We start from the raw sequence: 115,343 nt of genomic DNA on the forward strand, positions 1-115,343 counted from the left end.
TTACGGTAACGATGGTAACGGCGGCAATAGCGGCAACGGAAATGGACAGAGCGACGGCAATGGTAGCAACGGCTACGGTGATGGTGGCGGCCTGTTCGACCCGTTCGGTCTGTGGTAAAGCACGACGGACCGCCGCGGTTGGCCGTGGATGGCTGCGGTCGGCTGCGGCGGGCTGCAATAAGGGTGATGACTACCCGATAGGCTGACGGCGAAGACGCGACTGGAGTTGCTTAATCGCAAGAACGTCTTGTGAACGTCATCGCGAGAACGTTAAAACCGCGGAAAACCAATAAAAGTTAAAAGCAGAAGCAGGACTGTGCGAACAATCGTACAGTCCTGCTTTTCTATTTTTGGCAATTGCGACACGAAAATCGCAAATGTTTGCTACGCTGGAAATATCTTTTTACGCCGTGTATCGATGGCTCGCGCGGGCGAGGCGCCGATGGGTTAACAAGGCGTCCGATACGAGCGTAAGGAGATTCTCATGCGTAGAATCATCGATATTTGCTGGCGACTGTGCAAGCAGGTTCCGTTATTGCCGATCACCATTCTGGCCGCGATTCCGTTGGCATTGCTGGGGGAGTGGAGGCCGTGGGGCGAGGCTGCGTGGGTTTCTCACGATTTGCATGCTGGCTTTGGTTGGCTGAGCGCGTTTAATCCGGGTGCTGGACAGTGGATAGTGATCGCGCTGGTCGCATACACGATTGTGGTGACGGTGCGTGGCATGATCGACGATCTGCGGCACGGCCATGTTGGCGTTGATCTGCTGGCGGTCGTTGCGATTGCGTCGACGGTTGCAGTGCAGGAGTATTGGGCCGCTTGGGCCGTGGTGCTGATGATCTCATCCGGCGAGGCGATCGAGGAATTCGCACAGTCGAAGGCCGAAAGCAACCTGACTGCGCTGATTGACGCGGCGCCCCGAACCGCGCACGTGGTTGCGCTGCCGGGAGTGCGCGGGCATGTGCATGCGACAGGCAGCGAGCATACGGCCGACGTGACAGCCGACGGATTCCGTGCCGTCAGAATGTCCGATTCTGCAGAAACGGACAACCAAGACGGTGGGAAGCATGATTATGTGTCCGAATCTCCAGAATCGGACACAAAAGATGCTTCGCAAACGTATGATGCGGCTGGAGAGCGCTTCGAAACGGTCCCCGTCGATCAAGTGCGGCTCGGCGACGTGATTCTGGTTCTGCCTGGCGAAACAGTGCCTGTCGACGGCGAGTTGCTGTCGGGTGTGGCCACGCTGGACCTGAGCAACATCAACGGCGAGCCTGTGCCGCGTGAAGTGTATGCGGGCGCTCGCGTGATGTCTGGCGCAGTCAATGGCTCGACCACGTTGACCATGCGTGCCACGCAACTTGCGCAGGATTCGCAGTATCAGAAGATTCTCGAGCTGGTTTCGTCGGCGCAAGAGTCGCGCCCCGCTGTCGTGAAGACCGCGGATATGCTTGCAGTGCCGTTTACCGTGCTTTCGCTTGCGATTGCTGGGATTGCATGGGCGGTTTCCGGATTGCCGCTGCGATTTGCGCAGGTGCTGGTTCTCGCCACGCCTTGCCCGCTTCTGATTGCCGCACCGGTTGCGTATGTGGCTGGAACAGGGCGTCTTGCCAAAGCGGGAATCCTGATTAAAGCACAGGACGTGTTGGAAAATCTAGGTCGCGTATCGCATATTTTCTTCGATAAAACCGGCACGCTTACCGTCAAGCAACCGCAGGTCGTGCGCGTGGAGAAGCCGTTCGAAACGAGTTCGCCGTTCAACGAAGACCATATTCTCATGATGGCCGGTGTGGTGGAAAGTTACTCGGTGCACATTCTGTCGAAAGGCATTGCGGCGGCCGGGCGCAAGGCCATGAACGACTTGTACGCGCGGTATACGTCGGGGCAGCGGTTGTGCGCTGAGCGTGATCTGTCTGGGCATGGGCGCGACTATCCGGTGGTGAAGAACATTGTGGAGGATTCAGGCAAAGGTGTTTCCGGCGAAGTGAATGGGCATCGGGTGCGTGTGGGGCGTTTTGCGTATGTGACGGCTGACGGATCCGGATTCATGCCGGTCCTGCATGCGTCGGGTGAACGCTACGTGTCCGATTCTGCCGAATCGGACACTCTAGGAGTGCGAGACGGAATGTCTGACGATGCGCAGCCTACAGTTGTAACCCCCTTCATCACCCCTTCCGCTGAGGCGTCGCAGACGACGCCCGTCCGCAAGTCCGAAACCGCAAACTCGCTGTTCGCTCCGCTTGCGCCGGACGAGATGGCCGCATACGTGGCGATTGACGGCAAACTGGCCGCCCGCATCGTGCTTCGCGACGTGCCCCGTGCGAATGCGAAACGTTCCTTGGCCCGTCTGCATGAGCTTGGTATCAAGGAGCTGTCCATGCTTACCGGCGACAAGGCCGCGTCCGCTCGCATCATCGCAAATGAGGTCGGTATCGATGACGTGCAATCTGAGCTGTTCCCTGAAGATAAGGTTGCCGCTGTTAAGAACGCCACCGAGTCCACGCATCAAAACCAGTCCATGCCCGCCCGCATCATGCGGCGTATAACTGGCGAATCCAGGAATCGCCAAGTCACCATGATGGTCGGCGACGGCGTCAACGATGCTCCTGTACTTGCAGTCGCCGACATCGGCATGGCCATGACCGACGGCACGTCCACCGCAGCTTCCGAATCCGCGCAAGTGGTCATCATGAATGATGATATCGCCTCTGTGCCGCGTGCCATCGCCATCGCACGCCGTACGAAAAACGTGATGCTTCAGGCGGTGTTGATCGGTCTCAGCCTCGCCATCATCGGCATGGTCGCAGCCGCATTCAACCTGATTCCCGTGGTCGTTGGCGCATTCATGCAGGAGGTTATCGACGTGGTCAGCATTCTGTGGGCGCTCACTGTGCTTTTCGACCGCGGCGAATCCGCGTGATTGCGGGGAGTGGTGTCATGCGCGGCGTTTTGGGGAAGCGTTTACAACGAGCTTGGCGAGATTTCTCCAGCGATCGACACGCGCATCCACTTGCCAAAGTCGGCTCCGGTCACGCCTTGCGACAGCAGGAACATGATTTTCGCATACGCGGCTTCCAGCGTCATATCACCGGATCCGATCGCGCCGGCACGAGCGATCGCATCTCCCGTCTCGTAATGGCCGAGCAGCACTTCCGCCTGCTGACATTGCGACGCGATCACAACGGGAACATCGTCATGCAGCACGTCGGCAATCACGTCGGTCAATCCCGGTTCGTTGCTCGGCACATTGCCGACGCCGTACGCGCGCAGCAATACCGCTTCCGGATGCGGCGTAAGCATCGCTTCCAATCGCGCCGCGGAAATGCCGGGCGCCATATCAATCACAGCAACATCGTGACGGGAGTAAGGCTGAGGTGACGTCCAGCCGCAACCGACTGAAGCAACATCGTCTGCATACCAGTGCCATGGCATGCCCGTACGAGCCAGCGGTCCGACGGAAGGCGCCGAAAATCCTTCAAACGCCCAACTCGACGACTTGCTCACGCGATTTCCGGCAAACAGGTGATGTCCAAAAAACAGTCCCACACCGTGGAATCGTCCGCTCATCGCGGCGTTCAGCGCGCCCGTGACATTCGCAATGGCATCCGATTCGATTTTACCGAGCGGATGCTGCGAGCCCGTGAAAATCACCGGCTTGCCGAAATCGGCCAGTGCATACGAAATCGCGGCGCTCGAATAGCTCATCGTGTCGGTGCCATGCAGCACCACGAACGCGTCGGCATCATCGTGATGCGCACGCAAGTCATCAACCATCGTCTGCCAATTGTCAGGCGTCGCGTTCGACGAGTCGATAAGCGGATTAAGTTCGGTGAACGTGAACAGGCTTGCGTCCATGTGCGCGTCCTCCAGCAGGCGGAACAGCCATCCGCGAGTGTCGGCTCCCGGAATTAGGCCGTTCGGAGAGTCAATCATGCCGATGGTGCCGCCGGTATATGTGATGTGAATGCGCATTGCCACCTTCTTACGATTGCTTGGTACTTGATAAGTACTTGCTTGCGATTGCGGGATGGACGAATTCCGATATTTCGGATTCCTACATCCCGCGATTCTGCGACTACTTGTGATTGTACGTGCATCTGCCGCGCTCATCGCGTACGATTAATGCGGCCACACGTTGGATTCATCTGGATTCAGTGCAAACACCAACGCCAGTGCGCACAAGGCGAAGAAGTCGTAAGAAAGTGCATAAGCACCCCTGTCGCAAATGCAGGGAATGCATTAGGCTAGAGCGCGTGACTGAAACTAATGAACTTCGTATTGCTGTAATCGGTGCCGGCCCTGCAGGCGTCTACTCCTCTGACATTTTCCTGCGCCAGTTGAAGAAGCTCGGCGAGGGGCTTGGCCTCGGCACTGCCGCGCGCATCGACCTGTTCGAAAAGCTGCCTGTGCCGTTCGGCCTGGTGCGCTACGGAGTGGCCCCCGACCACCCGTCCATCAAATTCATCGCGTCAGCGCTCGAAAAGACGCTCGACAACCCCGACATCCACCTATATTGCGACGTGGAATTCGGCAAGGATGTGACCCTCGACGAGCTGCTTGAGCGTTACGATGCCGTGCTGTTCGCCACCGGTGCCGTTGAAGACAAGCCGCTTGGACTGCCGGGCGCCGACCTGGATGGCGTGTATGGCGCAGCCAAGTTTGTGGAATGGTACGACGGTTATCCGACCGGCGCTCGCGAGTGGCCGCTCGACGCTGAGGAAGTCGCCGTGATCGGCGGTGGCAACGTGGCCATGGATGTGGCGCGCGAACTCATGCGCAATGCCGACGATCTGAAGGAACGCACTGACATTCCAGACAATGTGTACGAGGGTGTCAAGGCGAACAAGGCTCGCGTGCTGCACCTGTTCATCCGCCGCGGTGTGGCGCAAGCCAAGTTCTCCGTACAGGAATTGCGTGAGATGGAGAAGCTGCCGGGAGTGCAGCTGATCATTAACGAAGACGATTTCGATTTGGATGAAGACACGATTGAAGAGGCCGGCAAAGACAAGCTGACCCGTCAGATGGTCGAAGAGCTGTTCACGATTCGTGAGATGGCGGAAGACATGGAAGATGACGGTGACGTGGATTACGAGGGTAATACGGCTGATCGCAAGTATTATGTGCACTTCAATTCCGCGCCGGTCGAAGTGCTGGGCGAGGACGGCAAGGTCGTTGGCATTCGCGTGGAGAAGACCGAAACGTCGGCTGACGGCAAGATGAGCCGCACCGGCGAATTCGAGGAGTATCCGGTGCAGGCCGTGTACCATGCGATCGGCTACAAGCCGGCCACCGCGCCGGGCATCGCGTACGACGATCGTCACGCGCATCTGGCGAACGCGAACGGTGACGGACGCATCACCACGACCGCTTCGGCCGAGGACGGCGCGCAGGTGCGTGAACGTCTGTATGCCACCGGTTGGGCTAAGCGCGGCCCGGTCGGACTGATCGGCTCCACCAAGTCCGACGCGCTGCTCATCGTCACCAACATGCTGGAGGATCTGTCCAAGGCAGCCGAAGGTGGTCGTGTGGCGGCGGACCGAGATCCGGAATCCATCGACCGTTTGCTGGCCTCCCGTGGAGTCAAGCCGATTGACTTCGCCGGTTGGAAGAAGGTCGACACGTTCGAACGTGCCGAAGGTGCGAAGGAAGGTCGCGAGCATAAGAAGGTCATCGACCCGGAGCAGATGCGCGCTCTGGCCCATGCGTGAGACGGTCCGAATCTGACGGGTTGATTGCTTGATGCCATTCTTGGCGTGACGCCTTGCGTGTCCGATTCTGCAGAAACGGACACGCAAGGCGTTTTTTATCCTGTACTTGTCCGCTTCTGGTGAATCGGACATGTAATGTGCGCGAAGGACCTGCTGCTTGTCCGTTTCGCCAGAATCGGACATCCGGGAGAAGCTGAGCGTGCGAACTTCCGCAACTGCCCCTAGTCCTTCCCACGGCCCAGTCTCCAGCGCATATCCAGCAAAAACTCAGACTCCGTTTCTACGCTGGTGCCCATGAACGGCAAATTGCAGGTGCATGGCCATTGCAATGGCTTGAAGACAACGCTGTTATTCGCGTTGATGTGGGGCGTCATCATGCTCATTTGGTGGGCGACCGGTGGCAGCCAGAGTACGCTCGGATTCTACATTCTCATCGGTCTGGGATCGACGTTTGCCTCCTACTGGTTTTCCGACAGGCTGGCGATCGCCAGCATGCACGCGCAGGAAGTCAGCGAGCAGGAAGCGCCGGTACTGTACAAAATCGTGCGCGAACTGTCGGCGAAGGCGGGCAAACCTATGCCACGTATTTATATCGCCCCAACCATGAGTCCCAATGCGTTCGCAACGGGACGCAATGAACGTCATGCGGCGGTCTGCTGCACACAGGGCATTCTGCAGATGCTCAACGAACGCGAAATCCGCGGCGTTCTCGGTCATGAGCTTATGCACGTGTACAATCACGACATCCTGACATCCGCGATTGCGTCCGCCATGGCCACCGTCATCTCGTATCTCGGATATTCGCTCATGTATTTCGGCGGCGGCCGTTCCCGTGACGACCGCGAAGGTTCCGATTCCGGTGGCTTGGGATTGCTGGGTGTGCTGTTGAGTACGATTCTTGCGCCAATTGCCGCTTCGCTTATTCAGATGGCGATTTCGCGTACGCGAGAATATGATGCTGACGAAGATGGTTCCATGCTTACGGAGGATCCGGAGGCGCTCGCTTCCGCGTTGAACAAGATTTCCGGCGGTGCGGCCGCGATGCCGATGAAGAAGACCGCGGGAACGCAGTCGGTGGCTGCGATGATGATCGCCAATCCGTTTTCGGCGGAAGGTTTCTCCAAGCTGTTTTCTACGCACCCGCCGACCTCGGATCGCATTGCGCGGCTGATGCAGATGGGGCAGGAGATGCGTCAGCAGGGCGTGCAGTCCGGATATTTGGCCGGTGGCTATGCCACGAGCGGCGTTGCGGCGGCGGATATTCGGCAAGGCGGACGTTCTGCGATGGCTGGTGCCGGTGGGCCGCAATTTGGAACGCAGTATGGATCCGCGCATGATTCGGGCGGCTCGGCTGGCAGATATTCTCGCGACTATTCGCAGCGGCCGCGTGGTTGAGTCTCCGTGATATTGCGGAAAATTGGTATCGCATGTCGGTCTGTGTCCGCATACGCATCCGTTGCGTGCTAAACTGAAGTTTCGTGCCCAAAAGGCACAACCTTGCGGATGTAGTTCATCGGTAGAACGAAAGCTTCCCAAGCTTTAAAGGCGGGTTCGACTCCCGTCATCCGCTCCATTCGAAACCCTTGGAATCGTTGGAATTCCAAGGGTTTTTCTATTGCCGTAAAAGACCCGTGAAATCAACTTCGCGCCGCGCAACTGTCGGTTGCGTCGCAAAATTCGGTTGCGAATCGCAATGCAGCCGAAAGATGGTGGCGTGGAATGCGACGTTTATGACAAGCTGCTGATGCTTTGCGGCATCGCAGGTTGCAGGAGTGTCCGATTCTGCAGAATCGGACACTCGTGGAGGGCGATGGGTAGGCTGGAGCCCGTGAACACGAACCAGAAGTCCCCCTCCGATTCCGGCGCAAACCACCCCACCGGCAACTCCTGCAATCCGCTACTCGGCCATGCCACATCACACGCGGCGACACTTATCGGCCTGTTCGCAATCGTCCTGTGGGGCTTCATGGCCGGCCTCGTGCGACTCGTTTCCGAATCGTTCGGAGCCACGCTCGGTTCGGCGCTCGTCTACACCGTCGGTGGTGTCATGCTGTTCATTGTGCGCCGTCCGAAACCAATCCGCGAAGCGCCACGCAAGTACCTCATCGCAGGCGGACTCATGTTCATCGCATACGAGGCGTCAATCTCGCTGTCGATCGGTCTGGCCACAACGAACGCGCAATCCGTGGAAGTCAGCCTTGTCAACTACTTGTGGCCAACGCTGCTGGTGCTGATGACCGCAGCGGTATCGCACAAACGTGGTGCGGTCGCCAAAGCGATTCCTGGCGCGGTGATCGCAACCATCGGTGTGGCGATGGCGGTTGGCGGAGAAAGCCTTGATATGCAGGAAGCGGTCCACAATATCGCCAGTAACCCCCTACCGTATGTGCTCGCGTTTGTTGGCGCCTTTATTTGGGCGATTTATGCGACTTTTACGCCGTCGTTGTCCGGCGGTTACGACGGCACGACGATTTTCTTCTGTTGTGTGGCCGTTGTACTGTGGACCATCCATTTCGTTTCGGGAGACGGTTTGCCGGACACGGCGCCCGGCATCGGTGGATATGCTGCGCTGATTGCGTGCGCCGCTTCGATTTCGGGCGGCTACGCGTGCTGGGGATACGGCATGTTGCACGGCAGTATGGAAACGCTTGCGATTGGTTCGTACGCGACTCCGCTGTTTTCCACGGCTTCTAGCACGCTTCTGTTGGGCGTGGCGCTGGGCATGCCGTTCTGGATCGGTGTTGTGCTGGTGGTTGCCGGTTCTCTGATCAACGTGTGGTTTGCACGGTGCCGCTGATTGTCCGATTCTGCAGAATCGGACGTCTGAAGTGTAATGCGCCCATCTTGGTTGTCCGTTTCTCCCGAATCGGACTTCCAGACCGTGTACCAGCCGAAACCGATCTAAACCGGCTCAAACCAGCCCGTTCAAATCCGCCTCGTCACATCACCTTGGTGGACTCCAGATTGCGGCTCACCCAGTTGTTCAACCGGATCACCGGCTTGCGCAACACCAATCCCAGCAGCAGCGAAGGAATCAGGAACAAGGCGAGATACACCATATCAAGCAGGTACTCATTGCCGTACGATCCGGCCATCGCGGCGTGCATGGCATCGATGGCGTGCGGGAATGGTAGGAACGGGTAGAGCATTTGGAAGAACTTCGGCAGCGTCTCGATAGGGAACGTACCGCCCGAGCCGGCGACCTGCATCACCAGCAGCACCACAGCCACGGCCTTGCCGATATCGCCGAACGACACGGTCAGCGTATACACGATATTCGAGAACACGAGCGCGGCAAGCCACCCCACGGCAAGGAACTGCAGCGCATGATTCGCCTGTACGCCAAGGAAATACGTGTCACCCAGACAAACCAGTGTGCCCTGCAGCAACGCGAGCAGTGCGAAGATCGCGTACCGTCCGAAATACTCGTGGTCGAGGCGCAGTCCCCAACGTGAGGCGTTCCCCGGGCCGGACGGGCCGGCGATGCGCGGCAACGTGTCGCCCAAGCCCAGCACATGCGCCTTCTCGCGGTCCGAAATCGTCACTTTCAGCATGGCGCACAGGATGATCGCACCCACCCAGATTGACAGGATCGTATAGAACGGCGCCATGGCCGAACCGTAGTTCGCGATCGGGTACACCGAGACGCGATGCAGTGCGACGGGCGCGGAAATCAGCGTGGACAGTGTGGACGCGTTGGCGGTGGCCAGTGCACGTAGTTCGTCCGATTCACCCGAATCGGACGAACTGGCGTCGTTGTCACCGTCGCCACCATCGCTGTTGCCGTCACCGGCGTTCCCGCCCGTCTCCAGCTTCGTGATCAGCTCCTTCACCGTCGCTGCCGACGAGTCGAGTTTCTTCGCGATCGCGCCGAGCGTGGAACGGATGGACGTCACATTCGTCCCCACATCGCCCGTCACATCGTCCAGATCGTCGGCGGTGCCGCTCAGCTGGGTGATTATGCTGTCGGTTTGGGAGATCAGCGTGCTGACTGTGGAGGCGAGCGCGTCGATTTTCGGCTTGACGTTCGTGGCGTAATCGTCGCGCACATTGCTGATCGACTGCTTCGCGGAGGTGATGCGGTTCAGGATCTCCTTGCGGGAGCTTTCCGCGGCTGCGGTATCCTGCGTGACCTGCGTGGAAGCGTCTTTCAGCTGCTGCGCGAGCTTCTGCGAATCGCCTTTGGCGGCTTCCAGCAGAGTGATCTCCCGGTCGATGGCTTCCAGCAGCGCCTGTTTCGCGGAATCACTGTCCGGTAGTTGTTCCACCGATTCGCGCATGTGGTTGAGGCTTGTGATGTACGTGTCGTACAGCGATTCGCCGCTGGAGACTTGTTCGCTCAACGTTGTCAACTGGCTGGCTGCGGTGTCTGAGCCCTTGCCGATCGCGTCGAACGCCTTGTTCACCTTGGCAGCTACTTGGTCGAACGCGCCTGACACCTGGTCGAGCGCGGTGTTCACCGAGGAGGTGACGTTCGCACCTGCCGAAGTGAGCGACGTGGCACCTGATTTGCCTTGCTTCAACGCGTTCTGGGCCTGTTTGCCCGCCTTGGTCGCCGAGGCGAGCAGTTTGCCCGTGGAATCCACGATGTCGTTCGCCGAGCCGAGCAGCTGCGAATACGACGTCACCTGCTGCGATGCGCCGCTCAGCGTATCCGCCGTGGTGGTGAGATTGCCGTTGAGGTTGCGCATGTATTCGGCCATTTGCGGGCTTTGCGAATAGTGTAGGATGCTTGAGGCCAGGTCGAGTCCGACTTGCGCAATCGTTTTGGCGAAGGTTTTGTCGATCGTGTTGACCACGGTTGTCGCGCCCTGATCGGTGATATGCGGGGCGATCGGGTTGATTTTCTCGTTCAGATAGTACTTGAGCTGCGCGTGTTTGATGTCGGGGGAGAACAGCGTCATCATGTCGGCGCTGAAACCTTTCGGAATTACGATTGCCGCATAGTATTCGCCGGATTTCACCCCGTCGATTGCCTTGTCGCTTTTCACGAACTGCCAGTCCAGCTGGTCGTTGGCGTGCAGTGTGCTGATGATGGTTTCGCCCACGTTGACGCGCACCGGTATGAGATCCGACTTGTAACCCTTGTCGTTATTGGCCACGGCGACCTTCAATGCCTTGGTGTTGCCGTAGGGGTCCCAGCTGGCCGCGATGTTGAACCAGGCGTACAGCGCCGGCACCACCACCAGACCCATCGAGACGATCACGGCGATCACGTTGCGGGTGGCGTGGCACATGTCCCGCTTGAAGATGCCCCAGATCATTTTCACTGTTCGTTCCCCTCCTCACGCAGACTCCTGCCAGCATTTCCGTCCGTGTTTCCAGCCGCATGTTCAGGCGCATGTCCGGCTGAACCACCATGCGCAGCCTCATACAGCCTCGTACGTACGGCATGCATCGGCTTGTAATGCATGCCCGGCCGGAACAGCAGGTTCTCGTTCAGGATCGCACTGCGGAACTCTTCCGCACTCATCGCTTCCTCGCCCAGATAATTCGCATACCGTTCGCGCAGATACTCCACCACGATGAGATACGTGTCGATGGCGATGATCGAAATGATCCAACCGAGCAGCATGGCGAGCTTCATGCGCGTGATGAATAGCAACAGCAGGAACACGAACGGCAGTACCGCCAGCGCGAGGAATCCCCAACGCACCAGGCGCGGGTACAGGCGGAAGAAATGAATCGCCCGTCTGCGGGCGAGTTCGGGGAACTCCTCGGCGATCTGCTGCGCGGTCTCGGTGAGCCGCAACGGTTCCACCGTGCCTTCGTTATGTTCGGTGATCATCAGATCAGTGTCTGCCAGACGGTTGTCGAACAGGCGGTTGAGGTTCAACGCCAGCTTGCGGACCACCAAGCCGATGAACAGCGCCACAGGCAGATACCAGAACAGCGAGAGCATGTCGATCCAATAATGGTTGGCATACATGCCGCCGATCGGCCCGCGCATCGCGTTGATGCCGTAGGTGAACGGTAGGAACGGTTTCAGACGGCGGAAGAATTCCGGCATCATCTCGATGGGGTAGAGACCTGCCGCACCCGGAATCTGGATGATCACCAGAATCACGGCGACGGCCTTGCCGATATGCCGGAACGCCACGGCGAGCGCGTAAATGATGTTCACGTAGACGAACGAGGCGAAAATGCCGGCGAGGATGAACAGGAACGGATGCTCGCATTGGATGCCCAGCGCGAGATCGCCGATCGTGGCGATGATCGCCTGCAGGAATCCGACCGTGACGAACAGCAGCCAACGGCCCATATAGCCTTGGCGTGGCGTGTACATGCGGATCTTCTCATCGCGGTCCACTTCAAGCTTGTAGATCGCGACGAGCACGAATCCGCCGACCCACAGCGCAAGATTCGTGTAGAACGGTGTGACCGCGGAACCATAGTTTTTGACCGGGTAGAGGACCTGTTCGTCCAAATGCACCGGCTCGCCCACGAACGAGCCGATCTCACTCGCGTCAAGTCCGAGCGCTTGGGAAAGCTGCTGGAACATCGCCGAACTGCTCAACGCGGCCACATCGGTGCGCGTGGTGTTGAGCTGTTTGGCGAGATTGGCGAGCTGCGTCTGCGTGCCAGCAATGGTGGTGTTCGTTTGGGTCACGGTGCGCGACAACTGGTCGAGCAGCCCGTTGCCCTGTTCCAGCGTGCTTTGCAGCGTGGTAAGCGTGCCGGACAGCGACCCATTGGCCAGGCTGAGTGTATCGAGCCCGGTGTTGAGATTCGGCATGACCGTGCCGGTGATGGTCGTGCGTGCGCTCGCCATCGACGCCGTGCCGTTCTTCGCCAGCGTGGTGACATCGTCGTTAAACCCGTTCGCGGTGTTCTTCCCCGCGTTGATCGCATCCGTGGTGTCCTGATCGAAGGCGTCGATGCGCTGCTGCTGGAACGTCAGCTGTTTGCGGGCTTCGGCGAGCTGCGCGGAAAGATCCTTATACGTTTGGCTGTTCGGATCCAGCTGGCTGGCCTGCAACGCCTTCTCCACGCCGTCGAGCACATTGCCGGTGGTGGTGTTGACGTGATGCATGGTACTGGACACTTGGTCGAGCGCGTCCTGCGTAGTGTTCAGTCCGCTGAGCACGGTGCCGGTGGCATTGCTCACGTTGACCTGCAGGCCGGACAGTTGCGTGCTGCCGTTGTCGAGCGCTCCGACCAGCGTGTTCGAGAATCGTTCGGTTTGTGTGCGCGTCTCGCTCAGCAAGTCGGACGCCTTGCCGACGGTGTCAAGCGAGTTGGTGATTTCCGAGGCGAGCGCGATGTTGGACTGTTTGGCCGAATCGATGGTGGTGAGGGCCTTGTCGAGCGTGGAACGGGTGTCGCGCAGCTGCTGTTGGACGGTTTCGAGCTGGTTGATGGTGTCGGTCAGATCGTTGACGACGTCGCTTTGCGCGTTTTTCACGCTGTCGGTGGTTTCTCCCGCTGCCTCCTTCACTTCCTTTGCCACGGCGTCGGCCACGCTGGAAACGAAAGTGGTGTTGATCTGCTCGTCGATCGTGGTCGCGCCCGTATCGGTGATTTTCGGTGCGATCGCGTTCAGCTTTTCGTTGATGTAGTACGTGATCGACGGTCGGTCGCCTTTACCGGTGACGGTGCCGATTAGTCTGGAGCTGAAGTCTTCCGGCAGTACGATCGCCGCATAGTATTTGCCGGATTCCACGCCTTCGATGGCTTGCTGCTTGGGAACGAAACGCCAGCCGAGCTGATGGTTCTTCTTAAGCTGGTTGACGGTCTGCTGGCCAGCGTCGAGATGGCCGACCAGCGTGGAGGTTGTGCCCTTGTCCTCGTTCGCCACAGCGACTTGGATGTTGCCCGTGTTCGCGTACGGGTCCCAGTTGGCGAGGATATTGCACCATGCGTACAGTGATGGGATGATGGCCACACCCAGCGTGACGACGAGCGCCACGGGGTTCTTCAGAATGCGTTTCACGTCTCGAAGGAAGATGGCGAAAACCTGGTGCATCAAGCCTCCTCGTGGGTATTGGTCGCAACATCTACGTGCGGCGGCATGCCCGTGCGGGAATACCCGGTTGGGCTCTTCGTCGCGCGATCCGGTGGATATTCTATGACTTCCGATGGAACGATCGCAATGGTTTCGCCATGTTTATTGGTCGGTCCCGCAAGTGTCGGGATATGAGACGAAAACGCTCGGCATATGGCCCTAGTGGGGCGGGTGACCTGGATATGGAGCGGACGGTCGGGAAAGCGGAAAGGAAAGATGGCGAATGTTGTCACATGACAAGTGGGATAGGGTTGGGCGATAATGGAGGCATGACTATTGCAACGCCGGAACGTTATGCGCAAATGCTGGACGCCGCACGCCGCGGCGGTTACGCCTATCCCGCGATCAATGTGACCAGCACGCAGACCTTGAACGCCGCACTTCAGGGTTTCGCCGAGGCGGAATCCGATGGCATCATCCAAGTCTCCGTAGGCGGCGCCGCCTACTTCTCCGGGCAACGCGTCAACGACCGCGTCACCGGCTCGCTTGCCTTCGCAGCCTTCGCGCACGAAGTCGCGGCGAAATACCCCAACATCACCATCGCCCTGCACACCGACCACTGCGCCAAACAGTATTTGGACGAATGGGTGCGCCCCCTGCTCGACCATGAAGTCGAACAGGTGAAGCACGGTCAGGAACCGACCTTCCAGTCACACATGTGGGACGGTTCCACAGTGCCGCTGGGCGAAAACCTCGACATCGCAGAAGAACTGCTCGACAAATCCCAAGCCGCGCACACCGTGCTGGAAATCGAAATCGGCGCGGTCGGCGGCGAAGAAGACGGGCACAGCGCCAAAATCAATGACAAACTGTATTCCACGCCCGCGCAAGGCATCGCCGTCGCGCAACGACTCGGCCTCGGCGAGCGCGGACGCTACATGGCCGCCTTCACCTTCGGCAACGTGCACGGCGCATACAAACCGGGCGTGGTGAAACTGCGCCCCGAACTGCTCGACGAAATCCAGACCACGGTCGCGCTCGCGATCAAGGCCGGCGAAATGCCCGCCCCCGCGCACTCGCTGGATGTCGCTCCCGGTAAGCCGTTCGCCCTGGTGTTCCACGGCGGTTCCGGCTCCGCGCCGGAGGAGATCGCGCAGGCCGTGAGCTACGGCGTGGTGAAGATGAACATCGACACCGATACGCAGTACGCATTCAGCCGTGCGGTGGCCGGTCACATGTTCTCCAACTATGATTCGGTGCTCAAAATCGACGGTGAGGTGGGCAACAAGAAGCTGTACGATCCGCGATCCTGGGGTCGTGAAGCTGAATCTGCGATGGCCGCGCGTGTGGTCGAAGCATGCAAGCAGCTCGGCAGTGCCGGGCGCGCGCTGAACTAGCCAACGGTCTTTCGAACTGTTTTCGGGCGTTTTCTGGTCTGTTTTTCGGACCGGTTGCAATCCGATTACGGTCGGTCCGGAGCCGTGAGCATCCCCCAGACACGGTAGAGGGTGAAGAGTAACCTTTGTAAGGCTTTAGGCGCAAGGCTTAAGGCAGAATCGCGTACGCACGGAGGTGCAACAATATGCCTGGAATTGTTTTGATCGGTGCCCAGTGGGGAGACGAGGGCAAAGGCAAGGCAACGGATCTGATCGGCACGAAGGTCGACTACGTCGCCCGCTTCAACGGCGGCAACAACGCGGGCCATACCGTGGTGGTCGGCGACGAATCGTATGCGTTGCACCTGCTGCCCTCCGGCATCATCAGCCCGAACGTGACCCCCGTGATCGGCAACGGCGTCGTCGTCGATCCCGAAGTGCTGTTCGAGGAGATCGATGGTCTTGAAAGCCGTGGCGTGGACTGCTCCCGACTGCTGGTGAGCGAAGCCGCGCACGTGATCGCGCCGTACCATCGCACGCTCGACAAGGTGACCGAACGCTTCCTTGGCAAGCATAAGATCGGCACCACCGGCCGCGGCATCGGTCCGGCCTACGCGGACAAGATCAACCGCGTCGGCATCCGCGTACACGACCTGTTCAACGCCGAACATCTGCATGACAAGGTCGAGGCGAGCCTGCATCAGAAGAATCAGATGCTCGTCAAGCTGTACAACCGTCGTCCGATCGACGTGGACGAGACTACCGACGAGCTGCTCAAGCTCGGCGAACGTCTGAAGCCGTACGTGGCCAACACCTCGCTGGTGCTCAATAAGGCACTTGACGAAGGCAAGACCGTGCTGTTCGAAGGCGGCCAGGCCACCATGCTCGACGTGGATCACGGCACGTATCCGTTCGTCACATCCTCCAACCCGACCGCCGGCGGCGCATGCACCGGTACTGGTGTCGGCCCGACCAAGATCACCCGCGTGATCGGCGTTTCCAAAGCGTACGTGACCCGCGTAGGCGAGGGTCCGTTCCCGACCGAGCTGTTCGGCGAGGAAGGCGAATGGCTGCGAGCCCAGGGCCACGAGTACGGCGTTACCACCGGCCGTCCGCGTCGTTGCGGCTGGTTCGATGCGGTCGTCAATCGTTATGCGGCTCAGGTCAACGGCCTGACCGACATCGTGCTCACCAAGCTCGACGTGCTTACCGGCCTGAAGGAAATCCCGTTGTGCGTGGCCTATGATGTCAACGGCGAACGCCGCGACGATATGCCTACCGATCAGTCCGAATTCGCGGCGGCGAAACCAATCTACGAATCCATGCCGGGTTGGGACGAGGATATTTCCCAAATCCACGACTTCAATGATCTGCCGAAGACCTGTCAGGATTACGTCAAGCGTCTTGAGGATCTGTCCGGCTGCCGTATCTCCGTGATCGGCACCGGCCCACAGCGCGACCATGTCATCCAGATCAATTCGCTGGTCGACTGACCGTCGGCAACGACCGTCGGCAACGAGTTTCCCGGCTTGACTGGTAACGACGCGGCACATGATATCCGCCGGCTGATTCCGCGATTCGACCACTTGAAGTGGAAGATGGCGGCGGCCGGCATAGTCATTGGTCTGGTTTCAGGATTGCTGGTTGTCGTATACCGTCTCGGCATCGAATACGGCACGGATGCGTCCCGTTGGATATATGCGCGGATTCGCGAGACCCCGTGGCTGATTGCGCCGTGGGCGGTTGCCGCGGTGGCGGCCGCGCTGGCGATCGCGTGGATGGTCGGCAAGGAGCCGATGGCTGGTGGCAGCGGCATCCCGCAGACCAACGGCGTGGTGATATGCGGCTTGAAGATGCGTTGGCAGACGATTCTGCCAGTCCGTTTCGTCGGCGGACTGTTGGGCGCGTTGTTTGGTCTGTCGCTCGGCCGTGAGGGGCCGTCCATTCAGATTGGTGCGTCGGGCGCGCAGTGTGTGTCCCACCGTTTGCGCGGCCGCCGCCGTGAGGACATGCAGGAGCATTATCTGGTCACCGCCGGTGCCGCGGCCGGCTTGTCCGCCGCGTTCAGCGCGCCGCTGTCCGGCATGATGTTCGCTTTGGAAGGGGTGCATCGGAGTTTTTCCCCTGCGATTCTGATGGGCGCCACCGCCGCATCGCTGACTGCTGATTTCGTCTCAAAATACTGTTTCGGTCTGCGTCCGGTTTTGGATTTCGGTGATATCGGTCAGCTGTCATTGGAAGAGTATGTGTGGCTGATTCCGTTGGGATTGGTGGCCGGTTTGGTTGGTTCGCTGATGAACCGCTCGTTGCTTGGCTTCCAGACGCTGTACGGCAAACTGCCGGCATGGAGCCGCCCGATGATTGCGATTGCGATCGCGTTGCCTGTCGGCATCTGGTTGCCTGATGTGCTCGGCGGCGGCTCGAATCTGATTGATACCGCCGAACATGCGCGCGTCGGCTTGGGAATGCTGTGTCTGCTGTTCGTGGCGAAGATGCTGTTCACATCCACGAGTTTCGGCTCAGGCGCGCCTGGCGGTATTTTCATGCCGATTCTTGCGGTCGGTTCGTTGGCTGGCGGCATCTGCGGTGAAGTGTTGCATCGATTCGGTGATCTGCCATCTGACGCAGTGGCGGTGTTCGCGGTGTGCGTGATGACGGGCACGCTCGCCGCGTCCGTGAAAACGCCGATCACGTCGATTCTGTTGGCTGTGGAGATGTCTGGAACATTGACGCACATGCTGCCGGTCGCGGCCGTCGCTTTCATCGCGCTGTTGGTGTCCGATTTGCTGCGCACCAAACCGATCTATGGGGAGTTGCTGGAGCGGTACGTGCGCGCGCAAGGCATGCAGATGGCGATCGCAAGCCATGTGGGCAGCGGCATTATGGAACTGCCATTGGAAATGGGGGCGATTGCGGACGGCAAGCGGGTGCGTGACGTGCGTTGGCCGTCTGGGTGTCTGATCATCGGCCTGCGTCGCGGCGAAAGCGAGATCGTGCCGCGCGGTGATACACGGCTGCGTGCCGGTGACTATTTGGTGGTGCTGTTCAGTGGCGAGGAGGAGCGCGAGGTGCGACCTGCGATGCGGCGGCTGTGTGATGCCCGGCTTGACTGAGCCTGGCTGAATTCGGCTGGACTCTGGATGTCCGAATCTGCGGAATCGGATATCTAGGGTGCATACGTTTGCGCTCCGTGTAAACTCATATGCGTTAGGAAGGCAGCAATCGCGGCCCAGCTCGTTGTTGCACGGCCTATGGGCGGAACAACGCTGTCCGCGGAAGGCCAGTACAGGGGGAGCGCAATGGAATCGCAAGAACAATCGCCGGGAGACGTGGTGACTGCGGGTGAGGACTCGCATCCTATCACGCAGGCAATCGACGCTGTTGAGGTGACGCATACTGGTGCAACCGCGCCCGCCGCTAACACCATGGATCCGCCTACGATTCCCCTGGCACCGATGAAACGTATGCAGGCACGGTTCAATCCGCTCGCCGACGGACTGATGTATGTTGTGGTGTTCGTCGGTGGATTTGTTGGAGTCGGCTGTCGGCATGCGTTGGATATGCTTCTGCCGTCGGTTAGCGGGACGCCGTTCGTTGTGGGCACGTTTGTGTCGAATATGGTCGCCTGCTTCCTGTTTGCGATGCTGACCGAATTCATGGCGACCGCTTCGTGGCTGCGTCGCCGGGTGCGGCAGGTTGTCAGCCGTGGCGTTGGGCTCGGCTTGCTCGGCGGGCTTTCGACTATGTCCGGCGTGATGCTGGAAACGATGGAAGGTTTGCATGAGCGGCATATCGCCAGTGCGCTTGGCTATCTTGCGGGAAATTTTGCAGGCGGTTTGCTCACTGCCGCCGCCGGCGTGGTTCTGATGCAGGCACTGCTGTCACGGAGTACTCGAAAGCGGGTTCGGGGTGCGTTTTCAGCTGTTTCCGTGTCCGATTCTGTCGAATCGGACACGCAGGGCGTACGCCATGTGAAAGTGGCCGACGTGGCGCGTTCTGCCGCGCAGGCCGCAATGGAAGCCGCGCAGGTGGCGCAGCAGGCCGCGCAGACGGCCCAGCAGATTGCACAGACGGGACAGGTTCCGCGAGTCGAAGCGCCAACCGTGCCGCCGACTGCCATCCAGCCTATGCAGACAGGCCACGTTCCGCAGATTCCGCCGCTGGTCGTTCCTCAGCTGACACAGTCATCGCAGCCGTTGTTGCGCGAGCCGGATACTCCAGACTTGGGGCAGCTGCCCGAGCCGATTCAGCAGCCGCAACCAATCCAGCAGCCCCAGCAGCAGTCGCAGCCGATCCAGCAGCCGGCCAACCTGCTTCCGCCCAGCTTCGAGCCCAAACCGATTACTGCGGAGATTTCGCTTGTCGCCGACCCGGCTACCGGGGAGGTGCGCTGATGATGTGGATGATCTGTCTGTTCGGCGGTCTGGGCGCCATGGCCCGTTACGTGCTCGACGTGTCAATTCAACGAGGCTGGAACCGCGAGAATCGGAGAACGAGCCGCAACTTCCCGCTATCCACGCTCGTCATCAACGGCGTCGCCTCGCTATGCGCAGGCATCGCCATGATGTCCTACTATTCGCAATCGGTGGATATGGACACGGTCATGATGTTCGTTGTCGGATTTCTCGGTGGTTTCTCAACATTCTCCACGGCGCTCAACGAAGTGGTTTCATTGATTCGCCAGCGTCGTTTTACGCTGGCTCTGGGCTATGGAATAGCAACCGTCGCGGTGCCTCTCATTTGCGTGGCCACCGGTTTCGGCATTGCGCTGCTCGCCAATCCGGCGTAATTTTCACGTTACGCGGACGGTCGCTGAGTAGCGTGAAAGAAATCTGAGCGCAACCGCCATCAAGGCCGCCAGTCCGGATGCAACGCTGGTGATTGCATTCGACCAGACCAAGCCGCTGCTGAAGGATGGCAAGGATATCCAGTATCAGGGCCAGACCGGTATCGGGCCGTTCAATAAGAACAATGATCCGAGTTCTGCGAATATCGGCGTCTACACCTTTGACAAAGACAACAAGCCGGTCTTTGACCACACGCAGTCTGGTGACGTTCCGACCGACTGATCGCGATGATCGCAATGTAGGCCATTATCAATACAAGAAGACGGCGCAAAGTGAGTGTGGATATCGCAAGCTTTGCGCCGTTTCTTTCGTTGTACGCAATTGTGATGTTTTGCAAGATGTTGCGCATGATATATATTCCATCGATGCGGTATCGAATGCAGTGCAAAAGTGGCCCATGAATGTGATTTCAAGAGGGCATCATGAAAATCACATGATGGAAATAAAGTTAGGGGTACCCGCGTCAAACGATATATACACCGGACTGTCGAACAGGTTCGAGAGAATGTAAATGAATGTAATATTAGCGGTAAGCACGTGAGAATACAGCGATAGAACAGTGATGACGGGGAAGGTGCGATCATGGTCGGTATGCGCGATGTGGCGAAGAAGGCCGGGGTGTCTCTGAGCACCGTCTCGCTGGTGGTGAACGGCAACGGGTACGTGTCTGATGACATGCGCGAACGTGTGCGCAAAGCCATGCAACTGCTCAATTATGTGCCGAACGAGCTTGCCCGCAATCTGTATCATGATCGTACGAATCTGGTCGGTGTCATCGTGCCCACCATCCGCCACCCGTTCTTTGCAACGTTTACCGCGCATCTGCAGCATGCGCTCGCTGCGCAAGGATTACGCACTATGCTGTGCTCTACCGCAGATGAGGCGGGCGGCGAAATCCAGTATGTCGACATGTTGCGTCGGCACATGATGGACGGCATCGTCATGTGTGCGCACACTTCGCATCCTGGCGATTATTGGACGTCGATTCATCGCCCGATCGTCGCGTTCGACCGTGTGCTTGGAGACGGTATTTCGTCGATCGGATCCGACCACGAGCAGGGTGGGCGATTGATTGCGCAGATGCTGATCCGCAATGGTGCCAAACATGTGGTGGTGATTGGCGGTCCGCGAGATCAATTCTTCGATTTGGCTGCGCGCGGAGAAGTCGAGGAAGGACCGTTCGATTTGGGAAAGACCACGTTCCCGACGGTGCGCTACTACCTCACGTTGGAACAGGAATTGACCTCCGTAGGCGTGAAATACGAGTATGTTGAAGCTGGCGAAGTGATGGATTTTGCCGGCTTTCATCGTGCGGTCAGCAATGCGCTCGACAAGGTGACGACCGACGGTGTCGATGCCGTGGTCAGTTCCGATATTGGTGCGTCGTTCTGCGTGCGCGAAGCGTTGAGCCGTGGAATTTCCATTCCTGACGAGCTGCAGATCGTTGCCTACGATGGTACGTATTTGACTGATTTGGCCGGCATGAAGCTGACCGCGGTCGCGCAGGATTTCGCGGCGATCGCACAGTCGGTGGCCGACCATATCGTGCAGGCTATTGCCAATGAGGAAGTGGCCGCGGCTAACGCTTCACGCAAGAACGTCCCCAAGCCGTTCGAGCCGAACGTGCTTATTCCCATGACGCTGGTGCCAGGCGATACCACGCGTTGATGCTGCGCGTCTTCATGCGTGTGCCCGGTGTGGATCGCATCGATTTCAGAGGCGTCCACAACCAGCGGACGCCCGTCGATAGTCGTGCTCATCATCCGACTTGTGCATATGTGTCCGATTCTGGAGAATCGGTCATGTGTGATGTGTGAGATGTTTGGATGTCCGATTCTGCAGAAACGGACACATTGGGGTCGGACAGGCTGGGTTGTGTAGAACACCGCATCAAACCGGTTCGACACGCGCATTTTGCGGTATTACTGGACATCAACGTCCCTTTCGAGGTAATATCAAACCGGTTCGATACATACAAGTATGTAAAAGCACGCATACACTGCGTACACATTGCACCTGCATCCATGAACCAAGGGAGGTCCCATGAAAAACAAAGTGCAGCTCATCGCTTACGCCGATCGTCTCGGCGATGGCACTCTTAGCTCGATGACCGACATCCTGCGCACCCGCTTCGACGGCGTGTATGACGGCGTGCATATCCTGCCGTTCTTCACTCCGTTCGATGGTGCGGATGCAGGCTTCGACCCGATCGACCACACCAAAGTCGACCCGCGTCTCGGCAGCTGGGATGACGTTGCTGAACTTTCCAAGACCCACGGCATCATGGTCGATGCCATCGTCAACCACATGAGCTGGGAATCCAAGCAGTTCCAAGACGTGCTTGAAAAAGGTGAGGAATCCGAGTATTACCCGATGTTTCTGACCATGAGCTCCGTCTTCCCGAACGGCGCCACCGAAGAGGATCTGGCCGGCATTTACCGTCCGCGCCCGGGCCTGCCGTTCACCCACTACAAGTTCGCCGGCAAGACCCGTCTGGTATGGGTCAGCTTCACCCCGCAGCAGGTGGACATCGACACCGATTCCGACAAGGGCTGGGAATACCTCATGTCCATCTTCGATCAGATGGCCGCATCCCATGTCAGTTACATTCGTCTCGACGCCGTCGGCTACGGCGCTAAGGAAGCTGGCACGAGCTGCTTCATGACTCCGAAGACGTTCAAGCTCATCTCCCGCCTGCGTGAAGAGGGTGTCAAGCGCGGTCTGGAAATCCTCATCGAAGTGCATTCCTACTACAAGAAGCAGGTTGAGATTGCATCGAAGGTCGATCGCGTCTACGATTTCGCGCTTCCGCCGCTGCTGCTGCATTCGTTGAATACCGGTCACGTTGAGCCGGTCGCGCATTGGACCGACATCCGTCCGAACAATGCCGTCACCGTACTCGATACGCATGATGGCATCGGAGTGATCGATATTGGTTCCGACCAGTTGGATCGTTCGCTCAAGGGGCTCGTGCCTGATGAGGACGTTGACAATCTCGTCAACACCATTCACGCGAACACGCACGGCGAATCGCAGGCCGCTACCGGCGCTGCCGCGTCCAATCTTGATCTGTATCAGGTCAACAGCACCTACTATTCGGCGCTGGGATGCAACGATCAGCACTATATTGCGGCTCGCGCAGTGCAGTTCTTCCTGCCAGGCGTTCCACAGGTCTACTATGTTGGCGCGCTTGCCGGCAAGAACGACATGGAGCTGCTGCGCAAGACCAACAATGGCCGCGATATCAATCGTCACTATTATTCCACTGCTGAGATTGATGAGAATCTGCAGCGTCCGGTGGTGAAGGCGTTGAATGCGCTCGCTAAGTTCCGCAATGAGCTTGACGCGTTCGACGGAGCCTTTTCGTACAGCGCCGACGGTGACACGTCCATCAGCTTCACGTGGAAGGGCGCAACTACCGAGGCTGCGCTCACGTTCGAGCCGGGTCGCGGTCTTGGTGTGGAGAACACCACGCCGGTCGCCACGCTCGCATGGCGTGATTCCGCGGGCGAACATCGTACGGACGATCTGATCACCAACCCACCGGTCGTCGCTTGATCGCGCGTGCATCCATAAATCTGTAATCGTCCTTCCTGCCACCTCTCCTTCAGGAAGGACGATTCGCATTCTGCTTCTCAAGAAATCGTTTTTCCCGAGAATCAGCTGAAATCCAAGCAAAAGCGGGTAAGGTGAGCGTACGTCAAAGATGTCAAAGCTCTTCGATTAAGACAACATATTTTTCACCATCATGGGCGTGCTGTTTGATACGCAATCTCAAGCAGTCGCTGCTGCCATGGCTTGTGTTCCTGTTGACGGCGGTTGTGCTGGTGATTGATGGGAGTCACGTTGCCGCAATACTGCTGCGCATGGATATACAACTGGATTTGCCGTCGCATGTTTCTGTTGCCTGACAGGACGTATTGATATGGTTGATTTCGCCGAAAGAATCGCTCGAATGCACTGTTGCAGTGTGTCCGGGCGATTTTCATATGTACTGAATATTCGTGTGACATTTCGAAAACGAGCAACGAAATAGAAGCAAGAACGAGAAGCGACAATATAAAACAAGAAAAACAGGAATAGAAACAAGAGATGACTGAAGACAATCAACATAATGCAGATGGGCAGCAGACTCCAATGCAGCCGCAGCCGCTGCCGGGCCAGGTATTTGTGCGCCCCGGCATCGATGACCGTCCCGATTACGAAAAAACGCTGACCGAAGAGGCCAAAGCGGCCCTGAAGCGCCTGGCCGTACAGCAGAATCCGCGCGTGCCCGAGGCCTCCAACGAGCGTCCGGAAGTGCAGCAGACCCTCATCAACACGGAAAGTGGCTCCCCGCTGACCGCGTTCGCCCATCTTGACGCCGCCGTGCCGAACCTCGAATCGTCGTTCCTTGACCTGCGTGATCCGATGACCGCGCCCGACGGCACTACGCCCACCAAGCCGCAGGTACATCGCCTCACCGCCGGCTTCGCGCTTGGTGCGCTGCTGTTCACCGCGCCGATGGCCGCGCTCAACTCCGTGCTCATTCCACAGACCATCAGCCGTCTTTCCGGCACCGACCGCGTCACCGATCTGGCGCTGCTCAGCGTCGTTGGCACGCTGCTGACGTTCCTGATGAACGCGTGGATTTCCGTCGGATCCGACCATTCGTACTGCCCGCTGGGCCGCCGCACCCCGTGGATCATCGCCGGCACGGTGCTGACTGCCACGTCGGTGGCGATTCTTTCCGCATGCGATTTCATGCCGTTGGTCATCGTGTTCTGGCTGTTCACGCTGATCGGACATGCGATGGTGTCGATGCCGCTGGCGGCCGCTTTCGGTGAGCGCGTGCCCGACAAGTTCCGTGATCGTGCGGACGCGTGGCGTGGCGTTGGACAGGCGTTCGGCCAGGTGTTGGGCATTATCGCGGCCGTTTCGCTTACGTGGGCCGCCGACGATTCCGGTTGGAATGGCACCACGCGTTTCGCCATGATGGTGTTTGCGTTGTGCCTGGTGGTGGCTGGTGTGGCTACGTTGCTGGTGTTGCCGTTTGAGGGTTCCAGCAGCTATTTGCCTCGTGAGAGTGTGAAGAAGGGCGATTATTTTTCGCAGTATCGCCCGCCGAAGGGCGCTCCGAAGTTCTTCATTGCGTTTGCCGCGCGCATGTTTGCCATCGCAGCCACTTCCGGCATTGCGATTTACCAGTGGTATCTTGCGCAGGATGGTTTGGGTGATGTTTCGCAGGTCGCCATGTTTGGTTTGTCCGGAGCGGCTGCGGTTATGTCGGTGATGGCCGTTGCCGCGTTCGTCGGCTCGCTGTTGGCTGCGCTTCTGCTTGGTCGTATCGCCCGCGCTTTCAAGGATTCCCGTATTCCCGCAATTGCCGCCTGCCTGTTGTTTGTGGTTGCTGTAGTACTTCCGTTGACACCGATCGATAGAGCGATGGCGGTCGCGTTGTATGCGCTGTTTGCAGGTTTCGCGTATGTGGTGTATGACGGCGTGAGCCAAGGGCTGAATCTTGCGACGTTACCGGATGTGCGTTCCGTTGGTCGTTCGTTGGCCGCGTTCAGTTTGGCGAATACGTTCGGTTCGTTGATTGGCGCTGTCGTTTGCGCGATTGCGATTGCGGTGACTGGCGAGTATCTGCTGATTTTCGCTGTTGCCGCCGGTTGCATGGCTATTGCGGGCGTGCTGACGTTGCTGCTGAAATGATTTTGGATGATCTGAGATAATCCGAAAAACGAATATCAAATTCAAAATTGCGCGTCCACATAGTGAACCTTTAGTAGAAAGGATATGTGGACGCGCTTATCTTTACGGCTTAGTTCGAGCGGATCGCCCGCCGAATACAAGACTTTGCGAAAGGAGGTTCGCCACGATGAACGGAATGGTTGCACGCGTACTGCTGTCCGTACGAATTATTATTCCGCTTTCGTTGGCGGACTGATTCGAGCAATGCAGCTTCAATCCCTCGCCAACGGAGGCAGGGTTTGAGGCGCGCAAAACACACACGTTGATGGCCCTGCATACTGCGGGGTCTTTTTTGTTGCCGCCCACAAGGCGTAAGGCAACGAAATGAAGACTGCAACAAGAGAATAGAAGAAAGACGTTATCGGCGCATGTTGAGAGCCGGTAGCACATGACAGACGTAACAGGAGTAATCCAATGAGTGCAGTCGAAGCAGCCGCTGGTAAAGCGCAGGCAATGGTGCGCGATTCGGTGAAAACCGTGATCGCCGCTTCCATGGTCGGCACCGCCATCGAGTTCTACGACTTCTACGCATACGGCACCGCCGCTGCGAACTATTTCCCGAAGGTGTTCTTCGGAGATACCACCAATCCGACCGTCGCGCTGCTAGCCAGCCTGCTGACCTTCGCCATCGCGTTCATTGCACGTCCGCTCGGATCCTTGGTGTTCGGCCATTTTGGCGACCGCATGGGCCGCAAGACCACACTGGTGGTTTCGCTGTTGACCATGGGTGTCGCCACGTTCCTGATCGGCTGCCTGCCGACTTATAGCCAGTGGGGCATTGTGGCTGTCGCCGCGCTGTGCCTGTGCCGTTTCGTGCAGGGCATCGGTTTGGGCGGCGAATGGTCGGGTGCCGCTTTGGTGGCCACCGAGAACGCTCCGGAAGACAAGCGTGCGCTGTATGGCTCCTTCCCGGAATTGGGTGCTCCGATCGGTTTCTTCCTGTCGAACGGCACCTACTTCCTGTTGGAAACGTTCAACGATGACGATGCGATGCTGGCATGGGGTTGGCGTGTGCCGTTCCTGCTGTCCGCAGTGCTGGTGATCGTCGGTCTTGTGGTGCGCGTGCAGATGGAGGAGACCCCGATCTTCCGCATGGCTCAGGAACAGAAGAAGGTCGTCAAGTCTCCGCTGACCGAAGTGTTCAAGAAGAGCTGGAAGGAAGTCATCCAAGCCACGTTCCTGGTGGCCGTCACCTACACGCTGTTCTACACGCTGGCAACCTGGTCCCTCGCTTGGGGCACCAAAACCGTCGAGCAGGGCGGCGGCAACCTTGGTTTCACCAATCGTGAATACCTGCTCATGCTGATGCTTGCCATCTGCGTGTTCGCCGCGTTCATCGTCATTTCCTGCGTGAACGCCGATAAATTCGGCCGCAAGCGCGTGATCGTCATCTCGTCCTGCTGCCTCGTGGCATTCGCGCTGCTCTTCCCGTTCCTGCTTGATCCGGCGGTCGTCGGCCAGCGTAACTTCGCCGCCAACCTGCTGTTCCTGTGCATCGGCTTCGCGTTGATGGGCACCGCATTCGGTCCGATCGGCGCGTTCCTGCCGGAGCTGTTCGACGCCAACGTGCGTTATTCCGGCTCCGGCATCGGCTACAACCTGGCCGCCATCGTCGGCGCGGCATTCGTGCCGACCATCGCCACTTGGCTGTCCCACCACTGGGGTGTGCACTCCGTCGGTCTGTACCTCGGCGTGATGGCCGTGTGCTGCCTTGTTGCGGTGCTGAGCTGCAAGGAGACTAAGGACGTCGATTTCACCAAGTGATGTCCGTGAGGGCTTCGGCGGTGTCCGGGTGGAATCGCCCGAAGCCCTCACAAAAAGCGTTTGACGCAAAACATAACCACTATGTGAACGTCAGCAACCAATATAAAGAAAACGGGACTAGAACAGTTCCGCAGGAGAGGCGGTGTGATTTCTCGGACACAATCCGGGGGGAGTAACATCCTAGGAATCACAAGTCGTTGCAACAACCGAACAAGTAACAGAAATCGAAAGTTTTTTCGGGAAAAGTACGATCCCGAAGCGATAAAAGAAAATAAAAGGAGCGCCAATCATGGCAGCAACTATCTGGTACGAAAAGGACGCCGATCTGTCTGTGTTTGAAGGCAAGAAGGTGGCCATCCTTGGTTACGGTTCTCAGGGTCACGCTCATGCACTGAACCTGCGCGATTCCGGTGTGGACGTCGTCGTTGGCCTGCGTCCGACCTCCAAGTCCGTGGATTACGCCAAGGAGCAGGGCCTGGAAGTCAAGCCGGTCGGCGAGGCCGTCGCCGAAGCCGACGTGGTCATGATTCTGCTGCCTGACCAGTACCAGGCTAAGGTTTACAAGGAAGAGGTTGAGCCGAACCTGAAGCCGGGCGCTGCTTTGGCTTTCGCTCACGGTTTCAACATCCACTACGGCTACATCAAGCCGTCCGAGGACCACCCGGTCTTCATGGTCGCTCCGAAGGGCCCGGGCCACATCGTGCGTCGTGAGTACGCCGCCGGCCGTGGCGTCCCGGTCGTCGTGGCTGTGGAGCAGGATCCGGATGGCAAGACCTGGCCGCTGTGCCTGGCTTACGCCAAGGCTCTGGGCGCTCTGCGTGCAGGCGCCATCAAGACCACCTTCACCGAGGAGACCGAAACCGATCTGTTCGGCGAGCAGGACGTGCTCATGGGTGGCATCAACCACCTGTGCGATCTGGGCTTCGACGTGCTGACCGAGGCTGGCTACCAGCCGGAGATCGCCTACTTCGAGGTGTTCCACGAGCTGAAGATGCTGGTGGATCTGGCCAACGAAGGCGGCCTGAACAAGGCTCGTTGGAGCTGCTCCGACACTGCTCAGTATGGCGATTACACCTCCACCGTCATCACCGAAGAGACCAAGAAGCGCATGCAGTACCAGCTCAAGCGCATTCAGGATGGCTCCTTCGCCAAGGAGTTCATGGATGATCAGGCCGCTGGCGCTCCGAAGTTCAAGCAGCTGCAGGAAGAGTACAGCCACCCGCACCTGGAGACCGTTGGCCCGAAGCTGCGCGCCATGTTCTCCTGGAACAACCAGGTGGACGCCGATGCCGATATGGCCGAGTCCTTCAACGGCAAGATTGCTCGTACCCAGGTTCAGTGAGATCGCCTGATTCCGAGCTGAGAGCCGGAATCTGAAGCATTAAGACCGTCGCCCGATTCGTTCGGACGGCGGTCTTTTGCGTTGTGTTGGCTCCTTTTGCCGCGCTGACAGGTGTTTGGTGCGATGAATCGGGTTTTTCGCGCATGGGGGTATGGTTCATGCTGTTTTTGGTGATTTGATGCCCCCGTTTCTGTATCATCTCCGGTTTTGCTTGCGATTCTCGACTTTTTCGTGTATGGGGGTATGGTCTCTTCTGGTTTCTGTCGATTCAAGGCCCCCTTGCCTGTGTTAGCCGGGGATTGGTGGCGAGGATCGCATTTTTTCGAGTACGGGGTTATTCGTTGGAACCGTGGTTCTGGAATCTCGGAACCTTGAAACCTCAAAACCGTGAAATCTTCTGAAAATAGAGGAAGACCGACACCCACAAACGGGCGACGGCCTTCCATTGGTAATTGAGGCTTGCGATCCGGTCTATCGGGACCAATTGACCGGATTCCGATGGACCGAGGCCGCTTGATCGGAATCCCGATCAAGCGAAGCCCTAAGTCACTCAGCCACGGGCGATCTTGCCGGTGAAGGTGGCCATGTCGGCGTCATCATCCTTGCCGTTGTTCCAGGAGAACATGGCGCGCAGCTTCGGGCCAACGGTCTCGATGCGCACGTTGCCGTACTCCTCCTGCAGCTGCTTGAACTTCGGAGCGCCTGCGTCCTGATCATCGATGAACTCCTTGGCGAAGGAGCCATCCTGAATGCGCTTCAGGTGGTACTGCATGCGCTCACGCACGTGCTCGTCGATGCAGGTGTTGGTATAGTCGCCGTACTGGGCGGTGTCGGAGCAGGACCAGCGGGCCTTGTTCAGGCCGCCTTCGTTCATGAGGTCGACGAGCATCTTCAACTCGTGGCAGACCTCGAAGTAGGCGATCTCCGGCTGGTAACCGGCGTCGGTGAGGACTTCAAAGCCCATTTCAACGAGCTTGTTCACGCCACCCATCAGCACATTCTGCTCGCCGAACAGATCGGTCTCGGTCTCCTCGGTGAAGGTGGTCTTGATGGCGCCTGCACGCAGAGCGCCCAGAGCCTTGGCGTAAGCCAGGGTGATGTCCCAAGCGTCGCCACGCGGATCCTGCTCCACGGCCACGACGACCGGGACGCCACGGCCGTTGGCGTACTCACGACGCACGATGTGGCCCGGGCCCTTCGGGGCGACCATGAAGACCGGGTGGTCTTCGGACGGCTTGATGTAGCCGTAGTGGATGTTGAAGCCGTGGGCGAATGCGACTGCAGCGCCCGGCTTGATGTTCGGCTCGATGTCGTTGGCCCAGATGGTGCGCTGGTACTGATCCGGAGCCAGGATCATGATGATGTCGGCCTCAGCAGCGGCTTCCGGAACGGACTTGACTTCCAGACCCTGCTCCTTGGCGTGCTCAACGGACTTGGAGGTCGGACGCAGGCCAACGACGACGTCCACACCGGAATCGCGCAGGTTCAGCGCGTGGGCGTGACCCTGGGAACCGTAACCGATGATGGCAACTTTCTTGCCTTCGAGGACCGAGAGATCGCCGTCGTTCTCATACCAGATTTGTGCAGCCATTGTACTTGGCACTCCTTTTATGTAGTGGGGTGAACGCTTGGAAAAGCGTTCGGGTTTCTACCATTCGCAGATGAAATTCGTGTTTTCATGCATGGATTTTGTCCTGCAAACTGGGGTCTATCCTACCGGAGCCTCCATCTTGTAGCGTGTCTGGTCCACAAAGTGAGCCGCGAAACCGTAAAAATCCGTCGCGGCAACGGCAAGTTTCATGTATTTTGACGGGAAGGTGACATAGGATACAACGCGTAGGGATTTTTGATTAGGAAGAGATGTCATGGTCACTGCGACTGGTCCTGCTCTTGGTTCTGAAATGACAACATCGGTTGAACCCATCGATGACCGTAGCACGGCAGGAGTTCTGCACGTTGCCGCGATTTTCGCCTCGCATATGGTGTTGCAACGTAACAAACCCATTGCCGTGTTCGGTGCGTTGAATGCCGACTGCGCCGGACTTGAGGTTTCGGCGGAAATACGCGATTTCGATGGTTCCGTGATCGTGCAGGCGCACGCGTACGCCTCCAAAGAAATCAAGAACGGCTTTTCTCCGTGGCGCGTTATGTTGCCCGCGCAACCCGAAGGCGGACCTTACACGCTGCGCGTTACCGCAGGCAACGATTTCATCGAATATTACGACGTGCTGATCGGTGAAGTGTGGCTTGCCGGCGGGCAAAGCAATATGGAACTTGAGCTGCGCAACAGTGAAAACGCCGAGGAAGCCCTCGAAAGCTGCGCTGATCCGCTCCTGCGTTTCTACAATGTGCCGAAAACCGGCGTGATTAATCGCAATGCCGAACATGCGGCAAGTTGGCAGGAATCATCGCCCGAAAACAGTGGCGTGATGAGTGCTGTAGCGTACTATTTTGCGCGAAAACTGCGTGATGAACTTGATTCCGACCTTCCAATCGGCATTATCGACTGTTATATCGGGGGTACGTCGATTAGTTGTTGGATGAGCGAGGATGCGCTGAATTCCAGCGAATCCGGGCGTGCTTATCTTGCTCGCTACGAGCAGGCGGTCGCCGGTAAAACGCAGGGACAGTTCGATTTGGAGTATAGCGAATGGCAGTCGCGTTCTGATACTTGGAATGCGTCGATTGCTGCAGCTCGTGAAGCCGATCCTGATGTGACGTGGGATACGCTCACCCAACAGTATGGCGAATGTCCGTGGCCGCCACCGATGACGCCGACTTCACAGTGGCGTCCGACTGGTCCGTTCCATGCCATGCTGGAGCGTATTGTGCCCTATTCCTTGGCTGGATTCCTGTGGTATCAGGGCGAGGAAGACGAGCCGTATTGCGATTCCTATCGTGAGCTGCTGGGCATGATGATTGGTGAATGGCGTGCGCTGTGGAGTGAAAGCCTACCGTTCCTGATTGTGCAGTTGCCGCAATGGATCGACAAGACGGTCGATGAGAGCGACGGTGATCCGATGCTGTGGCCGGTGCTGCGCGAAGCCCAGTGGGATGCCGCGCAGTCCATCGACAACGTGTTCGCCATCTGCACCATGGATTGCGGTGAATACAACAATATTCACCCGGTTGATAAGCGCACGCCCGGCGAGCGTCTAGGCAATTGTGCGCTTCGCCAAGTGTATGGTATGAGCCGTATTCCGGTGTATGGTCCGACTGTGCTGGGCTTCCGCTGCGACGAAGGCGGTCGCGTGCGTCTGTTCTTCCGGTACGCGCACGGCCTGCATTTCAGCGGTACTACGCCCGACAGTTTCGGCGATGAGCTCGCCAAGAGCCTGCCTTCGTTGGTGCGTTTGCCGGAACATTCCGGTTTCGAGCTTGCCGGTGCCGATGGCGTGTTCCATCCGGCCTACGCCGCGATTTTCGTGGATTGCGATATTGACGATCTGGTCAACGCGAAGGTCAATGTGGTCGATTACAACGCTACGGAATTCGGTATTCCGATCAACAGCCGCAGTATTGGCACGATTACGTTGGCCACGCCGAAAGTGCCGCAACCGGTTATGATGCGTTACGCATGGCGTAATTGGGGTCCGGCACCGTTGTTTAATGACAGTAATCTGCCTGCTCACCCATTCAAGCTAGACCTGACCGATCACACCGACTCTGATCACGTTGAATGATTGTCGATAGCTGACAATGAATAGCGTGCGATTGAAATCCTGCTGATCGCATGTCAGTCAAATACGAATCAAATAAAAATGCGTTATGCTGCGAGCGTATAAGCTACTGCCAGAGGTCGGGGCCGAATGAAGCCAGATATGCGGTCAGTTCGGCGGCCATTTGCTCGTCTTCCGGAATGCGCGGATGGCCATCCGTGCCGCAACCGTTGCGTGAATACAAGAAATGTTTCACGTGAAACTCGCCCTCAGCACCGCAGCCTATCCGAATCTGACAGCCATGGGCCGTGACGTGGTCGATACCGGTAAGCAGGCCGCTGAACTGCTGCTCAAGCTGATCGACGGCGAGCGTGTGGGGCATCTGATGGAAGAGTCGTACGAATTGCGTGCCCGCGCTTCGACCGGTCCTGCTCCGGCAGCGGAATGAGATGCGACGATGAGTTAAAAAATCGCGATTGCGCATTTGCTGCGGCAATCCCGCTTGCCGATGCTCGACCAACGTCGTATAGCGTCAAGCTTAAGAAAACCCTAAGCGATTAAGTTTGGCGAGTCAACTGCGATACGGAAGCGAAATTTGGAATTTGAAACGTGAAGATCACGGAATACGCAACGAAAAAGCGGGAATTACGGATTGAAAATCAGAATCTGAAATCTGAAACAAAAAGCGCCTGTGCCCCTCGCTTGAGGCACAGGCGCATTGTTGCCTTACGACTTCAGGCGCGCTTCTGTGTGATCTGATAGGCGGCGAACAGCACGACCAGCCAAATCACACCGGCGACCACGGCGATGCGATAGCTTGCGGAGAAGCACATCAGCACCACGACCAGCAGCATGAACGCGATCACCAAATACGGCGTCACCTTGGCGAACGGCAGCTTGAAAGCGAGCTTGTCAAGCGCTTCCTGGCCCTTCAATCCCTTCAGATTGTTCGGACCATCGCCGGCGGCGACAACGCGACGGAACTTAATTTCCGTAATCATAATCATGATCCAATTAATCGCAGCGGCGATCGTGGCGATCGACATCAAATAATTGAACGCGAAATCAGGCCACACGAACACCACCACCACGGCGATCGCAATAATGATGGCCGACGTGATCACGCCACCGACCGGAACGCCGCGCTTGTTCAGGCGGCCCAGATACGCGGGAGCATTGCCCTGCTTCGCCAACGAATACAACATGCGCGAGTTCGCGTACAGGCCAGAGTTGTACACGCTCATTACGGCGGTCAAGCACACGAAATTCAGAATGCCGGCGGCCGCATGCACGCCCACCGAGTCGAAAATCTGCACGAACGGGCTGGAATTGCCGTCGATCGTGCTCCACGGGACCACGGCCATGATCACACCGAGCGCGCAGATGTAGAACACGAGAATACGCCAGATAATGCCGTTCGTGGCCTTCGGAATGGTGGTGCGCGGATTTTCGGTCTCGCCCGCGGTGATGCCGATGAGTTCGGTGCCGCCGAAGCTGAACATCACCACGACCAGCGCCATCAGCAAGCCAGTCCACGTGCCGTCCGCATTGCGAGACATCAGGCCATGCGGCAGGAATCCGCCGTCAACGGTGAACCAGTTGGCGAACGACGCGCGAATGCCCGAAGCGGTCGGCACATTCGCGATGATCACATACAAACCGCCGAAAATCATGGCAAGCACGGCCACGATCTTGATGATGGCGAACCAGAATTCAAATTCGCCGAACTTGTTCACACCCATAAGATTCAGCGCCGCGATCGCCACGAGGAACACCGCCGCCGACACCCACTTCGGAATGTTCGGGAACCAGTAATTCACGAACGAGCCAACCACAGCCAACTCCACCATGGCTACGAGCACGTAGTTGAACCAGTAATTCCAGCCGGAAATAAAGCCTGCGCGCTTCGACCAGTACTGCGTGGCGTAATAGCTGAACGCGCCCGCCTTCGGATCCTCGACCGCCATTTCAGACAGTGCGCGCACGATCAGGAAAATCGCCAGACCGCCGATCAGATAGGCGAGCAGAATGGCCGGGCCTGCCAGCTGAATCGACTCGCTGGAACCATAGAACAGGCCGGTGCCGATCGCGCCGCCCAATGCGATCAATTGAATATGACGATTCTTCAAAGACTTGCGCAGCGTCGGCGGAACCGGCACATCGTCGGTTTCGCGCGGTTTCTTCGCAACGGTTGCGTCGCTCATGAATGCTTCCTCTTCTTGGGTGCCTCAGCAATATTCGGCAAATTCGGCAAATTCAGCAAATTCAGCAAAAGTTTGGCGATTTTGGCGATGTTGCGTTCGGCAGTAGTGGTAGGTGACGCGCCTGTGGTTTTTGGCATGGCGCGTCTTCCCCGATTGTAGCTGTAGCGCGTGGATTCGGTTTCATAGTGTTCAATAGTTCGATAGTCCAATAAAATGAAGGTTGTGAGAGCGATGGTTGGTGCTGCTTGAACGCTGCGGGGCTGGAGGTCGTCATGGCATTCGTCAAAGACATGGTGCGTATGTGGTTGCATGCGTGGAAGCGATTCGTCTCAATCGCCATGATTACATTGCTTGGCGTGGCTGTGCTTACCGGCATTTACGCAGGCTGCCGCGACGCGTTCCGCGGCACCGACCGCTTTTTCGACGCGCAAGGTCTGCACGACATCCAGGTGCTGTCCACCGCAGGATTGACGGATGGCGATATTGCCGCGTTACGCAAGGTGCGCGGTGTAGCGAAGGTGCAGGCGGAGCGGTCACAGGAAGTGACGTTCGATTTGGGCGGCCGCAAATCGGCGACCATGCAGGAAATCGGTGCGAACGGTATTGACTGGCCGTACGTGCAGGAAGGGCGATTGCCGAAGAAAGCCGGCGAAATCGCAGTAACCCGTAAATTTATCCGCGATTCCGGCAGAAAGATTGGCAGCCACCTCACCGTAGCCCCCGAATCCTCTTCTTCCGCTACTTCAGTGTCCGTTTCTCCCGAATCGGACACTCAGGGTGCTGAAGATAAGGCACCAAGCTTCCCGACCAAGCTCACCATCGTGGGCGTGGTGCTCGATCCGCAGAATCTAAGCAATCCGGACGGATATTCCGCCATGACCTCGTTTCGTTCCACCGCTGCCACCGACTACACGTTCTTCGCTCCGTCCGACGGCGTGACCGGCACCCTCTACACGTCCGCCACGCTGCTCGTCAAAGGTTCGGCCAACGAAAACACGTTCGACGAATCGTATGAAAACACCGTCAAACAGGTGACCGACCGCATCGACGACGCCGTGAAAACCGATCGGCAGAAGGCCCGCTGGCAGGAGCTGCTCGACGTGGGCAACAGGCAGATTGCCGCCACGCGTGCGGAAGCCGACAAGAAGTTCGCGGAAGCGCAATCGCAAATCAACGAGAATCGTCGGCAATTCGACCAGCAGGTCGACCAAATCATGAACATGCAAGCCGGTGCAACCGGCGCAATGGATCCCACCCAACTCAACGAAACCACGCGTGAAACAATGCGTGAAACCATCATCGCCGCAACCCCCGAACTTGCGCATGCCAAGCAGCGGCTCGACCAGGCGCAATCGCAATTGGACGAGCAGAAAGCGCAAACCGAACAAACGCTGAAAACCAAAGAAAACGAGCTTAAAACCAGCATTCCGCAAGTGCGCTGGTATGTGCAGGATCGGCAGTCGCTCGGTGGATTCAGCGCGCTCAAATCCGACCTTGATTCCATCCAATCGCTCGGCAACGCGTTCCCGATCGTGTTTCTGGTGGTCGCTGTGATGATGAGTCTGACTTCCATGGCGCGCATGGTCGAAGAGGACCGCTCGCTCATCGGCACCTACGTGGGGCTTGGCTATGGGCGTCTTGCGGTGGCGTCGCGCTATCTGCTGTTCGCGCTGCTGGCGTGTCTCATCGGCGGGGGGCTTGGCTTACTTGTCGGATTCCTTGGAATTCCGGCGTTCCTTCTGGTTGTTTTGGAGGGCATGTATGTGATGCCTGGCGTGCGACTGGAATACGACTGGCTGTACGGTTCGCTGGGCATCGCACTGTTCGTGGTCGGTGTGCTCGCCGCCACCATTTACGCGTGCGTGCAGGAGATGCGCATGACGCCCGCCGCGCTGATGCGGCCGAAAGCGCCGCGTGCCGGCTCACGTATTCTGCTGGAACGAATCAAGCCGGTCTGGAATCGTATGGGATTCCTCAGCAAAGTGACCGCGCGCAACATTTTCCGCTTCAAGTCGCGCCTTATCATGACGGTCGGCGGGGTGGCCGGCTGCACCGCGCTCATCGTCTGCGGCCTAGCCATCAATGACACCGTGGCCGACCTTGGTATCAAGCAATATCGTGACGTTTACCAATACGATCTTATGGTGGTTTCTGGCGATTCGGACGCGGACGAAATGCGCGCCAAAGTCGCGTCGGACGGTCGTACCACGTCCACGATGAACGTGCGTATCGAATCGGGTGATATGGCTGTTGGGAAGAGCGATTCTGGCAGCGGCGACAGCAGTGGCAGTGTCGGCAGTGAAAGTATTCAGCTGGTTGCAGTGCCGGAAAAGCGATTGTCCGACCTGGGCAAAATGGTCACGTTGCAGCCGGTGCATTCCGGAATATTGGGCACGTCCAGTATCGGCGGGAAAGGCTCGCTGAAGCTGGACGACGATGGTGTGATAGTGGCGCAGTCGGCGGCAAGCTCGCTTGGCATCGCCACCGGAAGCAAAGTGCGATTGACCAACGGCGACGGCGTGCAGGCCACTGCGAAAGTGAGCGCGGTGAATCGCAATCTTATCGGATCGGACGTGTACATCAGCGAAACCTACTATGCCAAGCTGTTCGGCAAATCCTTCGTATCCAACGTGTCCGTTTCTGCAGAATCGGACGTGCAAAGTACGAAATCGCTGACCTGGAATGCCATGTATGCCAAACTTTCCGGCTCTGACCAATCGCAAACTGACTATGCTCAATCGCTCGAAAAGGACAGCTCGGTGGTGAAAGCCGTAAGTAGCGCGCACATGGCCGACAGTTTCAAGTTCGATCTTATGGGCGCGGTCGTGGCGCTGATTGTGGCGCTCGCCGGAGGTTTGGCGCTTGTGGTGCTGTTCACTCTCGCCAATACGAATGTGTCGGAACGCGTGCGCGAGATGGCTACACTCAAGGTGCTCGGCTTTTTCGACCGTGAAGTGCACCATTATGTGAATCGCGAGATGATGATCCTCACCGTCATGGGCGTGGTGCTGGGATTGCCGCTCGGCCGGTTCGTTGGCGGGCTGCTGACCATGGCGCTCAACATGCCGTCGCTCTATTTCGAGGTGGAGGTCAAGCCGCTGAGTTACGTGATCGCAGTCGTGGCGACCATGATGTTCGCGCTGCTTGTGCAACTGTTTGTCAACCCCGTCCTCGACCGTATCGACCCCATCAGCTCGCTCAAGTCTGTGGAATGACGACTGTCCGATTCACCAGAAGCGGACAATTAGAGTATCGGAAAGGCTCGGATTCGCGTCTCAGTTCTTCGGATAACGGTAGTTGTGTGGCAGTTGCGTGGTGAGCTGCGGGTCGAGGCCGAGTTCCTTCAGCTGCCGGTCGATTTCGCGGCGCGCACGTTTTACAAGTTCGGCTCGATGCTCATCGCCGTGTCCATGCGCTTCCAGTGCGTCCAACGTTTCCGCCAAACGCTTGAGCCGGTCCTGATGGTGCAGCAGCGCACGCACCTGCGCATGCTCGCGTACGATCGTCTGCCAATCGGATGGCGTGTGCGCAATCTCCCGAACCGCGGTGACCGGATGTACGTCGGCCACCTGATATGTGATCGAGCCAAGGAGTGGCATCAGGAACACTGTAATCGCGCCGGCTGCGACCAGTGTCGACGCGGTGTCGCCTTGCATGGTGCCGACCTTCACCGCCAGCGACGTGACGGCGACGATGATCGGCAGCGCGGTCGTGCAATACAGCGCTACGGTGACGCGGTGATGCGATGACAGCGGATTCTCGCGTTTATCGAGCGATAGCGCAACATATACGGGCACCGCGCGAATCAGCATGAGCATTACGATGAACGCGACGAGCAGCGCGGGTCGGCCTGCCACGGCGCGCACGTTGATCGCGGCGCCTGACACCACGAAGAACACAGGAATAAGGAAGCCATAGCCGACGCCTTCCAGTTTCATTTCCAGCGACTTGCTGCCGTCGGGGATGATGTAGCGCAGGATGAAGCCTGCGGCGAACGCGCCGAGCACCGCGTCAAGTTCGAACAGTGCAGAAATGGTGACAAGGAAGATGAGCAGGAATGTGGTCAGTCGCATGAGCGTTTGCGATGACGTGTTCGCATTTTCCGTAAGGAAACGGTACAGGCGATGGCCGGTTTTCAGTGCTTTCGTGGGTAGCATTGCGCACAGTAGGCAGATGGCAAGGAACGCGCCGAGCACGAGCATGGTCTGCCAGCCGGTTCGGGTGGATAGCAGGATGGCCATGGCAAGGATTGGGCCAAGTTCGCCCCACGTTCCGTACGATATGATGGCGTCGCCGATGGGGGTGCCTTCGAGGTTACGTTCCTTGAGAATCGGCATGAGCGTGCCGAGAGCGGTGGTGGTAAGCGCGATTACCGTGGCGATGCCGTCGATGCCCTGCTTTGCGAAGAATGGAAGAAGGGTCACGACGAATCCGGCGAGCCCCAAGGTGATGATCCATGTGACAAGGCCGACTTTGCCTTGATGTCCGGCGAGTCGTTTCGGGTCGATTTCATAGCCGGCGAGCAGGAATAGGAACGCCATGCCGAGCTCGCTCAAGAGTTTCACGGCGTCGTTCACTTCGATTATGCCTAGTCCGTACGGGCCGAGTGCAGCTCCGGCGACGAGCAGCAGTACGGTTTGTGGAATGAATCTTCTCGGGATCAGCTGCGCCACAATCGGGCTGACGGCCGCCGCCGCCATGATGATAGTCAATGAAACGAGCTCTAGCGTCATGTTTCCAGCCTAGTGAGTCTGCATGACGGTGTTCAGAGGCGTAGCGGCCCCATGATGTGCTAAAGGGTGTGCTGGGGGTGAGGTTAAGATTGTGTAAATTTTATGGGGGGGGGGGTAATTCTGTGAGCCTTTCTATCTGCGAAAAATGGCGGAACTGTTTTGTTTGTAAGATAGGACTCCTTTTTATTGGGGGGAATGGGATTTTTTATTCGAGGGTTTTAACGAGGGGCTAATGGGGAAATCTCCGATATGATTCTGAACCAAGCTGTTCAGGCAGTAGCAGTATAAGGGGCAGAAAAAATGATTGATGGCAAATTTACCGCAAAGGAGCGTGCGTATCTGTCCAGCCTGCCGGCGGTCAAAAGTGTGAGTGCGTCGCACATCCGATATTCAGACCGTTTCCGGGTGGAAGTGATGTGCCGTTATAACGCCGGCGAATCACCGTCAGCCATTTTCCGTGAAGCGGGGCTTGATCCGAAACTGATCGGCTACAAGCGTGTGGAGCGGTGCATCGCGCGCTGGAAGCAGCAGGAACGTGATGAGCGTCGAAAGGGGAAAGGGGCTATGAATCATTATCTGCAGGATGTCGAAGACGATTTATCGATCGCCGAACTGCAAGGGGCTACGCACGAAGGGGAGACGAATGATCTAACTGAAGCTGACGAATCGCAGGATATGGCGGCAAAGCTTGCGCAGGCGCAACTGACCATCAACAAATGCGATCTGCTCATCGCCAAACAGGCGTTGCGTATCGATGAGCTGGAACGCGTGCTGCGGAAGTTCATCCAGTGACGGACATGCGGCAACAGCAGGCGGAGCGCTATCGGGAACCGTCTTTCGAAGAGGCGGTCGACATTGCCGATGAGGTGCGGCAGTGGCGCAGGGATCGCAGGAAAGTCATTGCCATGCGGGTGGTTGCGGCGCTGTTGATTATTCTTGCGATAGGTATCGGCGGGTTTCCTACATTTCTGCAGTATCAGTCGGCGCGGGAGCTACGGAATACGTCGGACCGGTCCGCGCAGGCGGTTGCCGGCTGGCCTTACCCCCAGGCTGATGAGGCATTTGCCGCGGCCAAAGCATATAACAGGCGGCTTGCGGCTTTGGGACAGCCGATTCTCGGCGAGGCCCAAGACCCGTTCTCCCAAGTGCAAGGCGGCTCGCAGTCCAGTGAATCCGGTGCCGCGGAATCAAATAGCGCCAGCGCCAAAGATAAGGAATATCAAAGTTTGCTCGATTCGGGCAGCGGCGTGATGGGCACCATCCGCATTCCGAAGATTTCCGTACGCCTGCCGATCTACCATGGCACGTCGCAGTCGGCGCTCGCATCCGGAGCCGGACATCTGTATGGCAGCAGCCTGCCGGTGGGCGGGCGGAGCACGCATGCGGTGATCACCGGCCACCGTGGGCTGGTCGAGGCGATGATGTTCACGCGCTTGGATGAGATGCGCGTCGGCGACTACTTCTACATCGAAGTGATGGGCCGTACGCTCGGCTACAAGGTGGATCGCATTTCGGTGATCGAACCGAATGACACTTCGAAGTTGAAGATTGTGCCCGGCGAGGACCGGGTGACGTTGATGACCTGCACACCGTACGGGGTGAACACCCACCGGTTGCTGGTTTCGGCGGTGCGTTCCGCGATTCCTGGAGTGGTTCCCGAGGAACGGAATGCGGCGAAGGACGCGCGATTGATTGCGATTGCGGTGTCGGCTGGCGTGCTCGTGTCGGGGATGCTGCTTGCCTGGCTGCGTAGACGGCCGTGGCATATTCGCAGACATGCGGCTTGGTGGCCGAAACGTGGCTAGCTGTTGCGTTGGCATGCTGCGGTGACATCCGTACGGTTACGGACATGTGAATAATGTTGCCCCGTCGGACGTCGGGCTTATGTGAATTTCGGGTAGCGCAGATAGCTGGAAACGTTGTTATCACTTGGTTTCGAGGCTATTTCATACCCCCGAATCTCCTGCGCTTAGGGTGTATATATCCATTCCCTTTTCCTTTTATTATTCAAAATTGGAGCGCCGGAAGTGTATCCGCGTCGGCTGGATGCGTGACTGGTGATGAAGATGTGAATCGTGCACATGCACACGGTGTGTAAGGGGAGGTAGCAGATGAGGCATACGCGAATACAACAGGCAAAGCCCGAGAGGAGCTTTGCTGAACGAATAGTCGCCGTCATCGTTGCGATCGCCATGCTCGGCGGCATGGGCTACGCCACCACTTCCGCCGCGATGGCGGCTGATGCCAAACAGACCACGGAGCAGCAGGCCGGCATCAGCCTGGGATTGTATGATTACAATCGTTATACCATCAATGATAAGCATGCGTTGAAATTCATGAACGCTGGTCCAGAAGAGTATAACAAATATGTCGGTAATGACAATGGCGCATACACCGGTATTGTGAATAAAACCCTGACAAATGGCTATCCGACCATGGCGGCTGATAAGGGATCAGAATCATTGGACTATCTCTTTGGCGGGAAGCCTGATGATAAAGCCGTCACCAAATACAAGCCGGCTGGCGGACTGCTGACATTGGACAAGGATGGGTATTACGGTTTCGACGCCGATTCCCAGTATGCTACATATGACAAGGCATTGAGAGAGTTCACGTGGAAGTACCAGAGTTGTACGGACCAGGCTAGTACTCCTTGCTTCGCTCCATTTGGAGACGATACTGATGATAATAGATATTCTTTCGGCATGAATCTTGACGCCGAGTTCTACATGCCGGAAGGCGGCAAGGTCAACAATCAGAACATGGTGTTCGACTTTACCGGCGACGATGATGTGTGGGTGTTCATCGATGATGTGCTGGTGCTTGATTTGGGTGGTATCCATCAGGCGTTGGATGGCAGCATCAATTTCGCCACCGACACCATCGACTACCACGGTAAGGAGCAGAGTTATGGAAACCCTCCTGCCACAACAATCACCCAAGCATTTACCGATGCAGGAAAGACGTGGGATTCCACGCCGTATAAGACACATCATCTGAGCTTCTTTTATCTGGAACGCGGCGACGGCGGCTCCAACTGCAAGATCAAGTTCAATCTGCCGGTGAAGCCGTCCAAGGCCATCGATATCGAGAAGGAAACCCTAGGCACCATCGACGCGAACGAAAAGTTCCAATTCCAGCTGTTCGTCGACGATTCCCCAACCCCGTACCAGGGCAAATACAGCGTGTACAATGTGTCCACCAATCAGGTCGTTTCGTCCGATGCGCAGACCGGAGACAACGATGTGATAACGCTGACCAGGGGTCAATTCGCCCGCGTGCAATCCGACAATTTCACTGATGACACCAGGTACACGGTGCGGGAGCTGAACTCTAGCGGCTACACCGTGTCCGCGAACGGTTCCCCAATGACGCAGCAAGGTGGCGGCAATGATGCATATGCCGAAACCGGCCCGTTCACCGTGGGTACGACGAGTCATGTAACCATCGTGAATTCCAATGTGAAGCCGTCGAACAACAAAAGCATCGTGAAAACCGGTGGCGGCGACGGTGATCAGTACACGCTGTATCTGACCGCATCCGGCGATAGCACCTCCTCCACGGTCACTACTACCACACCGGCCGACATTGTGCTGGTCATGGACAAGTCCGGCAGCATGAAGGGCGAACTCGACAACAATGCGAAAGAAGCTGCCAACGCGCTCGCCAAGAAATTGCTGACTGACAAGAATTCGACGTTGCCGTCTGAGCAGCAGGTCCAAATGGCGGTGGTGACATTCAGCACTAAAGCTACTATCGAGCAGAATTTCACCACAGACGTCTTGAAAATCAACAACGCCGTGGAGGGTGACCCCGATGGCGGCACCAACTGGGAGGCCGCGCTCAAGCAGGCGAATATTCTGTCAGGTCGCTCTAATGTGAAGAAGCACATCATCTTCCTCTCGGATGGCGATCCGACATTCCGTACGTCCTCGTATGGCGGCAGTTGCTATTCCCATTGGGGCCCCTATTATACCCCGCAGCCGAAATATACGACCAAAGAGGCTTGCACGGCGGCCAAATACGATTGGCTGGATGAGAACCCTGATGACAAATACGATGGCGTACCTGGCTACGATGGCGTACATGGCTCCGGAAGTAGTGATGGCTACGGTTACAATTATCAGGCGGCCTTGGCTGAGGCTAAAGGGCGTGGCGATGCCGCACTCTATGTGGTGAAGACTTCCACTGAGGCGAAGAAGATGGCTGATTTCGCCGAGCAAGCCGGTGCAGTGGACGGCAAGGAATTTGACGGCACGAATCCGGAGAATCTGACGAAAGCATTCAACCAGATTTATTCCAGCATCACCTCGTCCGCGAAGATCAGGGTCTTCTCCATCACCGACACCTTGTCCCAGTGGGTGGATCCGGTCGATTTCCCTGATGTAACCGACGGCGCCGACATCACGCAATATGTGACGGTGACGAACGGCGATATTACCGAGCCGACGAGCAGCTATAAGGCCACATACAGTATCGATGATAATTCCGGCAATCGCACCGTGACGGTGGCGTTCAACGATTCTAATGGCATCGTCGCAGAAAAGACTGATGTCATCTACGTTTCCTTCAAAGTCAAGCCAAGCGATGCCGCATATGCCGACTATGCGAAAAACAACAAATATCCGGATACGGGAGACGCGAATACGGGAGACGCATCCGCTGAGCAGCAAGGCTACCATTCCAACGTGGATGCAAAGCTGAACTATTGCGTGCTCACCGAGGTCAACAACGTGGAATCCTGTGAACGGACCGAAGCCGAATATCCGCGTCCTGTGGTGCAGGTGAAGCTTGGCAAGATCAACATCACCAAGAAATGGTCGGACAATGCCGACAAGCATACCAAAGATTCCGTGACGGTGCAATTGCAGCGCAAGGCAATCGGTGCTGCCGATAGCGTCGCGGAGAACGTTGGTGAGATCACATTGAACGCCGGCAACGAGTGGACTGCGACGGTCGGCAATCTACTGCCCGGCTACACGTATTCCGTGGCGGAGGCCCCCGACGATGACCGATATAGCGTCTCCTATGCGGGTAACGATGCCGACTTGACCAAGAAGATGGTGTGGTCTTCCGCCGATAAGGGCACGTTGAACGCGACCATCACCAACACGCCGAAGCCGGTATCACTAAGCAACGCAATCTCGGTGAAGAAGAATCTGACCGGTCGTAAGTGGAAGGCTACCGACCAGTTCAACTTCACGTTGGAGGCGAAAGGCAACGCCCCGTTGCCGGCCAGCTGCAAGGATCAGCAGCCATGCACGGTCACGGTGAAGCATGATTCGACCGACCATACCGAGTCCTTCGGTGATATCACCTACAACGCCGGTGACGTCAAATACACGTACTACGTGACGGAAAAACGCGGCTCGATTAGCGCATTGCACTATTCGCAGGCGAGATACAAAGTCGTGGTGACCGTCGCCAAGAACGATGCCGGTGCGTGGACGGCTTCCGTAACGTCCGTGACCAAGATGCTGGACGACAACGGTAAGACGGTTTCCGAAGCGCAGAGCGACAGTACGCAACCGGTCGCCTTCACCAACCACTACATCGCGGTATCGGCGCTGCCGTTGACGGGCGGGATGACAGATCGTCAGTGGCTGTTCGTCGGCGGTGTGGTCGGCGGGCTTGCGGTGCTGCTCATCGGCGCTGCCGGTGTGTGGAACGGCAAGAAGCGACTCGTCTGAATCGTTTGTGCAGGGTCGGAACGTCTGCCAACTTGAAGGCGTTCCGACCGATAATCCAAGATTTGCGGATTGCGGGAGCAAGTTGGGCTCCCGCCTCCCGCGATCGCAGAAACAAGTAATCAAACAATAAGGAAGAGAGGGTTCTCATGAAGATGAGGAAACTTTTCGCCGGCATCGCCGCCGCTGCGACGCTGCTCGGTGGCATGGCCCTGGGTGCAGTCAGCGCACAGGCCGATGGACCGCAGGCGACTACGCCGTTGCTGCAGGTCAACAACGCGCAGGAAGGCCACACGTACACGCCGTACAAGTTCGCCACGTTCGAGAACGCCGGCAACGGTACTGTTGAGGTGAACACGGTCGAGGCGTGGAAGGACGCCGTAACCAAGGCCGCCGACGCCGCCGACAATGCCACCGCGAACAGCGTTCCGGCGGAATACGCCAACAATCCGGCCGCGTACGTGGCCACCTTCAACGCGGAGCAGCTCCGCAAGTTCGCCGAAGAGCTGGCCAAGACCAACCCGCTGCCTGCCGCCGATGGCGCGGGCCTGACCGTGACCACGGACCAGGCGGGCACGACCCAGCCGGTCGCGGTGAACGGCGAGGGTTGGTATCTGGTGACCGACGCCTATGACGGCAAGACCGGCACGCCGGCTGTGGTGGCCACCACCGTCAGCGGCCTGACCGGCCTGACGATCGTGGCCGACACGAAGACCGGCCAGGGCAACATCACCACCGTGGGCGAGTTCAATGCGAAGAACGAGAACCCGCTCACCCCGCCGACCAAGACCGCCGAGGTCGGCAAAGTGGATGTGAATGGCAAGACCGTGAACGTCGGCGACACCGTGAACTTCACCGTGTCCGCAACCGTTCCTGCTTCCGCAACCAACTACGACTCCTACCCCTTCACCATCACCGATACCGCGTCCAAGGGCCTGCAGGTCGCCGATAAGACCGCTTTCAAGGTGCAGGTCGACGGCAAGGATGTGCCCACCAGCCTGTACAAGGTGACACCGTCTGGTGATGCTACTACGGAGAACGGCACCACCACGACCATCGAGTTTACCGACGCGAAGTCCCTGGCTGGCAAGACTATCGTCGTGTCGTACACCGGCGTCGTCACCAAGGATGCGCTGACCGACTTGGGCGGTAGCGTGAACAACAAGGCCACGATCACCACCAACGGCGGAACCAGCGGCGAGGGCAATACCGAATCCAAGACCTACGGCTTCCAGTTCACGAAGATCGGCGTCGACAAGGACGCCAACGCTCTGGCCGGCGCCCAGTTCGTCGTGAAGAAGGACGGCAAGTACCTCAAGCAGGCCGATAACGGCGCATGGTCGTTCGTTGAGAACCAGAACGAAGCCACGGTGTTCACTTCCGCCGACAAGACCGGCTTGGTGCAGCTCAAGGGCCTCGCCGCCGGAACCTACACGGTTGAGGAAACTGCCGCTCCGACCGGCTACGCCCAGAACTTCAAGGTCACCTTCGACGTGACCATCGCGCAGGACGGCAAGGTCACCTTCATGCAGGACGCCCTCAAGCAGGTCACTCCGTCGAGCAATGGCACGGTGAACGCCACCGCCACCGTGAAGAACGTCAAGTCCATCACCCAGCTGCCGCTCACCGGCGCAGCGGGCACGACCCTCTTCACCGTCGTGGCGCTGCTCGTGGCCGGTGCCGGTGTGACCGTTGCGGTTAAGAGCCGTCAGCGCACGCACTAAACACATAAGGCGGTAACGCCAAAAGCCATGCAGGGGCCAATCCAACCGGGTTGGCCCCTTTTGCGTGCGCCCGCGACCCGACTGTCCTATGGCCCGACCCGGCCCCGCGAGAACGTCTGTGGGGTGTCATCCACATCAGATGAGGATATTTTTCGAGGGGACAGTGCGGGTTGGTGCGACGTGTTGCAACAAGCTGAACCGTGGATGCGAGGTAGTCACAGACAATCTCCGAAGAGAGGGGAAAAACGAGGGTATCGTACAGCAAGCGGGCCATAGAATTACAAAGTATATCCACGAGAAGTGGGCAATGGAGACACAGGACGGGGGGTATTGTCGTGCGTGGCGGCGGAGTATTCAGCGACGAGGAGATTCAGTTGTTGCGAGGATTACCGGCGGTGGCGAATGTGACGCGTAATCGTATCACCTATTCCGATGCTTTCAAGCAGGTGTGCACCATCCGATATCTTGCGGGGGAATCTCCGACCAAAATCTTCCGTGAGGCGGGATTGCCACCGGATCTGGTCGGGTGCAAGCGCATTGAACGCAGCGTGGCTCGTTGGAAGGCCGCCGCCATCAAATCAGTGAGCGGCAACGATCACCTGGATAACAGCGAGATCATTGCGCAGCTCGTTGAACGGTACAAGCGTACTTTGGTGACGAGGCGGAATCTTGACAATATGGCGTCCGGCGTTCCGGATTCGAGCGTTCCCGTTATGTCCGAAGGCGCTGTCGGCGCGCATGTTTCGATCAGTGCGCTCGACGGTGATACCGCTGGCATCATCATCAAGCAGCAGGCACGCCGCATCGATGAGCTGGAACGTGCCAATGCTTCCTTGCTCGACAAGCTCAACAAGGCGATCCCGTCCCCGACTGTTGACAACTAAAACCATTCGTCTGCTTGATTGACATGTGGATTTTTCGGGCAGGCTACCCCGCGATTTGCATAAAATGCCCCCATCTGGCATGCGGCAAATATGGTTTGCGCTATATGTGGCAGAGTCTCGCGGAAAAAAAGAGGTTAGAGGGTATGATTTATCCCCTCTAACTACCTTGCATTCAAGATGGTCTGCCACATATAGTGAAAATCAGTTTTTGAAAAGATGCGAATCTGCCACATATAAGGCATATGGGTGTGTTTCGCGGTGCGAACAATGGCGGAGATTGTGCGGCTCCCGCGGTAGGGTGTGAACATTATGACTTTTGGGAATACGAAAACCGAAAAAACCGGTACAAGCACGTCCGGCGCGACGGAAACCGCGCACATCAAATCCGTCGAAAGCCTCGACCAAAGCAATGAAATGGAGCGAGGCCTGAAAAACCGCCACGTCCAGTTCATCGCCATCGGCGGCACCATCGGCACTGGCCTGTTCCTAGGCTCCGGCAAGTCGATTGCACTGACCGGTCCGAGCATCATTTTCGTGTACATCGGTGTCGGCCTGATCATGTTCCTGCTGATGCGTGCCATCGGCGAAATGATGTACAGCGACCCCAGCCAGCACACGTTCATCAATTTCATCACGCGCTATCTCGGCCGCGGGTGGGGTAAGTTCGCCGGCTGGACGTATTGGATCGTGCTCATTCTGACCGGCATGACCGAAATCACTGCCGTAAGCACGTATTTCGTAACGTTCTTCGGCACATTCGGCATAGACCTGAACTCGTGGAAGTGGCTGATCGAACTGTGCTTCCTCGTGGCGCTCACTGGCATCAATCTGATTGCGGTGAAAGTGTTCGGCGAGGCGGAATTCTGGTTCTCCATGATCAAGATCACGCTGATCGTCGGCCTGATCGTCACCGCCATCGTGATGCTAGTCATCGGCTTCAGCTACCCTGCCACGCATATCGAGGGCGTGGACGGCACAGTGTCGGGCGCCACGGTGAGCCTCACGAACATCACCGACGGCTTCCAGCTCGCGCCGAACGGCTGGATGAACTTCTTCATGAGCTTCCAAATGGTGTTTTTCGCCTACCAGCTCATCGAATTCGTGGGTGTCACGGTGTCGGAAACGCAGAATCCGCGCGAGGTGCTGCCGAAGGCCGTGAACGAGCTGATCATGCGTATTCTGATCTTCTACGTGGGTGCGCTGATCGCGATCATGGCTATTGTGCCGTGGCGTAATTTCCACGAGAATTCCGACGGCTCGTTCGGTTCGCCGTTCATCATGGTATTCAAATATGCGGGTCTTGATTGGGCTGCCGCACTGGTGTTCTTTGTGGTGATTACGGCTGCCGCGTCGGCGTTGAATTCGCTGATTTATTCGGCCGGTCGCCACTTGTATCAGCTCGCTTCGGATTCTGAGTCGCCTGCGATGGCTCGTTTGGCTGAAGTTTCCGAACACAAGGTGCCTGCGAAGGCGATTGTCGTTTCGGGTTGCATGATTCTGTTCTCCCCGATTATCAACGCGATTCCAGGCATTTCCGGCGCGTTCGTGCTGTTCGCTTCAGCCGCCAGCGCTGTGGTGATTTTTATTTACGTGCTGACGATGCTCGCCCACCACAAGTATCGTCAGAGCAGTGATTTTCTGCCAGACGGTTTCGTCATGCCCGCTTGGCAGGTGCTTGATTGGATTGCGATCGCGTTCTTTGTGCTCGTGTATGTCACGTTGTTCCTGTCGGCGGACACGCTTGGTTCTGCGATCGCCGGTCTGATTTGGCTGGTTGCGTTCGGCGGATATTGCCTGCTGCACGAACGATTCCAGAATCGCGATCTTAAGGAAGCCTTGCAGCAGTAGCGTTTGCGGGTAACGCAGGATACAAGTAAGGGGCGTCTGCCGAACGTGAGTGCATCACATACGTTCGGCAAACGCCCCTTTTCAGTATGGTCTTTGCGCGAATCCCCATTATGGGATTCAGCGCACTTTAGCCGATGTAGTCGGCCTCGTTCGTTGGGCTGGACGGCACGGCATGATCTTCCGTAACCTTGCCCAAGCCAGACAAATACGCTTCACGACCAGCTTCAATCGCCTTCTTGAACGCGCGTGCCATCAGCGGAATATTGCCGGCGGAAGCGATGGCCGTGTACGCCATCACCGCGTCCGCGCCCATTTCCATGGCTTCCGCAGCCTGGCTCGGACGGCCAATACCAGCGTCGATAATCACCGGAACATTGGAATTCTTGATAATCACTTCAATGAAATCGCGTGCACGCAGGCCCTTATTCGAGCCGATCATCGCGCCAAGCGGCATCACGCAAGCCGCACCTGCGTCTTCAAGACGCTTCGCCGCAATCGGATCGGGGAACATGTACGGCATGACCACGAAGCCTTCTTTTGCCAGCTGTTTCGTGGCTTTGATGGTTTCCTCATTGTCGGGCAGCAGATACTTCGCCTCATGCTCGATCTCCACCTTCACGAAATCCGTCTGGCATACTTCGCGCGCGAGACGGGCAATACGCACCGCTTCCTCGGCATTGCGTGCGCCGGACGTGTTCGGCAGCATGGTGATGCCCTTCGGAATGTAGTCGAGCAGATTGTTTTCGGTGGTACGGCAGCGACGCAACGCCATGGTGACGATTTGCGTACCCGCGTTCTCAATGGTCGCCTTGATGAGGTTCAGATCGTAGCGGCCGGAACCGAGAATGAAACGGCTCGTGAATTTGTGACCGCCGAGGATCAGCGGGTCAGCGTCGCCGGTGGCGATTTCGTCATACGCGTGCGCATCCGGTTCCGGCAGCAGTGCGGTGTTCGTGGTGGTGCCGACCAGCTCGTCGAGTGTGGCATTCGGTGCCGCTGCGAAATCTTTTTCCGCGGTGGTGATCGTGTTTTCGGTGCTCATGGTTAATCCTTACTATGCGATTAGTGTCGTGTCATTCGTTGCGATTTGCGATTGCAACTTGCGTTTGCGTTTGCGTTTCGCTGTCAGGCGTCTTCTTCGCCGAGAATCAAGCGAGTGATCATATTGGCTTCGTGGCAGGCGACCACACCCACGCGCGGTGCCATTAGACCAGCGCCCGGCACTGGAGCGGTTTCGCCGTCGCCGCAGAAGTAGAAATTCTTCGAAACGCGACGAGTATTCACCAAATTGGAACTGCGGAATCCCGCCATTCCAGAAGCACTCACCAGCTTCTTGTTCGGCAGATTCTCAAGTACGGCATTCACCAGCATCGTCTTGTTTTCCGGCACGTCGAACGCTTCGCAGATAATATCTTCATTGCCGAACAGCATCGGCACGTTCTCGTCGGTCACTTTCACGGTATCAATGGTGATATCGATAAAAGGATTGATCTGACGCAAGTTACTGCGCAATGCTTCCGTCTTGTACTGCCCAAGATCCTTCAAAAAATACTGCTGACGATTCAGATTCGTCATATCCACGCGATCAAAATCAATCAAATGCAGGTGACCGACGCCAATGCGGGTCAACGCCACCGCAATGGTGGATCCAAGGCCGCCGCAGCCGCAAATGGCCACGTGCGCCGCGTCGAGCTTGTCTTGCGTGGCCGCGGTGTGACGGTCGAGCAGGGCCGCGCGGATTTCTTCGCGGCTGACGAGCGTGGTCGGGTCGGGCTGGTTGTCGAAAGCGTGCTGGCGGGCGTCGATCTGCGCCTGCGATATGGATGATTCAAAAGTCATGGTTGTTCTCGTATTCTCGTTTTCCGTTCGTGTGTTGTTTTTGCCGGGTTGGTTGTGTTTTGTATGTTCTTGCGATTGTTACGCGTATATTGCGCCGGTTGTAATCGCAAGAAATTTTGAAAGTGGTTCAGCCGCCCTGCACGAACGTGACGATTTCCAACGTATCGGTGCCCTTGAGCTGCGTCTGCGCACGCTGGGTGCGAGGCACGATTTCGCCGTTGAGCTCGACAGCCACGCGGTCGGCGCGCAATCCCTTGCTTTCGATGAGTTCGGCCACGGTGATTGGCGTGGCGATGTTCTCTTCCTTACCGTTGATGATCATTGCGGTTCCCTTCTGCGTCTGTCATGACACATGCTTCCTGCGCTCCAAATGTCCGTTTCTGCAGAATCGGACACTCAGTGCTGGTACGAAAAAAGGGTCGCCGAAGGAGCCGTACCCTATGAGGTGGTGCGCCCCTCCGTGACCCTAATCACGCGATATTCGGTTATCGCGAACGGAAGATGAGATACGCCTTGCGGCGCGAACAACCCGTCTCCTTACGGCGGCATTACCCGCATCAAGTCCTCGGTCGAAGCTTTATGAGCTCCCTCTCAGCCTTTCGGCTCCCGTTCGGTTGTGCCTTTATCTTCGCGCACGCGCCCGACAAGCTTGCGCCGGTTCACGTTGGGTTAGTCTTGATGTGAACATGTGCGAATCGGCTGCGTGCTTGCAAGGAAGGGGAAGATGATGATGAACGGTGAGTTGGCAGGATTTACGATTCCTCGGCTCGGCATGGGAACGATGGCTTTGGCGATTGAGGGGCGTCCGGATCGCAATACTGCGATTCGTACGATTCACGCCGGTTTGGACGCGGGTGTTCGCTATTTGGATACGGCTTGGTCATATTATCTGCCGAGCGAGCCTGGCACTGGCACTGCGAAAGATTTGGGGTACGGCGAAAAGTTGGTGCGTGATGCGCTCGCTTCGTGGAATGGCCCCCGAGATGAAGTTCTGGTCGCCACGAAAACTGGCTATCGACGCACCATGGAGGTCCCCGCTTTTGTTGCTCCTGCGTCCGATTCTGGAGAATCGGACAAACAGGGTGCCGGATTTGGAGTACAGATGTCCGATTCACCAGAATCGGACACTCAGAGGCGGGATTCTGAGGGATGCAGCCGTCGGCCTGGCGAGGAACGCCAGCATTTGCAGGCGGCGGGCAGTCAATACGGGTGGATGGCGGATTCGCGCCCCGAAACCATGATTCGTGACGCCAAGGAATCCGCGCTGCACTTGGGCGTCGATACGCTCGACCTGTTGTATTCGCACGGCCCCGATCCCGCGGTTCCTTACGAAGACCAATGCGGCGCGTTGAAACAGCTGCTCGACGAAGGCGTGATCAAATATGCGGGCATCTCCCGTGTGAATAACGAGCAGATCGATCTTGCGCGCAGCATTATCGGCAACGGATTGATCGCCGTGCAGAACCAGTTCTCGCCATCGCACCCTGATCCTGAACGTACGATGGAGCACTGCAAGGAGTTGGGGCTTGCATTCGTTTGTTGGAGTCCGCTCGGAGGCTTTCTTGACGCGTTCGACCAGCGCGCGTACGACCCGTTCCGTGAAGTCGCAGGCAATCATGGCTGCTCCTACCAGCGCGTGGTCCTCGCTTGGGAACTGAGCCGTTACAGCCGCCTGTTCACCATTCCCAGCGCCCGCAATCCTCAGGAGATCAACGATTCCTTCGCCGCCACCGAATTGACGCTTACACCGGACGAACTGGCGATGCTGAACGCGTCAGTCGACGCCCGTCGCGGCTGAGTTTCAAGCAGCCCGTACGATTGGCCGCGCCCGATTCCGCACAATAATTGCGATTCGGCCCGCGGCCATTTTCGTCTCTTTCGTAATTTCCGCGGCTTTCGTACCATCTCGGCCTTCTGTGCACCGCAGAATCACCCGAAAATAACTTACGATATAAATTGTTTACACTGTAAGATATTATGACGGCGATTGCAACGTAAGGAGGTGCCGCGTGGGTTTTGAAGAGGAACTATTCCACGAATTAGCGACCAGCACATGGGATAAACGCTCGCGCATGCAGCAGGAGATGGCGAAAGGCGCGAAGGGTGAACCCTTTGCGGTGCAGGAACTGTATAGGAAGGGCCCGCTGACGCCATCGCAACTCGCCGCTTCGATGAAGACCACCACCGGACGCGTGTCCGCACTGTTGTCCGCACTGGAGAAAAAAGGCCAGATCACGCGTGAATCCGACCCTGACGATCGCCGTGTGGTACACGTGAACCTTACCAAAGCCGGCAGGGAGCGCGCCGAACGTCAGCGCGAAAGCATGCGAGAGGCGATCTGCTGGATCTTCTCGCAAATGGGGGAGCGACGCGCGCGCGAATTCGTTGAGCTTACCGAGGAATTCACCACGTACATGTCACTGTGCATGCCCGGCAAGCCGCGTCCGACCCCAGAAGAGGTCGCCAAGGCATTCTCAGAAAACACACAGGAAGTTGCATAATACTTCACACTGCAAGAAATTTACAGTGTAAACAATCGTGGTTCGAGAATCGCAAATCAGCTAATCGAATTAACCAAGCCAACAAAACGTAAGAGAAGGAACCAAGCATGCTTCGCATTGTGCGATACCTCTCCAAAGCGGAGATAGTCCAGATGCTCATTGCACTGGTCAGCATTGTCGGTCAGATCTGGTTCGATCTGACGCTACCGGATTACATGGCCGACATCACGCAGCTCGTGGAAACGCCAGGCAGTGAAATGAGTGATATCTGGATAGCGGGCGGCAAAATGCTGCTCGTCTCGCTCGGATCGGTGGCGTGCGCGGTCGTCACCGGCTTCATCGCCGCGCGCGTCGGCGCGTCGTTCAGCCAACGTCTGCGCTCGCTCGAATTCAAGAAGGTGGAAAACTTCGGACCGGCGGAAATGAACCGTTTCTCCACCGCATCGCTCATCACCCGCTCCACGAACGACATCACGCAGATCCAGATGTTCGTGACCATGGGTCTGATGATGCTGGTCAAAGCGCCGATCATGGCCGTGTGGGCCGTATGTAAAATCGCGAACAAAGGCCTTGAATGGACGTTCGCCACTGGCATCGCAGTAGCCGTGCTGCTGGCGGTGATCGGCGTGATCATGAGCTTCGTCATGCCGAAGTTCAAGGCCATGCAGCGCCTGACCGACAATATCAACCTCGTGGCGCGCGAGAACCTCACCGGCCTGCGCGTGGTGCGCGCATACAACGCCGAGGAGTATCAGGAAGACAAGTTCACCGAAGCCAACAAGGAACTTACCGAGACCCAGCTGTTCACCAACCGCTCCATGGCCATCATGATGCCGTTGATGAACACCGTCATGAACGGTCTGATGCTGGCCGTCTACTGGATCGGCGCCTACCTCATCGACGCCGCCGAAGCGCTCGACAAGCTCACCACCTTCTCCAACATGGTGGTGTTCTCCAGCTACTCCATCCAGGTGATCATGAGCTTCCTGCTGCTGAGCATGGTGTTCGTGCTCTGGCCACGTGCCGACGTGTCCGCGCAGCGCGTGCTCGAAGTCATCGACACCGATCCGATGGTCGCCGACGGTGTGAAGACCGCCGGCAAGCCTGGCATGGAAGGCGAAATCGAATTCCGCAACGTGAGCTTCGCCTACCCCGATTCGCGTCAAGCTATGTTGGAAGGCGTCAATTTCACAGCCAAGAAGGGCGAAACGGTCGCATTCATCGGCTCGACCGGCTCCGGAAAATCGTCTCTCATCAACCTCGTGCCGCGCTTTTATGACGCGACGCAAGGCGAGGTTCTCGTCGACGGCGTTGACGTGCGCGACTACACGCTCAAGGCGTTGCGCGACAAGATCGGCTACGTGCCGCAGCAGTCGTTCCTGTTCAAAGGCACGATTGCCAGCAATGTCGCGTACGGAGATACGGAACGCAACGACGCCGACGTGAAGACGGCATGCGATGTCGCGCAGGCCACGGAATTCATCGACAAGAAGGACAAGAAATACGATTCCGGCATTGCACAGGGTGGTTCCAACGTGTCGGGCGGGCAGAAACAGCGCCTGTCGATCGCACGCGCCGTTTACCGTCATCCGGAAATCCTGATTTTCGACGACTCCTTCTCTGCGCTTGATTTCAAGACCGATCGCGCCGTACGCGACGCGCTCGAACGGGAAGCGAAGAATTCCACGAAACTCATCGTCGCGCAGCGCATCGGCACCATTATGAACGCCGACCGCATCATCGTGCTCGACGATGGCAAAGTCGTTGGCCAAGGTACGCACCACGAACTGCTCGACAACTGCGAAGTATACCGGCAGATCGCCGAATCGCAGTTGAGCGAAGACGAGTTGAATCGCTGAAGGGGAGGACCAACATGGCAAGAGGACCAATGGGACGCTCTCGCGGACCTGTGGAAAAGCCGAAGGATTTCGGCGGTGTGATGAGCAAACTGGCGAAATTCTGCCGTCACTACATTCCTGTGATGATTTTCGCCCTGATTCTGGGTGCAGCCGGCACGATCTGCCAGATTGTCGGACCGGACAAGCTCAAAGACATGACCAACGAGATCACGAAGGGACTGCCGGCCATGGTGCATGGCAGGCCGGTCATGAACTCGATTGATATGGATGCTGTTTCACGCATCGCATGGCTGCTTGTCGCGCTGTATGTTGGGTACGCGCTGCTGAGCTACCTGCAGAGCTGGTTGATGGCCAACGTTACGCAGCGCACCGCGCAGGAGCTGCGTGAGGCGATCAGCAAGAAGATTAATCGCCTGCCGCTCAAATATTTCGACAAGATCAGCTACGGCGATGTGCTCAGCCGCATCACCAACGATGTGGACGCGATCGGCCAGACGCTCGGCCAGTCGGTCGGCTCGTTGATCACTTCAATCACGCTGTTCGTCGGCGCGCTCATCATGATGTTCTACAACAACGTGATTATGACGCTGTGCGCCATCGGTTCCGCGTTGCTTGGCCTGGTGGTCATGGGCGTGATCATGGTCGCCTCGCAGAAGTACTTCACCCGACAGCAGATCGCGTTGGGAGATGTGAACGGGCACGTTGAGGAAATGTACACCGGCCACACCGTGGTCAAGGCGTACTGCGGCGAAGAGGACTCCATCGAACAGTTCGAGAAATACAACGATGATCTGTACGTCTCCGGCTGGAAGAGCCAGTTCCTCTCCGGCCTGATGATGCCGCTCATGAACTTCATCGGCAACTTCGGTTACGTGGTCGTGTGCGTGGTCGGCGCGGTGCTGGCCATGGACGGCAAGATCGAATTCGGCGTGATCGTGGCGTTCATGATGTACATTCGCCTGTTCACGCAACCGCTTTCCCAGTTCGCGCAGGCGTTCCAGAACCTGCAGCGCTGCGCTGCCGCTTCCGAACGCGTCTTCGGTTTCCTGGAAGAGCCGGAGCTGGCCGACGAATCCGGCAAGAAAGCACTGCTGGGTGTCGGTGTGGATGGCAAGCCGCAGCCGGTGCGTGGCGATGTGGAATTCAGTCACGTCCGGTTCGGCTACGAACCGGACAAGACGATCATTCACGACTTCTCTGCGTCGGTGAAGGCCGGCCAGAAGGTGGCCATCGTCGGTCCGACCGGCGCCGGCAAGACCACGATGGTCAATCTGCTGATGCGGTTCTACGAGATTTCCGGCGGCACGATTTCGATCGACGGCGTCGATACCAAGTCGGTTCCGCGCTGGAATGTGCACGACCAGTTCTCGATGGTGTTGCAGGACACGTGGGTGTTCCATGGAACGGTGCGTGAAAACATCGCATACTCGAAGCCGGGCGTCACTGACGAGCAGATTGTAGCCGCCTGCAAAGCCGTCGGCCTGCACCGCTACATCATGTCTCTGCCGAATGGATACGACACTGTGCTCGACGACAAGGCGTCGCTTTCGCAAGGTCAGAAGCAGCTGCTGACAATCGCCCGCGCCATGGTTGAGGACGCGCCGATTCTGATTCTCGACGAGGCCACGTCCTCCGTGGATACCCGTACCGAGGAGTTGATTCAGAAGGCCATGGACGCACTGACGGTGGGACGCACGAGCTTCGTGATCGCGCACCGACTGTCCACCATCCGCGACGCCGACATGATTTTGGTGATGAACGGCGGCGACATTGTGGAACGCGGCACCCACGAGGAACTGCTCGCTAGAAACGGCTTCTACGCCGACATCTATAACAGCCAGTTCACGCTGATCGACTGAGCGGTTGAGTGGCTGGCTTAAGTGGGGTGCTTTGGTTGGCTTGCTTGAGCCGACTGATGATCAGAAGAAGCGGCCGGGAAAACTGGCGCTGATGGTGGCGTGACGGTCGGTGTCCAACGTGGCGCAATCGAAGGCAAAAGTGTTGCTCAGCTCGTTCGGATCGGCAATGAACAGCGCCGTAGCCAACCCGTCTGCCACCGCAGTCGGATAGTCGGCGACCGACGTGGATTGCACAGTAATCCATGTGGCTTCCATCTGCTGCGCGGGCAGGCCGTCGACGGCGTTGAGCAGATGATGAATAGCCAGATGTGTCCGTTCGTCAACCGCCACCTCCCAATGGCGGCGACTGGGCGCGCTCGCACAGAGCGCGCCATCGCAAATCTCTGCCACACCTACCGCACGGGACGAATCGTCCGGATCCTCAAGCGCCACACGAATCGGGCTGGACGTGTGTACTAGCAGGTCGCCTCCAGCATCAATCACAAATTCCGGGAAGGTGTTCTCTCGATTGAAATCTGTTGCCCCAGCAGTGTGCGCCGAATCCTTCCGCATGGCGTGCTGTGGGTGCGGTTCATGAGGCACACATGACGGTTCCAAACCACCCAACAAACCACCCAACAAATCAACCAGATAGCCTTTGCCGCACGCGCCGAAATCCAAATGAACCGAGCCATGCGTGACCAACGTCGTACCGTCTGAACGTACTACGTCATGTCCCCATACAGGGCGTCCGCGCAAAGCGCCCAAGCGCTCGACGGCGTCGGCTTCGACGGTGAAGCTCAGCGTGGGATCGTAACCGAGACGAATCAGATCCTCACCCACGCACGGGTCGATCGCGCCGCGTGTGACGTCGTGTAGTGCGTCGTACAAATCAAACAGTGGGCCGGCCCAATTGGGAAAATCGAAATGCCCGCCATGCTCCGCGTTTCCGATGCGCGTAACCAGCGAATCGGCGCGGAATCGCGAAAGCACATGCTCGTATCCGTCGATGAGTTGTTCCATTTTGGCACGCAGGTCCGTGGAAACCGGGCGGGCGGTCGAAACCAGCAAACCGGTGCCGAGCGCCTTGGGAAACGCGGTGGTGTAGGGCATGCGCTGCACGAGCGAAACGGAAGCATCCATAATCCTGATGCTAGCGCGTTCGTTCGTTGAGAGTGAGGCCTTATGTGCCCGTTTCGTCGATGCTGGTGCTTGGCTGCGGAACGTCCGGCGCGTCGAATTCAACAAGCATGCTGCGAGTGTGCCACTATGTGAGATGACACGCCGAAGATGGTAAAAACAGGAATGGCGGAATTCCACCGATTCTCCATACTCGATACATCAGAACAAATTAAAAATCAAGACTGTTCTTTAAAAAACTTTCGTTTTATCTTGGCTTTCGGTGCGCACATCGCACACTGAAAAGTTTTGAGAAGGAAGGTTTGGAACATGTCATCTCGCGTTGCGCAGCGCTACGCAACCGGTTCCTATGATCCGTGCGATCCACGAGTCTCGGCTTCCGGCCGTCTCGTCACGCTCGTCGCCGCGCTGATGATTGCGCTCGCCACGCTTTTCGCGACTACCGCGGTTCCGCAGTCGGCAATCGCCGCCGATGACGGTCAAACGAATTTTGATTCCTGGACTGCCGCTGCGAAGAATATCGAAGACCAGCTTGCAACCGCCGAAAAAGACTATAATGACGGCAATTACGGTCAGGCTGGCACCGATTTTCAGACCGCGCATTGGATCGGTTACGACGCATCCAACTTCTCGAAAGTCGTCAACGACACCATCAGCGCCGACAAGCAGAAGGAACTGCTACAGCAATTCACTGATCTTGAAGGGCTTGCCTATCAGCAGGACCAAGGCGACGCCATCGCAACCAAAATCGACGCGCTGACCGCCGAAATCAACGCAACCGCGCAAACGCTCGATGCGAACGCAGACCTCGCCAATCCTAAGGAATACGCGAAGCAGCGTGCCGCGCAAACCGCGGAAGAGCGCAAGAAGCTCGACGCGGCCAAGAAGAATTCGTCCAAAGGCAAAGGCGACCGTACGTGGAGTGAGGTTGCCAACGAAATGACCGTTATTCTCGACCAAGCATACGAGGCTGCCGCTGCTGGCAAGGGGGACGAAGGCGCCACGCTGGTCAACAACGCCTACTACCAGTACTACGAGAAGCTCGGCTTCGAAAAGAACGTGATGAACGCGATTTCCGGCGACCGTGTTTCGCAGGTCGAATACCAGTTCAAGATGACTCGTAAGACCATGCGCGACGGCGGTTCCGACAAGGAAATCAAGCAGCTCGTCGACGATTTGAAGAGCTGGCTCGTGAAAGACGCGGCCGTCCTCGACAGTGGTGCGTCCGGCAATGTCAACGGCTTCACCAAGCTCGTTACCAGTTCCGCCGGTCAGGCGTTCCTCATTCTGATCCGTGAAGGCCTCGAAGCGCTGCTGGTGGTGGCCGCAGTAATCGCCTACCTGGTGAAGTCCGGCAACAAGCGTTTCGCCAGGTGGATCTACCTTGGTGTGGTCGCAGGTCTGGCCGGCTCCGGTTTGGTTGCCGTGCTCTTCACGTTCCTGTTCGGCGGTTCCGGCCCGATTCAGGAGATTTCCGAAGGCGTGTGTGCGCTTATCGCCACCCTCATGCTGCTGTGGACCAGCAACTGGATGCTCAACAAGAGCTCCGTGGAAGCGTGGAACAACTACATCAGGAACAAGACCGAAGCTGTTGTTGCCGGCGCGCAAAGCAAGGTCGAATCCGGTCAGGGCCTGGGCTTGGGCATGGTCACCTCGCTTGCCATGTTGAGCTTCCTTGCCGTGTTCCGTGAGGGTGCCGAAACGGTGATCTTCTACGAGTCCATCTACTCCATGAGCCAGGATGCGCACGGCATGTGGGTTGGCGGTCTGACCGCAGCCGCGGTGCTGATTGTCATCTTCCTGATTCTGCGATTCACTTCGGTGAAGATTCCGATCGGCCCGTTCTTCCTCGTAACTTCGATTTTGATGGCTGCATTGGTTGTCATTTTCGCGGGTGGCGGCATCCATGCGCTCATCGAGGGTGATCTTATTGAAGGTACCTACTTGAGCATTGTGCCAACTAACGATTGGATCGGCTTGTATCCGTACGTCGAAACGATTGCGGCACAGGTGATTGCTGCGATCGCGGTGGTTGCGCTGTTCGTAGTCGGCTTCATCAAGAAACACAGGATGAAGTTGGCCGCACAAGCGGAACAGGCTAAGTAAGCGCCAATCAATAATCACAAGTAAATATTTAGAGATTTCCATAAGTTCCCAACGTTCCTCGAGGAACCAAAGAAAAGGAAGAGAACACAATGAAGAATAAGAAGATCGCCGCCCTGCTCGGCGTCCTGCTGGCCGGCTCCATGGCTTTCTCCCTGTCCGCATGCGGCAACTCCAACGATTCCGCATCCGACGCCAAGTCCGACACCTCCACTTCGAACGCCACCGACAGCTCCAGCGATTCCAGCGCTGACGACAGCTCCAATGCCGGCTTCGAAGAGATCCAGGTCGACGAGAAGCACTCCGATCAGGATGTTGACGCTCTGACCGTCAACGCCGTGTACTTCCAGCCGATCGATATGGAACCGTCCGGCATGGGCCTGAAGGCTGCCGACGCTTCCTTCCACTTGGAAGCCGACATTCACGCCAACGAGAAGGGCACTAAGCTCGGCTACGGCAAGGGCGACTTCGTGCCGGATCTGACCGTGAACTACGAGATCATCAACAACGCGAACAACGAGACCGTTGATTCTGGTACCTTCATGCAGATGAACGCTTCCGATGGCCCGCACTACGGCGCCAACATCAAGCTCGACGAAGCTGGCTCCTACAAGCTCGTGCTGAAGATCGAATCCCCGGAGAAGAAGGGTTGGATGCTCCACGTTGATCCGGAAACCGGCGTTGAGGGCCGCTTCTGGACCGAGCCGCTCGAGGTCACTTTCCCGGAGTGGAACTACACCCCGCAGGAGTGGTGATCTGGAACGTGAATTCCGGCACATGCCAAGCGAAACGGTTTGGATGTAAGCCTGAATTCATGTTGGGATTCAACTCGTGATCAACGCCGTTCCCGTATCGCGAAACGTATGCAAGTAGCGCGAATATGGGTACGGCGTTCGCGGTTGCTTGGATAGTCGTTCGACGTACTTAAGGCCGTCTGGCCGAGTCTACGGGCGAACAACCATCCAGGCAACCGCTCTCTTGCGTTTTAGGGGATGCGCTTTTGGGAGATAACGCGCTTTTTTGGGAATCTTGGTAAGGGGGTTCCTTTTGCGCGCTGAATTCACTAGGCTTTGACAGGGATATACGACGAAAGGTGTGAGATGCTGACGCAGTACGTCACGGTGTTGCAGGGAACGCTGGCACCGGCTTTGCTGATTATGGCGCTGAACGTGATGCTCACGGTCGGTGAGGGTCGTGACAAGCCGTTGAGCGCGTACTGGCGTCTTGCGGGCTTCATTATCGGATTCGCGGGTGCCATTGTGTTCGCCGCGTTGCGTGCGACCGCGGTGATCAATCAGCGTACGTTCGTCAATTACCCCACGTTGTGGTGTTGTGTGATTTTCGATGTCGCAGTGTTCGTTGTTGTGCTGTTCGCGCGTCGCATCACTACGAATTGGCATGATCATCGCGCGTTGCTTGATATTGCGAATGCGATTGGCGCTTTTGCGATTGCCGCCACCACCTTCCGTGCGTTGCCTGATGTAGTTTTGCGTTTGACGATTTTCGTGGAGCCGGGAGATCCGATCTTCACTTCGGATATGCTGCTTCGTGCGCTTGGTTTCGTATTGGGTGCGGTCACTGCGATTGTTGCGGCGTTGATTTTCCGTACGATGCGTTCCACTGCGATTCGTTGGTCGTTCACTACGGCCGTGCTGCTGCTGATTGCGCTGCTGTTTGTTTCGCATTTCACTGATCTTGCGCAGATTCTGCAGTCCAAGCGCATCGTTCATTTCCCTACGGAAGCGTTCCTGGCGTTGGTATGGTGCATTAATCATCAGCGTCATATGGTCATTGCCATGGTGTTGGTGTTCATTATTCCGGTGGCCGCCAGCATTGTGATGGGCTTCAAAATCAAGCCGGAAGGCGCCAATGAGGCCATTGTGCGATCGCATATCGCGTTCCGTCGTCGTGCGAAGGCGGCCGGCGCATGGAGCCTTGTTGCGATGATTGGCATCACGTTCGCGCTCACATATGGTGTGGCGCAAACGAAGAGGGTTATTACGCTGTCTCCGCCTGAGGATTATTCGCTGAGCGACGGCGTGGCCACCATCAAATTCAGCCAAATCAACGACGGTCATCTGCATCGCTTCCAATACAAGGCGAAAGACGGCACAGTGATGCGTTTCATCATCATCAAGAAGAATGGTGGAGCGTACGGTGTTGGTCTTGATGCTTGTGATAACTGCGGTGACGCGGGCTATTACGAGAAGGATGGCAAGATCATCTGCAAGAAGTGCGATGTCGCCATCAACCTCGCCACTATCGGGTTCAAGGGCGGCTGCAATCCTGTGCCGTTCGATTATCAGGTTGAATCCGGCAAAATCGTAATTCAAACTTCAACGCTCGACGCATTGTCGACGCATTTCCAGTGAGCGGAAAGAGGTAGTCATGTTCTTTCTTCGAATGATTTTCCGCTCGTTCAGCAGGCAGTTCAAACGCAGGCTGCTGATCGCGGTCACCGTATGCTTGTCGGCCACGGTCAGCGTGGCCATGTTGGGCGTGGTGTTCGACGTTGGAGACAAGCTGAACGCCGAACTGTCGACGTACGGTTCCAACATCATCGTGCAGCCCAAAGCTGATGCCGTCGTCAACGACCTGTACAACACGGGTGGTGACGCTGACAGCAGCGCTTCCGGCACTTCCGAATCCGATCCGACCACATTTTTGAAGGAATCGGATGTATCGAAGATCAAAACCATCTTCTGGGCGTTCAATATCACGAATTTTGCCCCCGAACTTAATATCCATGCTGACGTGAATTGCGCGTCCGAATCGGCGGCATCGGCGGATTCCAGCTCCTGTAAGGCTTCCGGAGTGCCGATTGTAGGCACATGGTTCGCGAAGACCCTGCACATGGATTCCGGCGAATCCACGGTGGCGGGTATGAACGGCATGCGTTCGTGGTGGAAGCTTGACGGCTCTTGGCCGAAAGATGATAGCGCGCAAGGTCTGATCGGCACCACGCTCGCATCCAAGCTCGGCGTGGCCAAGGGAGACACCGTAACCCTCTACAAAACCACCGCCGACGGCAGCCGCAACAAGCAGCAGATCACTATCACCGGCATTTACGATTCTGGCGATAGCGACAACAACGCGATGTACATTCCGTCATTCACCGCGCAGGTGCTTGCGAATCTGCCTGATTCCATTGACAAGATCGAAGTCAAAGCGCTGACCACGCCAGACAATGATTTGGCGCGAAAGGCGTCGAAGAATCCGAACGCGCTCACACAAGACGAGTGGGAAACATGGTATTGCACCGCATACCCTTCGTCCATCGCCTACCAGATCGAAGAGGTTATTCCCGGTTCCGTAGCCAAGCAGGTGCGTCAGGTGGCCGCATTGCAGGGCGATGTGCTGCAGAAAACGCAGGCGGTGATGGTGCTGATGACCGTGCTTTCGTTGGTTGCGGCCGCTATTGCAGTGGCGAATCTGATGGCCGCCTCGATTGGTGAGCGCGGTTCCGAATTGGCGTTGCTGAAGGCGATTGGTGCCACCGATGGTGCGGTTTCCCGCCTGATGCTCGCTGAGACGGCTGTGATTTCGTTGGTTGGCGCGATTGTTGGTGCGCTGTTGGGTTCTTGTGTTGCGCAGATTGTGGGACACGTGGTATTCGGTTCCGGCATTACGATGCGTCCGATGGTGTTTGTGCTGGTGTTTGTGCTGCTGACGCTTACCGTGCTGATCGCCTCGTTCTCGTCGATCCGTTCGATTCTGGGACTCAAACCCGCGGAGGTGTTGCATGGTAGGTGAGTTCAAGACAGTCCGTAAGGGGCATGAGATGACTAATCGCAAGATGTTCTTCACCATGCTGTGGGGCGCGGTGTTCCGCCGTCGTTCGCGAGCCGTTATGGCGGTGATCGCCTCCATGGTGGGCGCTGCCACGCTGTTCTGCCTTGCTGCAACGTGTATTGCCGTTCCACAGCAGATGAACGAGGAAATGCGCGCGTATGGCGCGAATCTTATCGTCACACCATCCGAATCAACCGAAAAGTCCAACGGCATCGACACCGATACCACCAAAGCGTTGAACCAGATGGTGAAAGGCTCATACAGCGCCCGTTCCGCCGCCTACCGGTATGAAAGCGTGCGCATAAACTCGGCGCCATACACGCTGGCCGGCATCACGACCAAAGATGTGAAAGCGCTCAACCATCATTGGAATGTGACTGGCGATTGGCCCAGCGAAGGCAATGTGATGCTCGGCCGTGACGTGGCCGACGCGCTCGGCGTCTCCATCGGTTCGACCGTGACCATCGGCTACCGCACATCCGACGATGCGCAGAATTCCAGCGCTCTTGGCCAAACCGAAGCGCAAGCCATGGAAAACGGCCGCGTTTCGTCCGACATTATGGAGAACACCGGCACCGAATTCCGTGTCGGAGGCATCGTCGATACGGGCGGCAGCGAAGACGAAATCGTCTACGCAGTCAATGCTGACGTGGCCAAACTGGCCGGTTCCAAACGCGGTGCGGACGTGATCGAATATTCCGTCAATGCGGTAGGTAGCGAACTCAACGACGTCGTCAAATCAATCAATGCGAATCCGTCAACCAGCGTGAAAGCGCAGACCGTCACCAAAATCACCTCATCCGACACCCGCATCATCGCCATGCTGCAAACCCTGTTCTGGATCGTGTCGCTGATCGTGCTCGTGCTGACGCTGGTCGGCGTGGGCACCACCATCAGTTCCATCGTGTCTCAGCGACGCAACGAAATCGGCTTGCGCAAAGCGTTGGGCGCATCGTCGCAGGCCATCGGCATCGAATTCTATGTGGAATCCGCCATCTACGGACTGATTGGCGGCCTGATCGGCACTATCATCGGCTACCTGCTGGCCCGCGTGCTGTGCGTGTCCGTATTCGAGCGTGCCATTGGCTTCAACTGGCTGTTGGGCGTCGCTTCGCTGCTGTTGAGCGTGCTCATCGCCGTCATCGCATCCATTCCGCCGGTTCGCCGCGCAACCCGTATCGACCCCGCCATCGTTTTGAGGGAGGAATAATCATGAGTTCCGAGAATACGTTGAATACGTTGCTTGAATTGGATCATATTTCCAAGATTTACGGCGATTTGCGTGCCGTCGACGATTTGACTTTGACCGTTCCGCAAGGTGAATGGCTTGCGATTGTCGGTTCGTCGGGTTCCGGTAAAACCACGCTGATGAACATGATTGGCTGCATGGACACGCCTTCAAAGGGTTCCGTCATGCTGGAAGGCCGCAAGTTGGAGGATTTGAACGCCAAGCAGCTTGCCGACGTGCGTAAGAACATGATCGGATTGGTGTTCCAGAAGTTCTATCTGGTACCGCATCTGACGGCTGTGGAAAACGTGATGGTGGCACAGTACTACCATTCCGTAGTCAACGAGCAGCAGGCGTTGGAAGCGTTGGAACGCGTCGGTTTGAAGGAGCGTGCCCACCATCTGCCCGGCCAGCTTTCCGGTGGCGAACAGCAGCGCGTGTGCATCGCACGTGCGCTCATCAACTGCCCGAAATTGATTCTTGCGGACGAACCGACCGGCAATTTGGATGAGAAGAACGAGAAAATCGTGCTTGACCTGTTCCGTCAGCTGCACGAGCAGGGCACTACCATCATCGTCGTGACCCATGATGCGCTCGTCGCATCTTGTGCCCAGCGCGAGATTATGCTCAACCATGGCGTGCTCGTCGGCGAGAAGTGGAATGATGAGGCCGCACGGAAGGCCTACGAGCAGGCGGGTGGCAAGCCGGCATACACCGGTTCCACTACGGAAGGCGCACAGAATGGCGAGACGGCCATCAGCTTCGCCGATCCGACCAAAGCCGCGAAAACCGGTGGCGAAGAATAAGCTGAAATCAGCCGAATAATCCAAGCCATAGCACTGACGAATCGTACGGAGCGAACATGAGCAACGAATCATCGAATGCGATCAAAGTAATCGCACTGTCTGCGGCAAGCCTTGCATTGCTGTCGGCATGCGGCGAACCCACGGCGACGCCAATGGACGATGAATATGCCGGAAATTCCGGCGAAAGCGTGCAATCGCAGGAAGAAAATTCAAAGAACAGCGGTAGTGCCACCGACTCCGACGATTCTGCGGATACGGACGTCAAAAACCATGCCGACGATCCGAACAGCACTACATCCGATAAGCAAGACACCGGCAACTACGCCGACGGCACCTACTCGATCAACGGCCAGTACGGGCCGGTGAGCGAAGACACTATCGACGTGCATGTGACGGTCAAAGATCAGACCGTCACCAATGTGGAGGTTATCGGGCATCCGTTCACGTCCATCTCCAAAAAGCACCAGAATGCGTTCGCCGAAGCCATCAACGGCGTGGTGGACGGTGAGCCGCTCAAAGACCTCAAGGTAGACAAGGTGGCCGGTGCCAGCTGGACGTCGGAAGCGTTCAACAAGGCGTTGGATGTGGCCCGTCAGGAAGCGTCAATCCAGTAGGGCCAGTAGCGGCGAAAAGCCCCGCAAACGTACAATGAGCGCCTCGGCTACAGCCTCACCCAAAGAGTGATCAAAGGCCGTAGCGGGGGCGCTCACTAAGTTTCAGATTACTATGGCAGCTCTGCTCTGTGATGCCTTTCAGACGGCCATAACGGGCCACAGAACGGCCGCCATGTTCTCAGGCCAAGGAATGCTCGCATCGCCATGCAACGCCTTACAGGCGAGCATAGAGCCGAGTATTGTGCTGAACAGGAATTGCGGATCCAATCCATTACGGAACACTCCGGCCTTCACGCCGCGTTCAACAAACTCAGAAAAACGCTTTTCCGCAGGAACAAGCACTTGATTGGCAATCGCATTCAACGAAGTGTTATCAGACGAAAGCACCACACCAACGGCCTTCAAACCAAAATCGCTGTCGAAAAAACAACCTTGAATGCGTTGCAACATCGTCAGCAAACCGTTTTTCGACAACTCGACATCGCTGAAATCCGGTAATCCCGCAACTTCCAGCTGCACACGGCGCAACAGATCATCAGCATTCTTATAGCGGCGATAAATCGTGGTTTTCGCAACGCCAGAACGACGAGCGACCTCTTCGATGGTTACCGCGCCGACGCCATCGGAAATCACAATCGCAAGCGTGGCCTTCATAATCTTATGATCGGTCTGCTCACGAAGCTGCTCGCGGCGGCTCTGCGCCTTGCGAACAGCCTCATGCACGTCACTGACCGCGTCGGAAACCACATCGGAAACGGCTTCGGAAACCGCCTCATGCACTCCGGTAATCATGAGATCACCTTGGTGCTTTCCACCTTCGCCACATACCACTTGTTGAACTTGACCAGAGGAATACGCAGCACCAAGCCAATCAGCAGCAGCGGAATCAGGAACAACAGCAGTGAGCCGAGCGCATGCCAGTAATCGTTGTTGTAAATACCGGCAATGGCCGCACGCAACGCCACAATCGAATGCGTGGCCGGCAGGAACGGGCTGATATCGCTGATGATCTTCGGTAGCACGGCCAGCGGATATGCGCCATTCGAGCCGGAAATCTGCGCCACTAGCACCAGCACGCCAATAGCCTTGCCTATATTGCCGAAACTCGCCACCATCGTGTACATGAAGAACGAGAACACCAAGGAGCTCGTCCAGCCAACTAGCATGAACAGCCATGGATGCACCGCCTGCACATGCAGAAACAGGAGATTGCCGCCCAGCGAGAACGTGCTCTGCAGCAGCGCGATCACACCGAACACGCCATAATGGCCGAGGAACAGCTGATGCGGCTTCGGATTGTCAAGACCCTCACGGTTCTTGCGTGAAACGCCGGGTTTCAGCGTTACGGCCATAAGCAGCGAACCTACGAATAGCGGAAGAATCGTGTAGAACGGCGCCAACTGCGAGCCGAAATTCTTAACAGGGAACACAGCTGTGCGCTTCACCTGGACGGGGGCCGCAAGAGCCGCCGCCAGTGAATCGGTGTTATTGCCGAGCACTTCCTTGACGGTGTCCATATTGCCGCTGTTCAGTGCGTCGGAAAGCGTGCCATTGAACGAAGACAGCGCGGTGCCCGCCTTGGTGAGGCTTTCGGCGGTGGAATCAAGCACCGTGCGAATATTGGTCAGCTGCTTGTCTGCCGACTTCGTGGTGCTGTTGAGATCTCCCAACGTGCCCTTCAGATCGGCGGCCGTGCTGCTCAATGCGGTGACCGTGTTGCTGATCGAATCGGAAATATCGTTGAGCTGCGGCTTGAGCTGGCTGTCGAAATCGGTTTTGATGCCGTCGATGGAGGCCTTCGCCTGCTGGGCGAGCTGGTTCACGCGCTCGCGGTCGGCTGTGGTGTCGCTCACTTTCGTGTCGATATTGTCGGCGCTGGTGTTGAGTGAGTTCGCTAGATCGTTGAGTTGCGTAATGGTCGCGCCCACGTTGGTTTTGAGATGATCGATGGCGATTTTCGCGACTTCCGGCATCAGATTGTTGTTGCTGAGCTCGTCGAGGGCGTCGTAGATGTTCTGGTAGCTTTGCGCCTGCTTGGTTACGTTTGCGGCCTGATTGCGCAGGGCAGTGGCCGTATTGCCGGCTTGGGTGCCCGCATTGTTGAATACGCTGTCAATATCGGTGGAGACCGCGCCGAAGCTGTTCGCCGAGCTGTTCAACGCGGTGCTGAGAGCGTTCGTGCTGGTTTTGACGGCTCCGGTCAGATCGTTGATGCTGTTTTTCGACTGTTTGAGCTCGTTGCCGGCGTTCTTCGCGCTGTCGCTCACGTTGGAAAGCAGGCTGTTGGAACTGTCGAGCAGGTTCTGTGCGCTCAATGTCAGTGAGCTGAACGTGGTCAACGCGGATGACGTGTCGGTGAGCGTGTTCGCGAAATTGCCCATGTTGTTGCTGAAGTTGGTGAGCGTGGCTTGCGATTCCGGTTTGTCAAGCTCGTCGGCCAGCTGCGAGGTGATGCTGAGCGCGGTGCTCGTCAACGTTTCGGAGAACATTTCGTTGATCTGCGCTGCCACGGTGTCGGCTCCTTGGCCGGTGATCTTTGGGGCGAGTGCGTTCTTCTTCTCGTTGTTGTAATAGGTGAGCGTGGCATGGTCGCCGTCTGCGGTGAAGAACGTCATCATGCGGGTGCTGAAATCCTTCGGAATCACCACTGCCGCATAGTATTTGCCGGATTTGGTGCCGTCGATGGCCTCTTTTTTGGTGGTGAAGGTCCAGTCCATCTGGTCGTTGGCGCGCAAGGTGTTGACTACTTGGTCGCCGATGCTGATCTTTACTGGAATGAGGTCGGACTTGTAGCCTTCATCGTCGTTGGCGACAGCGAATTTCAGATTGCCGGTATTGGCGAACGGATTCCAGCTTGCGCTGATGTTGAACCAAGAGAACAGACCCGGAATCACCACCAGTCCGGTAACGATGATGATGGAGACGATGTTGCTGGTCAGGCGTCGAACGTCGCCGACGAACAGTTTCCAGATGTTTTTCATGCGTTGCTCCTTTCGCTGTTACCGTTGGGATTGGCGTTGCTCGCTGTGCCGGTGTTGCCGGCCGCGTTCATGGCCTGTACCAGTGTTGCGACGCCGTCGGCGTCGGCTTGGTTGGTGCCTGCGACGTTGGCGATCGCCTGTTTGGTTTCATGTTTTCTTCGTCGTGCCTTGCGCATCAACTTGTCTCGCCTGTTTTGTTGCGCGCGCTTCTTGCGGCGCAGTCTCGCAGCTTGACGTTCCACCAGCTGTTCGCGAATCGCTTCGTCGCTGAGGCTGCCGAGTTCCACCTGGCGTTGCAGGCTGAAACGCATGTATTCGATGACCATCAGGAATCCGATGATGAGCAGCACCCAAATGATCCAGGTGGCAAGCACCACGCTCTTCTCGCCGTTGGTGAAGGAGAAGATCAGCACCAGAATCACTGGCACAATGAAACCGGCGATGAGCGCGCCACGCTTGAGCTTCGGATACAGTTCGGCGAAACGGCTTGCGCGTTCCTCGATCGCCTCACGGTAGCCGCCCTTGTCGGCAAGCACCTGAATGGCTTGGGACACGTTGTATCCGCGTTCCGGAAGCTGCACTTCCTCGCCGATGATCATGTCGCTTTCCTTGATTTGACGGGCGAACAGGCGGTTGAGATTGACCAGCAGCGGGCGAATCGCAAGTCCAATGAAGAATGCGGCCACGGCGAACAGCAGCAGCGTGCCAATCGACTTGAGCCAATGCCCATCGTAGAAGCCGGCAATCGTCTCTCGGAACGCGTCAATCGAATAACTGAATGGCACGAACGGGTAGACCATGCGGAAGAATTTCGGCATCATCTCAATCGGATACAGGCCGGAAGCGCCCGGAATCTGCACGATAACCAACGCGACACACAATCCCTTGCCGATATGCATGAACGTGGTCGATAGTGCGAATGTGATGCTCAGATATACCAGCGATGTGATGGCGCCGGTAAGTATAAACAGCGGTGCGTTCACGGTCTGCACGCCAAGCAGCAGGTCGCCGATGGTGGTGATCGTGCCTTGGGCCGCGCCCATGATGCCGAGCAGCATGTATCGGGCGAAATATTTTTCGGAAGCGGTCAGGTCGAGGCCTTCGAGGCCTTCATCGTCGACTTCCACCTTGAAGATCACCACGAAGGCGAACGCGCCCACCCACAGGGCCAGATTGGTCATGAGCGGAGCCATACCGGAACCGTAGGAGTTTATCGGGTACACGTTCTTCGTGTCGATCACGGTGGGGGACTGCATGAACGAGGCGATTTTCTCCGTGTCGAGGGAACTGCCGCCGGTCAGGTTTTTCAGCATGTCGACGCTGCCGAGTGCCTTCAGGTCGGTGCTGACGGTGATGAGCTTGTTCTCCACATGTTCAAGCTGCTTGTCGGTGTTCTGCAGGGTGGTGCGGGTGTCGTTCGTTACCTGGTCGAGCTGGTCGAGCACGGCGGAGGTTTGGGTGACGATGGTGTTTTGGCTGGTCACGGTACCAGACAGCGTGCCAGCGGTCATGGCGAGCGAGCTCAGGCCTGAGTTGAGCTGGGGGAGCGCGCCGGAATTCAACGTGTTGCGGGCATCTCCCATGCTTTTCAGTGAATTTTGCGTGCTGGTGTTGAAGTCGGTGGCGAGTTTGGACACGCTGTCGGACGTGGATTGCGTGTTCTCGCTCAACGTTTTGAGGTCGTTGAGCGTGCCAGCGGCCGTGTTGTTGGTGTCTTCAAGCTTCTTGATGATGTCTTGGTACTGCGTGTTGTCGCTGACGTTCTTGAGCTTCTCGATGAGCTGGGCGTTACGGTCGGTCACGCTTTGCATGCTGCTGACGGCCTGCTGTGCGGCTCCGCTCGCGGAAGAGACGGCTGTGGTCACCTTGTTGATGCTGGTGGTGGTGTCGCTGGTGGCCTGCGAAATCAGGCCGGAACCGTTTTCCAAAGCAGTGTTGGCGTTGGAAGTGAAGGTATTGAGACCGTTCTGTGCGGTGCCGATGGCGGTGGCGGTGTTCGCCAGGCCCTTGCCGGCGCTTGCTGCGGCCAGTTGCACGTCGTTCATTGCCTGACGTGCGGATTGCGTTTGTTGCGGCACGTTGGCGAGCTGTGCGTCAAGATCTTCGATGGTGGAGCGGATGAGGTTTACGTTCTTCTGGGTTTTGTCGAGTTCTGCTGTGGTTTCGTTGACGAAGGAGTTGGTTTTGCCGTTGATGGTGCCGTTCGCGGAGTTCACGGCTTTAGTGAGTACTTCGCTGACAGTGGAGACGAAGGTGTTGTTGACGGTACGGTCGACGGTGGTCGCGCCTTGATCGGTGATTTTCGGGGAGATTGGGCTCGATTTTTCGTTGACATAGTATTCCAGCGTCGGACGGTTCTTGCTGTCGGTCACGACGTTGGCGAGATCCTCGCTGAAACTGGAGGGGATGATGATCGCCGCATAGCAGTCGCCGGACTGTATCGCTTCCATCGCTTCGGCCTTGCCCATGAATTCCCAGCCAAGCTGGTCGTTGTCTTTCAGCGTGTCTTCGATCTGGTCGCCGAGGTTCATTTTGCCGAGCAGGGCGTTGTCGGTGCCTTTATCGACGTTGGCCACGGCAACTTTGATGCCTTGGGTGTTGCCGTACGGATTCCAGAATCCGTAGATGTTGAACCATGCGTACAGCGGCGGAATGATGATTATGCCGATCATGATGACCCAGGCGGCGGGTACGGTGACGAGTCGTTTGAGGTCACGACGCAGAATCTGCAGTACGTTGCGCATTGTCTCCCCAGTCCAATGGATGTTCGACCGTGTTCGCGCGTAGCGATACGTTATCCGTAGCGCTACGCCTCCCGTATCGTAATACCCGTTCTCGGACAAATTTGGGCACGGACGTAAATGCGCTCCGCCCATGACTGAAATAAACACGACAAACTGCGGCGGAACTGTGAATCTTGCCGTTAATGACCGCACAACTTGCATTCTGTGCATGCGCAAGTCGAGTCTGTTGTCTGCGATCTTGTGATTACGAGATGGCACGTGACTTGTGCAGACAGCAATCGCAGGTTGTGCTGGTTGCGCACAAACAATCCTCTCGTGTAGCGTACTGCGATTGGGTTTTGGTAGCGTTGTACAAGGAAGGACGAATAGTATGGGCAGAACCGAAGAAGTGAGCGCGGCCATCGCCGACGAAACCGAAATCACAGCGATCGAAGAGGCCGGAATCATTGCGCAATCAAAATCGGCGGAAGCCGACGACAATCCGGCCGACCGTAGACTGCCGCTGATTGCACGCATTTACGGCATCGTCATGCTGGTCGAAGGCGTGGTGACGTTGCCGATCATCGTGATTTCCTGCCTGTATGCAGTCCAAGCCGCGCTTTCCGGCAGGCTGGCGTTTGACGCGCTGAACCTCACCACTATTCTGTCGGTTATTCATGCTGCGGTGCTGCTGGTCTCCACCGCATGCCTTGCGGTTTTCGGCGTGCTGCTGATTCTCAACAAGCGTCGACATATCGCGCAATGGACGTATTTGATGATTCCGCTCACGCTTGCGGAAGGCCTATTGTCGTTGTCGTTGCAGGGTTTGGGTGTGAATCTAATCAGTCCGGTCGTGCAGCTGCTTGTATTGGTTGCGTTGCATATTACGGCCGATCCGTCGCTGCGCGAGGAGCGTCGTTTGCAGTTCGCGCTTCGTCGTTTGGATGCGCGCAGCGAGTATGAGACGGCTGTTTCGAAGGGCATGGCCGGCCGTGATCTGACTGGCAAAGGCTATATTTCGTTGGATTTCTTCAACTTATTCTGGCTGTTTGTGGTCGGTTGCGTGTTTGGTCTGGTGGTGGAGACGCTGTACCACTATGTGCTGTTCGGCGAATGGCAGGATCGTGCCGGATTTTTGTGGGGGCCGTTCTCGCCTATCTACGGTTTTGGCGCGGTGATTCTGACGGTGTTGCTCAATCACTTGTGGCGGTCGAATTGGATGCTGATTTTCTGCGCGAGCGCGGTGATTGGCGGCGCGTTTGAATATTTCACCAGCTGGTTCATGGAAGTTGCGTTCGGTATTCGCGCGTGGGATTACACAGGCAAATGGCTGTCGATTGATGGGCGCACATCCGGCAAATACATGTTTTTCTGGGGAATACTTGGCTTGGTGTGGGTGAAGCTGATTCTGCCGCATTTGCTTGCGATGATTCAGCGTATTCCGTGGAAGATTCGCTATACGTTGACGGCGGTGTGTTTTGCGCTGATTTTCATTGACGGCGTGATGACGTTGATGGCGCTGGATGCCTGGTATTCGCGTATGGCGGGTATTGCGCAGAATTCGCCTGTTTCGCAATTCTTCGCCACGTATTTCGACGACGACTTCATGGCCAATCGGTTCCAGACCATGACGCTCGACCCGTCTACTGCCGGTCGCATGTAGCGGGCTGGCTGGGCGGGGCTATGCGGCGAAGCTTTGTGCGAGCTGGCGGATCAGATCCGGCCTATGTCCACTCCATGAGGAGTTCGGTGAGATGACGACCGGAATCTGCTTGAAACCAGCGTTTTTGATCTGTTCGAAGGTGGACGGGTTCTTCGTCAGGTCGACGGTGTCGTAACGCACGCCCAGCTTTGCAAGCTCTTGCTCGGTGGCTTCGCATTGCGGGTTGCTCGGATTGGTGAAGACGGTCACGGTCATTCGATTTCCTCCCTATGCAAATGGCTTTCGTCGTTTGCGAAAGCCGTGTCGGCCACGTTCTTCGGTTATGCTCGCTTACGCAAGCCACTATCTAGCATACACACTACCGGTAGTGGTGTGTCGTGAGATTCCTCACTGTATATAGTGGGGAATTCCCCAGAATTCCCAAAAATACGAACGTTTGTTCGAATATGCTCCAGTGTACCTCAAACTACGGAATTCGCGTCTGCGCGCATGTCGAAACTGTCTCTAATGCTGTTTGATGGGCGCAAGATGCGTTGCGGACGGTCGTGAAATGATGCCGAGTGTGCGATGCCTATAGCAGTGAATGTACTGGGTAAATGCTGGGCTGCGGCCTTTGATCCATTAGGCTGCAGAAACAAGAATGCCTCGGAAACCGTTGAAAATATTGATTTCCGAGGCTTTTCGTATGTGCCCCCCGTGGGATTCGAACCCACAACCCACGACTTAAAAGGACGCTGCTCTAACCGTTGAGCTAGAGGGGCAACAAAGAGCTAGTATACAGCATATTTACGCAAAACGCCACACAAATCAGCTGTAAATGACAAAAAACGTTGATTATCACCAAGTCATCGCCGAATCATCATCGAATTCCCGCGAATCGCAGCATCATTTCTGCATATCTGCTCGTACAGTGGAATGCATGTCATGTACCACGATTCTTGTAGGAAAGAAAGCCAGCTACGACGGCTCCACTATCATCGCACGCGACGATGATTCCGGTTCCGGCCGTTACGATCCGAAGAAATTCATTGCGGTCGCGCCGCAAGACCAACCGCGGCATTACCGCAGTGTGCTCAGTCATGTCGAAATCGATCTTCCCGACAATCCATGCCGATACAGCATTGTGCCGAACGTGCTGCCAAATCGCGGAATTCTCGCGGAAGCGGGCGTCAACGAGCACAATGTGGCGATGAGCGCCACCGAAACCATCGCAGTCAACGAGCGCGTGCTAGCCGCTGATCCGCTCGTTGAGTTGCAACCGGCGAACAAAGCCGCTAATACCCCTGAAATTCCGGGCGGAATCGGAGAAGAAGACATCATAACCCTTGTGCTGCCTTACGTAACCACGGCACGCGAAGGCGTCGCACGTCTCGCCGAACTGCTTGAAACATACGGCACCTACGAATCGAATGGCATCATCATTTCCGACGTAAACGAAATCTGGTATGTCGAAACGATCGGCGGACATCATTGGATCGCCCGCCGCGTGCCTGACGACTGCTATGCGACCATCCCCAACCAGCTCGGCATCGACGATTTCGACTTCGACGACGCCTTCAACGCCCAACGTGAATTCATGTGCAGTGCCGATTTGCGTGAATTCATGGATGCGCACCACCTTGACCGCACTATGAGCGCGGCTGTAAGTAGCGGCTTCGGATTCCAGCCGACGAGCGCTTTCGGAAACGTCAATATGAACGGTGGCAGTAATAGCAGTAGCGGCGCGGCGCTGAGATGTAACCATTTCAATCCGCGCACAGCTTTTGGCACCGCCACCACCAAAGACCACATCTACAACACTCCGCGTGCCTGGTACATGCAGCGCTACCTCAATCCAAGCGAGGATTGGGATTCGCCGGCCGCCCGCTACACGCCCGCGTCCGACGATATTCCGTGGTGTCGCGTGCCTGAGAACGCTGTGACGCTCGAAGACGTCGATTTCCTGATGAGCGCGCACTTCGAGGGAACCCCTTACGACCCGTACGGTACTCTCGGAACGTCGGAAAGCCGCCATCGCTACCGTCCGATCGGCATCAACCGCACCGGGCATATGGTGGCCATGCAGATCCGCCCGTACGCGCCGGAAACCAGCCGCTCGATCATGTGGATTTCGTACGGTTCCGGCCCCTTCACCGCGGCCACGCCGTTCTATGCGAACGTCGACGATACGCCCGCCTACCTGCGCGACACCACGCCGGAAGTCTCGACCAACAACCTGTACTGGGCGAACCGTTTGATCGCCGCGCTCGCCGACGCGCATTTCTACGAAACCAGCAATGCGATCGAAGAATTTGCGGAATCGGCCCGCGCGTATGGCCATCGTCTGGTGGAACGTACCGATGCCGAATTGCGTGAGATGACCGCGCAATCGAGCGCGTCCGAATCACAAGAGAGTGCAGGGGCTGCGGAGATTACGGAAAACGCAAGTATTGCAATCATCGCCAGACTGCAGCAGTCCAACGAAGAAATGGCGGAATACTTGCGCACTCACGTTACGAAACTGCTTAACGACGTGCTCTACACGTCCAGCAATCTCATGCACAACAGTTTCGCCATGTCCGACCGCTGGAACTAAGCATAAAACCCTGAAATCCGGCAAAACCCGTCCCAATGAGCCAGGTTTCCGCGCTCGGGGCGGTTCCGCATGAACGTAGGCTGTTGGAAGCGTCAGTGCTGCTTCCAACAGCCTCACGACTGCATCCTCACCCCGTACGTCAGTTCTGCCATATATAAGGTAGATAGTGCCATCCAGACCGTCGATTGACCATCAAATCGTCGGAAATCGCGATCAGTTGAACCCGACGACGTGTTCCGCCACGAAATATCCCTTGCGAATCACGAAACGACCGATTGACCCGCGCAAATTCAACGCACGAGACATGGCCTTCTTGCGCACATCCTTGTAAATAGTGGGGGAGTACGCCTTAATGTCGTCCCACATATCCTTTTTCTTCTCATAATTTTCCGGATCGCGAGACAAAATCATGAACACACTTGCCACGGAACTTTCAATCGCCAGGAAGTGGATCATATAACGGTACAGGCCGTCCGGTACCGTGTCGCGTTCCGGAGTGGCGTGCACCATGCACTGGTTGACGAGACGCAGCTGGTCGACACGGCGGATCATCACATCGGTCTGCACGCTTTGCCCGTCGCGCCCGATGAAATAGTGGTAGAACGGCGTATCCAAATACTTCATGGTCTTCACCCACGGGAATGGTTGGTACGCGTAAATGAAATCCACGTAGAACGTGTGCTCCGGCAGTTGCATGCCGGACTCTCGCACCACGGCAGTACGGTACGTCAGCGCGTGCATGAGAATGTATTCAGCCAAGCCGAAATGCCCAAGATCGTTCCAAGTCAGGCGCTCGCCGGCCTTCATGGCATGGCGGAAGTTCACTACATGCTTGTTGCGTTTGCCAACCTTGTCATACACATAATTGGTGACGAGCATGTCGATCGGCTCGGTGGAATCGGCCTCTTTGCGCAGCACGGCCATGACTTGTTCGAGTGCTTCGGGACCGACCCAATCGTCGGCGTCCACGACCTTCACATACATGCCGTTTGCTGCCGCGATGCCGGTGTTGACGGCCCCTCCGTGCCCCTTGTTCTCCTGGTGGATGGCGCGCACGATGCCTGGATAGCGGGCCTCGAATTTCTGTGCCATTTCCAGCGTGCCGTCGGACGATCCGTCATCCACGATCAGCACTTCGATGTCGTCGTTGCGCTTCGCTGCGATTAACGACATGACGCATCGTTCCAAATATTCGGTCATATTGTACGCGGGCACCACGAAGGTGAGCGTCTTCTTCTCCTGCATAGTCTTCCTTGGTCGGCCGAGGTGACCTTCCGCGTGCGCGTGGTCACTGCGTAACGAAACTAACGTAGCACCTTGTTCGCTTCAGGGGAACGGTTTGTGCGCAATAGGCACCCTGAATAGTTCAATCTGCACCTGAAATTTCCCTTAAGGGTATCGTTGTTGACGATTCGTCGGTTTTCGTCGATGTTTATTGGCTGCTGTGCTGCTTACGATTTCCCTGTTGCGGGCACTGTTTAATTCCTGCGCCTGGCGTCTGTTGGCGTGGGCTGCGATGCTTGCGGTGACAGGGTGCGGCTGAGTCTTACAACTGCTGTTCGGCTTGTGTGTCTTGGCTTCCGGCTGCGCCTTGTTCGGTGTTCTGTTCAGCGTTCTGCCCGGCTGGGCTTTCCGTATTGTTTTGTGATTGTGCCTCTTTTGCGGCCTTGCGCTCACGCTTCGCGATTTCCTTGATTTCGCGCCTTTCCTGCTTTTCCGCCTCTTTTGCGGCTTTGTCGCTTTCGAAACGCAGTTCCGGCTTGGCTTCCATGCGGCTCAAGCCATGCCAGGCCAGATTCACGATGTGCGCGGCGAGCTGCTCCTTGCTGAGCTTGCGCTGGTCGGCCCAATATTGGCAGGTGTAGACGGTCATGCCGATGAGCATCTGCGCGTAGTACGGCACGCCCTTGGCGGGCAGATGCTGCCGCTTGAACGCCTCGGTGAGTATGTCTTCGACGCGGATGGAGATGTCGCCGAGCAGCGAGTTGAATGATCCCGCGGGATCGGTTTTCGGCGAATCGCGGGTGAGCACGCGGAATCCCTCGGCGTTCTCCTCGACATAGGTGAGCAGTGCGAGGGCGGTGCGTTCGACGATCTGCCGCGGATGCGCCTGCGGATCGGACAGCGCGTTGATGAGGGTGTCGGTGAGCGCGCGCATTTCGCGGTCCACCACCACGGCGTACAGGCCCTCTTTACCTCCGAAATGCTCGTACACAATGGGTTTTGACACTTTTGCGGTGGCGGCGATCTCCTCCACGCTCACTGCTTCGAAACCCTTCGACGCGAACAGCGAACGACCGATTTCGATGAGCTGCTCGCGCCGCTGATACGACGTCATTCTGGATGTGTTAGCCATGCTGTCCAGTTTTTCACGTCCCGTGGATAGCTCCTTGACTGTCCGACCCCCACGTATCGTCCGATTCTGGTGAATCGGACACGTGTGTCATATTGACAATGCTTCATTGCAGCTTTAATATATTTAATAAATAATAAATTTTATTGAAGGGGGTGATGTGGACCGTCTACCAGAATGGTTGGCCAACCTTGCGGAGGAGGATTTGGCCTTCATCAAGAACTTCGTGCTATCGTCAGGATCTCTGAAGCAAATGTCCCAGCTGTATCAAGTCTCCTACCCGACCATGAGGCTCCGGCTTGACAGGCTTATCGAAAAAATACGGTTGAACGACAACGAGACGGAGGATCCATTCATCCTCTTGGTGAAGAGTCTCGCCATCGACGATAGATACGACGTCGACACGGCTCGAATACTCATAGACGAGTACAGAAAGAGAAGGGATGAATCATGAGCTGGACATGGATCGCATTGTTGATTGAGATCCTAGGCGTAATCGCCGTATTCGTTCTGGTCTTCCTCATCGCGAGGAGCCTGATTCGCTACGCAAATTCCCTAAAGAAAGGAGGCAGTCCTTCAAAGCAGGCAGCGGAAGACAAAAAAATCACTCTTCATGATTTATAAAAACGTTACCAGATATATCACCTATACGCATAGCTACAATGAGGTAAAAATGCATAGTTATAAGTATTCACTTCTAGGTGTCGTCGCAGCAGTTGCAATGTCACTTACCGCTATAGCGCCAGCCAGTGCTGAGCCTATTGAGTCGTCAAACCCTTCTTCCAATTCCATCACTTTGTCTGCGGAAGACAAAATGGAAATTTCCGATATTTTAACAAGTTATGGAGTTGATGAAGGGAAGGCACAATATCTTGTTTCGCGTTATGAGCACGGATATGCATGGGATTCTTTTACTCCGGGGAAGCAGCCAATAGCTGCTACTCAGAGAAAGACGCTTTATTCGGTTGAAACTGTTAAAACATACGAAGATGGTTCAATTGCAGTCTCAACGGTTCCCAATTTTGAGGCTCTTGCCGATGCTCCGCAAACGCGAGGCATTACTGGATGCCAGTATCGTCAATCTGGTTCAACTCGATATTGGAAGAATTGCGATGGGACGGTTAATCTTGCGGTTATTTCCATGGGATTCAATTTCAACTATCAGAATGTTAACCACTCAAATCCGAAAATAACACATTACGGGCCATATCATCATCACATCATTGGAGGTGCGCTCAGTAATTTCCGATTCGACCGGATATCGAATTCCCAAGTTCGGCTAAGTGCGGATCTTGATGTGGCTTTTAGGGGATTTCCCGCTGGATGGACTGCTTGGATGCAGGTCAACGTAACAGGAGACAATGCCTGGACTAGCAATAACTAGTTAGGTTTCATGCTGCTGGGATGTCATTTTGATTCGAGAACCGTGTTTCCAATTGTCGCATCGAGAGATGATTGAAGACACGGTTTTACGTGAGAGGTGTGGAAAATAACATGATGATGCGTTTCTTCGAAAACGTCGAACGTTTGCGGAGTTTATTTCGAAGTCAAAAATCGCATTATCGATGTCTTGCATGGTAGAGCACCTTATTCTTCTGACGAATCGGACATTCGTGGTGCGTCCGCGGGGCGGAGCCGGTGTGTCCGTTGCGCTTTTTAGGCTGGAGTCATGGATACGAATGTGATTATTGCGATTGTCGCTGTTGTCGTTATTGCGGCAATTCTGGTGATTGGTGGTTGGTGGCTCGGTAAGACCCGCAAGAACGCCATCAACAAGTCCACTGAGGATGCGAAAGCGGCTGCTGATGCCCGTCTTGCTGCGGAAGCAAAGTCGGCTGCGGCTGATTCTTCCACGGTGAAGCCGTCCGTTGATTCCAATGTTGATGCAGCTGAAAAAGCTCTGGCTGAAAGTCAGCAGAAGTCCTCAGCTCAAGCTTCCTCTGCCGAAACGGCGGCTCCTACACCAGCCACCGAAGCCAAGCCCGAACCGGTTCATGAAACCCCCGAAGCCGCCGGCACGCGCATGCAGCGTCTTAAGGCGCGCCTGTCGAAATCCGGCAATCCGTTCGGCAAGGCCCTGTTCAACATCCTCGCCAAGGACCAGCTCTCCGAAGCTGACTGGGAAGACGTCGAAGACACCCTCCTGCTTGCCGACGTGGGCGCGGAAGCCAGCGAACAGCTCGTCGAGGAACTACGCAACGACGCCCGAATCGCAGGCCAGTCCGATCCGGCCGAAGTGCGTGCCGCGCTGAAAGACAAGCTGCTGAAGCTCGTAGGCACTGACACGGATCGCCGCCTCAATGCCGATAAGGAAGGCGCGAACAAACCGAGCGTCATCATCATGGTCGGCGTGAACGGCACGGGCAAAACCACCACTGCGGGCAAGCTTTCCCGCCTGCTTGTTTCCGAAGGCAAGCAAGTCATGCTGGGCGCTGCCGATACCTTCCGTGCGGCGGCCGCCGACCAGTTGGAAACTTGGGGCGCTAAGGTCGGCGTTCCGGTCGTGCGTTCCGACAAGGACGGCGCCGATCCGGCGTCCGTCGCATTCGAGGCCAGCGCCAAGGCCAAGGAAGAGAACGTCGACGTGCTCATCATCGACACTGCGGGCCGCTTGCAGAACAAGGCGAACCTCATGGACGAGCTCGGCAAGATCCGCCGCGTTACCGAAAAGAATCTTCCGGTCGACGAGGTGCTGCTCGTGCTCGACGCCACCACCGGCCAGAATGGCATGACGCAGGCCAAGGTGTTCGCCGAAGCCATCGGCATTACCGGTGTGGTGCTCTCCAAGCTTGACGGCTCCGCAAAGGGCGGCATCGTGATTTCCGTGCAGAAGGAGCTTGGCGTGCCCGTCAAGCTCGTCGGCCTTGGCGAAGGCCCGGACGATCTCGCCCCGTTCGATCCAGAAGGCTTCGTCGACGGCATCCTCGCCTGAGCTGATTACGCTCTCGAGAAAGCCTCCCCGCGTGGGAGGCTTTCTTTTTACCCCCGACCAGTCCTATCTCACCTATATATGGCAGATACGCTGAAAAATGGGCTGATATTGGTTTTGTCTGGGAGCGTTGCGCAATCTGAAACAAAACATGCCAGCCGCTTTATTCCGCCATTTTCGGTTGGCGTAATGGCGAGATGGCGTTACCTTGCTGTAACACGTCGTAACGTTTTCAAAACGCGGGCGGCGTTCCATACCGTTTTGTCAGCCCCATACGATGGGGCCGGAAATGTGAACTCAAAAAGAAAGAAAGAGGAGGGTGACATGGGTCAGCTTGATTCTGGAAATGCCGCGTGGATTTTGACTTCCGCGTCCCTTGTGTTCCTCATGACGCCGGGTGTGGCGTTCTTCTACGGTGGCATGGTCCGTGCAAAGGCCGTGCTGAACATGATGATCATGGAGGCGGCCGCTCTGTCCGTCACAATGGTGATCTGGGTGCTGTGGGGCTGGTCCATCGCCTACGCAGGCACTTCGGTCGGCGGTGTCTTCGGTGATCCGGCCACGGGCTTCCTGTTGAAGGATTCCATGGTTTCCGACGGTGGCGTCTTCACGTCGGCTTCGCTGAACTCCAACAATTACCCGGTCAGCGTCGATGTGGCGTTCCAGTCCGCATTCGCCATGATTACCGTCGCTCTGATTTGCGGCGCTATCGCTGAACGTGTCAAGTACTCCACTTGGATGATTTTCGTCGCGCTGTGGATTACCTTCGATTACGCTCCGCTCGCCCACATGGTGTGGAATGGCGGTCTGCTGAGCGCTGACGGCGCAATCTCCCAGGCCATCGGCGCTGCCGCCCACGATTTCGCAGGTGGTACGGTCGTGCACATCAACGCTGCAGTCGCCGCTCTGGTGATCGTGCTGATCATCGGCAAGCGCAAGGGCTTCGGCACCCAGCCGTTCCGTCCGCATAATGTTCCGTTCGTGATGCTTGGCGCTTTCCTGCTGTGGTTCGGATGGTTCGGCTTCAACGCTGGTTCCGCGTTCGCCGCCAACGGCACCGCAGGCTACGCTTGGGTTTCTACTTCCGCTGCAACCGCCGCCGCAATGCTCTCTTGGGGCTTCACTGAGAAGATCCGTACCGGCCACTACACCGCCATGGGTGCCGCTTCCGGTATCGTCGCAGGTCTGGTCGCCATCACCCCGGCCGCCGATGTGGTTTCCCCGCTGTGGGCCATCGTGCTCGGCGCCATCGCTGGCGTGCTTACCTGCCTCGCTTGCGGCCTGAAGTTCAAGCTCGGCTACGATGATTCTCTCGACGTTGTCGGCGTCCACGGCGTCGGCGGCTTCACCGGCACTGTGCTCATCGGCTTCTTCGGCGAAGGTACCGGCCTGTTCGCAGGCGGCGACTGGAAGCAGCTGGTTGTGCAGCTCCTCGTTGCCCTCGTTGCCATCATCTGGTCCGCTGTTGTCACCGGCATCATCGCCTTCGCTCTGGAGAAGACGATTGGCTGGCGTGTCACTGAAGCTCAGGAAGTCGGCGGTATTGATCTTGCCGATCAGGGTGAACGTGCTTACGATTTTGCTGGTACCGCCAGCTCTGTTCTCAAGGAGGTGAAGTGAGATGAAGCTCATTACCGCTATCATTCAGCCGCATAAGCTTGACGATGTCAAGGAAGCCCTCGCTGCCGCAGGTGTTCACGGTCTGACCGTGTCTGAGGCTAACGGTTACGGCCGCCAGCGTGGTCACACCGAGGTTTACCGTGGTGCAGAATACACCGTGGACCTCATTCCGAAGATTCGCATCGAGGTGTTGTCCGACGACGCCGATGCCGAGACTCTGGTCGGTGTGATCATCAAGTCCGCCGGCTCCGGCACCATCGGCGACGGCAAGGTCTGGGTTGCCCCGCTTGACTCGGTGACCCGCGTGCGCACCGGCGAGACCGGCTCTGCCGCTATCTGATAATTCATTCGGATAGATATTAAGGACCCCGGGCTTAGGTTCGGGTTATCAATAGACAGATCCCCGTACGTGCTTCGCGCCGTGCGGGGATTTTCATACGATTTTCGCGTCAGATTGTCTGCTTCGGATTTCCCCACTTTCGCTTTTATCTGCTCAGATTTGCTTGTTTTTGCGAAGATTCATAAGGATTTGCTATGACTTCAGCGGTTGATGGTCTTAAACAACGTTTCATGAATATAAGTCAGCCGGATGCCGACGGCGTGTACCGCAATGGTGCGGCGAAGCGCAAGGCTCGTACGGATCTGGCCATGGATTGCCTGACGAAATTGTGGCAGGAGGCCTGCCAGACGGTTTCTTTTGACGTTCCGCAAGTTGGTATTGGTCTTGGCGCGGTCGGTTCGTTGGCTCGCGGCCAAGTTGGACCGAGTTCCGATCTTGACTTGGTGGTCATTTATGAGCCTCACACGCTCACTGACCAGCAGCTCAATGAGCTTGCCAACAAATTGTGGTATCCGATTTGGGATTCTGGCCTTGATCTTGACCAGTCGGTGCGCACCCGCGCGCAGTGCGAGGCGGTCACAGACCATGATCTGCCCGCCGCGATGGGTTGGCTGGATGTGGTGCCGATTGCGGGCGACGCGCAGCTGATCGAATCCACGGCTGTCTCCATTTTAGAGCGTTGGCGTAGGGCCGCCCGTAAGCGCTTGCCTGAATTGTTGGGTTCCGCCAAGTCTCGTTTGGACGAGTTCGGCCGTATGGCGTACGGCAATCAGCCTGATATTAAGGAGTCTCGCGGCGGTTTGCGCGATTCCGTGCTGGTATCCGCGCTTGCCGCCTCTTGGCTTGCCGACCGCCCGCACGGCCAGTATGACGATGCTGTCGAACGGTTGTTGGATGTGCGTGACTGCATTCATTTGGTTGCCGCCAAAGACACGAATATGCTGCTTGCTCCCTATCAGGCGAGGGTTTCGGCGATGTTGGGTTTGGCTGATCCGACGTTGCCGAGCGGCGAGCGTGAGACGAAGTCGATTGATGATTTGCAGACGTTGCTCGCTCGTGTTGGCCGTCAAATCGCGTTTTCGCTTGATTCTACGGCTTCCCGCGCCGAGCATTCGTTGACTCATGAGAAGCCTCGTTTTGCGTTTTTCCAGGTGTTCCAGCCTCGTGGCGGTGGCAAGCGTCAGGCGCCTACGTTTGATGTGGTCGCGCCCGGTATTGCCAAGCATGAGGAGGAGATTGTGCTTGCGCCGGGTGCCGATCCGAAGTCTGATCCGTGCCTTGCATTGCGTGCGGCTGTTGCTGCGGCTGAGTTTGGTCTGCCGATTGCGCCCGGCACGTTGCAGAATCTGAAGTTATGTCCGATTGATGATCGCACTTGGAATGATGAGTCGCGCAGTCTGTTCTTGCGTTTGCTTGCGAGCGGTCCCGCGCTGTTGCAGGTATGGGAGGAGATTGATTTTGTTGATATTCCGGGTCGTTTGATTCCGGAATGGTTGGCGATTCGTAATCGTCCGAGCGCTTCAGCTGCTCATCGTTACACGATTGATCGTCATTCGGTTGAGGTGGTCACACGGCTTGGTCGTGAAACACCTCGTGGAAACCGTTATGATGATCGGCATTATCAGGCGTTGCTGTTGGCTGGTATTTTGCATGATATCGGCAAGCGTCCGTGGGTTGCCGATCATGCTGCGGAGGGTGCCCGTCATGCGTCCACGGTTTTGAAACGTATGGGTTTTGACCGTGACATTATTTGGTGGGTCACGTTGCTGGTGCGCGAGCATCTTACGTTGTCGGAATTTGCGACTGGCCAGAATCCTAATGATCCGAATGTTGGCGACGAATTGGCCTCCCGTCTTGATCATGATCCGTTGCTGCTTGACATGCTCTTTGACCTGACTCGCGCTGACGGTTCGTCATTGGGTGCCACGTCCGGCGAGACCATTTCCAAACAGTACGGCTGGAGCAAATGGCGCGAAACCCTCGTCCGAACCATGTACAACGCCACCCGCTATCACATGTGAGGCCGTGTAGGCCGTGGGCGAGTGTCCGGCAAAGCGACTGGTTGCCAATATGGCGCCCGCCGCGCTGTCGTATATGCGCTATTTAAGAAAAAGTGGGGAACATATCACCTTCAGTTCACTTAAGCAAGTCAAAACCAGGGGAATAGACACCTGTACGAAAGATGTCCCCAAGTTGTCCACTTGGTTATCCCCATTTGGTGGATAACTCGATATGTTTTCCACATAGTTATCCCCAATATGTGGATAACTTGGCTTTTTTCGACTTTCTTATCCACAGCGAACCGATTCGCGCGTGTCGTGTATCATCAACTCCAGCAATGCGGAGAATCCTCGATAATCTCAGCACAATACTGTTCGTGAAGTGGCACAGGTATTATGGTTTTTCCCGGTACACCACACATCGAAGAGCTGGAGAAGCATGGCGGAGAGCAATTCTTGGAACAACGGCCTGAATCAAGGGCAAAACCGCGGTTTTTCAGGCAATGGCAGCACTTCCGGAACATCCGGAGCAGCCATTCGCGACGCCATCTTTGACCGTGTGCCGCCACATGACGACGCCGCCGAAATGGCGGTGCTCGGCGGCATGCTCATGAGCAAAGACGCCATCGGCGAAGTCTCACAGATGATCGACATCACCGATTTCTACCAGCCGCGTAACCAAACCGTGTACGAAGCCATCATCAACCTGTTCTCCGCATCGCAACCCGTCGACGCGGTGCTGGTGGCCAATCAACTGCTCAAAGACGGCGACCTCGAAAAAGTGGGGGGATCCGACTATCTGCACAGCCTCGTCGCATCCGTGCCGACCGCAGCCAACGCAACCTTCTATGCCGACATCATCCACCAGCGCGCCATCTTGCGCAATGTGATCGCAGCCGGCACCAAAATAGCGCAGCTCGGCTACACGGCCGAAGGATCCCAAGCCGAAGACGTCGTCAACCTGGCGCAGGCCGAAGTCTACGAAATGTCGACCGGCAAAGTGAGGCAGGATTACGCGCCGATCGGCACCGTCATCACCGACACTCTTGACCAAATCGACCGACTGCAGAACGGCGAAGTCTCCAAGGGCGTGCCAACCGGATTCCGCGACATCGACGAAGTGACGCAAGGCCTGCAGCCGGGCCAGATGATCGTTGTGGCAGGACGCCCCGCCATGGGCAAGTCCACGCTCGGCGTCGATTTCGCTCGATCCGCCGCGTTGCACCACAATATGACATCCGTGATCTTCAGCTTGGAAATGAGCAAAAACGAACTTGCGCAACGAATTATCTCCGCGGAAACGAATATTCCGTTGGCAGCCATGCGCCGAGCGGAAGATATCACGCAGGAACGTTGGAATATCCTTAATAATCTGCAAGATAAACTGCAGAACGCACCATTATTCATCGACGATAGTCCGAACATGAGTTTGATGGAGATTCGTGCGAAATGCCGTCGATTGAAGCAGACGAATGATCTGAAATTGGTGGTGATCGACTACCTGCAGCTCATGACTTCCGGCAAGGCCGTGGAAAGCCGCCAGCAGGAAGTGTCTGACTTCTCGCGTGCATTGAAGCTGCTTGCCAAGGAATTGGAAGTGCCGGTGGTGGCGCTGAGCCAGCTGAACCGTGGCCCCGAAATGCGTCAGGACAAGAAGCCGCAGCTTTCCGACCTGCGTGAATCTGGTTCTATCGAACAGGACGCCGACGTGGTGTTCCTCGTGCACAGACCGGACGCCTACGACAAGGAGGACCGCCCGGGCGAGGCCGACATCATCATGGCGAAGCATCGTAATGGTCCGACCGATACCTTCAACCTCGCGTTCCTTGGCGCGTACTCCAAGTTCAAAGATATGCCGCAGGACTATCAGAGCCAGCAGGAGGTATAAGCATGGCGTGGAACTCATTCGCAACGCCGCTGATCGGCAAAGCCGTTCGAGCGGCCTCCCGCTTGGCGCATGGCGGCGGCAGCGCGTTCCCCGGCAAAATCGTGGAACAGATCGACCCGCAATTCCTCGCACGCACGCTACAGCAGCTGCCGCTCGGCGTGGTGCTCGTATCCGGCACGAACGGCAAAACCACCACCACTCGCATGGTGGCAAGTATGCTGGAATCGTTGGGATTAAAAGTGTTCACCAACCCGACCGGATCGAACTTCACCCGTGGCGTGGTTTCGTCGCTGCTGGCCGAAGTCTCGCTTGGCGGCAAACTGGACGCCGATATCGCCGTGTTGGAACTCGACGAAGCGTACGCGGTGCATTTCGTCAAACAAGTGCAACCTGACTACTGCCTGCTGCTCAACGTGATGCGTGACCAGCTCGACCGTTTCGGCGAAATCGACAATACCGCGAAACTGTTGAGCAAAGCTGTCGAAGCGACCACCGGAACCGTGGTGCTCAACCGTGAGGATCCGCGCATCGCACGGCTTGCAGACGTCACGCATACTGAAGATGGTGTGGAGGTGCGCTATTTCGGACTTGACAAGTCGCTGCGCAGCTTCTTCCCTTCCGACGATGACATGTGCACGACGGTTGATGCGGAATCGGCAGCTGATACTGAAGCGTTAGTTGGTATTGACTTGTCCGAATCTGCAGGATCGGACGAAAATATTGAGATTGGTGATGCTTCCGCAATTGCGAAAACTGGGGAACATGCAGAAAAATCGGAAAATGCAGAATCTGCGGAACAGCTACAGGCTGACGTGACCCTGCTTGCCGTAGGCGACCATCGTGCCAGCTTCGGCATCGACGGCGAAACGTACGAAACCGGCGTGAAACTGGAAGGTGTGTACAACCTGTACAACGCGGCAGCCGCGCTGGCTGCCGTGCGAGCGGTCGTGGCCGACGCGCAGGCAATGTTCCTGCCGTTCGAAGAGAACGTAACCGACGAACTGCTGCGCCAAGTGGGAATCTCACAGCGCATGATCGATTTCGCGCGCTCCACCACGCAATCCATGATCGACGCGGCAGCCGAAGTCACTCCGGCGTTCGGACGTGGCGAAGTCATCGACGTGAACGGTTCGCCGGTGGAGCTGCTGCTCGTCAAAAATCCCATGGGATTCCGTCTGTCGCTCGCATCCTTCGCCCCCGAAGGCTGCGACACCATGATCGCCATCAACGACGAATACGCCGACGGGCGTGACATGAGCTGGCTGTGGGACGTGGACTTCTCCTCGCTGCGAGGCACCGGTGTATCTATGGTTTCAGGCGTGCGCGCATGGGATATGGCGTTGCGTCTCGAATATGATCAGGTGCCGGTGAATAGCGTCAACACGGAACTTGAAGAGGCCGTCTCAACGTTCGTGAACGTGAATCCGGGTACCCCCAAGCATATCTACTGCACATACACGGCAATGCTCAAAACGCGAGCCGCGCTCGGCAGAATCGCCGAAGTCGCCGACGCTGGCGTGGGCAAGTGACGGCGCGCATCCGCACGATCCGGCAAAACGTGCGAAAAACGCATGAAAATCGGCGCAACGCATGAAAACGCATGAAGAACGTATGAAACGCATGAGGGAGACGATATGAGCCAGACAATCGACATCGTGTCGCTATATCCGAAAGACATGAACATCTACGGCGACTCCGGCAACGTACTCACCATCCAGCGCCGACTCGCGCTGTACGGCTACGAACCGCACGTGCACGCCTACAATCAGGGCGACGTGTGGCCCGAACATGTCGATATGATTCTGGGCGGCGGCGGCCAAGACACCGGCCAGAAGAAAATCATCGACGACTTCTTCAAACGCGCCGACCTGTTGCGCTCGCTGGCTGCCGACGGCACCCCCATGCTCATGATTTGCGGCCTGTACCAGCTGTTCGGCGAATATTTCGAAACGGTGGATGGTTCCCGACTCGACGGCATCGGCGTGATCGGCGCGTACACGGTTGGTCAGGAAGTGCGCATGATCGGCAATCTGACCGAGCATTCCGCCGATTTTGGCGATATCATCGGCTACGAAAACCATTCCGGTCAGACCTTCCTGCGCGAAGGCGTGCAGCCGCTCGGTACTGTCGACGCGGACGGCACCGGCAACAATGGCGAGGATCATACGGAAGGCGCGCGCGTCAACAATGTGATTGGCACATACATGCACGGTTCGCTGCTGCCGAAGAATCCTGCGCTCGCCGATTTTCTGATCCGCACCGCCGTGGAACGCCGATACGGTTCGTTCGATCCGGTTGCTGCAGGGCAAACGCAAGCGCAGCGTGCGGAACTTGACAGCATCAACACGATTGCAGTCAACGCGCGTCGCGTGGCCATGTCACGCCCGCGCTGATCGGCCGTTCATTTTTTGCGCGAGTTTCGCACGATCACGCTGTCCTGTGTTTTTGCGGCTTCGTTTTCGTTTTCCGTACGCTGTGAGCATACGGCAGCGAGCCTTCCGCAGAATTGCGACGATTGACCAGTTTCGTTGACTTTATTTGTGAAGATAATGCGATAGAGTGGGTACTACCATCACCTAAGGAGGTAATCATGGCTGATTTTGATTTTGGTGACGGCCTGCGTAAGGTCTTCCTCGCCGGCGTTGGCGCTTTGGCGACCACGGTTGAGAAAAGTCAGGAAATTGTCGACGATCTCGTCAAGAAGGGCGAGCTGACCGTCGAACAGGGCAAGGCCCTCAACGCCGAACTCAAGCACAAGGTCGCGGAGGTCAAGGAAGCCTCCGACGCCAAGGCTGCAGAGGAAGTCAAGGAAGCGAAGCCTGAAGCCAAAGCCGAGTAACGTTCAATCGTTCCCATCGCCGTCTGCGCGTCGCATCACGTTCAGACGGCGATTTGCTATGCGGAACTTGCGCGTCATGCGAAACTTGCGTGCCATGCGAAACATGCGAACAATCGCGTGCGATTCGCATGAAACGTGCGAATCGCATGAAATACGCGGGACGCAAGCCCCTATGAATCCTACTCATCGTAATCCGACCAACGTTTGCGAGCAGCGATATGTCTTTGAATTCCCCAATCGAGCCGGACGCGGCCCGCCCCGAAAGCGTGGAACCGGTCACACTCTCTGACCGAGTCAACGCGGTGATCAATCCGACGGCGGACCCCTCGCCCGACGCGGCGGCGGCAACGGCAGCCAAATCCGCGGAAAAAACGGGAATGTCGCAATCGCGCAAACGGAACAGCGCAACCTTTACGCAACCCGAAACCATCGGACTGTTCGGCTCTCGCAAAGACTCCTTCTCGCAGCGTTACCACCTAACGCGACGTGGCAAACTGAAACGACTTGCGCAAATCGCACAGATCGTCAATCAGTTCGACATCGTGCACGGACTGACGCCCATCAAAATGCGTCTCATGCTCGAAGCGCTCGGCCCGACCTTCGTGAAAGTCGGACAGATTCTATCCATGCGCTCCGAAATCCTGCCCCAATCGTTCTGCGACGAGTTGTCCAAACTACGCGCCGACGCCGATCCTATGCCGTACGGTACGGTATTGCAGGTGCTTGAGGACGAATACGGTCGTCCTGTTGACGAGATCTTCGAACATATCGACGCCACGCCGCTTGGATCGGCAAGTCTTGCGCAGGTGCATCGCGCGAAACTTTCCACCGGCGAGGACGTGGCCGTAAAAGTACAGCGGCCGGGAGTGCGCGAAACCATGGCACAGGATGTGTCCATCATGCGCACCATTGCACGAATCGCCGCCAAAACCATGCGCAGCGCGCAAGTGGTCGATCTCTCCGGCGTGGTCGAGGAATTGTGGGACACCTTCGAATCGGAAACGGACTTCCTGATCGAAGCGCGGAATCTGGCGGAATTCAAACGATTCTGCGAACGCTACAAATACATGGACTGTCCGAAGCCCTACCCGGAATTGTGCACCGAGCATGTGGTGATCATGGACTATGTGGAGGGCATCTCCGTCTCCCATCCGGACGAGTTGATCGAAGCCGGCTATGACCTGAAGGAAATCGGCACCAAACTGGTCGACAATTACGCCACGCAAGTGCTTGACGAAGGTTTCTTCCACGCGGATCCGCACCCGGGCAACATTATGGTGCGCGGCGGGCAGATCGTGCTACTCGACCTAGGCATGACGGGTCGGCTCAATGCGAAAACCCGTTCCGTGTTGAAAGACATGATTTTTGCGGTCGCCGAACAGGATTCGCCCGCGCTCGCCGACGGATTGCTGCGATTTGCCGGAGCCGAAGCCGATTTCGAAGACTACCCGGCTTTGCTGGCCGACCTGGATGTGATCGTTAAGGAATTCGGCACCGTCGACCTTGCCGAACTCGACATCGCCGCCATGCTCACCGCATTGACGCAAATGGCGCAACGCCACGGCATTGAAGTGCCGAGTACCGTCACCACGGTCGGGCGTGCGCTGGTCACTTTGGAAGGCCTGCTCGACGAGTTCATTCCCGATGTGAACATGATCCAAATCATCTCCGACCATATCGCCGCAAGCACTTCGAAAAAAGATTTCGCCAAAGGCGAGGTGAAAACGCTTGCCATCGAAGGGCATCAGGCATTGCACAGCCTGCTGTCCGCAGCCAACGAAATGAAAGTGGCATCCCGCATGCTCACGCGCGGCCAATTGCGCGTCAACATGGAAATGGTCGGCTCGCAGGAACCTATCCATCTGCTCGCTGAAATGGTGAACAGGCTTACGATGGCGCTGATTGTCGTCGGTTTGTTCATCGGCTCGTCGATCGTGTACTATGCGGGCATCAAACCGGTGATTTTCGGTATTCCGATTGTCGGTTTTCTCGGCTATGTGATTGCGTTCATTTTGTCCGTCTGGATCGTGTTCGACATTTATTTCAAGGGGCGTTCCAACAAAAAACGATGACGCTAGTCTAGGGGAAGGGTGGATTCGCGTTGGATGAGGCGGCAGGGGAGGTATTCCGTGCCGTGGTGGGGCTGGCCGTTGATGGCGTCCATCAGGTAGCGGGCGGCTTTGCGGCCGATGAGTTCCGTTTCATTGTCGATGCTGGTCAGCGGCGGGCGGGAGCTCTTGGTGAGCACGTCCCAATTATCGTGGCCGATCACCGCCACATCCTCAGGAATGCGTAGATGCTGCGACTTCAACGCGTCAATGCATCCTCGTGCCAGCTGATCGCTCTGGCATACCACGGCGTCGAACTTCACGCCTTGGTCGAGCAGCAGTCTGGTGGCGGCACGCCCCCAATCCTCGTCCCAACGGCCATAGCGAATCGGGCCAGCCGGTTCCAAGCCAACCTCGGCCAACGCTTCCAACGCGCCCTTGGTGCGGTCGGTGGAGGCCGTATACGTTTCATCGCCGCCAATAATGGCGATACGGTTGCGTCCACACGAAATCAAATGATTCACGGCCATGCGCCCAGCGTCCATATTGTCACACGTCACCGAACAATCGTTGGTATCGGTGGAAGGACCATACACATACACCAGCGGCACGCCCCAATCACGCCCCAGCGACGGGCGCGGATTCGTCTCGCGCTGCACAATCAGCAGGCCGTCCACTTTCAGCGACAGCAGTTTCTCTACATGGCTGCGTTCCAGCGCATCGTCACCGCGAGCATTGGCAAGTAGTACCGATGTCGATTGTGCGCGCAGCTCGTTTTCGGCGCCAATAAGAATAGGCGTGGAGAAACGGCCTTGCAGGTCGGAAGTGACCAAACCGATGGTTCCGCTTCTGCCGCTTGCCAACGATTGCGCCAGCTTGTTCGGGGAATAGTTGAGTTGCCGCGCTGCCTCCATCACGCGCTCGCGGGTGTCTTCACTGACGCGCGGTTTGCCATGCAGTGCCTTTGAAGCCGTTGCCAAAGACACGTTGGCCAGCGCTGCTACGTCTTCAAGCCTTGCTGTTGAGTGAGTATCTGCAGTTGCCATGATGTTTCCCTTTTTTATGGTGTGGCGAAAACGTTGGCTGCGTGTCGACGCGCTTCGCTGCCCTTGTATTACGTAATATTATACGACAAAACTGCGAAAGTTTTCGCATCGTGTCAAAAAGTGGATAAAACGGCTTCATGTAGCCGATTGCTGACATTATTACTTGCAAATTGCGAAACTTTCGCATTTGTGAAAATGAGCACATTTTTCTTTCGCATTTTCTGCATCTCATGTCATTTTTGCTGTCGTATACAATTCTTAGAACGCAAAAAATCGTTTATATATAACGGTTTTATCGACATGAATATCTTTGCATTTTGACATGCGAAAGCGATTTTGCAAAATCTGGAGAAAGCCATATACTGAGAAAAGGCTTTCGCATTACGGTTCAATCGAAGGAGAACAACCGGAAATCGTGAAGGCAGACGGCGGAAGGCCCGCCGGATGGCTCAAAGCTGAGCAATACATAGAGAAAGAAGTAGACATGGTGTCTTTCAACAAGATTACTCGCGTTATTGCCGGCATCGCGGCAACCGCGTTGCTTATTCCGATGGCTGCATGCGGCGGTGGTTCCAGCAGTGGTGGATCCGCGGCTCCGGCCGATATTCCGGCAGCTGGCACTGATGACGGCACTGAGATCACCCTGTGGACCCGTTCTCCGCTGGAGCGTCAGGCCAAGAATGCGGTGAAGGCCTACAACGCCTCCCACAAGAACCAGGTCAAGCTGGAAATCATTCCGAACGACGATATGGAGGGCAAGGTTGGTGGTGCCTCCCAGACCGATTCTCTTCCGGACATTCTCGCCGGTGACGTGGTGCGTATTCCGTACTGGGCTTCTGAAGGCATCTTCACTGACATCACTAAGCAGATCGACGGACTCGACAACAAGTCCGACCTGCAGCAGGGCCACATTGAAGCCGGTACTGTGGATGGCAAGGAATACACGCTGCCGTTCATCACCGACGTTTCCGTGATGGTATGGAACAAGAATCTGTACAAGGAAGCAGGCCTTGACCCGGAGAAGGGTCCGAGCAGCATCGACGAGTTCGTTGAGCAGGCCAAGGCGGTCGCGGCCCTCAACAAGGACGGCGTGGCAGGCTCCTACTTGGCCGGCCAGTCCGGTGGCGCTCTCGTGTTCGACCTGTTTCCGTCCGTGTGGGCTGACGGCGAATCCGTGATGAACGCAGACGGTACCGAAGCCACCCTCAACAACGATTCCATGAAGGCCGTGCTTGACGCCTACAAGGAACTCGCCAACACCACCAATGGCTTGGGCGCAGGCTCCAAGGAAGAAACCGGTGCCACCTGGACCGCTCCGTTCGCCAACGGCAACATCGGTGTGATGCCGTATCCGAACACCTCCTCCACCGCACTGTTCGAAGCTGAGAAGGACGGCGGCTTCGAAGTCGGTGTCACCCCGATCCCGGGCACCAAGGAAGGCAAGACCTCCACGTTCCTCGGCGGCGATGCCATGGGCATCTCCAAGGACTGCAAGAACGTCGCTCAGGCTTGGAACTTCCTCGCATGGCTCATGAGCGATGACGCCCAGAAGGAAGTCTTCGCAGCCAACGGCGACACCGCATCCAACATCCAGACCTTGAAGACCGCCTACGACGATGCCGATCCTCGCGTCCAGACCATCAACTCCGTAATCATCGACGGCAATGGCCAGACCCCGAAGTCCGCAGCTTTCAACGAGGCCTTCAACGCAGCCGGTTCCCCGTGGCAGCTGCTCATTCAGAACGCAGTCTGGGGCGATGGCGATCTCAAGGTCGACAACCAGGCCATCACCGACGTGCTGGGGCAGTGAGGTGAGCCACTGAAAACGAACTTCTCCTCCTTTTTCTCCTTTCCCCGATTTACATAACTTAAGAACAAGTGAATATCGAATAACTGAATATCGAAAACAAAAATCGACAGACCACAGTTGTGGTCTGCCATGAAGATCGACAATAATTCAAAAACAATGTCGGTCTTCATGGCGGATTTCAACGGCCGCACGAGACGGAATCGCATTTTCAAACGCATATCCAATCGCTTGGCCATTTATGTCGAAAACCCCGAACGATTCAAGAGAGAGTCGCCAAAAGTGTTCCAAGGAGGGAATATGACTACTGTTTCCAAGAACGCTGCGCCAGTGAAGACGCATCGTTCCAAGGCCAAGGCGGAGACAACCCGTCGTGGCCTGCTGTATGCGCTGCCTGATTGGCTGATGATCATCATGCTGTTCTTCGTGCCAATCGTGCTGCTCGTCATCATGGCCGGTTCCCGCTGGTCGTTGATGGGCGGTAACCGTGGTTGGAATTTCCCTGAGAATTTCGTCAAGGTTTTCGAAAATAAACTGCTCGGACAGTCGGTGTTGTTCACACTTGAATACACCGTGATCGTCACGATTTTCCTGCTGGTGCTTGGCCTTGGTCTGGCGCTGATCGTGCAGGAAAGCACCAAGTGGAACAATATGCTGCGCACGTGCTTCCTGCTGCCGTCCGCAACCGGTCTCGCCTCCGCTTCGCTGCTGTTCTACGCGCTGTACTCCCCGCAGGTGGGCCCCGTCACCAAGATCCTGAGCTTCTTCGGATTGATGGATGAGGGCGGCTCCGTGCTCGCCACCGGCCAGAGCGCGCTGTGGGCTACCATTATTGTGATCGTCTGGCGTTTCTCCGGCTACTACATGCTGCTCATGATGATCGGCCTGCAGGCCATTCCTGGCGACCTGTATGAGGCCGCGCGCATGGACGGTGCTGGCACGTGGCGCATTTTCCGTTCCATCACCCTGCCGCTGATGAAGCCGACCATCGTGATGTGCCTGATCTACTGCGTCACCGGTTCCATCCTCGCGTTCGACCAGTTCTTCATTCTGACCAAGGGCGGTCCGAACAATTCCACCATGACCGTAGTGCAGCTCATCTACAACTTCGCATTCGATTCCAAGAAGGATCTGGGCATGGCGGCCGCACTGTCGCTGATCGTGCTTGCGGCCCTCGTGGTAATCAATTCCATCCAGATGCGCGGTATGCGCGACAACACCAAGTGAGCAAGGGGAGGGAACTCACATGACTACTCCATTGTGGAAGCGCGTAATCGTCTATATTCTCGAAGGTCTGCTGGCCCTGGTCTTCATTTCGCCGCTGATCTGGGTGGTGGTCTGCTCGTTCAGTCCACAGCCTGGTTCCGCACAATCCAAGGGCTGGGGTGTGAACAACTATCTGACGTTGTTCGGCTACCAGGAAGGCCTGCCGAAGTACCTGTTCAACTCGGTGGTGGTGACGTTGGTCGCCGTGGTGTTCTCCGTGGTGGTGTGCACGCTCGCAGGCTATTCGTTCTCCCGTTTCGACTATCCGGGCCGCAATCTCGGATTCATGGTGACGTTGTCCATTTTGATGGTGCCGTATGCGTCTCTGCTGATTCCGCTGATGGTGTGGTACAAGGATATTGGTCTGAACGATTCCTTGCTGGGTGTCGGTTTGGTTATTACCTTGTTCCAGCTGCCGATGAGCACGTTCATCATGCGTAATGCTTTCGATGCGATTCCGAAGGATATGGAAGAGGCCGCCATGGTCGATGGCTGCAACTCCCTGCAGTCGCTGATTAAGATTCTGGTGCCGGTCGTCAAGCCGTCGATGGTCACTGTCGGTCTGCTTGCTTTCCTTGAGGCTTGGAACAATTTCATGATTCCGCTGTACCTGTCGAGTTCGTCGAACGCCACGCTGCCGCTCGCTTTGGTGAACATGCGTCAGCAGACTATGGGCGTCATTGATTACGGTGCCACCGAAGCTGGCGTCGTAATTCTGATGATCCCCGCAGCCATCCTCTTCCTAGCCCTCCAGAAGTACTACGTCAAAGGGTTTATGGCTGGAGCTGTCAAGGGCTGACATCTGGCGATGTCAGCCCTTGGGAGACAGTCCACTGGACTGTCTCCAGGCTCCAGCCTGAGCAGAACCGAAGGCGGAGTAGCCAAGAGCCGTCAAGGGCTGGCGAAGTCCTTAATCTTAAGGAAATATCATGAATGTAACTATTACTTCTCCTTTCTGGAAGCAGCGTCGCGACCAGATCGTTGAATCCGTCATTCCCTATCAGTGGGGTGTGATGAATGATGAGATTGCCACTGAAGTTCCGGATGATCCGGCCGGCAATCAGCTTGCCGATAATAAAAGTCATGCCGTGGAGAATCTGCGTATCGCAGCCGGTGATGAGGCCGGTGAATTTCATGGCATGGTCTTCCAGGATTCCGACATATATAAGTGGTTGGAGGAAGCGGCTTACGCACTGTCGTATCATCCTGATCCGCAATTGCGGGAACTGTGCGATAAAACCGTCGACCTCATCGCACGTGCGCAACAATCGGACGGATATTTGGACACTCCGTACCAAATCAAAACCGGTGAATGGGCGCATCGTGAGCGTTTCACACTGATTCAGCAAAGCCATGAAATGTATGTCATGGGCCACTATATTGAGGCTGCTGTCGCCTATCATGAGGTGACCGGTAACCAGCAGGCGCTTGACGTGGCGTGCCGTATGGCGAATTGCATCGATGCCAATTTCGGCCCGGAGGACGGCAAGATCCACGGTGCTGATGGGCATCCGGAAATCGAATTGGCGTTGGCGAAACTGTATGATGCGACCGGTGAGGAGCGCTATCTGAATCTGGCGCGGTATCTCATCGACGTGCGTGGTCAGGATCCGCAGTTCTACGCCAAGCAGATCGCCGCTGTCGACAACGACTACATTTTCCGGGATCTGGGATTCTACAAGCCCACGTACTTCCAAGCCGCGCAGCCGGTGCGCGAGCAGCAGACCGCTGACGGCCATGCTGTGCGCGTGGCCTATTTGTGCACTGGAATCGCACATGTGGCGCGTATTACCGGCGATCAGGGCTTGCTGGATGCGGCGCATCGTTTTTGGAACAACATCGTGTCGAAACGCATGTATGTGACGGGTGCGATCGGTTCCACACATGTGGGGGAGTCGTTCACGTACGATTACGATCTGCCGAACGACACCATGTATGGCGAAACGTGCGCTTCTGTGGCGATGAGCATGTTTGCCCGCCAAATGCTTCTGTTGGAACCGAATGGTGAATACGCCGACGTACTTGAGCGTGAGCTGTTCAATGGTGCCATCGCGGGCATCAGCCTTGATGGCAAGCAGTATTACTATGTGAATGCGTTGGAGACTTCGCCGGACGGTTCGGACAATCCGGATCGGCATCATGTGCTTTCGCATCGTGTCGATTGGTTTGGCTGCGCATGCTGCCCAGCTAATGTCGCGCGATTGATCGCGTCGGTGGACCGTTATGTGTATACCGAACGTGACGGCGGCCGCACGGTGCTCGCTCACCAGTTCATTGCGAATCAGGCAAGTTTTGATTCCGGGTTGCATGTGGAGCAGCGTTCCGATTTTCCGTGGAACGGTCATATTGAGTACATGGTGGAATTGCCCGCTGAGGCGGCTGATTCGGTACGTTTCGGCGTGCGTATTCCCACATGGTCGGCTGATTCCTATGCGCTGACATGCGATGGTGTTGCTGTGAAGACGGCTCCGGAAAACGGTTTCGTATATTTCGCAGTTGCTCCGGGAACTGCATTGCATGTGGTGCTGGATCTTGATATGGCAGTGCGATTGGTGCGTGCCAACTCTCATGTGCGTTGCGATGCAGGTCGTGTTGCGGTGATGCGCGGTCCGCTCGTCTATTGCGCGGAGCAAGCCGATAATGCCGGCGATCTGTGGACGTACCGTCTTGCTGATGGCGTGGATGCTGCGGATGCCACGGTTACTTTCGAGAGTGATTTGCTTGGAGGTGTTGACGCGGTGACGTTGCCTGCCGTTCGTGAGGCTGCGGATGCCGTGGACGCCCCGTTGTACATGTCCGCTCAGCGTGGCGCCTCAGATGAGCGGACGTCGCTCAAGCTGGTGCCCTACTACGCATGGGCCAACCGCGAACTCGGCCAAATGAACGTGTGGTTGCGCAGCTAAACAAAAGAAAGACTTGCTACCCGGCGCTATGAGTGCCATGGTGCCGGGAAGCGGGTGAGCGCGGCGTGATCGATTGGAGCCGAATGCGCCGCGCTGACTGGAATGAGAGACCGGCTGCCCCTTATGGGGTGGCCGGTTTTGTCATAGCCCCTAGTATAAGACGGGAAAATGCGAAAACTTTCCTTTTCGCATAAAAGCCATCGTATGGCAGTTCACTTAGAAAAGCATTGGAGAAAACTGAAAGAAAATTTGCGAAACCGTATTCGCGTCATGTATTCTTGAAATGTCGGTGGACGCTCCAATCTCATGTCCATCGCACGACTCTCATTCCTACAGAAAGAAAGTTGGATGCCAGGGAACGAGCCTTGGCAACCAAGGGCCAACGATGGTCCATGTAGGAGGAATTGATGACACCATCAACAAGGAAGAAAGGGATTGTCACGTCATTGGGCGTGCTGACGGCAGTGGCCACACTGTTGTCTGGCGGTGTGACGACCGCATACGCCAATGACGCGCTGACCAATCCGAACTCTGCCATGGGGTATCCGAGTTTCAAGGGGGCCGCCGACCCGATTGCGGGCACCGGCGTCGCTTTCGATCCCTCGACAAGCTACCTCAAGCAGGTGTTCGATGCGGATGTTGCCAACGGTGCCGGAACCGACACCGCACACGACTTCTGGATCGACAAGATGCTGACGCGCACAGGCACCGCACCAAACGGTACCGGCACCAACGATGCTGGCGACTACAACTATGCGGGCGCAGACAAGAACGAATACCTGTTCTCACGTGGCCGTGCCGCATTCATGTACACGCATACGCCAGAAGCACTTGGTTTCGTAGGAGATGTCGCATACTGGGATCAGACCGGCAACGACGGCTTTACCGTTGAGGTAAGCATTGGCGGTTCCAAGCAGACCCTGCGCGAGAACACCGACAAGCGCAAGCAGACGCCAAGCTACTTCACCACGGAATTCACCAACGGCGACAAGACCATTACCGTCACCGAAGTCAAGTACATCACCTACACCAATGTGATGGTCGCGAATTTCACCATCACCAGCACCACCGGCGGTGACGTAACGCTGACAGCAGCCTCGCCATTCGCACAAGACGGCAATGACGGCGACACTGAACTGACCGGTCGCTTCAATGTGAAGAACGATCTGACCACCATCTATCCACGGTTCTCCGGCAACGGTTTCACCGTAAAGAACGGCAAACTCGCTTCCACCCTCACCTTGGAAGCGAACGTGCCACAAACCACCAAGCTGCAGCTTGGCCTGATCGCCAACGAGTTGCCGGACTCCACCGCGGAATACGAAGCCCGATTCAACGGCGATCTCACCGATCCGGCCGCTTCCTACAAGGATTCCGTGACCACCTACAACCAGTGGTGGGTCGATAACATTCCTTACGTGGAAACCCAGGAACACAATATCGACAAAACTGTGTTCTACCGCTGGTGGCTGAGCCGTTTCAACATGTTGGACGCCAATATGCCGGGCAATACGTTCCAGTATCCGACCTCCATCGAAGGCGTGCTCGGATACAACAACCAGATCGTGCTGACATCCGGCATGTTCATCAACGACACCAAGTGGTTCCGTAACGCCGAATACTCGTACGGCACTTGGGTGTCGGCCGGGCAGACAGCTAAGAAAGGCCAGTCCGGGTATTACTACTACCACGACAATCCGGGCGATCCAGCCAATTGGAACCACAGCTACACGCAGTACATCACCAAGGCCGGTTGGGACTCCTACAAGGTGCACGGCGGCCCGTCATCATTGGCTGAAGCGTTGGGTGATTACGGTTCCGAAGATGTCAAAGGTCTGCTCAATTCGCAAAGCGAGCCAGACAGCAACGACAACCAGAATAGCAACGGCAACAATCTGATCGACTGGTCGTGGTGGTCCATGACCGGCAACGATGCCGACGCGGTGTCGTTCTCCGAACCCGGTCGTTCCGGCCAGCGTATGGACCGTGCCGACGGTTCCGCCAACATGTGGGCCAACGCCAATGCCGCCGCGCAAGCATACAAGGCTGCCGGAGACACCGAAAAAGCCGCTGAAATGCAGCAGATCGCCGACGCCATCAAGCAGGATGTGCTCGACAACCTGTGGGATTCCGACAGCAAACTGCTGCTGCACAAGTGGCTGAACGACGGTCAATTCGCGAAATACAAGGAACTCAACAACTACTATCCGTATTCCGAAGGTCTGATGCCGACCGGCAATGATGATTACGATAGTGCGTTGCGCTTGTTCGAAGATGCCGACGAATTCCCGATTTTCCCGTTCTTCACTGCAAATCAGGCAGACAAGAAGGCGCTGAATTTCCCAGGATCAAACAATTTCTCCATTATCAATGCAACTCCGCTGCTGCAAATCTATTCTGCGGGAATCCGTGATTATAATGCTGCAGACAACGGATATATCACGAACGAATCGTTCAAGAAACTGCTGTATTGGGTTGCGTTCTCGCATTATCAAGGAGGCGACAACCAGTATCCGGACCAGAACGAATTCTGGAATATGGATAATAATTCCGCAGGAAGCACGATTCCGGAGAAGAACGCCGACGCCAGCAAGAACGGTGGAAAAATCACCTACCGTTCCTGGATTCACCACACCCAGCTTGGCACCACCAACTGGACGATTGTGGAAGACGTGGCAGGTATGGTTCCGCGTGAAGACAACAAGATCGAACTCAATCCGATCGAGATTCCCGGTTGGAACCACTTCACCGTCAACAACCTGAGCTACCACGGGCAGGATCTGTCGATCGTATGGAACAACGACGGCACCTACAACGCTCCGAAGGGATACACCCTGTATGTGGACGGCAACGCCGTGTTCACCTCCGATAAGCTCGCCCACCTCATCTACGATCCGGCCAGTGGAACCGTTGAGGTTGCCGATGATTCCGGAGCGGTGATCACCGGCGCGACCACCGCCACAATGCCGAACGCCAACGAAGTGACCTATGCATCGAACAGCAGGGTTACGCAGATCTTCGCGCAGTCCGGACAGAACGTGGACGAAGCATCCAAGAGCCAGACCAACGTGGCCAAGGGCGCCGATGTGGAAGCCACTTACGAAACCAAGGGATACCCGGCAACCAATGCAGTGGACGGCAAGAACGTGATGGAATCCTTCTGGGGCACCAAGGGATCCAAGAACGCCAAGGATTCGCTGACCGTAACGTTCAAGAATGGCGTGCAGAACATCGACGACGTGCGTTTGTACTTCTACCAGACCTCGTCCAGCCAGACGATTTCCGGCTACAGTGAGCCGTCGGTGTACACGCTTGAATATCAGGATGAGGCCGGCGCATGGCATGTCCTGCCGAACCAGGTGCGTACGCCTACTTACGCGGGAGCCAACTACAACCGCGTGCAGTTCTCCAAGGTCGTGGCCAAAGCCATTCGTGCCACCTTCACTCCGCAAGCAGGTCAGGCCATTGGCTTGAAGGAGATTCAGGCCTACGAAACCGACATTGTGCCGGAAGACGAAACTACGAACCAGGCGCCAAGCGTTGACGCCTACATTGCCAGCAGCACCTCGTCCGGTGCGCAGCTGGTGGGCACGGTGAAGGACGACGGCCTGCCGTCTGACACGCTCACCACCACATGGGAGCAGGTGTCTGGCCCTGAAAACGGCGAAGCGAAGTTCGTCGACGCAACCGCTGCCAACACTACGGTCACGTTCAACCGTGAGGGTGACTATGTGCTCAAACTCACCGCATTCGACGGTGAGAAGACCGGTTTCAAGGAAGTCACCGTTCACGGCATTCCTTCCGACGGCACGGTGAATGTGGCTTCACAGTCCACTGCGAGCGCCAGCTTCACCAATCCATATCAGGCGAAGGACAATGCCAAGAAGGTTATCGACGGTCAGGTGTTGTATACCAATACTCCGAATGAGACTTGGAATAATTGGGGTGACAATACCGGTACCGAGCCGTGGCTGCAGCTTGCCTGGGATGGCACTGTTCCGTTGAAGAAGGCGAAGCTGTTCTTCTGGACTGACGGTGGCGGTGTGCCGATGGTCAAGTTGTGGAAGTTGCAGTATGCGGATGAGAATGGCGATTGGCAGGATGTGAAGCTTGCCGCCGGCCAGTCTTATACCACGATGCAGGGTGAAGGCAATGAGGTTCGTTTTGCCGAAACGGTGGAGACGAACAAGTTGCGTGTGCTGTTCCCGAAGGGCTCCATTGTTGGTGCTACCGAATTTGAGGCGTATGCGCTTGATCCGGTGAGCGTGGATGGCGTGAATCGTATGGTGCAGACTGGCAGCAAGGCTGCCGATGTGAATCTGCCGAAGACGGTGAGTGCCAGCTATACGGACGGTTCCCGTCGTGACTTGAGTGTTGCGTGGGATGCCATCACTGACGATCAGCTTGCTTCCGATAGCGAGTTTGCGGTTTCCGGAACGGTTATTGGCGCGCTCGCTGGAACCAAGGCCACTATTGGCGTGCGTTCCGACGCGCAGTCTCAGACTGCTGGTGCGGCTCAACCGATCGAACAGACGGTGTACCAGAATTCCAAGTCGGTGGCTTTGCCGTCTGTGGTTCCGGTGCGATTCCCCAACGGCATGCTTGACGATCGCACGGTTATGTGGGATGAGGCAAGTGTTGCCGGTGTCAAGTTGGACACCATCGGCGATTATGAGGTGTCCGGCACGGCTGAGGGTTCAAGCTCGCAGGCCAAGATTACAGTGCATGTGGTCGCCGATCCGAATGGTGGTGCCGATCCTGATCCTGAGCCGACGCCGGATCCCAAGCCGGAGCCCGATACTCCGTTGACTGGTTGGATTGAAGGCAGGGCCATTGACACCACGGTGAGTGCCGAGGCGAGCTGGTCTCCGGCTTCCGGCAAGCTCAACGATGGTGTGCTGGTTGACGATACGTGGCCGTCTGATGATGACGCCGATGTGAATGGCCGCGTGTGGGGCAGCTGGGGTCAAGCTTCCGCTGGCATGTATGCGCAGTACACCTGGAGCAAGGAAGCCACCGTCGATTCCAGCCGTGTGCAGTTCTGGGCCAACTTCGCGGAGCGTAATGATGCCAAGGGTGGTTTGGATGTTCCGGACAGCTGGAAGATTCAGTACTTGGCTTCTGATGGTATATGGAAGGATGTGGAGAATGCGCAATACTCCACCGTGCGTAATTCCCCGGCCTCACGTGCCTCTGACGATGCTCAAGGCTGGAGCGTGGCCACGTTCACTCCGGTGAAGACAACGTCGTTGCGCTTGGTGCTTGATCCGCCGACCGCCGAGGGCGTCACCTTCGGTCTGGCGGTTGCCGAGTGGGGCGTGCATGCTGCGGAAAGCACTCCTGATCCAGAACCGACTCCTGACCCGGCTCCAACCCCTGATCCGGAACCAAGCGTGGACAAGAGCAGGCTCGAATCCACCATCAACGCAGCCGGTTCCGTGCAACAAGCTAATTTCACGCCGAACAGCTGGAAGGCATTCTCCGAAGCCATGGGTAACGCTCAAAAGGTGTATGCGGACGAGAGCGCCACCCAGGATCAGGTGGATGCGGCCATCAAGCAGCTTGAAGAAGCCCAGCAGACACTGGTGAAGAAAGCCGATACCACTGAGTTGAAGACGGTTCTTGACCAGGCACAGGGCGTCAGCGGTGACCTCTACACCGAAGCCAGCGCCAAGAAGTTGGCTGAAGCAGTGGATGCCGCCTCCAAGGTGCTGAACGATGAGAACGCCACCCAAGCTGATGCGGATGCCGCAGTCAAGCAGCTGACCGAGGCCATCGCCGGACTTGAACTCAAGCCAGCACCGAAGCCGGATGACGACAAGACCGACCCCAAGCCGAATGCCAAGCCTGGAAACAAGCCGGTTTCCAAGTCTGAAGTCAGTGCCGCAATCAGCAGCACCGGCAGCAATGTCATCGGCATCGCCGTCGTAGGAATGATCGTCCTGCTGACGGGAGCCGCCATCATGCTGACGCGCCGCAACCGCGACTAGCGCTAGCAATTGCTCAAGTCCTCTTACGGATCGCACGAGGAATACCAACGTAACCTAAGCAATCCGTAAGAGGACTTTTCAATATCCAATCGTGAAAACAGGAATATTCATGAGCTTTTCGCACATCTCACATGCGTCGATGAAGACGCTGGTGGCAGGCATCGCAGCCGCAGCCACCTTATGCACGGGAGCAATCGCAACCATGCAGACAGCCAACGCGGCCGACGCAAGTACCGCGCCCAGCGTCGCCGGACACGCCTACAACGATCTGCCGGTCGGCAATCCCGACGTCACCGTCACACAAATCGACAACAGTGCGTTGCCGGCAACCCCTCCAAGTGTGAATGAAGCCTTATATCCTTGATATTTTGTATGGATATGAGGTGGATTGTGGCCGCCTACATTCATTGTGATGATGCCGAAAACATACTGATTACTGGCAACGTGCTACCTCGCTTCCCTGTTGTTGCTCTTTACGTGCAAATTTTGCTTGGGTCACTACTGGTCGGTTTGTTACCGATTTGTCACAGACGGGAGGAAGTCGTTCTTTGAATCTTCCTTAGCTGATACTTTCATGCTAATTTTGCCTTTCGTATTAACACGAAAGTACCAAATGGGTTTGTACGTTATCGGAGATGACGGACGCTCAACAAACAGGCGATCGCGTATTGCGTAGATGACGGCTTTTTTGTGATTTATGGGCTAATCTCAGAAGAGACAGATTCGATGGCCGTGAACGGTGCGAACCAACGCGAGAGAATGCGCGAACGGCCATGTAAGGGAGGAAAGCCCATGTCCAAATCATTCGTCAACAAAGTGCTAGTGGGCGGTGCACTCGCTGCGGGCGCCGCAGTATGGGCAATCGCCCCGCGTACTTTCTCCGACAAGCGTCGCAACTATGTGCCAGCCGTGCCCGACGTGTGGTATGCGCATCGCGGCCTACATGACGCAGGTTCCGGCCTCACCGCGCAGTACGCCAGCGAAAGCGGCGAATATGTGGCGCTGGCACGTCGCATGGCCATGAAGGCCGGCTATGGCAGCCCTAGCGTAGCCGGGGCGATCGCTCCGGAGAACTCGCTTGCGGCATTCGCGGCGGCCTGTGAGGCGGGTTACGGCATCGAACTTGACCTGCAGATGACCGCCGACGGCGAAATCGTAGTGGTGCATGACGGCGATCTGATGCGCGTCGCCGGAGATCCACGCCGCGTGGCCGATCTTACCTACGATGAGCTGACTCGCATCCCGCTGTTCCCAACCGATGCCCCGGGTGCCGCTGTGGCAGCGCCGTTGTCGGGCTCGCTGGAGAAGCCGCCGCTGGTCACTACCCCCGACAGTGCTCCGGACGGATACTTCCAGCATGTGCCACTGTTCGCCGACGTGCTCAAGGTAGTGGCCGGTCGTGTGCCGCTGATCGTTGAATACAAGTTCGACGACAATTCCAAGTGGGGTCCGCGCGATGTCGAGCTTATGGAAAAGGGCGACGCGCTGCTGCAAGCCTATTCCGGTGCGTATGTGATCGAATCGTTCAATCCGGCCGCCGTCAACTGGTATAAGGAGAACCGTCCGGAAGTGTGCCGTGGCCAGCTTTCCTGGTGGCCGCAGGGGGAGGGGAAGCCGTCTGATCCGGGTGCGCTCGCCAAGGAATATGCGGCCGGTGCGTTGATTTTCGACTGGATTTCCCGCCCTGATTTCGTCGCCTACGACTGGCATGGCGGCAACAGTCCGCAGGTGCGGTTGGCTCGTTTCATGGGTGCCGTTCCCGTGTCGTGGACGGTGCGTAGCCGCGATGAGCTCGCCCAGTGCGATGACTGGTTCGACCATCATATTTTCGAGGCGTTCGTGCCCGATGAGCGGTAGAGGTTTTTACATATGATTTCGGCCTGCCGCCGCATGATTTGCGTTGTGGCAGGCCGTTTTTTTTTTATTCGATTTACTCGATTGACTGATTGGACCGATTCGGTTGAGCTCTGCTTCGGTCAGTCGATCACGCCATACAGACGGTCGCCGGCATCGCCCAAGCCTGGCACGATGTAGCACTTGTCGTTGAGCTTCTCGTCGACGGCGCACAGCACCAGCTTGAACTTGATGGACGGGTCGAGGTTCTCCTCAACGAACTTCAGACCTTCCGGAGCGCCCAGAATGCACACGGCGGTAACATCCTTCGCGCCACGCTCGGCCAGGTAATGCGTTGCTGCGACCAGCGTGCCGCCGGTGGCGAGCATCGGGTCGATCAGGAAGCACTGACGGCCGCTCAAATCGTCGGGCAGACGGTTCGCGTACGTGATCTGCTGGGTCGGGTTCTCCTCGTCGCGCTTCATGCCAAGGAAGCCGACTTCGGCGGACGGAATCATCTTGGTCATGCCGTCAAGCATGCCCAGACCCGCGCGCAGCACAGGCACAATGATCGGTGCCGGGGCAGCGATGTGCTTGCCTACCATTGGAGCGACCGGGGTTTCGATCGGCTTGTCCACGACTGCGATGTCGCGGGTGGCTTCGTAAGCCTCAAGCATCACGAGTTCGGAAACGAGCTCGCGGAACGTGGAGGACGGGGTGTTCTTGTCGCGAAGAACGGTGAGCTTATGGTCCACCAGCGGGTGGTTCAAAACATGAATATCCATGTTTTCTAAGCGTAGTCCATAATTGCGAGGAAAAGCGCGGGAGCCGGGAAAGGAGTCAAGAAAGACGCTGAAAATCGTATGAAAAAGCAACGAAATTTAAGAAGAGGGAAAGCGCCGAACCACGAAAGCGCCTGTCGGCGCAAAGGCCGCTCGCAGCGGCAAAAAATGGAGCCCGGGGCTATGCATGGCCCGGCGCGAATTCCTATTCTACAGATGCTGCAGACCGCACGGTACGCCGTGTCGCAAATTGATATTGCGATTGCTGTGCGGCACTTTTATTAGGGGGTAAGAGGTGGATTGCGCTACTCCAGATCGCGCTACTCCAGTTTTCCTCGCCTCCACAGATTCGCCCCATGGCGAAAATCCTTGGCGGTGACAAACAGATTGCCGGCCGTGTGCATCAAGCGGGCCGCTTTCGTGCGTGCTTGCTTTTTCGCGGCGTCCGAGCTTTCCGCTTGTACTGCCTCTGAATTCCTCGCCTCCAAGCGTGAGGTCATATTTCGTGCCTCAATGCGCAATCCCAACGCAACCACGTCGGTGAACGCCGCCGCACGTTCCAACGCAATCGCGAAATCGCCGGTGAATGCGCCCGCCAGAATCGAATCGGCGGTGTGTGCAATGTCATCTTCCGTGGGTGCCTGATCGACTCCGGCAATTGCCGAAGCGGTAGTTGCGACCGGTTCTCCGACGCGCCACAATCGTGCGATCGACTCACGATTCTTCCGCATCCACGTGCGCAGCACATACAGTCGCCATAGAATGCCCGGCAGCGAATCCGGCTCGGATCTGCTCCATAATTCGGCGATCACGTCAACGCCTTCGCGGTCCACCAGCGTGAGCACGCGTTCCACGAGTTCGGCGTCCTGCGTGTGATGCACGCGGTCCAGCAACGCGGCCGCCGAGGCGTGGCTCATCTCGTTGATTTGTGCCGGATCGGCACCTCCCGCAATATTGTCGGCCATCATCTGGTCGAGCTGCCCCGGGCGGGCCGGGCGCGGCGATCCAGTGTTGGTGAAACCGGCGGAACGGCTTGGAATAACCGAGCCGGAACCGTAATGCATGTTAGTAGACAATGGGTGAAACCTTTTGAATATCGATAATGCTGGGACCTTGCGGCGTATCGATTATAAACAGCGCTACGGCGGTGCCGGTAGGCATGAACGGCGTTTTGGCGATGAGCTGCTTGGAGAGCGCTTTGCGAGCGCACAGTCCGCGCAGATGGTCAAACATACCCCCGATTACCGGTCGGTGCATGCAGATCGCCGTGGTTTCGCGGGTTTCGAGCGTGAGCTGGATCTGCTTGAGGAACGCCAGCCATGCGATGGTCGGGTGTTCGGCGAAGGCGTCTTCCGTGAGCGCGTCGATGTGTTCCATCGAGCGTTCGGTCTGCCAGCTAAGCACCTGCAATGTTTCTTGACAGCGTAGCCATGGTGAGGTTGCGAGTCGGGTTGGGTTGTAGCAGGCAAGTTCGCGGTTGAGTGCGAATGCCGCGGCCGCGCCTTTCGGAGTGATCGGCCGGTTCGCGTCGGTGCCTTTCCACGATTTGCGCGATTCAGCCTTGGCGTGGCGCACGATCAGCAGATTCTGCGCGGTTGCGGCACCCTCTTGTACGCGGTCCACGAAGATGGCGAGGGTGTCTTTATCGGTGGAATGTGTGAGGATTTTACGTGCTTCACGTACGGAAACCCACACGATATCGTTGATTTCGCCTACATCCGCGCGATGCACGGGACCGAATGCGTCAAGCAGATGTTCCGCATCATCTCCGGAAATTGGCTGCGCCATCCAATACAAAGTGTGCTTGGTGTCGACGGCGCGATCGCGCGAATGCCGGGTTTTCTTGCCTTCTTCGGACAGCGGATATTCGACTTCGCACAGATACGGGCCGAGGGCGATGGAAACGCCTGTCTCCTCGCCGATTTCTCGCACTGCGGCATGACGATGTGATTCGCCCTGCTCGAGTTTGCCTTTCGGCCAGCTCCAGTCATCGTACTTTGGTCGATGCACGATGCACACTTCAATGCTGTTGAGTTGTTCTTTTGGAGATTTCTGTGCTGCAATTGCTGGATTTTCAGCGATTTCGCTACCGGCTTTCCACCGCCATACAATACCCCCGGCGGCTTCTACGACACGTCTCATGTTCTCGCTCATATCTTTCATTGTAAGTGGTAGGCGTGGTTATTGGTCATGATTGCGCAACGAAAATGGCCGATCCCGCAATTGCAGAATCGGCCATTTTCGCGAAACTTAGTGCCTTGCCGGTCGGCGCGTATGCTTCTTGATGAGATATTCCTGGGAATCGACCAGCGGGCGACCATCCTCATCCTTCGCATGGCGCACGTAGGTGCCGTCGGCTGCCATATGCCACGAGGTGGTGGAATCAGCCATCTGCAGATCCACGTACTTGATCAGTTCGTCGATCTGCTCTGGAGCGGTGATGCGCACCAGCGCTTCGACTCGACGGTCGAGATTGCGGTGCATCAGATCGGCGGAACCGATCCACACTTCCGGACCTGCGGCCGGGCCTTCACCGATTTGCGGGCCATCGGAGTTCGCGAATGCGTAGATACGGCTGTGCTCGAGGAAACGACCCAGAATGGAACGCACACGAATGTTCTCGGAAAGTCCCGGGACACCCGGCTTGAGCGCGCAGATGCCGCGTTCCACGATGTCGATTTTCACGCCGGCCTGACTTGCACGGTACAGCGCGTCAATGGTCTTTTCGTCAACGATGGAGTTGACCTTGATCTTGATCCATGCTTCCTTGCCTGCGCGTGCGGCATCCTCTTCGCGGCGGATGCGCTGAATCAAGCCGGAACGCACGGTACGCGGCGCCACCAGCAGGCGGTGGAAGCTCGACTTCGGAGCATAACCGGACAGCTGGTTGAACAGGCGGGTCATATCCTGGCCGACCACCGGATCGCAGGTCAGCAAGCCGAGATCGGTGTAGATACGGGCGGTCTTCGGGTTGTAGTTACCGGTGCCCACATGGCAGTAGCGGCGCAGGCCGTCGGCTTCCTGACGTACCACAAGGCTCAGCTTGCAGTGGGTCTTCAGGCCCACGATGCCGTACACCACGTGCACGCCGGCGCGTTCCAGCTTGCGTGCCCATGCGATGTTGGCGTCTTCGTCAAAGCGTGCCTTGATTTCGACCAGTGCCAGCACCTGCTTGCCCGCATGCGCCGCGTCGATGAGCGCGTCGATGATCGGGGAGTTGCTGGACGTGCGGTACAACGTCTGCTTGATGGCGAGCACCTTCGGATCCGCCGCAGCCTGCGCTAGGAACGCCTGAACGGAGGTAGAGAACGAATCGTACGGGTGATGCAGGAGGATATCGCGTTCGCGAATCGCTGCAAAAATGTCTTGCGCGCGGGACGACTCCACCTCGGCAATCTGACGATTGGTGGTCGGTACGAACGAACGGTACTTCAAGTCCGGACGGTCGATGCCGCCAAGTTCGAAGAGCACGGTCGCATCGAGCGGTGCCGGCAGGCGGTACACCTCATCGACGCTGACGCGCAGCTGGTCGGCGAGCAGCTGGGAAAGGAACGGGCTGGTCTCGTCGGAAATCTCAAGACGGATCGGCGGTCCGAAACGACGGCGCAGCAGCTCTTTCTCCATGGCGTTGAGCAGGTTCTCTGCATCATCCTCTTCCACGTCGATATCCTCGTTACGGGTGACGCGGAAGGAACGTGCTTCCTTGATGATCATGCCTGGGAACAGGGATTCCAGATGCGCGATGATCAGGTTCTCCATGGTGATGAAGCCGTAGCGCACGTTGGTGGCATCGTCGTCGGTCATGTCGTCGACGGGCACGAGACGGTTCAGGTTTCCAGGAATCTTCACGCGAGCGAAGTGGGATTTGCCGGAAGCCGGATTCTCCACAAGCACGGCGAGGTTGATGGAACCGCCGGAAATGTACGGGAACGGATGGGCCGGGTCCACGGCGAGCGGTGTCAGAACAGGGAATACCTGCTGACGGTAGTAGCGAGACAGGCGCTCCTGCTCGGCTGCGGTGAGCTTGTCCCAGCTCAGAAGCACGATCTGTTCCTTCGCCAGGTCGGGAAGAATGTGATCGATCATGTAGTGCGCGTGCTCGTCCTGTAGGCGGTGTGCTTGCTCGCTGATGGCGCGCAGCTGCTGCCTTGGGCTCAATCCGGAGGCTGCCGTCACGGCGATGCCGGTGTCGATGCGGCGCTTCAGGCCTGCGACGCGAACCATGAAGAACTCGTCGAGGTTGTTCGCGAAGATCGCGGCGAAGCTTGCGCGTTCGATGATCGGCAGGTCCTCGTCCTGAGCGAGTTCGAGGACGCGCTTGTTGAACTTCAGCCAGCTCAACTCGCGGTCGAAGAAGCGGTCGTTCGGCAACGGCTCTTCGCCGGCCTGAAGCTCACGCTTGTCGTTTTTATCGGTCTCGGCGATATGCTCAGCTATCTGGCTGCGCAAGATCGCCTTCGAGGGTGCGTCAAAAATCTGTGCCATACCTTCCTACTTTATCCTTAAGTAGCTGGAAATGCCGCCAAAAGTGTCAAAATTTAACAGGAGTTAACATTCGTTCGTTCATTATGCAAAATAAAGCGTCGACACGCCGCATTTTTGCTGCAAACGCACGCAATCAAACAAACACACCGCGCGTTTCGCACATGATGAATCATTTTCGTGATTCTTGCGATCGCAAAGCAACAGTTGCGATAAATAGGGAACATCAGCCGGTTTCGGTTTGCGATTGCCGGATTGCTGAGCATAATTACAAAGTACAAGAACAACTTAAGAGCAGAGCCCACAAATAGTGTATGGCCAAGATAGGTCGTTACGTTGGACGGGCATTGGATAGACTTACCGTTACGACGATGTTGTTGTGCAGAGATTCTGCTCTCAAGGTTCTTGCAAGGAAGGCCCGCTTCGGCGGGTCTTCCTTTTTTGTTTTGAGGCGTGCTGGCATGCGTCCGTCCCGTTTTCCGGTGACAGACGTGGATATTTGATGCCCTGTGGATAGCTGTGGATGACACGCCGTGGTTGTGGATAACTAGCGTCCTCCGACCACAGGGTCGGTTCGGTTTGCGATGGTATGCATCGAGACTTTTCAATCGACGGTATGAGTAGTGCAACGTCTTTTCCTAATATGCCTCCGGTGCCGCTGCCGTCGGGCGGACTGATGCCGGTCGCGAGCTCGGCCACATCGAGAACGGCGCCTCCGGAGCAGCGCAGAACCGTCTCTCCGCAACGGTTCTATACGCCGCCTGGATTACTCCAGGGAGCGACACCGGTCGGTGCGGTGCCTGGAACGTACGCCATGGTTGCCGAGCGTGGGCATGCGGTGCGAGAACTGAGCAATGTGGTAATCGTTGACTCCGTGGTGGCGGGAGTGGGGGTGAGCACCCTGGCGGCCATCTTGGCTCGTGAGCTGAACGAGCGTGGGCTCAAATGCGTGCTTGTCGATGCCGATCTGCAAGGCGGAGGTCTTGATGTGCTTCTCGGCGTGGAGAACGAAGACGGCTCGCGACTTGGGGAAATCAGCGCGCCGCTTGGCACCATCGACGGCAAGGCGTTGCTGCGGGAGTTGCCAGTCTGGGATGGCGTGCCACTGCTGTCCTGCGATCCTTGGAAAACCGAAAATCCGCAATCCTGGGAAGTACAGGCGTGCATTCGCGCGCTATCGCAGGTACGAAGCGCAGTCATCGTAGACGTGGGGCAAGGGAACGGACTGCAAGATCTGACGGAACTACGACAGGCCATCCGCATCAACGTGGTCGAAATGACGGTACTTGGCCTTGCCCGTGCCAAAGCGAACATGCAATCGCAACGCAATCCAAGCGATTCAATCGGGGAACACGATGTCGCAACGCAGGAACGGGAGTTTTTTGTAGGCATGCAACCGCGCGGAACCATACGCGACCATGGTGTGACGGCGACCGAGGAAGCGGCGGAATATCTCGACTGCGATATCGCCGCGGTCATCACAGCGGACGCCAAACTCTGTAGCGAACTGTTGGAAGGGCTCGGACTGCGCAAACCCAATCGTGCGAATGCAAAAGCCATCGCAACGCTGGCTGATCTCATTCAGGAGGCATTGGAAGAAAAGAGCGTCAACCATGGAACTCGGCCCGCTTAGCGACATCGCATCCGAACCGGGCGTCACCGACATTGCGGTGACCTGCGACGGCACCGTGTGGGTGGATCGCGGCCAAGGAATGCGGCCGTACGCAATGCGTGCGCCATTCGCCAACCCGCAAGCCATACGCGATTTTGCCGTACGACTGTGCTCGCAGCTCGGCAGAAGACTCGACGACGCATGTCCGATAGCCGACGCCTCCACCGTGGAAGGCGTGCGCGTGCACGCGGTTATCGCACCGCTCGTTCCACAAGGCGCGGCCATCAGCATACGATTGCCGGACGCGGTTGCGCCCAGTCTGGAATCCTTGGCGAAAAATGGCATGTTTCCAAGCAAATGGATGCCTTTGCTGGAAGGATTTGTGGAACGCAAGGCCAGTGTGCTTGTGACCGGTGGCACCGGAGCTGGCAAAACCACGCTGCTTAAGGCAATGCTTATGCGATGTGCGCCGGGGGAGCGCATCATCAC

At 56.9% G+C, this 115,343-nt stretch carries 80 protein-coding genes, 2 tRNA genes and 1 pseudogene (2 of these 83 cut by a window edge); 60 read left to right on the forward strand and 23 right to left on the reverse strand.

Translation table 11 applies throughout. From position 1 onward, the window contains the following. Both BBCT_RS00225 and BBCT_RS00230 read left to right on the forward strand, forming a co-directional pair. On the forward strand, positions 1-118 hold the final stretch of the coding sequence (locus BBCT_RS00225; RefSeq protein ID WP_003833636.1) for a S1C family serine protease. It extends 1,886 nt beyond the left edge of the window; 118 of the gene's 2,004 nt are visible here — the last part of the coding sequence; the start codon falls outside the window, past its left edge; the stop codon is at positions 116-118. Between the two features lie 366 nt (positions 119-484). Beyond that, entirely contained in the window at positions 485-2,920 is a 2,436-nt protein-coding gene (locus BBCT_RS00230) for an HAD-IC family P-type ATPase (RefSeq protein ID WP_003833639.1), read from the forward strand. A 41-nt stretch (positions 2,921-2,961) separates the two neighbouring features. Here the strand turns inward: BBCT_RS00230 and BBCT_RS00235 are convergent, their stop codons facing one another. Next, complete coding sequence (locus BBCT_RS00235; protein WP_003833641.1) at positions 2,962-3,972, reverse strand: asparaginase; 1,011 nt, start codon at positions 3,970-3,972, stop codon at positions 2,962-2,964. A gap of 281 nt (positions 3,973-4,253) precedes the next feature. On the opposite strand from BBCT_RS00235, the gene BBCT_RS00240 reads away from it, so the two are divergent. The 4 genes from BBCT_RS00240 (at position 4,254) to yddG (ending at position 8,505) form a co-directional block, all read left to right on the forward strand. Beyond that, positions 4,254-5,708 carry an FAD-dependent oxidoreductase gene (locus tag BBCT_RS00240; protein ID WP_003833642.1) on the forward strand — a complete coding sequence of 485 codons (1,455 nt, stop codon included), beginning with the start codon at positions 4,254-4,256 and terminating at the stop codon, positions 5,706-5,708. Positions 5,709-6,002: 294 nt separating this feature from the next. Continuing rightward, on the forward strand, positions 6,003-7,103 hold the full coding sequence (gene htpX / locus BBCT_RS00245; RefSeq protein ID WP_003833645.1) for a zinc metalloprotease HtpX: 1,101 nt from the start codon (positions 6,003-6,005) through the stop codon (positions 7,101-7,103). Between the two features lie 104 nt (positions 7,104-7,207). Continuing rightward, positions 7,208-7,281, forward strand: a tRNA-Gly gene (locus BBCT_RS00250). 255 nt (positions 7,282-7,536) lie between these two features. Beyond that, on the forward strand, positions 7,537-8,505 hold the full coding sequence (gene yddG, locus BBCT_RS00255) for an aromatic amino acid DMT transporter YddG (RefSeq protein ID WP_231858064.1): 969 nt from the start codon (positions 7,537-7,539) through the stop codon (positions 8,503-8,505). Positions 8,506-8,647: 142 nt separating this feature from the next. Here yddG and BBCT_RS00260 read toward each other — a convergent pair whose 3' ends face one another. After that, positions 8,648-10,972 carry a YhgE/Pip domain-containing protein gene (locus BBCT_RS00260; protein WP_003833650.1) on the reverse strand — a complete coding sequence of 775 codons (2,325 nt, stop codon included), beginning with the start codon at positions 10,970-10,972 and terminating at the stop codon, positions 8,648-8,650. Between the two features lie 2 nt (positions 10,973-10,974). Next, positions 10,975-13,674 (reverse strand): YhgE/Pip domain-containing protein, encoded by a 2,700-nt coding sequence (locus BBCT_RS00265; protein WP_003833652.1) that lies wholly within the window; start codon positions 13,672-13,674, stop codon positions 10,975-10,977. A gap of 308 nt (positions 13,675-13,982) precedes the next feature. On the opposite strand from BBCT_RS00265, the gene fbaA reads away from it, so the two are divergent. The 11 genes from fbaA (at position 13,983) to ilvC (BBCT_RS00320) (ending at position 28,715) form a co-directional block, all read left to right on the forward strand. After that, a complete protein-coding gene (gene fbaA, locus BBCT_RS00270) occupies positions 13,983-15,050 on the forward strand; it encodes a class II fructose-bisphosphate aldolase (protein WP_033512850.1) in 1,068 nt (355 codons plus the stop codon). A gap of 185 nt (positions 15,051-15,235) precedes the next feature. Continuing rightward, a complete protein-coding gene (locus tag BBCT_RS00275; protein ID WP_003833657.1) occupies positions 15,236-16,522 on the forward strand; it encodes an adenylosuccinate synthase in 1,287 nt (428 codons plus the stop codon). Between the two features lie 36 nt (positions 16,523-16,558). Continuing rightward, positions 16,559-18,142 carry a ClC family H(+)/Cl(-) exchange transporter gene (locus BBCT_RS00280; RefSeq protein WP_003833659.1) on the forward strand — a complete coding sequence of 528 codons (1,584 nt, stop codon included), beginning with the start codon at positions 16,559-16,561 and terminating at the stop codon, positions 18,140-18,142. Between the two features lie 186 nt (positions 18,143-18,328). Next, a complete protein-coding gene (locus BBCT_RS00285; RefSeq protein ID WP_033512852.1) occupies positions 18,329-19,423 on the forward strand; it encodes a fluoride efflux transporter FluC in 1,095 nt (364 codons plus the stop codon). Beyond that, complete coding sequence (locus BBCT_RS00290) at positions 19,423-19,818, forward strand: fluoride efflux transporter FluC (protein WP_003833663.1); 396 nt, start codon at positions 19,423-19,425, stop codon at positions 19,816-19,818. Before BBCT_RS00285 ends, BBCT_RS00290 begins: the two co-directional genes overlap by 1 nt. An 88-nt stretch (positions 19,819-19,906) precedes the next feature. After that, complete coding sequence (locus BBCT_RS00295) at positions 19,907-20,098, forward strand: hypothetical protein (RefSeq protein WP_003833664.1); 192 nt, start codon at positions 19,907-19,909, stop codon at positions 20,096-20,098. 360 nt (positions 20,099-20,458) lie between these two features. Next, positions 20,459-21,544 carry a LacI family DNA-binding transcriptional regulator gene (locus BBCT_RS00300; protein WP_003833666.1) on the forward strand — a complete coding sequence of 362 codons (1,086 nt, stop codon included), beginning with the start codon at positions 20,459-20,461 and terminating at the stop codon, positions 21,542-21,544. 375 nt (positions 21,545-21,919) lie between these two features. Further along, positions 21,920-23,434 carry a sucrose phosphorylase gene (gene gtfA, locus BBCT_RS00305; protein ID WP_003833668.1) on the forward strand — a complete coding sequence of 505 codons (1,515 nt, stop codon included), beginning with the start codon at positions 21,920-21,922 and terminating at the stop codon, positions 23,432-23,434. Between the two features lie 534 nt (positions 23,435-23,968). Next, positions 23,969-25,570, forward strand: coding sequence for an MFS transporter (locus BBCT_RS00310; RefSeq protein WP_003833670.1), 1,602 nt, complete (start codon positions 23,969-23,971; stop codon positions 25,568-25,570). 453 nt (positions 25,571-26,023) lie between these two features. Further along, entirely contained in the window at positions 26,024-27,373 is a 1,350-nt protein-coding gene (locus BBCT_RS00315; RefSeq protein WP_003833672.1) for an MFS transporter, read from the forward strand. Positions 27,374-27,662: 289 nt separating this feature from the next. Further along, positions 27,663-28,715 carry a ketol-acid reductoisomerase gene (ilvC, locus tag BBCT_RS00320; RefSeq protein ID WP_003833674.1) on the forward strand — a complete coding sequence of 351 codons (1,053 nt, stop codon included), beginning with the start codon at positions 27,663-27,665 and terminating at the stop codon, positions 28,713-28,715. 550 nt (positions 28,716-29,265) lie between these two features. Here the strand turns inward: ilvC (BBCT_RS00320) and ilvC (BBCT_RS00325) are convergent. Then, on the reverse strand, positions 29,266-30,306 hold the full coding sequence (ilvC, locus tag BBCT_RS00325) for a ketol-acid reductoisomerase (RefSeq protein WP_003833676.1): 1,041 nt from the start codon (positions 30,304-30,306) through the stop codon (positions 29,266-29,268). Between the two features lie 274 nt (positions 30,307-30,580). On the opposite strand from ilvC (BBCT_RS00325), the gene BBCT_RS00330 reads away from it, so the two are divergent. Then, positions 30,581-32,398: a sialate O-acetylesterase gene (locus BBCT_RS00330; protein WP_003833677.1), complete on the forward strand. Its 1,818-nt coding sequence runs from the start codon at positions 30,581-30,583 to the stop codon at positions 32,396-32,398. A 103-nt stretch (positions 32,399-32,501) separates the two neighbouring features. Here the strand turns inward: BBCT_RS00330 and BBCT_RS09585 are convergent, their stop codons facing one another. After that, positions 32,502-32,630, reverse strand: coding sequence for a hypothetical protein (locus tag BBCT_RS09585; protein WP_269447011.1), 129 nt, complete (start codon positions 32,628-32,630; stop codon positions 32,502-32,504). Between BBCT_RS09585 and BBCT_RS00335 the strand changes: the two genes are divergently transcribed. Continuing rightward, entirely contained in the window at positions 32,631-32,822 is a 192-nt protein-coding gene (locus BBCT_RS00335; RefSeq protein ID WP_033512748.1) for a LacI family transcriptional regulator, read from the forward strand. Between the two features lie 286 nt (positions 32,823-33,108). On the opposite strand, the gene BBCT_RS00340 is transcribed toward BBCT_RS00335, so the two are convergent. Next, positions 33,109-34,578, reverse strand: coding sequence for an amino acid permease (locus BBCT_RS00340; RefSeq protein ID WP_003833681.1), 1,470 nt, complete (start codon positions 34,576-34,578; stop codon positions 33,109-33,111). Positions 34,579-34,850: 272 nt separating this feature from the next. Here BBCT_RS00340 and BBCT_RS00345 point away from each other — a divergent pair, with 272 nt between their 5' ends. Continuing rightward, positions 34,851-37,793: an FtsX-like permease family protein gene (locus BBCT_RS00345; RefSeq protein ID WP_033512750.1), complete on the forward strand. Its 2,943-nt coding sequence runs from the start codon at positions 34,851-34,853 to the stop codon at positions 37,791-37,793. A gap of 60 nt (positions 37,794-37,853) precedes the next feature. On the opposite strand, the gene BBCT_RS00350 is transcribed toward BBCT_RS00345, so the two are convergent. Continuing rightward, on the reverse strand, positions 37,854-39,311 hold the full coding sequence (locus tag BBCT_RS00350) for a cation:proton antiporter (protein ID WP_003833685.1): 1,458 nt from the start codon (positions 39,309-39,311) through the stop codon (positions 37,854-37,856). Between the two features lie 300 nt (positions 39,312-39,611). On the opposite strand from BBCT_RS00350, the gene BBCT_RS00355 reads away from it, so the two are divergent. The 6 genes from BBCT_RS00355 to BBCT_RS00380 all read left to right on the forward strand — a co-directional run bounded on the left by BBCT_RS00355 (position 39,612) and on the right by BBCT_RS00380 (position 49,454). Then, positions 39,612-40,103: an HTH domain-containing protein gene (locus BBCT_RS00355; protein ID WP_003833687.1), complete on the forward strand. Its 492-nt coding sequence runs from the start codon at positions 39,612-39,614 to the stop codon at positions 40,101-40,103. Between the two features lie 5 nt (positions 40,104-40,108). Next, the gene (locus BBCT_RS00360; RefSeq protein WP_231858065.1) at positions 40,109-41,116 is read left to right on the forward strand and encodes a class C sortase; all 1,008 of its coding nucleotides are present in this window, start codon (positions 40,109-40,111) and stop codon (positions 41,114-41,116) included. A gap of 306 nt (positions 41,117-41,422) precedes the next feature. Beyond that, positions 41,423-45,001, forward strand: coding sequence for a DUF7604 domain-containing protein (locus BBCT_RS00365; protein WP_003833691.1), 3,579 nt, complete (start codon positions 41,423-41,425; stop codon positions 44,999-45,001). Positions 45,002-45,147: 146 nt separating this feature from the next. Further along, on the forward strand, positions 45,148-46,722 hold the full coding sequence (locus tag BBCT_RS00370; RefSeq protein ID WP_003833692.1) for an isopeptide-forming domain-containing fimbrial protein: 1,575 nt from the start codon (positions 45,148-45,150) through the stop codon (positions 46,720-46,722). A gap of 335 nt (positions 46,723-47,057) precedes the next feature. Beyond that, the gene (locus BBCT_RS00375) at positions 47,058-47,606 is read left to right on the forward strand and encodes a hypothetical protein (protein WP_003833693.1); all 549 of its coding nucleotides are present in this window, start codon (positions 47,058-47,060) and stop codon (positions 47,604-47,606) included. A gap of 309 nt (positions 47,607-47,915) precedes the next feature. Continuing rightward, on the forward strand, positions 47,916-49,454 hold the full coding sequence (locus BBCT_RS00380) for an amino acid permease (RefSeq protein WP_003833694.1): 1,539 nt from the start codon (positions 47,916-47,918) through the stop codon (positions 49,452-49,454). Positions 49,455-49,581: 127 nt separating this feature from the next. Here BBCT_RS00380 and BBCT_RS00385 read toward each other — a convergent pair whose 3' ends face one another. The 3 genes from BBCT_RS00385 to thiS form a co-directional block, all read right to left on the reverse strand. After that, complete coding sequence (locus tag BBCT_RS00385; RefSeq protein WP_003833695.1) at positions 49,582-50,496, reverse strand: thiazole synthase; 915 nt, start codon at positions 50,494-50,496, stop codon at positions 49,582-49,584. Between the two features lie 83 nt (positions 50,497-50,579). Next, on the reverse strand, positions 50,580-51,293 hold the full coding sequence (thiF, locus tag BBCT_RS00390; RefSeq protein WP_003833698.1) for a sulfur carrier protein ThiS adenylyltransferase ThiF: 714 nt from the start codon (positions 51,291-51,293) through the stop codon (positions 50,580-50,582). A 127-nt stretch (positions 51,294-51,420) separates the two neighbouring features. Beyond that, entirely contained in the window at positions 51,421-51,615 is a 195-nt protein-coding gene (thiS, locus tag BBCT_RS00395; protein ID WP_003833700.1) for a sulfur carrier protein ThiS, read from the reverse strand. 402 nt (positions 51,616-52,017) lie between these two features. Here thiS and BBCT_RS00400 point away from each other — a divergent pair, with 402 nt between their 5' ends. From BBCT_RS00400 to BBCT_RS00415, 4 genes are all read left to right on the forward strand, one after another. Continuing rightward, on the forward strand, positions 52,018-53,091 hold the full coding sequence (locus tag BBCT_RS00400) for an aldo/keto reductase (protein ID WP_172620091.1): 1,074 nt from the start codon (positions 52,018-52,020) through the stop codon (positions 53,089-53,091). Positions 53,092-53,302: 211 nt separating this feature from the next. Further along, positions 53,303-53,794: a MarR family winged helix-turn-helix transcriptional regulator gene (locus BBCT_RS00405; protein ID WP_033512754.1), complete on the forward strand. Its 492-nt coding sequence runs from the start codon at positions 53,303-53,305 to the stop codon at positions 53,792-53,794. Between the two features lie 107 nt (positions 53,795-53,901). Further along, positions 53,902-55,653 carry an ABC transporter ATP-binding protein gene (locus tag BBCT_RS00410; RefSeq protein WP_003833708.1) on the forward strand — a complete coding sequence of 584 codons (1,752 nt, stop codon included), beginning with the start codon at positions 53,902-53,904 and terminating at the stop codon, positions 55,651-55,653. A 14-nt stretch (positions 55,654-55,667) separates the two neighbouring features. Continuing rightward, on the forward strand, positions 55,668-57,512 hold the full coding sequence (locus BBCT_RS00415; RefSeq protein WP_033512756.1) for an ABC transporter ATP-binding protein: 1,845 nt from the start codon (positions 55,668-55,670) through the stop codon (positions 57,510-57,512). A 60-nt stretch (positions 57,513-57,572) separates the two neighbouring features. Here the strand turns inward: BBCT_RS00415 and BBCT_RS00420 are convergent, their stop codons facing one another. Further along, on the reverse strand, positions 57,573-58,634 hold the full coding sequence (locus BBCT_RS00420; RefSeq protein WP_003833711.1) for an FAD:protein FMN transferase: 1,062 nt from the start codon (positions 58,632-58,634) through the stop codon (positions 57,573-57,575). A 408-nt stretch (positions 58,635-59,042) separates the two neighbouring features. On the opposite strand from BBCT_RS00420, the gene BBCT_RS00425 reads away from it, so the two are divergent. The 7 genes from BBCT_RS00425 to BBCT_RS00455 all read left to right on the forward strand — a co-directional run bounded on the left by BBCT_RS00425 (position 59,043) and on the right by BBCT_RS00455 (position 67,174). After that, positions 59,043-60,737, forward strand: a complete 1,695-nt coding sequence (locus BBCT_RS00425; RefSeq protein WP_003833712.1) for an FTR1 family iron permease — start codon at positions 59,043-59,045, stop codon at positions 60,735-60,737. Between the two features lie 89 nt (positions 60,738-60,826). Continuing rightward, a complete protein-coding gene (locus BBCT_RS00430; RefSeq protein ID WP_003833714.1) occupies positions 60,827-61,489 on the forward strand; it encodes an iron transporter in 663 nt (220 codons plus the stop codon). A gap of 345 nt (positions 61,490-61,834) precedes the next feature. Beyond that, entirely contained in the window at positions 61,835-63,106 is a 1,272-nt protein-coding gene (locus tag BBCT_RS00435; protein WP_003833716.1) for a DUF2318 domain-containing protein, read from the forward strand. Positions 63,107-63,122: 16 nt separating this feature from the next. Then, positions 63,123-64,487, forward strand: coding sequence for an ABC transporter permease (locus BBCT_RS00440; RefSeq protein ID WP_003833717.1), 1,365 nt, complete (start codon positions 63,123-63,125; stop codon positions 64,485-64,487). A 28-nt stretch (positions 64,488-64,515) separates the two neighbouring features. Then, positions 64,516-65,736, forward strand: a complete 1,221-nt coding sequence (locus BBCT_RS00445; protein ID WP_003833718.1) for an ABC transporter permease — start codon at positions 64,516-64,518, stop codon at positions 65,734-65,736. Positions 65,737-65,738: 2 nt separating this feature from the next. Beyond that, entirely contained in the window at positions 65,739-66,560 is an 822-nt protein-coding gene (locus BBCT_RS00450; RefSeq protein ID WP_003833719.1) for an ABC transporter ATP-binding protein, read from the forward strand. Positions 66,561-66,616: 56 nt separating this feature from the next. Continuing rightward, complete coding sequence (locus BBCT_RS00455; RefSeq protein WP_003833720.1) at positions 66,617-67,174, forward strand: FMN-binding protein; 558 nt, start codon at positions 66,617-66,619, stop codon at positions 67,172-67,174. Between the two features lie 138 nt (positions 67,175-67,312). On the opposite strand, the gene BBCT_RS00460 is transcribed toward BBCT_RS00455, so the two are convergent. Genes BBCT_RS00460 through BBCT_RS00470 form a run of 3 tightly spaced genes read right to left on the reverse strand, consistent with a single transcriptional unit; the run spans position 67,313 to position 72,899 of the window. Continuing rightward, positions 67,313-67,966, reverse strand: a complete 654-nt coding sequence (locus BBCT_RS00460) for a TetR/AcrR family transcriptional regulator (protein ID WP_003833723.1) — start codon at positions 67,964-67,966, stop codon at positions 67,313-67,315. Next, on the reverse strand, positions 67,963-70,155 hold the full coding sequence (locus BBCT_RS00465) for a YhgE/Pip domain-containing protein (RefSeq protein WP_003833725.1): 2,193 nt from the start codon (positions 70,153-70,155) through the stop codon (positions 67,963-67,965). Before BBCT_RS00465 ends, BBCT_RS00460 begins: the two co-directional genes overlap by 4 nt. Continuing rightward, a complete protein-coding gene (locus BBCT_RS00470) occupies positions 70,152-72,899 on the reverse strand; it encodes a YhgE/Pip domain-containing protein (RefSeq protein ID WP_003833727.1) in 2,748 nt (915 codons plus the stop codon). Before BBCT_RS00470 ends, BBCT_RS00465 begins: the two co-directional genes overlap by 4 nt. Before the next feature lie 370 nt (positions 72,900-73,269). On the opposite strand from BBCT_RS00470, the gene BBCT_RS00475 reads away from it, so the two are divergent. Continuing rightward, positions 73,270-74,541 carry a putative ABC transporter permease gene (locus BBCT_RS00475; RefSeq protein ID WP_003833730.1) on the forward strand — a complete coding sequence of 424 codons (1,272 nt, stop codon included), beginning with the start codon at positions 73,270-73,272 and terminating at the stop codon, positions 74,539-74,541. 18 nt (positions 74,542-74,559) lie between these two features. Here the strand turns inward: BBCT_RS00475 and BBCT_RS00480 are convergent, their stop codons facing one another. Both BBCT_RS00480 and BBCT_RS00485 read right to left on the reverse strand, forming a co-directional pair. Further along, positions 74,560-74,796: a glutaredoxin family protein gene (locus tag BBCT_RS00480; RefSeq protein ID WP_003833732.1), complete on the reverse strand. Its 237-nt coding sequence runs from the start codon at positions 74,794-74,796 to the stop codon at positions 74,560-74,562. 433 nt (positions 74,797-75,229) lie between these two features. Next, positions 75,230-75,302, reverse strand: a tRNA-Lys gene (locus BBCT_RS00485). A gap of 158 nt (positions 75,303-75,460) precedes the next feature. Here BBCT_RS00485 and BBCT_RS00490 point away from each other — a divergent pair. Continuing rightward, positions 75,461-77,116, forward strand: a complete 1,656-nt coding sequence (locus BBCT_RS00490; protein WP_003833733.1) for a C69 family dipeptidase — start codon at positions 75,461-75,463, stop codon at positions 77,114-77,116. A gap of 213 nt (positions 77,117-77,329) precedes the next feature. Here the strand turns inward: BBCT_RS00490 and BBCT_RS00495 are convergent, their stop codons facing one another. Together BBCT_RS00495 and BBCT_RS00500 are read right to left on the reverse strand one after the other, a co-directional pair. Beyond that, positions 77,330-78,361, reverse strand: a complete 1,032-nt coding sequence (locus BBCT_RS00495) for a glycosyltransferase family 2 protein (RefSeq protein WP_003833738.1) — start codon at positions 78,359-78,361, stop codon at positions 77,330-77,332. Between the two features lie 301 nt (positions 78,362-78,662). Beyond that, positions 78,663-79,472, reverse strand: a complete 810-nt coding sequence (locus tag BBCT_RS00500; protein ID WP_231858066.1) for a TetR/AcrR family transcriptional regulator — start codon at positions 79,470-79,472, stop codon at positions 78,663-78,665. A gap of 157 nt (positions 79,473-79,629) precedes the next feature. Here BBCT_RS00500 and BBCT_RS00505 point away from each other — a divergent pair, with 157 nt between their 5' ends. The 12 genes and pseudogenes from BBCT_RS00505 to BBCT_RS00550 all read left to right on the forward strand — a co-directional run bounded on the left by BBCT_RS00505 (position 79,630) and on the right by BBCT_RS00550 (position 93,157). Continuing rightward, the gene (locus BBCT_RS00505; protein ID WP_003833742.1) at positions 79,630-79,923 is read left to right on the forward strand and encodes a DUF2089 family protein; all 294 of its coding nucleotides are present in this window, start codon (positions 79,630-79,632) and stop codon (positions 79,921-79,923) included. A gap of 159 nt (positions 79,924-80,082) precedes the next feature. Continuing rightward, positions 80,083-80,853, forward strand: coding sequence for a hypothetical protein (locus tag BBCT_RS08725; RefSeq protein ID WP_229773790.1), 771 nt, complete (start codon positions 80,083-80,085; stop codon positions 80,851-80,853). Between the two features lie 285 nt (positions 80,854-81,138). Further along, entirely contained in the window at positions 81,139-82,401 is a 1,263-nt protein-coding gene (ftsY, locus tag BBCT_RS00510; protein WP_003833747.1) for a signal recognition particle-docking protein FtsY, read from the forward strand. Positions 82,402-82,722: 321 nt separating this feature from the next. Next, the gene (locus tag BBCT_RS00515; RefSeq protein WP_033500658.1) at positions 82,723-84,018 is read left to right on the forward strand and encodes an ammonium transporter; all 1,296 of its coding nucleotides are present in this window, start codon (positions 82,723-82,725) and stop codon (positions 84,016-84,018) included. A gap of 1 nt (position 84,019) precedes the next feature. After that, positions 84,020-84,358: a P-II family nitrogen regulator gene (locus tag BBCT_RS00520; protein ID WP_003833750.1), complete on the forward strand. Its 339-nt coding sequence runs from the start codon at positions 84,020-84,022 to the stop codon at positions 84,356-84,358. Positions 84,359-84,552: 194 nt separating this feature from the next. Continuing rightward, positions 84,553-86,379, forward strand: a complete 1,827-nt coding sequence (locus BBCT_RS00525; protein ID WP_003833755.1) for a nucleotidyltransferase domain-containing protein — start codon at positions 84,553-84,555, stop codon at positions 86,377-86,379. A gap of 418 nt (positions 86,380-86,797) precedes the next feature. After that, positions 86,798-88,246 (forward strand): replicative DNA helicase, encoded by a 1,449-nt coding sequence (gene dnaB, locus BBCT_RS00530; RefSeq protein ID WP_003833756.1) that lies wholly within the window; start codon positions 86,798-86,800, stop codon positions 88,244-88,246. Positions 88,247-88,248: 2 nt separating this feature from the next. Beyond that, a pseudogene (locus tag BBCT_RS09715) lies at positions 88,249-89,202 on the forward strand (Mur ligase family protein); the annotation flags it as partial. 207 nt (positions 89,203-89,409) lie between these two features. Further along, positions 89,410-89,775, forward strand: coding sequence for a DUF1727 domain-containing protein (locus BBCT_RS09720; protein WP_407921705.1), 366 nt, complete (start codon positions 89,410-89,412; stop codon positions 89,773-89,775). A gap of 105 nt (positions 89,776-89,880) precedes the next feature. Continuing rightward, positions 89,881-90,639 (forward strand): type 1 glutamine amidotransferase, encoded by a 759-nt coding sequence (locus BBCT_RS00540; RefSeq protein WP_003833761.1) that lies wholly within the window; start codon positions 89,881-89,883, stop codon positions 90,637-90,639. 197 nt (positions 90,640-90,836) lie between these two features. After that, positions 90,837-91,085, forward strand: a complete 249-nt coding sequence (locus BBCT_RS00545) for a phasin family protein (protein WP_033512759.1) — start codon at positions 90,837-90,839, stop codon at positions 91,083-91,085. 218 nt (positions 91,086-91,303) lie between these two features. Next, the gene (locus tag BBCT_RS00550) at positions 91,304-93,157 is read left to right on the forward strand and encodes an ABC1 kinase family protein (protein ID WP_033512761.1); all 1,854 of its coding nucleotides are present in this window, start codon (positions 91,304-91,306) and stop codon (positions 93,155-93,157) included. A gap of 2 nt (positions 93,158-93,159) precedes the next feature. Here the strand turns inward: BBCT_RS00550 and BBCT_RS00555 are convergent, their stop codons facing one another. Beyond that, positions 93,160-94,179: a LacI family DNA-binding transcriptional regulator gene (locus tag BBCT_RS00555; protein ID WP_003836785.1), complete on the reverse strand. Its 1,020-nt coding sequence runs from the start codon at positions 94,177-94,179 to the stop codon at positions 93,160-93,162. A 484-nt stretch (positions 94,180-94,663) separates the two neighbouring features. Here BBCT_RS00555 and BBCT_RS00560 point away from each other — a divergent pair, with 484 nt between their 5' ends. From BBCT_RS00560 to BBCT_RS00590, 7 genes are all read left to right on the forward strand, one after another. Further along, positions 94,664-95,989 carry an ABC transporter substrate-binding protein gene (locus tag BBCT_RS00560; RefSeq protein ID WP_033512765.1) on the forward strand — a complete coding sequence of 442 codons (1,326 nt, stop codon included), beginning with the start codon at positions 94,664-94,666 and terminating at the stop codon, positions 95,987-95,989. Between the two features lie 297 nt (positions 95,990-96,286). After that, complete coding sequence (locus BBCT_RS00565; RefSeq protein WP_033512767.1) at positions 96,287-97,213, forward strand: carbohydrate ABC transporter permease; 927 nt, start codon at positions 96,287-96,289, stop codon at positions 97,211-97,213. A 19-nt stretch (positions 97,214-97,232) separates the two neighbouring features. Then, positions 97,233-98,051: a carbohydrate ABC transporter permease gene (locus tag BBCT_RS00570; RefSeq protein WP_003836777.1), complete on the forward strand. Its 819-nt coding sequence runs from the start codon at positions 97,233-97,235 to the stop codon at positions 98,049-98,051. Between the two features lie 130 nt (positions 98,052-98,181). Beyond that, positions 98,182-100,155: a glycoside hydrolase family 127 protein gene (locus BBCT_RS00575; protein WP_003836775.1), complete on the forward strand. Its 1,974-nt coding sequence runs from the start codon at positions 98,182-98,184 to the stop codon at positions 100,153-100,155. A 407-nt stretch (positions 100,156-100,562) separates the two neighbouring features. Then, on the forward strand, positions 100,563-106,145 hold the full coding sequence (hypBA2, locus tag BBCT_RS00580; RefSeq protein ID WP_003836773.1) for a beta-L-arabinobiosidase HypBA2: 5,583 nt from the start codon (positions 100,563-100,565) through the stop codon (positions 106,143-106,145). Between the two features lie 109 nt (positions 106,146-106,254). Next, positions 106,255-106,509: a hypothetical protein gene (locus BBCT_RS09390; RefSeq protein ID WP_033512769.1), complete on the forward strand. Its 255-nt coding sequence runs from the start codon at positions 106,255-106,257 to the stop codon at positions 106,507-106,509. 428 nt (positions 106,510-106,937) lie between these two features. Then, the gene (locus tag BBCT_RS00590; protein WP_033512771.1) at positions 106,938-108,002 is read left to right on the forward strand and encodes a glycerophosphodiester phosphodiesterase family protein; all 1,065 of its coding nucleotides are present in this window, start codon (positions 106,938-106,940) and stop codon (positions 108,000-108,002) included. Between the two features lie 119 nt (positions 108,003-108,121). On the opposite strand, the gene upp is transcribed toward BBCT_RS00590, so the two are convergent. From upp to BBCT_RS00615, 4 genes are all read right to left on the reverse strand, one after another. Further along, positions 108,122-108,763: a uracil phosphoribosyltransferase gene (upp, locus tag BBCT_RS00595; RefSeq protein ID WP_003836765.1), complete on the reverse strand. Its 642-nt coding sequence runs from the start codon at positions 108,761-108,763 to the stop codon at positions 108,122-108,124. 317 nt (positions 108,764-109,080) lie between these two features. Beyond that, a complete protein-coding gene (locus BBCT_RS00605) occupies positions 109,081-109,824 on the reverse strand; it encodes a hypothetical protein (RefSeq protein WP_033512773.1) in 744 nt (247 codons plus the stop codon). A 1-nt stretch (position 109,825) separates the two neighbouring features. Beyond that, the gene (locus BBCT_RS00610; protein WP_003836760.1) at positions 109,826-110,923 is read right to left on the reverse strand and encodes an NUDIX hydrolase; all 1,098 of its coding nucleotides are present in this window, start codon (positions 110,921-110,923) and stop codon (positions 109,826-109,828) included. Between the two features lie 87 nt (positions 110,924-111,010). Then, positions 111,011-113,245, reverse strand: a complete 2,235-nt coding sequence (locus tag BBCT_RS00615) for an RNA degradosome polyphosphate kinase (RefSeq protein ID WP_003836759.1) — start codon at positions 113,243-113,245, stop codon at positions 111,011-111,013. Between the two features lie 811 nt (positions 113,246-114,056). Between BBCT_RS00615 and BBCT_RS00620 the strand changes: the two genes are divergently transcribed. Further along, entirely contained in the window at positions 114,057-114,875 is an 819-nt protein-coding gene (locus tag BBCT_RS00620; RefSeq protein WP_003836753.1) for a P-loop NTPase, read from the forward strand. Beyond that, positions 114,856-115,343, forward strand: the beginning of a protein-coding gene (locus BBCT_RS00625; protein ID WP_003836750.1) for a CpaF family protein. The gene runs 502 nt beyond the window's last position; only the first 488 of its 990 coding nucleotides appear in the window; the start codon lies at positions 114,856-114,858; the stop codon falls past the right edge of the window. Before BBCT_RS00620 ends, BBCT_RS00625 begins: the two co-directional genes overlap by 20 nt.

The sequence above is a fragment of the Bifidobacterium catenulatum DSM 16992 = JCM 1194 = LMG 11043 genome (genome assembly GCF_001025195.1).
Lineage (GTDB): Bacteria > Actinomycetota > Actinomycetes > Actinomycetales > Bifidobacteriaceae > Bifidobacterium > Bifidobacterium catenulatum.

Excerpts from the sequence above, each read along its gene's own strand:
- BBCT_RS00415 (WP_033512756.1), top strand. The coding sequence starts at position 55,668 with ATGGCAAGAGGACCAATGGGACGCTCTCGCGGACCTGTGGAAAAGCCG.
- BBCT_RS00520 (WP_003833750.1), top strand. The coding sequence starts at position 84,020 with ATGAAGCTCATTACCGCTATCATTCAGCCGCATAAGCTTGACGATGTC.
- BBCT_RS00290 (WP_003833663.1), top strand. The coding sequence starts at position 19,423 with ATGATGTGGATGATCTGTCTGTTCGGCGGTCTGGGCGCCATGGCCCGT.
- BBCT_RS00470 (WP_003833727.1), bottom strand. The coding sequence starts at position 72,899 with ATGCGCAACGTACTGCAGATTCTGCGTCGTGACCTCAAACGACTCGTC.
- BBCT_RS00410 (WP_003833708.1), top strand. The coding sequence starts at position 53,902 with ATGCTTCGCATTGTGCGATACCTCTCCAAAGCGGAGATAGTCCAGATG.
- BBCT_RS00565 (WP_033512767.1), top strand. The coding sequence starts at position 96,287 with ATGACTACTGTTTCCAAGAACGCTGCGCCAGTGAAGACGCATCGTTCC.
- BBCT_RS09720 (WP_407921705.1), top strand. The coding sequence starts at position 89,410 with ATGGGATTCCGTCTGTCGCTCGCATCCTTCGCCCCCGAAGGCTGCGAC.
- BBCT_RS00350 (WP_003833685.1), bottom strand. The coding sequence starts at position 39,311 with ATGACGCTAGAGCTCGTTTCATTGACTATCATCATGGCGGCGGCGGCC.
- BBCT_RS00575 (WP_003836775.1), top strand. The coding sequence starts at position 98,182 with ATGAATGTAACTATTACTTCTCCTTTCTGGAAGCAGCGTCGCGACCAG.
- BBCT_RS00360 (WP_231858065.1), top strand. The coding sequence starts at position 40,109 with ATGCGGCAACAGCAGGCGGAGCGCTATCGGGAACCGTCTTTCGAAGAG.
- BBCT_RS00370 (WP_003833692.1), top strand. The coding sequence starts at position 45,148 with ATGAAGATGAGGAAACTTTTCGCCGGCATCGCCGCCGCTGCGACGCTG.
- BBCT_RS00300 (WP_003833666.1), top strand. The coding sequence starts at position 20,459 with ATGGTCGGTATGCGCGATGTGGCGAAGAAGGCCGGGGTGTCTCTGAGC.
- BBCT_RS00310 (WP_003833670.1), top strand. The coding sequence starts at position 23,969 with ATGACTGAAGACAATCAACATAATGCAGATGGGCAGCAGACTCCAATG.
- BBCT_RS00540 (WP_003833761.1), top strand. The coding sequence starts at position 89,881 with ATGAGCCAGACAATCGACATCGTGTCGCTATATCCGAAAGACATGAAC.
- BBCT_RS00340 (WP_003833681.1), bottom strand. The coding sequence starts at position 34,578 with ATGAGCGACGCAACCGTTGCGAAGAAACCGCGCGAAACCGACGATGTG.
- BBCT_RS00235 (WP_003833641.1), bottom strand. The coding sequence starts at position 3,972 with ATGCGCATTCACATCACATATACCGGCGGCACCATCGGCATGATTGAC.
- BBCT_RS00515 (WP_033500658.1), top strand. The coding sequence starts at position 82,723 with ATGGGTCAGCTTGATTCTGGAAATGCCGCGTGGATTTTGACTTCCGCG.
- BBCT_RS00590 (WP_033512771.1), top strand. The coding sequence starts at position 106,938 with ATGTCCAAATCATTCGTCAACAAAGTGCTAGTGGGCGGTGCACTCGCT.
- BBCT_RS00380 (WP_003833694.1), top strand. The coding sequence starts at position 47,916 with ATGACTTTTGGGAATACGAAAACCGAAAAAACCGGTACAAGCACGTCC.
- BBCT_RS00615 (WP_003836759.1), bottom strand. The coding sequence starts at position 113,245 with ATGGCACAGATTTTTGACGCACCCTCGAAGGCGATCTTGCGCAGCCAG.
- BBCT_RS00230 (WP_003833639.1), top strand. The coding sequence starts at position 485 with ATGCGTAGAATCATCGATATTTGCTGGCGACTGTGCAAGCAGGTTCCG.
- BBCT_RS00450 (WP_003833719.1), top strand. The coding sequence starts at position 65,739 with ATGAGTTCCGAGAATACGTTGAATACGTTGCTTGAATTGGATCATATT.
- BBCT_RS00400 (WP_172620091.1), top strand. The coding sequence starts at position 52,018 with ATGATGATGAACGGTGAGTTGGCAGGATTTACGATTCCTCGGCTCGGC.
- BBCT_RS00315 (WP_003833672.1), top strand. The coding sequence starts at position 26,024 with ATGAGTGCAGTCGAAGCAGCCGCTGGTAAAGCGCAGGCAATGGTGCGC.
- BBCT_RS00435 (WP_003833716.1), top strand. The coding sequence starts at position 61,835 with ATGCTGACGCAGTACGTCACGGTGTTGCAGGGAACGCTGGCACCGGCT.
- BBCT_RS00525 (WP_003833755.1), top strand. The coding sequence starts at position 84,553 with ATGACTTCAGCGGTTGATGGTCTTAAACAACGTTTCATGAATATAAGT.
- BBCT_RS00440 (WP_003833717.1), top strand. The coding sequence starts at position 63,123 with ATGTTCTTTCTTCGAATGATTTTCCGCTCGTTCAGCAGGCAGTTCAAA.
- BBCT_RS00365 (WP_003833691.1), top strand. The coding sequence starts at position 41,423 with ATGAGGCATACGCGAATACAACAGGCAAAGCCCGAGAGGAGCTTTGCT.
- BBCT_RS00605 (WP_033512773.1), bottom strand. The coding sequence starts at position 109,824 with ATGCATTACGGTTCCGGCTCGGTTATTCCAAGCCGTTCCGCCGGTTTC.
- BBCT_RS00495 (WP_003833738.1), bottom strand. The coding sequence starts at position 78,361 with ATGCAGGAGAAGAAGACGCTCACCTTCGTGGTGCCCGCGTACAATATG.
- fbaA (WP_033512850.1), top strand. The coding sequence starts at position 13,983 with ATGACTATTGCAACGCCGGAACGTTATGCGCAAATGCTGGACGCCGCA.
- thiS (WP_003833700.1), bottom strand. The coding sequence starts at position 51,615 with ATGATCATCAACGGTAAGGAAGAGAACATCGCCACGCCAATCACCGTG.
- BBCT_RS00455 (WP_003833720.1), top strand. The coding sequence starts at position 66,617 with ATGAGCAACGAATCATCGAATGCGATCAAAGTAATCGCACTGTCTGCG.
- hypBA2 (WP_003836773.1), top strand. The coding sequence starts at position 100,563 with ATGACACCATCAACAAGGAAGAAAGGGATTGTCACGTCATTGGGCGTG.
- BBCT_RS00420 (WP_003833711.1), bottom strand. The coding sequence starts at position 58,634 with ATGGATGCTTCCGTTTCGCTCGTGCAGCGCATGCCCTACACCACCGCG.
- BBCT_RS00560 (WP_033512765.1), top strand. The coding sequence starts at position 94,664 with ATGGTGTCTTTCAACAAGATTACTCGCGTTATTGCCGGCATCGCGGCA.
- BBCT_RS00345 (WP_033512750.1), top strand. The coding sequence starts at position 34,851 with ATGGCATTCGTCAAAGACATGGTGCGTATGTGGTTGCATGCGTGGAAG.
- BBCT_RS00620 (WP_003836753.1), top strand. The coding sequence starts at position 114,057 with ATGGTTGCCGAGCGTGGGCATGCGGTGCGAGAACTGAGCAATGTGGTA.
- ilvC (WP_003833674.1), top strand. The coding sequence starts at position 27,663 with ATGGCAGCAACTATCTGGTACGAAAAGGACGCCGATCTGTCTGTGTTT.
- BBCT_RS00465 (WP_003833725.1), bottom strand. The coding sequence starts at position 70,155 with ATGAAAAACATCTGGAAACTGTTCGTCGGCGACGTTCGACGCCTGACC.
- BBCT_RS00500 (WP_231858066.1), bottom strand. The coding sequence starts at position 79,472 with ATGGCTAACACATCCAGAATGACGTCGTATCAGCGGCGCGAGCAGCTC.
- BBCT_RS00610 (WP_003836760.1), bottom strand. The coding sequence starts at position 110,923 with ATGAAAGATATGAGCGAGAACATGAGACGTGTCGTAGAAGCCGCCGGG.
- BBCT_RS00490 (WP_003833733.1), top strand. The coding sequence starts at position 75,461 with ATGTCATGTACCACGATTCTTGTAGGAAAGAAAGCCAGCTACGACGGC.
- BBCT_RS00260 (WP_003833650.1), bottom strand. The coding sequence starts at position 10,972 with ATGATCTGGGGCATCTTCAAGCGGGACATGTGCCACGCCACCCGCAAC.
- upp (WP_003836765.1), bottom strand. The coding sequence starts at position 108,763 with ATGGATATTCATGTTTTGAACCACCCGCTGGTGGACCATAAGCTCACC.
- thiF (WP_003833698.1), bottom strand. The coding sequence starts at position 51,293 with ATGACTTTTGAATCATCCATATCGCAGGCGCAGATCGACGCCCGCCAG.
- ilvC (WP_003833676.1), bottom strand. The coding sequence starts at position 30,306 with ATGGCTGCACAAATCTGGTATGAGAACGACGGCGATCTCTCGGTCCTC.
- BBCT_RS00550 (WP_033512761.1), top strand. The coding sequence starts at position 91,304 with ATGTCTTTGAATTCCCCAATCGAGCCGGACGCGGCCCGCCCCGAAAGC.
- BBCT_RS00330 (WP_003833677.1), top strand. The coding sequence starts at position 30,581 with ATGGTCACTGCGACTGGTCCTGCTCTTGGTTCTGAAATGACAACATCG.
- gtfA (WP_003833668.1), top strand. The coding sequence starts at position 21,920 with ATGAAAAACAAAGTGCAGCTCATCGCTTACGCCGATCGTCTCGGCGAT.
- htpX (WP_003833645.1), top strand. The coding sequence starts at position 6,003 with ATGAACGGCAAATTGCAGGTGCATGGCCATTGCAATGGCTTGAAGACA.
- BBCT_RS00545 (WP_033512759.1), top strand. The coding sequence starts at position 90,837 with ATGGCTGATTTTGATTTTGGTGACGGCCTGCGTAAGGTCTTCCTCGCC.
- BBCT_RS00445 (WP_003833718.1), top strand. The coding sequence starts at position 64,516 with ATGACTAATCGCAAGATGTTCTTCACCATGCTGTGGGGCGCGGTGTTC.
- BBCT_RS00475 (WP_003833730.1), top strand. The coding sequence starts at position 73,270 with ATGGGCAGAACCGAAGAAGTGAGCGCGGCCATCGCCGACGAAACCGAA.
- BBCT_RS00385 (WP_003833695.1), bottom strand. The coding sequence starts at position 50,496 with ATGAGCACCGAAAACACGATCACCACCGCGGAAAAAGATTTCGCAGCG.
- BBCT_RS00285 (WP_033512852.1), top strand. The coding sequence starts at position 18,329 with ATGGAATCGCAAGAACAATCGCCGGGAGACGTGGTGACTGCGGGTGAG.
- BBCT_RS00275 (WP_003833657.1), top strand. The coding sequence starts at position 15,236 with ATGCCTGGAATTGTTTTGATCGGTGCCCAGTGGGGAGACGAGGGCAAA.
- BBCT_RS09390 (WP_033512769.1), top strand. The coding sequence starts at position 106,255 with ATGAGCTTTTCGCACATCTCACATGCGTCGATGAAGACGCTGGTGGCA.
- BBCT_RS00460 (WP_003833723.1), bottom strand. The coding sequence starts at position 67,966 with ATGATTACCGGAGTGCATGAGGCGGTTTCCGAAGCCGTTTCCGATGTG.
- BBCT_RS00555 (WP_003836785.1), bottom strand. The coding sequence starts at position 94,179 with ATGGCAACTGCAGATACTCACTCAACAGCAAGGCTTGAAGACGTAGCA.
- BBCT_RS00265 (WP_003833652.1), bottom strand. The coding sequence starts at position 13,674 with ATGCACCAGGTTTTCGCCATCTTCCTTCGAGACGTGAAACGCATTCTG.
- BBCT_RS08725 (WP_229773790.1), top strand. The coding sequence starts at position 80,083 with ATGATTTATAAAAACGTTACCAGATATATCACCTATACGCATAGCTAC.
- BBCT_RS00480 (WP_003833732.1), bottom strand. The coding sequence starts at position 74,796 with ATGACCGTGACCGTCTTCACCAATCCGAGCAACCCGCAATGCGAAGCC.
- BBCT_RS00430 (WP_003833714.1), top strand. The coding sequence starts at position 60,827 with ATGAAGAATAAGAAGATCGCCGCCCTGCTCGGCGTCCTGCTGGCCGGC.
- BBCT_RS00570 (WP_003836777.1), top strand. The coding sequence starts at position 97,233 with ATGACTACTCCATTGTGGAAGCGCGTAATCGTCTATATTCTCGAAGGT.
- dnaB (WP_003833756.1), top strand. The coding sequence starts at position 86,798 with ATGGCGGAGAGCAATTCTTGGAACAACGGCCTGAATCAAGGGCAAAAC.
- BBCT_RS00425 (WP_003833712.1), top strand. The coding sequence starts at position 59,043 with ATGATTGCGCTCGCCACGCTTTTCGCGACTACCGCGGTTCCGCAGTCG.
- ftsY (WP_003833747.1), top strand. The coding sequence starts at position 81,139 with ATGGATACGAATGTGATTATTGCGATTGTCGCTGTTGTCGTTATTGCG.
- BBCT_RS00355 (WP_003833687.1), top strand. The coding sequence starts at position 39,612 with ATGATTGATGGCAAATTTACCGCAAAGGAGCGTGCGTATCTGTCCAGC.